This is a genomic window from Pseudomonas sp. FSL W7-0098, assembly GCF_005930585.1.
GTDB classification, from domain to species: domain Bacteria; phylum Pseudomonadota; class Gammaproteobacteria; order Pseudomonadales; family Pseudomonadaceae; genus Aquipseudomonas; species Aquipseudomonas bubulae.
This window is the reverse complement of record NZ_RXHW01000003.1, coordinates 225,897-338,257: the sequence shown is the minus strand read 5'-3', so window position 1 is coordinate 338,257 and position 112,361 is coordinate 225,897. Positions and strand designations below refer to the sequence as shown.

The window sequence follows — 112,361 nt, the reverse complement described above, 5'->3', positions numbered from 1 at the left end:
GATACTCAGTCTGGTCGTCTTCACGCTGATCGCATGGTCAGTTCCGGCGGTACGCATCTCGAAGGCTGCCAAGCGAGGGGCGATGTCAGCCGTGCTCAAAAGTGGCCCCTTGCTTGTGGTTTTCGGGATCACCGCCCTTGTCGTCACCGGCAACTTTCTGGCTTACACCTACGTGTCTCCGTACCTTGAGCAGATTGCCGGCCAGAGCCCTGCACAGGTCAGCATGCTTCTGTTGGTCTATGGCGCGGCAGGTGTAATTACCAACTTCGCCGTGGGCCCGTTCGCGTCCAGGGCACCAAGAACCAGCCTGGGTCTGGTAACAGCACTCCTTGCCGCAAGCTTGTCATGCATGAACGCGGCAGCGGTCAGTCATGCCGCCATTTTCGCTGTGCTTGCTGCGTGGGGCGCTGCATATGGCGCACTTCCGGTGCTGCTGCAGACCCTGGTGTTCAAGGAGGCCTCCAGGATTCCAGGCGGAGCCGACGCAGCCACGTCCATCAATGTATCTGTATTCAATGCAGCCATCGGCCTGGGCTCGCTGCTGGGCGGACTGCTGATCAATCTTGCCGGACCGCAACCCATTGCGTACCTGTCCGCCTGCTTCGCCATTGCAGGCTTGGCGGTGATCCTGGTGAGTCGCCAATCTTCATAGTCGCGCAACCTCTGACAACCACCGAGTTCTGTCAGCCCCTCCCCCCTTACACGTTGAAATGGAACAAAGCATATGAGCAGAATCACAGTCCTGGGCCTCGGCGCCATGGGGTCGCGCATGGCCTCACAATTGCTTGCTGCAGGTCACACAGTCACTGTCTGGAATCGAACCCCCGATGCAGCAGAAGCGCTTGTCAAGCAAGGGGCCTTCCACGCGCGCACGCCAAGAGAAGCCAGCGCAGGTGCGGAGTTCGTCATTGCAATGTTGCGTGACAATGATGCGTCTCGCCATGTCTGGCTGGATCGCGAGATCGGCGCCCTCTCTGGTATGGCAGCGGGAGCAATCGCCATCGAGAGTTCGACACTCACTTCGGGCTGGATCCAGGAGCTCGGCACCCACATGCAGCATGCCCGGGTGGCGCTGCTGGAAGCGCCGGTATCGGGATCCCGTGCTCAGGCCGATGCGAGGCAGCTGGCCTATCTGGCAGGCGGAGAGGAAGAAGTCCTGGAGCGCTGCCTGCCTCTGCTACGCGTCATGGGCTCTTCAGTCCATCACGTCGGCGGCCTGGGTCATGGCGCTTTGGCGAAACTTGCCACCAACGCCATGCTGGGAATACAGGTGACGGGCCTGGCAGAGGTCATCGGGTTATTGGAGCGAAACGGAGCCGATGCATCGCGAGTGCTGGCAGCCATGGCAGGCACCTCCGTCTGGCCACCGGTTGCTGCCTATCTTTCAGGGAGCATGATGACGGAGAACTTCGCCCCGCAGTTCCCCGTGGCGTTGATTGAAAAGGACTTCGGCTACACGCTCGAGGAAGCAGGATCAGCAGAGAACGCCCCCACAATTGCCGCAGCACATAACGTTTTCCAGCGCGCAGCAGCGCGCGGAATGGGCGACCGGAACATGACAAGCGTAGTGCGATTGTTCACCGAAAAGCGTGATTGATCCCGCGAACCCACTGGGTCCTTGTGGCATGCAAACCGAGATGCCCCTCCCCCGCACTTTGCGTGCAATGAAGCATGACTGACAGTGGCTGCGGGTTTGTATCCCGCAACCAGCCTGGTGCCTGGCGCGCTCGGTTCCTGTGCATATTCTGATACTGCAACTGGAGACAACAATGAAGCTCTTTCGCTATGTTAAGCATGATGGCGTGTATCCGGGCATGGTCGATTCATCGGGACAGCTGCGGGACATATCAGCCCATGTGGATGACGTCTCGCGCGCGTGCTTGTCCGATACGGAACTTGCCCGGCTTTGTGAGCTTGACGAACACCGGCTTCCGCTTATTTCGACCCCGGTTCGCTACCTGCCACCGATAAGCGATATCGGCAAGTTCATCGCAATTGGTTTGAACTACCTGGACCACGCCGAAGAGGCCGGTCTTGCTATCCCGTCCGAACCGTTGGTGTTCTTCAAACCGGTCAGTTGCATCAGCGGGGCCGATGACCCCATCGTACAACCTCCCCACTCAAGGCAATTGGACTGGGAGGTTGAGCTGGGGGTCGTCATCGGAAAGCGCGCCCGTTACGTTCCGGTTGCCCAGGCACTTGAACATGTGGCGGGCTACTGCGTGGCCAATGATGTTTCCGATCGTGGATTCCAGTTTCAGAGCTCGCAATGGGACAAAGGCAAGAGCTCCGACTCCTTTGGGCCGCTGGGTCCCTGGCTCGTGACCCGTGATGAGGTCCCGGATCCGCAGAGCCTGCCAATGTGGCTGGAAGTCAACGGCCAACGGCGACAGGAAGGAAACACCCAGACCATGATCTTCAGCGTTGCAGAGATCATTTCCTACTGCAGTCACTACATGACCCTCGATGTTGGGGATGTGATCATCACCGGCACCCCGCCTGGCGTGTCGATGGGAATGAAGCCACATCCGGAATGGCTGGAACCGGGGGATGAAGTGGTGCTGTCGATCTGCGGCCTTGGTGTGCAACGACACGTTGTGATGCGATACGAGGCAGAGCAGGCGTAAATCTTGCCTGCTCCGAACCTGAGGCTGCATAACGCAGCCTGACACGCAGCTAAGCCAAGTGCCAAACCCTGTCTACACTGATGCTCATACCACGTGAGCTCGCAGGGAGCGCAAAGCATGGGAGCAATCGCCAGCTGGACTTTTTTGTTGGTTGTGGTTGTAGTTGTGGGTGTGCTTAGCTTTTTTATGTTGCGAGCGGGTGTTCAAAACGACCGGCGTATCAGAGAAGAACTCTACCTAACCTTCGAAAGCACAATGCAACAACACGGGGTCCGGACTTACGAAATCCTGAAAGAGAGCATTTGGATTAGAAACGGCATGCGCCTATCAGAGCTGCACCGAATTGTATTGGCCGACACCGGGCACTACTTTCTTTATTTCCAGGCAACCGGTACGCCGCCCTATTTTGCCCCCTTAACAGAGAAGCGCGCGATGCAAGCTTCAGCAGGCAAGATCGGGATTCAGGCATGACCGCATAAAAGCCATGCCTTTGCCATTGGCGGGCAATGGATGCATCCACGACTTCTCGCCCAGCTGAAACAGAGCAAGCGACGACATATTGCCGACCTTCCCGCTTGAAATAGTGGCACGAGGCCTGAATCTCTAGGCGATAAATCCGCAGCCGTTACACCCGTCCACACGGGATTGTCGTCGATCATCAAAAGACGACAGATTGACTGAGTGTCACATGGGTATCCGTTACTGATCCGGCAGGCGGGGACGATCAGAAGGCTATCGAACGGTTGTAATTTGATGTCGCCACTATTTTCCCGCGCTTCAACACCATAAGACGAGCCGGCAAGTCGAGGATAACCCCGGCGACCGACTGGGTATCCACCAGCACCAGGTCTGCATTTTTGCCGGCTTCCAGCCCATAGTTATCCAGCCCCAGGGCTTTTGCAGGATTAGTTGTGAGCATTCCCAATACTGTGGCCTGATCATCGGCCCCACCCAGGTGGCATGCAGGCATTGCCAATTGCGCAATATTCAGCAGATCGCCTGTCCCATACGGGGTAAAAGCGTTGCGTATATTGTTCGTGGCCAAACAGACATTTACACCACCGTCTCGCAACGCACGAACGGGCGTGAGTGAGCGGCGGACGTTATGGCTGTCGCCTCGAGCACCGAGATGCAAGTCGGTGGCTGGCAGGCACATTACGCTGATTCCAGCATCACGGATCAGGCTGATAATACCCACTCGCTGTTCCGCTGCTACGGCTCCAAGGCTCGTAAGATGACCTACGCAGACGCGGCCTTCATACCCTTCCTTGATGGTCTTGCGCGCGAGGTATTCAATGGTCATGTTCTCTGCCGTATCGGCAAAATCCTGATGGAAATCGATATCTTTTCCAAACTGTTTAGCCAGGCTGAAAACATAATCAATATGTTCGAAGGGTGAACGATCGTTATAGGGAATACCGCCGACGACATCGGCACCTTTTTCCATCGCCGCAACCATCATGTGCTTCATTCCCGGTAGTTTGAAAATGCCTTCCTGTGGGAAGGCAACTACCTGAATGTCGATCATGTCGCGAAACTTCTTGCGTAGCTCCAGGACAACATCAAATCCTGTGAAACCTTGTGAGGGGTCAAATTCGGCATGTGCGCGTACATGGGTAGTACCGGCCTGCACAAGTGAGCGTAATACCTGCGTTGAACGCTCGAGAATATCCTCCCGGGTCAACATCGGTTTAAGCTCAGCTGTAACGGCAATCGCCTCCTTGAGGGTTCCGGTGCGATTGACCTTACGGTGCATGACATAGGCTTTTTCCAGATGCAGATGCCCCTCGACAAAAGCCGGCATCAATACATTTCCATTTCCCTGGACTTCCTGCCGTGCCCGCACTGTAATTCCCGGGGAAATAATGGCAACTTTCCCATTGTGTACGGCGACGTCGGTTAAAGGCTTTCCATCGGCAATGCGTACATTGCGAAATATCAGATCCATAAACCTCACTCCTCAATTCAGACAACTTCCGTTTCTCGAGCATCGACCTCTGGAGGTCATGCTGCGCCTGCTTCATGACTGCCAGCACATTGCCCATGAGCACGCGCGACAGAGCTGCAAAGGAACGCAACAGTGTCCAGAATCAGCAGGAAAAAATTAAAAGACGTATTAAATATTTGCGATATGGATGGGAAGCACACACTAACCGTTAGAACAACCATTCCCCATTACGCGGTATTCGAGAATATGCCTATGCCCCTTGGAGTCTTCATACATCATACGCGCAGGCACCACTTCACAGACATTTGGCACTTCACCCATCGAAATGACTTTTGCGATATCAAGGTCTTGTGAATAACTGTACTGCTCTACCTGAATGTCGTTATCTGCTAGAGGCTGCCCAGCCAAAGCCACAGTGCACAAGCTACTGAGCCCTGCCAACAATAAAATTTTCATGTTCAAACACCTGGGGGTATCGCGTGACGCAAATACCCTTCAATACTTACAGGGTCAATGTAGCGCTTCATGACTCGGCATCGTATTACGACGCCGAGACACTCAACTATCAGAAAGGCTTGGTGGGCAGGTATTTACCATCCAGGGTAATGACTGCGCGCGACCCACCCTCTGGATCTTCGACTTTTTTAATATCCAGTTTGAAGTTGATAGCACTGATAATGCCGTCACCGAACTTCTCATGGACCAACGCCTTAAGCGTGGTGCCGTAGACCTGCAGCATCTCGTAAAAGCGGTAGATAGTGGGGTCGGTCGGTATACCGTTGTCGATGCTGCCGCGCATCGGGATGGTTTGCAGCAGCGCCACGCCATCAACATCGAGGCCGAGCTTTTCACCCACTACTGTGGCCGCTGCTTTAGGCAAGGGATGTTGACCGAGCAGTGCGGCAGTGACGAACGCCTCGCTGAGCCCTGTGCCATCGGTGATCTGGGCAAATGACAGGTCATTCCGGGCTTTAGCCAGCAAAATGACTTCGGTCAGGGCCAGACGCGAACCTGGATTGATTTGGGACTGGATCATGGTGTTATCTCCTGGGGTAATAAACGAGTTCAAGCAGATTGCTTCTGTTGATAGGGAGCGGCACGTGCGCCGGGGTTGTCCACAAGGGGCGCAAACTTGCCGGTGTTACTATCGAAAGCATCCATACGGCCGCTCTCGATGTCATAGACCCAGCCATGCAGTGCTACGCGTCCCTCTTCGAGGGCCAGGCGTACCGATGGATGCGTCCGGATATTTGCCAACTGGGCGATCACGTTTTCTCGAACCATCGCCTCAACACTGCTGTGTGGGTCCTTATGTTTACGCGCTTCATTCACCACTCGAGCAGAGTCGGCGTAGCGTAACCAGCCTGCCACTGCGGGCATGTGATCCAGGCACTTGCAGGTGGCAATGGCAGTCATTGCGCCGCAATCAGAGTGCCCGCAGATAACGATGTCGGAGACTTGCAAGGCAGCAACGGCATACTCGACCGAGGCCGACACACCGCCAGGCTCAGGGCCGTAGGGCGGCACGATGTTGCCGGCGTTGCGAATGACAAACAGGTCGCCGGGCTCTCGCTGCGTAACCAGTTCCGGAACCAATCGGCTGTCAGAGCAGGAGATAAACAGCGCCCGTGGGCTTTGCTGATTAGCCAGATTCTTGAACAGGCCGGCGCGTTCCGGAAATGCGTTAAGTTGAAACTTTAGAAAACCATCGATGATGTCTTTCATGGTGACTCCTCTTGGTCGCGATGCGTTGGAGCAGAGATTACGGAGTCCGTGACATAAGGTAAAAGTCTCATTTATGATGGAGTACATCAGATAATCTTATGGCTCTGAGCATGCTGGCACGTCACATCAAATACTTTCTCGCTGTGGCGCAACACCACAGCTTCACGAAAGCAGCTGCTGCGCTGCATGTTTCGCAGCCCGCGCTGTCACAGCAAGTCAGGCAACTTGAGGAAAGTCTTTCTGCCCAGTTATTTGACCGATCGGGACGTACGACGCGGCTGACTGACGCCGGCGAAGTGTATTTACGCTATGCACGCCGGGCTTCGCAGGAACTGGAGGAAGGAAAACGTGCAATCCATGACGTGGGCGATTTGAGTCGCGGGGCACTCAGGGTTGCATTGACACCGACGTTCACCACATATCTGGTCGGACCACTGGTCGAAGCTTTCCACAGCCGATATCCGAATATCACCTTGAACCTGCGTGAGATCGCTCAAGAACAGATGGAGGAGCTTCTGCTGGCCGATGAGCTGGACGTGGGTATCGCTTTCGAGGACGGGCACTCTCAGGACATAGAGACCCAGCCGCTTCTGATAGAAGCCCTCGCGCTGGTGGTTGGGGAAAGACACCCGTTGGCTGGACAGAGTGCTATTGACCTGGACGCTCTGAGTGCCGAATCACTGATCCTGCTCAGCGAAGAGTTTGCCACTCGCGAGCAGATCGACCGCTACTGTCGCCAGCACAACATTACCCCGCGGGTGAAAATGGAGGCCAATGTTATCGGTGCAGTCATCGAAGTGGTGCGCAGGACCACACTGTCGACCCTGTTACCGGCCACCGTCGCACTTGCACATCAGGGGCTGTTTGCCATTGAGCTAAGCCCTCAGCGACTGCACCGTACCGCCGTATTGATGCAGCGCAAAGGGGCCTACCAGACTTCAGCTGCACGTGCCTTTATCGAACTGGCCACAGACATTGCGGCCCAACTCGAGAAGAGATAAGGGCATCTGATAGGTGCCCGGAGTTGATACGCCAGCGCAGCACGTTCACGACTTTAAGTCGGGTCAGCTCCGAGGCGTGGTCAAAAAATCTTCAATGGACTGCAGCAGATGACCGCGACGGTCTTGCTGATCATCATTTCCTCAAGACAAAAAAACCGCGAAATGCGGGTTCAGGGATTACGAGCAAAAGGCTAGGGCCAGAGCCGATTGCTTTCGTGCTGCTTGCTCTCTCAACCGCGCAAGTCAGCCAGGCGGTTGAGCTGCATATTGTCTTCTACACTCTTTTTCGCCAGCTTTTGGACAAGTCTATGAAGGCCAAATATAAAAGGGAGTAAGGATGATGGTTCGAAAAATTTTGGCCGTTGCGGCATTGGTACTGTTAGCCGGTTGCGCCACCAACAGGGCAGAAGTGGATGTTTTACGGCCGGGTGATACTCAGACACCGGCCCCCAGCAATGGCAAAAAGGTTTATATCAGCGCCGTTGATGATCGAGTTTTTCAAATCAAACCTTCCAGCTCCGACATACCTTCACTGAAGTACGACGAGATCGACGATAAGTCGATTACCGAGCGGGCCATCGCGCGTAAGCGCAATAACTTCAATATGGCGATCGGCGACGTGCTGCTGCCTGAAGGGCGCACAGTTTCAGAGCTGGTGGGTAATGCCGTAGCCACTGCCTACCGGCAGGCCGGATACGAGGTGGTCAGTAGCCCCGATGCCCGTGATGTCAGTGAAGTAAAAGTGAACATCATCGAATTCTGGTCATGGTATTCGGCTGAGGGGGTACTCGATAAGGTGCTACGCAACAAGTCGCTGTTGCAGATAAAAGCCCCTGGTACACCTGTACAGACCGTAAAAACGCTGGTCAGTGAGAACGTGAAAGTGGCCACAGATACTGACTGGAAAACCATCACCGAATCCGGACTCGAAGCCATCACCCAGGAAACCCTGAAGCAGCTCTAAGGGGCTCCTGCAGAACACAGTGCAGTGGCCGTCTACTTCAAGTACCAGCCCCCTGGTTGGTCATCGATTGATTCGGTCACTCAATATTTGTGGTTAGCCGTGTTGCCACGAGTGGCGATACATGACCAAGAACCACCAGACAGACCACGCCGATGTGATCTGGTCGGATATGGTTCCGGCCCTGAATATCAGTGAAATCAATAGGGTCGGGACGGAGTGATTCGAACACTCGAACCCTAGCACCCCATTCAAGCTGGACTCACTCAGCGCCAGTTAATACGGGACTCCAGCAACAGGCGCTCGCTGCATAGGTATTCGTGCGCCTGGGCCGCACGAATACCCTTACCCGAGCACTTCAGCAACACACATTTATACCTGGGAGGCACTTGCAAGGCTGGGCTGCAAGGCATTACCCATCACTGGACCAGAGGGATGAGCAGCCTCTTCGTGTACGAACTCTGGTTCAGGCTCCCCTCTTTCACCATTCAACGCCTTGTGCATTTTAACGGTATCCAGCGCCCCGACCCACTTGGCAATTGCCATGGTTCCGACACCATTGCCGATAGTGTTGGTGATCGCACGTGCTTCTGACATAAAGCGGTCAACTCCCAGCAGCAGCACCATTCCCGCAACCGGGATGGTCCCCAAAGAAGACAAGGTGGCGGCCAGGATAATAAACCCTGAGCCGGTAACACCTGCCGACCCCTTGGAGGTGAACATCAAAACTGCCAGAACGATCAGTTGGTCAGTGAGGGTAAGCGGCGTGTTGGTTGCCTGGGCGATAAAAATCGCAGCGATGGTGTAATAAATCGCCTGACCGTCCGGATTGAAGGTCAAGCCGGAGGGAATGATCATCCCGGCGACAGGCTTGGAAACTCCGGCCTTTTCCATTTTTGAAATCATTTGCGGCAACACCGACTCCGAAGAACTGGTGCCCAGTACGGTGAACAACTCCTCCTTGATAAATTTAAGGAATTTCCACAGGCTGAAACCGCTGTACCGGCATATGGGCCCCAGAACAAAGATCACGAACACCGCGCAGGTCAAGTACACGCAGGCCATCAACTTGCCGAGGGAGAACAGTGAGCCGAAACCGTATTTACCGATTGTGAATGCAATGGCCCCAAACGCACCGACAGGCGCCAGGCGCATGACCATATTGACGATGCGGAACATGCCCTGCATCAAGCTATCCAGTGCATCGACAAAGATTTTCCCGCGCGGTCCGACTTGGGCCAGGGCGACACCCAGAAGGACGGAAAACAGCAAGATCTGCAGCACATTACCCTTGGCAAAGGCATCCACAATGGTATCGGGGATGATATTCATGGCGAAGTCCATGAATGAATCATGCTTTACCGCCGAGGTATAGGTGGCGAGACTCGACGTATCGAGGCTTGCGACATCAATATTCATGCCCGCACCGGGCTTGAATACATCGACCACCACCAGGCCGACCACGAGCGCCAGCGTCGACACAACCTCGAAATAAATCAAGGCACGAAAGCCTACCCGCCCAAGCTCCTTCATGTTTTCCATGCGTGCGATACCCGTGACGACAGTCAGGAAGATCACCGGCGCGAGGAGCATTTTGATCAGTTTGATAAACGCATCGCCCAAGGGTTTGAGTGAAGCCCCGGTTTCAGGAACCAGCACACCGACGATAGCGCCAAGAACGACCGCAATAAGTACTTGTATATAAAGTTTGCCGAATATTCTTTTCATGACAGGGCCCTGATTTTTATTGTTGTCAGGAAATGCCAAGGAGTCAGACCCAATAATCTGCCCCTTGACGTAGTGCCGCAGTACTACTTTGAATCGCTGGGACGCTTCAACGGTTGATCAACGCAATGACTGCATCCGTGATCTGCCGTGTAGTGGCCGTACCGCCCAAATCAGGAGTATGCAAACCGCTTTCAGTCACAGCCTCGATGGCGGACATCAGTTGTTTTGCCGCGGCGGCCTCACCCAGGTGTTCCAGCATCATCACTGCCGTCCAGAAAGTCGCAATCGGGTTCGCCACACCTTTACCGGTGATATCGAATGCAGAGCCGTGGATAGGTTCGAACATCGAAGGGAATTTGCGCGACGGGTTCAGGTTGGCAGTCGGCGCAATGCCCAGACTGCCGGATAGCGCCGCCGCCAGATCGGACAGAATGTCGGCGTGCAGGTTAGTAGCGACAATCACGTCCAGTGTGGAGGGTTTGAGCACCATGCGCGTAGTGACGGCATCGACCAGTTCTTTATCAATTTTAACGTCTGGAAAATCCTTCGCGACTTCATAGAAAATCTCATCCCACAGCACCATGCCGTGTCGCTGGGCATTGGACTTGGTGACCATGGTCAGGTGCTTGCGTGGGCGGCTTTGCGCCAGTTCGAAAGCAAAACGGTGGATGCGCTCGACTCCAACACGGGTAAAGACCGACACTTCCGTGGCGACCTCTTCCGGCAGGCCACGGTGAACGCGACCACCATTGCCGGAGTACTCACCTTCGGAGTTTTCCCGCACCACTACCCAGTCAATCTGGTCACCATTGACCAGTGGGCTCTTTACCCCAGGCAACACACGAGCCGGACGCACGTTGGCGTACTGATCGAAGCCCTGGCAGATCGGCAAACGCAGGCCCCACAGGGAAATATGATCCGCGACGTCAAGCGCACCCACGGCGCCAAAGAAAATCGCATCGAAGGTTTTTAGCTCTTCCAGCCCGCCTTCAGGAATGTAGTAACCATGCTTCAGGTAGTTATCCGAGTTCCAGTCGAAGTGTTTGAAATCCAGTTCGAAACTGGATTTTTTCGACAGGGCCTGCAGCACCTCGACACCTGCGGCAATGACTTCGATACCAATGCCATCACCTGGAACCGCTGCAATTTTGTATGTGCTCATGATCAACTCCGCGCTCAAAACGTTCTTGTTTTGCCTGTCGAACGGTCTGTTCAATCAGGGTGTGAACGGAGTATATGTAGTGAATAAATAAGTGTGAGTTACTCAGAATCACTACATAAATAACTTTGAGTTACCATTGAGCCCAACCCTGGATCTGTCATTTTTTTATCTTCTGGCCAACAAAGGCAGCCTGGCTGCCACGGCCAGAGAGCTCGGCATCACACCGCCAGCAGTGAGCAAGCGCCTTACTGCCCTTGAGGCTCGATTGGGGGCACGCCTGGTGAATCGCACCACACGTTCAATGAGCCTGACCTCAGAAGGTGAACTGCTTTTTTCCCACGCGGCCCGGATCCTGACGCAGATCGATGAGGTCGAGCAGCTGATCAACAGCAGTCAGGCTGAGCCAAAAGGCTTGATTCGCGTCAACGCATCGCTGGGCTTCGGACGCCGTTACATCGGTCCTGCCCTTGGCGCATTTTTCAAGAAACACCCGCAGGTGGAAGTACAACTGGAGATCAGCGACCACCCGCTCGACCTGACGACCCATGGGTTTGACCTTGGCATTCGTTTCGGCACACTGGCGGATGCAGCTTTTCATGCGCGAAAGATCGCTTCCAACCGCCGATTGCTATGCGCCTCACCGTTGTACCTGGAAAAATACGGTGCTCCGCAACGTCTGAGCGATTTGCAGCAGCACAACTGCATCTTCCTGCGGCAGAACGAAACGCCCTACGGGGTGTGGAGCTTTACCGACGGTGGCCGTACGCAAAACATCAAGGTACGCGGCGCCTTGGGCTGCAACGACGGTGAGGTAGCCCTGAACTGGGCGCTGGAGGGGCATGGGATTCTGCTGCGAGCTGAATGGGACATCGCCAGATATGTCCGTAGCGGCCGATTACGACTAGTACTCGAAGACCAGACACCGACCCGTGCCGATGTTTACGCGGTATACCCGCAGCAGTTACACCTGTCCACACGAGTGCGCAGCCTGATCGACTTTCTGGTTGAGCGCTTCAAGGACATTGATCATCTGGAGGGCGAGTTGTAGAGCCATTGCCCCCCTGTCTCCTCCCCCACCTGCTGCCTGCGCAACCAAGCCGCCAGGCTACCGCAGCAGGCACTGGCGACGAGTAAGTCGCACGCCCACCGGACTGATGAATAAACCTCATAAACCCTTGCCAATTTACCCATCTAGTGCTCATGCGCCATCTCGCATGCTGTCACCCAAACGCGAATATCGGGGGATCGAAATGCACATGCGCACACTCGGCAACAGTTAACTCGAAGTATCAGCGCCGGGACTGGACTGCATGGGTTTAAGCCATGGCGGCGGCACGACGACGGACACACCACAAGCCATTACGTTGGTCCGCTCGGCGATCAGGCGATGAGCAACGATAAAGCGTCAGGATCTGCTGCTCGCCTGTTGATTGTGCTGAGTGGTATTGCGGTGGTGTTTGGCCCAGTGACCGCCTGGGTGGCCGTAGCGTATTGCGCAACAAGACGTTGAGAATCGAACGGGCAAAGATCATCTGGCAAACCCTAAGACGCTTTGCACAGGCTAACGCAGGCTTTGCAGATTACCTGTCAGCCGAGCAGCACGCAGCCTTATCTCCTAGGTCCTAGGTCCTAGCCATCTCGATACCTACCACGTCTCTGTTGTGCCTGTCTCCCGTCCTGCTGTTACACCGCTGGGCATACCCTCCAACTGACCGCCTTCTCGCGATCACCCGGCACAGGCTCTGCTTTGCAAAAGATGGCAGATAAACGACGAGAACTGCTGGTATGTGCTGGGCAGCAATGCTCGCCTGGGCACAAACTCAAACTTCAAGCCCTGATTGCCACGAGCAATAACAGGCACAAGTTTCCGGTTGGTAAGGGTCCAAGTAGGGGTCTTTTTTTAGGCATGAAAAAGCCCAACGGATTAGGCTGGGCCAAGTCATTGAATAATATGGTCGGGACGGAGTGATTCGAACACTCGACCCCTAGCACCCCATGTTCCCTCGTAAAATATCGCAACCCATTGTAATTAAAAGAAAAATACAATTTTGCATGATGGCAAAATGTACTGCGATTCGTGCGCAGGCAAACGGTAAACCGGGGGCTGTGGGGTGGGTTTTGCGCAGATTTTGGTGTATCCCCGGCCATTTTTGGGATGCAGCACACGCTTTACCAGTTGCTGATTCTGTAGCCACAAGCTCTAAGCTCTTTAACCACTTCTACTTTCCAAGCACCTGATTGGTCTAAAGGCGCATATACCACACCGTTTATATCGTTAGGAGTCTCGATTACGCCTTTGACCAGGGCGCATACATTTTCTCTACCAAGCTTCGCCATCAAGTAACCATGTTCGAATACGACATTTTGTCGAGCCCGATCCTTTGGACTTTCTTGCTTCTCGTGATATCCCCTACCCTGGTCGCACGGCGTGTACAATACGAGAGCAAAATCTGCATCGTTAGTATAGCGCTCAATCTTTTCAATAATGGTCATACCCGCATTGGCCTGTTCATGCAGGATAATTGCTTCTAGGCCAAGCCCCTCGATGAACCGACTTACCTCGTACTTAGCGAGATCATCCCTTCCATGAACGATGAACACCTTTCGCTTGTTCCTTGCAACTACCGGCGAAAGTAACTCATCTATATTTCCGACACTTGGGTGTTCCGCCTTGAAGGTTTGTACTGGCAGAGAAGCTTCGTCATTCGGCAGGTCGAGAAAATCTAATAACGGGGTAAACTGCTCAGACAGATAGGCTCTACGTTCGGCATAAGAACTGAACTTCCCTTTGATCCATGCCCAAAAAGAATCGAGGCTTCCATGCTGCTTAACAAATGGTGGAAGTCGTTGCCCGATCTCAGGATCACTTAGTAGTTGACGCCTAAGTTGTGCATACTCAGCTGGGTCGGCCGCATTACCAGTTGCTCGCGCAGCAAGAAGGTTTTGCAAGTAGCTGACCTTATCGAAGTGACTCTGCAAAAAAACTATACTCATCAGGGGGTTCCGTTTTTATTGTTCGTACGCTCAAGGGATAGAGCGTGAAACTTGATAATCATAGCGCTTAGCGAGACAACGCTAGCTCAGCACAGCTTTGGGCCGCAGTCATTTGGTAGCCAGATGGATTGGAAACAATACAAAAAACCATATACGCTACAACTCCCAGGCTAGCTCATTACTTTGTTCCAATCGACCTCATAACCTGCGACTTTGAGCTCGCGCGCGAGAACAGTTTTCCATTCGCCAGACATCGACGTCCAAACTACACCAGCAAAGTCCGTAGGAATATCCACATCGCCCGACTTTAGCGCGCATACTTTGTCACGACCAAGCGCTCCCATGAAATATCCAAGTTCCAACAGTACATTTTGCCTGACACGGGGCTCAAGCTCCCCTCCGACTTTACTACCAACATCATCAGGTGTTAGCAAAACCACAGCCATTCCAACATCGGAGTGATGCTCTATTTTCTCGATGATGGTACGGCCGCCATTGGCCTGCTCATGAAGGATTATTACTTCAATACCCAGTCTTTCAATGAACCGTGCGACCGTTTCGCGAACCGCTTCATCATGTCCGTGAACCAGGAACACTCGGGGCGAGCCTCCTAATGAGCCTGATCGTACAGGATGACTGAGCTCCACGATGAGGTCGAGATCTTCAAGATCCGTGTTCAAAGCGTTGATCGCCTGCCCAAGTGATGCCTTCGAATTGCTTATCTTTTCTCCCGTAATTCTTTTGTAGTCGGGATCGGGCATACCGGAAACCCACATCATTGTACGATGATGGAGCTTGTACGCCTCGCTGTATCGATTGGCGGCGGTTGTATTAGTACCAAAGCATCGCTCCAATGTATCCTCAATACTACGCTCCAAAGCTTGGAGCTCAGGCGAAGTCGAACGCCGCATTGTGCTTAGGTCAAAAGTATCTAAATCTGTGATTCGTTGCTGAAGTCGCTCTATCCCACGTTTTAACTGGCTGGCATCCAGATAAAGCTTAGGCTGGATCGCCGTTGGTGGTGGTGCCTTCCTCGCCATGATTATTCCTTACTGTGCAATGATAAACCCATCATGCCATCTCACGCGGCATGTGTAACACAACAAAACCGCCCCTTCCAAGCGCTCCTCCTCCCCCAGTACCAAATACTTCTCCTACCCCTTTGCGCGAATGGCGGATACCCTGCTCGCATCGAGATGGCTAAACGCCACTGCCTACTTAAGAATCTAATGAATCGCTCGAGTGAGATCACATGGAACTGTTCCTCATCATTTTCGGCTTATGCGCCCTTGCGCTGCTGGTCGTCGCAGTAAAAAACACAAAGCTCATAGCCAAGCTGACTGCTGAACTCCGCCAACGAGAGCAGATCATTGATCGCCAGCAGCAAGAAAATTTAGCGCTACTGAGCCGTGTCGACCGCCAGGGGCAGGAAAATACAGCCTTACAGAATCGCGTCGATGCCCTTTCCAAGTATCAAACCATCATCGATGCTGAGGCCCACGCCAGAGAACTCAACACACAAGCTGAGAGTGTTTTCGCCCAGTCGAAAATAGCTGCTGCAGTCGAGCTGCATGAAGCGAAACGCATGGCAAAAGAAGAGCTGATAACCAGCGAGATGGAAATAGCTTCAGCCCGCGCAACTGCGAGCAGGATTGTTGAAGCCGCAAATAAACGCGCAGAAGAAATTGCAGGTGACGCTTACAGCGCCATGAACCGGGCAAAGGAATTTGCTGATACAGCAAAAGCGATGAAGAACATCATCGAAGGCTACGGTGATGCTTACATCGTGCCCACCTACAATTTGCTTGATGACCTTGCTGAAGAGTTTTCTTTCACTGAAGCTGGTCAGAAACTCAAAGCAGCCCGTGAGATGAGCCGCTGGATGGTCAAGGCCGGACGGGCTGCTACCTGCGACTACGCAGAATCCAATCGACGTGACACCGCTATCCGCTTTGTCATTGATGCATTCAACGGCAAAGTCGACTCAATCCTTTCCAGAAACAAAGCTGATAACCACGGCAAGCTGGAGCAAGAGATCCGCGATGCATTTGCCTTGGTAAACCATAACGGCACCGCATTCAGAAACGCACGCATCACAGACGAATATCTCACCTCTCGGCTGGAAGAGCTGAAGTGGGCCGCAACGACTCGCGTATTGAAAGAACAGGACCGCGAGGAGCAGCGTCAACTGCGCGAACAAATACGCGAAGAAGAAAAAGCCCGCCGTGAATTTGAACGCGCCATGAAGGACGCAGCCAAGGAAGAGGACACCATCAAAAAAGCGATGGATAAGGTTCTTCAGCAAGCAGCGAATGCCAATGATGCCCAGCGCGTGGAATTTGAAGCCAAGCTGCGCGAGCTTGAACTCAAGCTCCAGGCTGCAGAAGAGAAAAACCAGCGCGCTCTTTCAATGGCGCAGCAAACCAGAACCGGCCATGTTTACGTTATTTCTAACGTCGGCTCGTTTGGCGAGGAGGTCTTCAAAATTGGCATGACTCGTCGCCTGGAACCTAAAGACCGCATTCGTGAACTCGGGGATGCAAGTGTTCCATTCGAATTCGACGTGCATGCGATGATTTTCAGCGATGACGCACCTAGCCTGGAAAAAACCCTGCACCGCCACTTCCTGCGCCGTCAGATGAACAAGGTCAATCCGCGTAAGGAGTTTTTCCGCCTTGGGCTCAGTGAGATTCGAACTGAGCTCGAAAGCCTTGGCGTTGAGACCCTTTGGACGATGGCAGCTGAAGCTCACGAATATCGCGAGACCATTCGCATTGAGCAGCAGATCCAGGAAAACCCGGTGATTGAGCAGCAATGGACGCGTTATCAGCTTGAACATGAAGTGGAGAGCGAAGTAGAGGAGATGTAAACCAGGGCGACTCACGACCGGCGCAAAGCGACACTTGTGCCGGAACTGGCGAAAGAATAGTTGGCCCAAGCCACGCCAAAAGAACGCCTCGTACAGATGATATTGCTCAAAGGTGAGCCGACCGAGTGCTTCAAGACTGACTAAACTTTCAGCAATGCACGAAAGTCTAGGCCGGAATAGATCAAGCGTATAGATAAACTCACATATATTTGGTCTACACTGTTATTCAATGTCAATAAATCAGGCATTCTCAATGAAACTCACTGACCAGCAGATCCTTGAGCAAAAATACTTTGAGCAATTTGCTCAACATTACCCCATACCCTGCGGCGCAATCGAATACTCCGACAAGCCTGACATACTGATACATGGTGATATAAAATTAGGTATCGAAATCGCTCATCTTTACAAAGTTGATGGAAAAAACACTAAATGCGAGCAAAAGCAAATCATTATGCGTCGCGAAGTAATTGCACAAGCGGAGCAACTTTACCTATCAAGCGGCGGGCGAAAAATTGAGATTTCGATTGACTTTGATCCCCAGCATCCAATCATGCGCAACAACATAACAAAAATTGCCAAGGGTCTAGCTGTTATTGCTCAGGAAATCTCATCAGAACATGAAGGGTACTCGAGCTACAAAGCGTTCGAACTTATCCCTGAACTCCGTTTTATTTATCATGATGGAAAAGAGTATCGAAATAGTAACTGGCGACATCAGCAGAGCTTTGATGTTCCGACGCTATCAATTGCCCGAGTAAAGGAACTAGTTGCGCAGAAAATTAATAAACTCAAGCAATATAATCCGTGCGACATCTACTGGTTGCTTTTCATTGTTGAGTTCTGGGACCCATCACAGGACCAGGATATTAACTGGCCCGCAGGTGAGTGCATTGGCCCTACCCCCTTCGAACGAATATTAATCTATAAACCTGCATTCAAACAAGTAGTTGAAGCAGTTCAACAATATTAAAAAACATGGGAAGCAGTCAATGCACTTAATAATCGATAGTAACCAATTGCAACACCCCAACCTCCGAGATTTCCTGACCAACCCAAAAAATCGTGCAATCCTAACCGACTTCTCCGCAATGGAGGCGTATAAGGGCGACACACTTAATAGTATTTTTAAATCCATGAGTGTAGTGTCTGATTTCCCCTCTCAAGTAGTAATCCTAAAAGGCTCCGCAAAAATATGCGGCATGAGTGGAAGACAGAAAGACTTGCAACGAAGACTCATAGATAAAGCACAAACCTCCGAATTTCCGAAGTTCGCCCACGATCTTCGCAAAGCTGAGTTAGGAGACATTCTCCTCCGCCAGCAACTTATTGATTTGGGAAAATCAGCAAACGAGCATCTTGATAAAATGTTAATAGACACAGAGCAAATGCGCGAAGCATTCGTGATATTAGGCAATGAGTATACAAAAGAAGAACGGGCAACTCTTCGTGAGCAACGGGTGTACACGCCCTCCATGGTAGAACGGTTAGCCAGAACACTATTACAAATCACAGGTCAGATATTTGAAAATGCGCCTATCGTCAGAAAAACCCCATCATCCCAAGAACTACCAAACACCCTGATTTTTAGATTTTCATTGGCCTGCTATGTCATGGCCATTACGCGCTCAGCACGAGGAGGCATGCGCAACATGAGGCCTGATAGACTTCGTAACGACCTAGTTGACATGATTCTCGTCGCCTATGGCACATATTTTGATGGGATCATGTCTGATGATGAGAACGTAAATATTATGTTTACAGAAACATGCCTTATCTTGGCTGGTCTCTTCAAAGCGGAAATTCCTGCGCTTAATCGATTAACGAGCAGTAACAGCTACCAGATCAATAGAGCTCATCAATGAATTTCAGCACATTACCCCTTGCACTCATTGACGAGCTATCATCTTCAATACTAAACAGTACAAACTCGGAGTTCATACGTGAAAAACTCAACCTGATACTCGACCACTACCAAGTCATAAACTATGAATTCCAATACGACAGCGCGTTTTGGCGCGCGAGAAAATGCAATGACCAAAATGGCTTTGATAACACATCAGAACTTGGCCCCCCACCCACGCACCTCACACGAGAAGGAAGACTTAACGAAATAAACGACCCAATATTATATACATCAACCAACAAGTTTTCAGTTCTAAATGAAATAAACGCAAACGAAGGCGATTATATACACACAGTCGCCTACAAGCAGAAAGCCGACCACACTATCTGCTGTGCTACAATTGGAGAAATAACCCATATAAATAGATGGGGAAGTGGCCTAACATCTGAAACAGTGGGAGACCTATTAATCGAATTCATGAAAAATATGCCTCATGATTTCGGTAAAAGCTTTGTATTTACAGATGCATTCCTATCATCTTTATTGAAAGATGAAAATGCAAAACACACAAACTATATCCACTCTAGAATTTTAGCCAACTTGATTTTTAGCCGAAACCCAAAACTAGATGCAATTGCCTATAGTGGTGTAGCGTTAGAATCTTCTCGCAACTATGCAATTAAGCCTAGCTCCGCTGAACGCTCATTACAAATGGAAGCTAGTTTTGTGTTAAAAATCACAAAAAAATACAAATACGGAATGTACGATTTCCAGATTATTAAAAATGCCGAGGGTATAGAGTTTGATGGCAAATTCATATGGTGATTGCGTATGTGTCATCTGTATTAAGCGCGAGGCACCAATCTCGCGCTGCACATGGATTAGAACAATTTTCCCAATGCCGCAGGTTCCCAGTTTATGATTACCAGCTCGCCACTCACATCAGCCTTCCCCTGCCTCTGATTCGTGGTCGTATACCGAATCTCGGTCGTCTCAAAATGAAACCCTTTAAACACCCGCCGAATATCCGGATGGTCGTTGATGCTGACCATCACCTTGCCTTTGCAGCGCCGCATAAAGTCAGCCATGCGCTCGTAGTTTTCAAACGGGAAGTCCACGCCGTATCCAGCGGCCTGCCAGTAAGGCGGGTCCATGTAGTGGAAGGTGTGTGGCCGGTCGTAGCGCTCTGCGCACTCAAGCCAGGGCAGGTTTTCGACGTAGGTGCCGGCCAGGCGCTGCCAGGCTGCAGACAAGTTTTCTTCAATGCGCAGCAGGTTGATTGCAGGAGCAGTCGTTGCGGTACCGAAGTTCTGCCCTGTGACCTTGCCACCAAAGGCATGGTGCTGCAGGTAGAAGAACCGAGCGGCGCGCTGGATGTCGGTCAGGGTTTCCGGGCGGGTCATCTTTTGCCACTCGAATATCTGCCGTGAGCTGAGAGCCCACTTGAATTGACGCACGAATTCCTCCAGATGGTTCTGCACCACCCGGTACAGGGTCACTAGGTCACCGTTGATGTCGTTTAGCACTTCGACGGGAGCAGGCTGTGGGCGCAGGAAGTACAGCGCCCCGCCGCCGGCGAAGACTTCGACGTAGCATTCGTGGGGTGGGAACAGGGGGATAAGGCGGTCGGCCAGGCGGCGTTTGCCGCCCATCCAAGGGATGATGGGTGAAGACATAATGTGCAAGACCTTTGCTGTATAAATAAACAGGTGCTAGGCACGCTCCGCTTTGTGCTCGAAGCAGGAGTCTTGACTGGACTTGCAGGAATGATCTGCGGGTGTGCCTGATACTTCTTTGGCGTAGGCCTGACAGGCCTGCAGCGCGATCAGTCCTTGATCGTCGTCGCTGGTGATTCCGATAATTCGTTGAGCATGCGCTGGGTCAAATTGGGCTCTATGGGCGCCATAAACCACGCCGCCGGCAGTGGCAAGGCGATCACGCAGGCGTGCCTGTTTGGTTTTCTCATCGGTCAGGGCTCGGTAATGGGATTGGTCACTGGCTGCCAGCCATTGCTCCAGGGCGAGGCGCTTGCCCTGCTCTGCCAGGATTTGCGCAGAGTTGGCATTGGCCAGATCGGTGCGTTCGGTTTCGGGAGGATCAGCAGCAGTTGCCGCGCTGTGATGGGCATGAGTTTCTTTAGATAATAAAAAACCCGCACTCGGCGGGTTTCTTTGAATCGGTGCAGGTATTTACTGTGGCTGGATACCTTTGATTTTCTCCAGGCGCATTGGATAGCCATTGGCTGGCTGAACCACAGTTTCGCTTTCAACCGTTTGAATGATCTTGCCGTTGGCATCTTTCGTCACTGAAATAGTCTTGCTATAGGTGCTCTGCACCACGCAGCCATTCATCAACAATGCCGCGCCGACTACAGCCAAAAACTGGATGCCCTTCACTTGGTACTTCCTTACCTGGATAATTTCGGCGCCGACTGTAGCAGGCTTTATGCCATCATTTCCAACGACATGGGCTGAAGTATTGCTTCGCTGGAAGGCATGCCTATCTCGAGACAAAAAAATCCCGCACTTGGCGGGGTTCGGTACTGCAGTTTCATTTCAGCAAGACATCACTTGTTCAGCCGTTCGGCCAGTCGCGTCATCAGGTCCATGCGCTCATGCAATATCGCCACGATCAAAGCAGGTCCACCTTCACGCGGCAGGGCAAATGCGTAATGGTGTTCGCAGTGAGCCATCAGCAACGTCGGGTAGAGGTCGCTCATGTCCCTGTAAGCGCCTTGAATGGCGGCAAGGCGCGCAATGCCGCGCTCCAGTCTGCCGATATACACACGCACCTGCTGGTCACTCCACTGTTGGCGCGTGTAGCGGATGATCCCGCGCAAGTCGGCTTCAGCCTCAAGCGTAAGGACGTAGGCACCGCTCAAACCCGATTTTCCCCGGATAGTTCTTCGTCGAGGATGTCACCAATGCTCCTGTCTGAAACCTTGCCCGCCAGGCCATCATTGATGCGGGCGGTCAGTACGCCTTTGAGCTCTTGCCATGCCGGATCATTGTCGACATTGCCCGGAAACAGGCGCTCGATGGCGTATTGCTTGATCGTCTTGCCCTGCAAGGCGGCCAACGCTTTCAGGCTCTGATGCTGCTGCTCGGATATGTCGATGGTCAGGCGGCTCATGTGGCAACTCCATACGTGATCTACGCCCTGATCTTCGCACAAATGTGGGAATGTGGGCCATCGACTGGACGACCGGGACTTCTCCCAGGCTAGCTTGGGCGTAATGGCCGCATGTTTGAATCGGGATAGCCCTTTGCATCCAGTTTCCAGGCTCGAACCTGATTACGGTAGTCACACCACAGGCGCTCTGTGCCCGCTACCTGCTCGCCATCCTCGATGGCCTCCAACTGCTCAGCCACGAAATTACGCTCCTGCTCGATCCACTGAACTTCGACAGCAATCAAAGGCGCCAACCGCGTCCTGCGCGAAGATCACCCCCTGCGCCATAACTGATGATGCGTATACCCCATGTGATCAACATGCCATCTGCAAACTTTATAAAGCTGCCGCTGGCATTCGTCCCTTGATCAATAATCGCTCTGCTCGCCACGGAACCCACAACATCTGCAAACGCTGCGCTTTTAAGCGCTGCTGCCTTGTCGTATAGCTCCCGCGTCATAAAGTTAATCTTCTGACTGGCCACACGCGGTGGGTCACCGGGAGGAGATTTACCTGCGCATTCAGGCAGAGCGCGAGACGCATAGCGCAGCCTGAACGGAAAGCATCACTGCAGACCGCTCGCTGAGCAGGTTGGGGGGAATGAAAGCTGTGGAAAGTCTCGGTGAAATGTCAGCCATCATAGAAAAGGTTTACCAGGCTCACGGACTAGAATTAGTGAGCTGAACATAAATACAAAAACCTGCAAGCAGCGCCCAAAAAATTACAAATAGCCATGGTGTCCTCATAGAGAACATTAGCGATTTGCGATACCCCTGCTGACTCGATTCTTTTTCGTTAAATAAGGGTGAGTCATCATAGGCCTCCCCCATAACCGGGTCACTTCGCAATAAGTGACTTTGTTTGAAATGCCAATGATCAATGATGACATACGAGGCCCTAAACCCAGGCCAGGCATGCAATGAGCTAAATATTCCTAGGATGGCCATCAAGGTTGGTACAACCAAGGTAAAAAGCTCGCCCCATCTGGGATTGAGGTTCGCCATTGAAGAGGCAAACGCAATAACCAAGAACGATTGGGCCGTTAAATATGCGTTCGTTCTATTCGAGAGCAAACTTGTTTCATAGTGAATTTCTCTCCGATAGAAATCTAGACGATCTTTAGGAGTGCCAAATAGAAAAACGTCCGAGGGCGACTCCTGATGAAGCCGGATTTCCTCAGTGAGGATCTTAGTCACAGCACGCCTCCGATGAACTGAATGACTTTAGAAGCGCTCCCCTTCAAAGGGTTCATTAAATTTCAGCGCATAAATACTCAATCCTAGCCAACTTCAAAAACTCATTTCACCCCCATGAATGTCAGCGAAAGAAGTGAAGATGAATATTCCCCAGCTCTGGAGGCGACCATGGCCCAAGTCAACGCGCTTGCTGTGATGTAGCGCTCGCAATAAACCAGCGCCGCAATATGTCCGTCGCGCTTCGCCTCGGGCTTGCCGGCTCCACCCCACCGAAGAGCGCCCCGCGCTACCGGGTAGTGCCAGTGAGTGGCGAGTTCTTCCACATCGTCGATACCGGTACCGGCAAGTTGAAGGGCTTTCGCCGCGAGCATAACGATGCCTGTGCTTTCGCACGTAAACTCGAACAGGAGTCGCTGCCATGACTGACTTTCTGGATACCGTCGAAGGCCCGGACTGGCTTTACGATGCCATCAACAGCCTGATCTGCGGCGACACCGTCACGGCGCCGCGATCTTTCGGCAAACCGGTTGCCTTGGTTACACCACAGTCGCTGTACGAAGCGCTGGCCGAACACCTGGGGGCACAAGAACACATCGCCCCCGCTGCTGACCGACAATCGCGAATACCCGATCGAGCAGATGATTTGCGAAATCATTGCCGGCGGGAGCCGCGTTCATGGCAAGGCTTACGACTTGGCCTGCTCGGCTCTGGGCCCGGCCAAGTCCAGGCAACACCCTACGGCCCTGCATGATCTTGCCGAGTCACTGATTCGTCCCCGAGCCAATGAGTACGGCCAGACCCGCGCCAAGGAACTGGCGACAGACTTTGCTGCCGACCGGGCGGATCAACGCAAAGCCGACGTTGCGTAAGGTCAGCCCTTGCCTTTGTTCTTGTTCTTCGCTCCGCCCTGGCGAGCCTTGAATTTCGGATTGGTTTTGCAGATCACATAAATACGGCCACGGCGCTTAACGATCTGGCAGTCACGGTGACGATTTTTCGCTTCTTTGAGTGAGGACAGCACTTTCATCGGTGAGGCTCCTTGCGGCGAGTTGAAACGTAATAACATATCTTAAATGCGAATAAGAATATTTATCAACCCATATTTCCCCACCCATCTTGACGCTGCGTGCATCGCGGTAAGGATTCTGTCGTGTCCATGAATATGCGGATCTGGGATCAAGTCGATAAGACCGATACCCGGTGCACAAAAGCTGCTTTGGCTGGACAGCGTGCCCATGCTGAAAAACTGGAAGAGAAGAAATCTAGCCGCAAGCCCTAACCCATGTCCTGGGAAGAGCAGTCGATTCTTTTTGGGGAGTTGCCCGCCCACTTGCAGACGATGGCCTTGTTCAAGGTGAACACGGGCTGTCGCGAGCAGGAGGTGTGCAAATTGAAATGGGATTGGGAGATTGCGGTAGCGGAACTGGGCACCAGTGTGTTTCTGATACCGGCCGATTTTGGCGGCCAGCATGAGCGGTCGGGAGTGAAGAACGGTGATGAGCGCCTGGTGGTGCTCAACAACGTGGCCAAGTCGATCATTGAGAAGCAGCGTGGTATCAGCAAGGAATGGGTGTTTCCTTACAACGGTACTGCGCTGCACCGGATGAATGACTCAGCCTGGAAGAAGGCCAGGGTCAGGGCGGCGAAGAAATGGCAGGAGAAGTATTTGCGGCCGGCACATGATGGTTTCGCCCGGATCCGCATTCACGACCTGAAGCACACTTTTGGGAGAAGGCTGCGTGCAGCAGGCGTGACTGAGGAGGATCGCAAAGCATTGCTCGGCCATAAGAACGGCAGCATCACCAGTCACTACTCAGCGGCAGAGCTGGACCAACTGATTGAGGCTGCAAACAAGGTATCAGTAACCGACTCACGCGCACCAGCGCTGACGATCCTGAAGAGGAGGCAGGGATAGCAGAAACCCAAGGTCACTCGAAAAGTCACTAGGGTAGAAATGAAAAAGCCACCCATAAGGTGGCTAAGTCATTGAATAATATGGTCGGGACGGAGTGATTCGAACACTCGACCCCTAGCACCCCATCTGTTTAACAACATATTTCAGTAGACGTCTATAGATTTAAAATTGCCTATAGCCCTTTAAATACAAGGCTTTAGCAACTTGTTAAATCTGAGGACATCCACTCAAATCCATCACTATCTGGGGCTTTTGTGGGAGTAAATGTGGGAGTAAATTTGTCCCGTCTACGGGAGAAAAACCATGACCAAACTCACCGTCAAATACCTCCAGGCACTAACAATTGCGGATGCAGGAAAAACGATAAGGGACGAAGGTGGCCTGTCTGCCAAAGTGGCGCTCACACAGAAAGGCATCTCGTTGTCTTTTTACTATCAATTTCGTTGGGAGGGTAAGTACTCACGCCATGCGTGCGGCACTTGGCCAGGCGCAGATTTGAAAGCCATACGCGAAATCAGGGATAACGCACGCCAGTGCATCGCACTTGGACTTAACCCCAACGAACAAAAACGCTTTGATCGCCATCAACGAAAAACCGAAGCTGCCGAACAATTAGCCCTGGCCGAAACCCTAAAAAAACAAGAGCTGACCGTATACGACCTGGCGCAAGAATGGCTGCTTAATGGCGTCGCCAGAAAGGATAATAGCGCCGAGCTCGGCCGTCGCTTCGCCAAAGATCTTTACCCGGTACTGGGCAAAATCCCTCTGCGTGAAATTACCGAACATGATTTACGCAATGCCCTGCGCAACATTTTTGCGCGCGAGGCCAACCGACAAGCGATCGGCTTTTTTGCGGACGTTACCCAAATGTTCAAGTGGGCCAGCAAACGTCAGCCTTGGCGCGCTCTGATGATCGATGGCAATCCGACTGAATTAGTCGATATCGCCAATCTCATACCCGCTGATTATGGAACAGAACGCAGCCGCATCCTGTCACCGGCTGAACTGCTTGAACTGAGCGATAGATTCAGAGAGATGACAGCCGATTACGCAGCCCTACCCGCCGGCCAAAAATATGACGGTATACGGCCCTTGAAAAAAGAGACGCAACTAGCACTATGGATCTGCTTAGCCACCCTGTGCCGCATTGGCGAACTGCTCAAGGCTGAGTGGAGGAATGTTGACCTAGAAAACCATACCTGGCTAATCCCCAGCGAAAATGTAAAAGGCCCTCGGGGCAAAAAACAGGATCTCCATGTATTCCTTTCAGCCTTTGCGCTTGAGTCCTTCAAAGAGCTGCATGAATTAACAGGCCATACGCCCTGGTGCTTCCCGGCGAAAAATAATGAAGGGCCTGTCGACAGTAAGGTCGTCAGCAAACAAATTGGTGATCGGCAAGCGCAGTTCAAGCTGCGTAAGCCCCTCTCCCGTCGTTGTCATGACAACACCTTGGTGCTCGCCAATGGTCAAAACGGATGCTGGACACCTCATGATATGAGACGCACCGGGGCTACCATGATGCAAGCATTGGAGGTTAGTCTGGATGTTATTGATCGCTGCCAAAACCATGTTCTGGCCGGGTCCCGGGTGAGACGCCATTACCTGCATTATGATTATGCGCAGGAGAAAAAACGGGCTTGGGACTTGCTAGGGGAGCGGCTTCAAGAAATTTTGAACACATCACCGCAAGATGATACTCAACTGTCTTTTAAGTATTAATCAGTCTTGCGGAAGCACAAGCTTTATGCTCCAGCGATTGCAACAGTATTAATGAATCTTTGGTGCCTGGTTTTCTCAAAATGTTCAAGGTCTCGGTGGAGTCGCTGACTCGAGCGATGACTCTGAACAGGTCAGAACATAGCAAGATACAAATTTTTACGGAATAAGCAGTTGAGAAACACTTACTAAACATTGCTCACATTTAAATTTTAACACCACTAAAAAACACAGACATCATTTCAACATCAAATCCAACAACCAATTTCAAAGCGTATGACATCAGAATGAGAAACATCAAAAACCCTAAAAATGACGACCAAACAAAAACATAGCCACACAAACAATTGAATACATTTTTATATCAAGCCAGATTAGAAAAAGCACTTACATTCCGGCCTAAAATGATACTGTCGCTCTAAACCGAGCACAGCGCACGGCACAATTAGCCATTACAGCACAAGGTCGAACCAAATGATAAAACACCACTTCCTATTCACTTATTCGATTTCCCCGATTGAGGGCACTGATAATGCAGCCAAAGCAGCTGACAAAGTAAGAAAAGGCATCGCCAACATACAGAGCCCTGACTGGAGTAAGCTCTCCACTGTCGAAACCACTTTTTCCGGTCGGTTGGCACTGACAGCGGAAACAGTCTGTGAAAAAAGAGAGGAAGCAAGGGACATTATCGATCGTGAGCTGAGAGGTGTCATTGATGCCTATAAAGCGCGTTGCGAGATACGGGCCGATATTACATTACTCGTCGACGGACTCGGTCCTCGTATGGATATTATTATATAGTCACGCCCCTACCCTTTTGCCTGAACCTTACCTGACAGTCACCACCCAACATCCAGTGACTGTCAGATCAAGCCTGAGTTGCTACACATACAGGTTCATACCTAAAAACACTGCTCGTGAAACCAATCAAAGAGACAGACCAGTAGATTGATGACCCAATCTACTCAGTTTGAATCGCCACATAAACAATAATCATGCTCACTTCTGAGTTTCAAGTAGCTGATCAAAATCTGACATCTGAATATCAGAAGCTGCACTCAACATATCCTGAGCCAACTCTCGACGTTTACTGAGCAATTGATCCAACGTGGCCTCAAAGGTGGTCATTCCACTGTCCAGCACGGTCGGGTAATACACATGCACGTCCTTGGTTTGTCCGATTCGATACGCACGATCTGTCGCTTGATCCTCCTTTGCCGGGTTCCAGCACCGCGTAAAGTGGATAACATGGTTCGCCGCCTGAACGTTGACACCAAAGCCAACCGCAATGGTCGACAAAATGATCACACCAAAGCCAGGTTGCGCCTGAAACTGATCAATCAACTTCTGGCGACTTATGGCACTCTCGCTGCTCGTACTGGTATCGCCATTAATCACCGTGGCACGCAAGCCGAAACGCTCTTGAATGGCATGTTGCAGTTCCCGCTGTATGTCACGAAGTTCGGTAAAGACGATGACCTTGTCCCCCTGACCCGCGGCCTTGATACTTTCCAGCGTGCGCATCAGCCACTGCATTTTTGGTGAGTGCTCACGTAAACGGGCATCCGGCTGCACGCTATAGGGGTGGGCGCAAATCAATTTCAGCTTATGCAGCAAACCCAACATGCCTGAACTTTTCTGATCCAGTTGCTCTTCGATTTGCTGCTTACGACTATAGGCCGACACTTCGGATAGATACAGGTCACGCTGAAGACCATGCATGGTCAGCGAGCGACACCCGCGATCTTCAATTTTTGCCGGCAAGTCCTTGGCGACGTCTTGCTTGGTCCGGCGTAGCGTCTGCGGTTCTATGAGTTTTCGCAGTCGCTCAAGAGCAACCGTATCGCGCTCGAGAGCAGCTTCAATCGGACGCTGATACTCACGACCGAACTGGTTCAATCCACCCAAAAAGCCGGGCTGAATAAAGTCGAACAAACACCAGAGATCGATCAGCGAGTTTTCAACCGGCGTGCCGGTGCACGCAACACGAAAACGTGCAGGGATCGCCTTGATCGCTTGGGTCACCAGGGCGGCAGGGTTCTTGAGTTTTTGCGCCTCATCACACACCACAATGGACCATTGCTGACGCGCCAGTGAGAACTCTTGGTCACGCAGGGTTTCGTAAGTGGTCAGCACAATTCGGGCACCACCAAGCCAACCCGGGCGTAGAAGGTTTTTAATGCCCTTGGCTTTGATATCAGCGGGTATTTCGTCCTTTTTAAACTTCACCGCGCTCAACGCAGCGCCATACAGTTTGAGCACTGGCAATGCGTCAGCATAAAAGAACTGGCCAAGCTCGCGCTCCCAGTTATCCAGCAATGACACTGGCGCAACGATCAATACTGGTTTGTCCTGTGGATAGGCCTCGAGATACCAAACCAGAAAAGTCAGCAATTGAATGGTCTTGCCCAGGCCCATGTCATCTGCCAACAAACAGCCCGATACATCGGTGGGTGACAACTTGAACAAGTGCTGAAGCCAGGCCACCCCTTGCAACTGATGATCCCTTAGCACCACGTGGGGCTGAAGCAATGTGGGCAATTGCGGCACAGCATCAAGCCCTGCAAGCAATGCTTCTTGGCGTAACTGAACGTAGTTGGGCTCATCGATATTCTGACCGATTTGCAGAACCGCACGCCCGATCTTTTCCACGTCTGGTTTAGGCGTTGGAACCGGGGCGATTTTTTGCGACCAGGCGTCAAGCAGTTGCTGTGCCGCCGGTAATGCAAGTTCAATTGTTGACTCGGGCAATAACACGGTCTGCTCGCCGTTGGCACGAGCGTCCTCCAAGCGTTGCGCGAAGTCGTCAAACTGGGCCCTGTCAGAGGGGTCCCAACGACCGAATGCTTCAGCCCCCTGTGCCAAGTCGGCAATGTCTTTAGGCAACCAGTTCTCTGTGGCCTCTTTGACCAGAAAAGGGGAGCTAATGCGCTCGGCTTCACCAATACCCGTCACTCGATCGCCGTACTGCGATAAATCCAGCACCGAATCGAACTCAGCGCCCATGGCTTCACTTTGCCAGCGTTTGAGCAGCTCTTTGATGCCTGCTAACTGGCGCAAATCGAAGTCACTCAGTTCCAGCTCATAGCCCTGCCAGAATCCGGCTGGCATCCCCGCCGCGAGCTTCAATTCGAGCTCACTGACGAAAGGAGCAAACTCAAACGCCGCATGAAACGCCAATTCGATCGAAGCCTGTGGTGTAGGGGCGATCGGCTCAAGGGTCAACGTGATCTGTTTGATGCGTTGGCTTGGTTCATCGACTTGAGTGTGCAGGCTGAAGCGGTGGAAAAAGATGCCTGCTGCTACTAAGCCCTCTTCGTAGACGGTGGCGTCGAGAACCTGGCTCGCGCTTTCCCCCAAGGCACTGTAAGGATTGCGCACAAAGGACAGGGCATCATCCCCGGCTACGCGGCGGCCCGGCAACGTATGCACATAATCCAGTACGGATTTAACCTCAGGCTCAATCAGCACATGGGTCAGCGAACCATCATCGTCGGTAACCCGATAGCGATCCTGTACCTGCTGCTGGCCATCGAAACTGGAAAGCCAATTGGCAGGTTGCCCCTCAAAAGAAGGCACGAGCTCGATGACCGGGGTATCGCCCACCATGGATTTACGCGGGGTTAGTCGCAAACTCTCAGGCTTGACCACCACCGTTTTATCCAGAAAACCGTCCATCCCTGCACCGGCTTTTAAAGCCAGGCTACGAATACTCGACCAGCCAATCTGGTTGGTCAGTTCGCCGGGAGCTTCCTGCTGCGCCAGGTAAAGATGGCGCACCGCACCCAGTAGCCGCCATGAGGCCTGAGACAGCATTTCAATCTGAGTGCCATATTCAATCATTGCACCAGTGCGCCGCACAGCGACCATGGCACCCGAGGCTTGATCACGCCAACCACTGATTGAAACCTTAAAATCAGGTGAGGCCAGGCTACCTTGACTCACCAGTTGAGGAGTCAACGTTGTGAGCGGAGGCAGTCCCAATAACCCCAGACTGCTGCGGTGCTCGGGATCTTCAATCAAGCGATAAAGCTCATCCCAGGACAGCAACCAGCGATCACTCAGTTGGCAAGCAAACTCTTCTTCCTGCAACTGATCAAGGTACAGCGCCAATGGCCATGAATCGGCCTGATCAGCCAGACTCAATGAGTAACACAGGCCCTGCTCTTCGACCGAGTAAAGCACTAAAGGCAACTCAGCCGCATTGCCAGTCTGACGTTTTTTACCTGGTAGAAAACGCTTGAACATCAATGTCTCCAGAACCGCAAAGGCTGATCGTTAACCTGCTTGAAACCTAACCGGTGCAAAGCTGCCATCGCGGTTGGATCTGGGCGCTCCAGTTGCACGTACAACGCGCCGCCTTTGGCGCGCGTGTCATGCAGAGTATGGGGAATGCCTACCAAAGCGGTTCCAACCTTACCCTCAATAGACACTGACTGCGGTGTGGCATGCATCGGTAGAGGGACAGGCTGCGTAGAAATATGACCATTGAGGGTGATACCCAAAGCGCGTAACTCGTCGTCAAACTTACTGAGCCAGCCTTCTACTTTGTTGGGGTAATAAGGCACTGGCGTATGTAATAAACGCTTGGGTTTACGCCCTCGCTGCTTAAGGTCGTCATTCAAATCCAACATAAATTTATCCGGATTGAATGGGCACGTATCCACCGGGTACACAAAGCAGGCATTACCCGTCCCGGAAAACTCGACAAACAGGTAATTCCCAATCTGCATAACCACTGCGTTGTTATGCATCGGCGCACCCTCAAGACGACTCAAACGCCCTTTGTTCTTCTCACGAAAATGAACAAAGTCTTGGCTGCGATCAATCCAGGCAGCACTTCCCATAACAATGCGCGTGTAACTCATTTGATTGGTAAAACGTAACCAGTAGAACAAGCGCGCTTGGTCGACTTCAGCATCGCCTTTCAACAAGTTGAAAAAGTGCTCCAAATCTTCCTTGGCAAACCAAGCCACCACCATGGCGCACACATCGGGCTTCACATGCTGAAGCCAACGATTCTCTCTGGAACGCATTTGCGGGCTGCCCCAGTTATCCAGAGCGGCTTGCTTCAATATGGATGATGGTTTTTCACGGAACGACGCAAGGTAATAGCGCGATAAACAAGCACTTAAAATATCGTGTACGTATTTAGGGTGCTGGGTCCCAAGGGCAATAAAACCGGCTATGCGGTACTCAAACTCCACATCATCCAGATTAAAAATCCGCGACAGCAGCACATTGAAAATTCGCCGCCACAGCCAACTGCTGTCAGGGATTTGCGCGATGGTCTGCAACACCGACAAATCGTCAATTTCGCCGTTGAACATCTGCTCGCCCAGGCCTTCACCTGCCGTGTCAGTGAATAGCTCTTCGTACTGCTGAACAATACGAATCCATTCCTTTTCACGTACCTGCCGGCCTTTTACGCTTTCCAAACCATCTTTAATATCTTGCCTGAGCGTGCACCAACTGAAATTGGCATCCGGCATCTCGGACTCATAGCCAAAGTAGCTGAAACACAGCGCCAGCCAGTCGCGCCGGCTCAGTGAACGCTGGCGAATACGCTCCTGAACCTGATGGTGAACACGTTCATACAACTGACTTTCTTCAAGAATGGGCGCCACACGCTCACTTTTATCGGCCAGACCTGAAAACACCATCCGCCACTCAGAAGGATTGAGCTTTTGTTCGTTTCTGAACTTGTTGATGGCTTCTCGTCGTTTCAGGTGTGGCGGCGGCAATGCTTGCTCGGCGCGTTCATAGCGCTGATACAACTCATGACTCGCCGCTTGTAAGTGGCTGAAACGCAGCAGAGGCTCTGGGGCCATACCCATGCGTTTGCCGGTGAGTTGGAACTCGATGGCCGCTGCCAGCTTTGCCAGTGATCCGCTCATCGCGACATCGCCAACTGACACCTTTCAGCTTCAATGTTAGTGAATACCGGTATTTCTGGTACCAACGCCCCCTCCTTCTCCTTCAAGCCATAGAACTGCATTCTCAATTCGACCCGGCGGCTTTCTTCATTGGTGCCCTTGGCATTGTTGAACGACACCCCCCCGGCCAGAAACATCGAGCGAATCTGCTGTTGGCGTTCGGCGGACAGACCAATTTGCAGCGGGCTACGGCTATCGAGCAGGCTGCACATCACCCACTCGGAGCGCTGCAAGGACAAATGCAAGTTGTACAGGTAAGAACCGACCGTGTCGGTAAAACCTTCAATCACCACTTGTTTGAACCACTTACGCCCTTCTTCACTGTCTGCCGCATCGAGGATCAAAGGCACCACTTCTTGCAGGGCGTTTTGACCCTGTGCATTCAGCGAATAGAGGTTATGCCCAAAACGCCCCGCTTCACCGAAGCTGATACGATTGTCTTTGCAGTCCACCAAGATAGTCGTGTTTGAATTTTTGGCAGTGAGCTGAAGACGCTCGCACAACCGCCCAATATCCTGGGTGCGTTGCTTCTCACCTTGCTCAGCCTGCTTGATGCGTTGGGTCACCGAGCTCAAGGACGCGACCATCACCACCAAAAACAAGATCATCATCGCCGTCATCAGGTCAGCAAAGGATATCCAGAACGGCTTTTCGCCTTCATCTTTCTGACGCGTCGCCGAAGGCATCTGTTTACCAAACATGGGTAGCCTCCGTTACGACCTGATTTTTTCCATGACATCACTGAAATCTTCGATGCTTTCCTTCACCCCATCGACCCCTGCAGCAATACTTTTGACGGCTTTATCCAGTTCAAGGTCCAGGTTGCCCAGTGTCCGGCGCAGGACATCGTCCATGCCATCGCCAAACTCTTTAAACCCATTGCCCAGTACACCGCTGATGTTGTCGAGGTACTCGTATACTTCACGGTTCATCGCTTGCAAACGCTCGCTCTGCGCTTTGAGGTCTTGCAAATACTGGGTACGGCCGCTGGCTTCACCGTGAGCACTGGCTACTACCCCTTCAATCACGGCCAAGGTTGTGGCCAGTGCTTCGCGGTTATTGCGATAGTCCGACACCACGGCCGTAAGCTCGCGGGTTGCCTGGCCCAACTCAGCCCCTGCCACCTGAACAGCCCCCATCAAGCTGGCTGACGAGTCGCTGGCCTTGGTTACACTGTGGCCTGCAGTTTCAAATCGCTCAGCTGCGGCACGCATTTTATCGGCGCCCACCTGCATGCTCTGTAAATGCTGCTCGGTTTGCGCACTCAGTGCCTTGATCGTGTCTTGCGCCGCCTGCTGCTGCACCCCCACCGTTTGTAGCAGGGCTTTGACTTGCTCATCCAGGCCACCGACCAAATCCCGCGTGCCTTGATGCAAGTCGGCTTGCGCCGCGCGCGTAGATTGGTCCATCTGCTGCTGACCACGCTCAAGTTGCGAGAACACCGCCGAAAGTTGTTCGCCGAGGACATCCACCGAGCCTGCGATTTTTGACATGGTCGCTTCTTGGCCATGACCAATATTCTGCTGGATAGACTCGACAAACGCCTGAAGGTGTTCAGCCATGGCTTGTTGGCGGGCTTCACTGTCAGCAAACAGTTTTTCCATCTGCTGCGCCATACGCTGACCCGCGCCTTCACCTTCATTGCCGATACGCGCCACGGACTCCTGCAAATGCGCCAACATCTCGCTCATGCCCGCCTGCATGGCGTTCTGGGCCAAATGCATGTCCGTCAGCAACTGCGCAATCATCGTCGAGCTGGTCTGATTGGACGAATCACTGGCCGAACGCATATCTTGGATAAGCGTCGAGAAGCCCTGTTGCATGGACTGCATGGCGGCCACCGATTGCCCCATCAAGTCGTGCAGGCCATTAAACTGCTGGCCAAAGGTGCTTTCCAGCTTGTTCATAAAAGCGACCAACACATCTTTTAGAATGCCTTCTACTTGCCCGGTTTGGGCACCGCTGGCTGCTTGAACGGCCCCGGCGATGGTTTCGAGGGGCTGCTTGAGGCTGTTCTCAATGGCACCGCTGACTTGGTCAGCCAATAACTGACCTGAATCGCGATAAGTCGTGGACAAGGTGTCAGCCAGTTTCAGGCTTTCACGCACTTGAGTATCAACGAGGTTTTGCAGCATTTCTCGCAAGTCCGTGACCAGGCTGTCTTTGAGTTGACGCGTCTGAATCGAACTCTCGGCGCTGGAGCGTACGAGTTCAGCCAAATATTCTTCACCCACGCCGCTATCGAACAGGCTGTCTAGAGTCTCGGTCAGGCCTTCAAGCAATGTGTAGCAACGGCCTAAGCGCCACTTCTCGACCAAAGTGACCAGAATTGAAACTCCAATAGAAAATACAGAACCGACAAACGCAAAAAATACATCTTTTAGCAGCTTATCCAGACTGGCATTAACCAACTCAGGGGTACTGGGATCAAAACTTTGCAGCCCTAACATAAGCCCGAAAAAAGTCCCGACAATACCGATCCCCGTCAGGATGCCGGGAAGGTGTTTATAAAATTCCGTACGCAACGGCGTATCGACAACACTCTGAGCTGAGAAAAAATGAGCCGCGGCGGCCGTCGCACGCGAGCGAACCAAGACCTGCTCACCCTCGCGAAACTCATACTGGTCGTGCAGCGTTTCCGAGTATTCATCCCAGGAATGCTCAAGCGAACTGCCCGCAAAAATTCGTTGAAGTTCAGAGCGGCGCTGCGCAGGTGCGAATGCTTTGGCCTTTTTAAGGGCAACCTTTAGCTCTGCGAGACTTTTAGCCAGCCTCAGGGAGGGCCGTAAGTAGCGGAAGACGAATACCACAAGTAAAAACAGCACAACACTGACCACCAACACCGGGGCTGTCAGCTGTTCCGCACTCGCGTCCTTCAACAGACTTAAAAATGATGAGCCTTCCATTCCAACACCTTTGAACATTTGATTTAAAAGCCTTTTCTCAAGGCAGCAATTTACCGAGAAAAGGTTTTATTTTTCTCTGGCCAAGACACAGCATTTGTTAGTTAGGAACGTCTTAAAGGAGCTCCAGATAGAGCGAAAACAGGCAGGATCATGTCTTTATGCCAGCACGATAGCCTTACCTGCGATCAGGGTAAAGCCATAAGTTACTTGAACCGAGCCTGACCTAACCGAATACGACTAAAGTCATACCTTGATCACTACGGGCCCGAAAAATGAACCTCATAGAATGATGGCTAAGCGCCTTTACCTTGTGCCGACTGCTGGATATGCTCAATACAAACCGCTACGTTACAAAGACGGCAGCTCTCGGGCAACGAAACCCAATCGCGCATGCATCCGTCGTCTCTTGTATACAGCCAGGTTTCCAGGTTCACGTTCGAAATAGGGCCTCTGCTGCGCAGTCTGACCAGCAGCGATAAAGATGGCTTGGTAATGATGTGCCTTTGTGGAGCGCCCTTAGGGATAGCCTCACCTCTGAATCTCTTCGATCTAGGAGCTAGTTATGCTTGGTACAACAGATGATGGGCAAAAAGTAGTACTTAATCAGGACGGAACCTGGCATTACCAGCACGCAAGCCTGGCAAAGGCTGATAACCGACCCAGCTTCCGAAAAACCTTCTGGGGGATGCACGCAGCAGAGGTTAAGCAGTCTGAGGCAAACGTTGAATGGCTCGAGGGAGACGGGTTCCTGGCTTTTGAGTCAACACTTGCCGGCAATAGCTGTTTGGTAAGCACGACTTTGTGCCGGTAGATACGCTGGTGAGCGTCACCAACAATAAACAGGTCGTTTTCGGCTTCCTTTACTGCAGTACGAATAAGCTCAAAGCCTGCGTTGCTAATGTCTTGAGCTTCGTCCACCACCATGGAGCGAATACCCAGTGCGGGCTGCTCCTTTACCAACAATTGAGAGGCCTCACGAAAGGCCTCTTCAGGCTCGCGCAAGTTGGCAGCTTGCAGTTGGGCCCGGTATTCGGCAAACACCGGCCAGATAGACTTACGCATCGCACGACCAAGCTGACCGCCGCGGCCTACTCGACTGGCACGCATATAGTCCTCAGCAGTTTCGCAGGCTTGAGGAAGCACAACCCGCTCATATTCAGCACGCATAAACGGTAAGCTGAGATCAACCGACGCAGGCATCGCCGACATGGCTGCTTGCCAGAAGCGGCGACGGTCACCTTCGTTGTACAACAGGTTATTTGCGTAACCAAAACGACGCAGAAGACTGGAAGCCCACTGATCTAGGTTTACCACCTGAATTTTCTCCAACTCCTGCGGTGTGCACAGCAAGGCCAAATGTTGGCGGATGTCCTCAGCAAGTGTTTTGGTGAACGTGGTAAACAACACCGGACGACCAGGTAAGTCCGAATATTGTCTGGCAAGCCTTGCAGCACGATGCATAGTGCACTTTGCAGGGCACGGCTGTCGGGCGCCCGACCATCGTTGGCCTGGGCTTTTGCGGTGCTGGTGAGCCCGGTGCGCTGCAGTGTTTCCGCCAAGCTGAGCACGCCCAGTACCTGCCCAGCAGCATCGAGCTGTACACCGAGCCACTCGGCTAGCACGGCTTGACCGCGGCGGTTGGGCACCTGGGCGAGCACCAGCACGATGGCTTCGCCTGCGGTCAGCCCCTGTGCAATGCGCAGCAGCGGAGCACGCTGGCGACGAAACAGAGCCATAAGTTTGTAGTCAAGCCACTGGGCAATGGGGTTGAGCGCCCAGAGGTAGTGCAGCTGCGGCCAGGCATTGGTGTCGCGCGCCTGTTTTATGGCCTCTTCAACCACAGCCTTATCGGCGCTCAAGGCAAAGGTGTTATCGGTTGGCCACATTTCGCTGGCTAGATCACGCTTGAGCATCTGGGCAAGGTCGCGACTGGGCTGGAAGCTTAGCGTGCGACTGGCATCATCCGATTTAATTTCAGCATGTTCGCGCGGAGACTGTTTCGCTAGCCAGCGCAAGGCATCGCGAAGATAAATGTAGCTGTCGCTAAACAGACTGGTGAGTTCAGCAGTGGGCGCCATGAGCGCTGCTGTGCTGGCGGGCACAACGCTATCGTTGCTGGGTACGTTCGCGCCCCATAAGGCCTCGAAAGGGTCGATATCATCCCCAGCCAGTAGCGCGGAGAACTCATCGGCAGTACGGTTGCCTTCAATGGCCTTGGCAACTTCGATGGTTTCCAACTCCTCGTCATACAGCCCCATAAAGGCTGATGGATCGCCGATATTCTTTGCCGCCTGCTCGTCCTTATCGATCAGAATTTCCAGGTAACGCAAGTCACCGCGAATTCTCTCGTGGCGAGGTTCGGTCAGCAGGTAGCCGATTTTCGGGGCATGCAGTTGACCATAGCGATCCACACGACCATTGCGCTGCTGGAATACCATCAGCGACCAGGAAATATCGAAGTGGATCAGCCGATGAGCTTGGTAGTGCAGATTAAGACCTTCGGAGGCCACATCCGAGGCAATCAGCAGGCGCAGGGGCGAATGGGTTTTGCCGAAATCTTCGACCGTCTGCTGGATGTCCTGGTCAGGCAATTGGCCGTGCAGGATGGCTACGGCGTTATCTTTTAAACCCAGGGCCTTGGGCAGCTCTAGCTGGAGGAATTTCAGGGTTTCCACCCGCTCGGTGAAGATCACCAGGCGGTCACTTGGATCTTTGCCATCCCAAAGCCAGTGCTGACCTTGTTTGAGCTGGCTGATGAGGTGCTGCAATTTGCTGAACTTGTCTACCGTAATGGCTTGTACCAATCCTTGCAGGCCACACAAACCATCAAGATCAGGATGATGTGCGTCTTTTGCTTCCAGCTTGCGGATGCGCTCTTTCAGTGTTTCCAAACAGGCTGCTGGAGAAGAAAAGAGCGCCTTTTCCAACACGGTGCGGAACAACATGGCACCGTTGCGGGCACCGCTGCCGTCGCTATTAAGTTTGAGTTCGGCTAGAGCATCGAAGGCGAGGTTTTCAGCCGGGCTTGCTACACAGGCCAGACGGAACACTTCGCGCTCGGGAAACTCCTGCTTCATCTGCTCGCGCACGTCTTTCTTGAAACGGCGAACAAAGAGGTGATCGACATCCTCGCGGGTGTAGTCGGCCCCTGCTGGCAGCACTGTAGGGTCCAGCATCCGCACGAGGCTTGCGAAGCTGTCTTTTTTGCCGTTGTGCGGCGTGGCGGTGAGCAAGATCAGTGCATCGGAGCGTTGCGAGAGTAACTCAGCCAAGCGATTACTTTGGGTGCGATTGCCCTTGTAGGAAACGTTGTGAGCTTCGTCGATGATGATCAGATCCCACCAGGCGCTTTCCAGGTAGTGGCGGTACTCGCTGTCGCGCTTTAAGGTATCGACCGAGATGATGGTGCGGTCGTAGTAGTTAAAGGGATTGTGATTGGCTGGAATATCGCGACGAATGCGCTGAATACCGGCTGAGTCCAGGCGGGTGAGCGGGATGGTAAAGCGGTTCCAGAACTCCTGCTGAAACTGGCGCATCATACTTTTGGTAGTAACTACCAAAATGCGACGAGCTTTACCTCTGCGCATCAACTCGGCGGTAAGGATGCCGGCCTCAAGGGTTTTACCAAGGCCTACTGTATCCGCAATGAGCAAACGCGGGCGCAGCTGCTGTAAGACTTGATGTGCAGGCTGCAACTGAAACGGCAACGCATCCATAACCCCATGCTGACCAATCACTACCGACTCGCTTTGCAGCGCAGACTGACGCAGGCGCGCCTCGATAAACAGCCGCGAAGCAATAAATGTGGGCGATTCGTCTTACACCAGCTCGGTCTTTGCTGGATCAATCAGGGTGACGTCTTCGAGCTGAGTGAGGAAAAGAGCATGACGATTGCGCACGGTTTCCGACACACCAATACACGAAAGCTGCCAGCCGCCATGATTGCATTGGTCGGCATTCTGGATAATCCACTCTTCATCGCGGATCAGTGCGCGGGCACCTGGGGCTGGGGCTTGGGTAAGTTGCATGGTGCAGTCCTTGTCAAGGAGTAAAGTGCGCGGCAAGCGTGGCGGCTGGCACTTTACCAGCTTTTGGCTAACCATGGTCCAACAGCGCCGACTAAGCCCGGTGGTTTTCAAACTGGGCTAAGCCATTGAAAAGAATACCAAGGCCGGAATGACTCAGCACTCGACAATCAACTTCGGCTTATCTGTCTTTACTTAGTCCAACTTAGCGGTCCACCATGATGGTGGTTTAATTTTTTGCCCTTCATGGAAACGGGATTAGACACCTCAAAATGGCGCGCTGAAGGCAGAGAAAACCGCCAAAGCAGTAACAACCCGAAGTGATAGTTCCGCTCCGTCATATGCAACTGGGGCGAGCAGTACTCAGGTCATTTTTTCAATATGATTGCTTCCCCAAAAGACATCACATTGCACATCTTCGACACCGTCTCGCCCCCTATTCGCTCGTCTTTAGACCCCTTCCCTAGCTTCCAGGATTGAAGATGCCTTGGGTGCCGGGAGCAGTCCACATTATGGGGAATTAGTTAATGCTTCCTATTCTTCAATGAGACGCAGGCAGCACCAAAAGTTGATATTTATATCAATATTGCCCAGCAATCTGTACCAATTGTTAGCATGTTTTAAACAAGTCTCATGCAAACTATTAACTCGACCTAGCAGTTTCAAAAACCGGTTTACAGAGTGATAGCCCAATGACATCATCCGCCAATTCTTCAGCCTCATGCAAGGACCTTGAGTGAGCACTCAGTTCAAATTTATGACCCTTCCCCATCGCTCGGGAACCGTGGCCAATGTATTTATCCATGGCTACTCAGCCGGCCACGATATGGAAGATCGCTGTGCGTTGCGCAAGGCCATCCCCTCCTCCTTGCACAACTGCATCAACATCTTCGCCTTCTGGCCATCGGGGCATTGGAGCCAGTTCGACACTTTCATCAGCAAAGGCATTTGGGCTACCGCGCGAGTCAGCCCCTTTGTTGGCGCTGGAGCTGTCGCCGTCGACCGTGCTATCCATTTCAACAGAAGCCGCAACCGCGCCAGCGACATGGGCAAAACGCTATTCAAGCAGCTCGACAGCTATCTGCTTGAACATCATCCCTACGTTGAAACTGTCAATCTGGTAGGGCACTCGCTGGGGGGACGTGTAGTCATCAGTGCATTGCGCGAACGGCACAACAATCCGCCTGATGACGGACTGGTAGTCGGTGATGTTCTGTTGATGGCCGCTGCGTCTAAGCTGTCGGGGGATGAAGCATCTGCATTCGGCAAGCTTATCAAAGGCAAGCTGTGCAATGCTTTTTCGAGCTCCGACAAAATCCTGCTTTTTAACCTGGGCGAAACCAGTGCAGGCCGTAACCCGGTAGATAACTGCAAGAATGTCGAGATGACCGATTTTGGGCACACGGACTATTGGGCGAGCCTGGAAAAAGTGTTGCGTAATTGCGGTTTTCAAGGCTATCAAAGCGGCCTTCCCGCATCATCACTGGCGCAAACAATGGTCAAAAAACCCGACCCCGTTGTACATGACCACCTGCTCTATGACCTGCTGGAGCTTACCAGCGAACGCATCCGCGGCCAGGTCGTCAAACATCTGCGGACCAGCAGCTGGGCGAACCTTGAAACCGATCAGTCGTTGTACCTGATGGCCAAAGAGCTTCAACTGCTCGGAGGGCATTGCATGGTCAACCTGGCACGCGGTCGCGGGCTTAAATACGTGCAAATTCTCCTGATGCTCGCCGAGCACTATGAGCTGGTAAACGAGATGCACGACTGTGCACAGGTTATCGAACTGGAGGCAATACTGATCAGCCAGTTCTTCCAGTCTTCATTCGGGGATAACCACACGCTTGCCTCGAGAAAAGATATCCTTCAGCAAGTACGCGCCATGTCTGAGAAAGACTATTTTGAGCAAGTTGACGCTCTGGCAGCCAGCCTGACCGTGACGTCCTACTTTTCGACGCCTGAAGCACCAGCACCTCTGTATAGGAAAACCCAATCATCGCAGCCCAATCTCAGTAAAGCAGTGGCTTTGGCATCCTTATCAAGATGGTCATCGCTCAGCACGCTGATACCGACTGAACAACTTCAAACAGCGTTTACCAATCTTAAAAGTGCGGTCAAGCCGGGTTACTCGGCGCTGATACCGGCTGTTGCCATTGTGTTCTATGCGCGCCTGAAACTGAATAACGAAGGGTTGCTCTGACACTCACGCAACCAGGTCTGGCCAGCATCACTGGCCAGACACATACGATCAGATCACCCGAAACTCGCCTTCGATCACCACTGGCGCACCAAACGCCTGATTCAAGTGGGTTTCAAGCTGCCCCAGTTGCGCCTGCCGGTTGCTCAAGGCATCCAGACTTTTCTCCTGTTCGATCAGGATTTTCTCAAACATCTTGATCTGCGGTGCAAAAATTTCCATCACCTTGTCGTGATCCATCAGCAGCCTCATTGGCTCGGCAAAATGGCTTTTAACGACTTCGGCAAGGTCACTCTGCAGCTTCTTAAGCTCCGCCTCAGCACGTTGCTGCTGCACAACGGTGATGATGTCAGTCAATACCTGAATAGCCGCACCAATCGGTCCAGACCAGCGGCTGATGTTAGAGGCCAGCTTAGTGGCTTCCCAAGGCTTGAATTTATAGACGTAACCCGTAAGGTTTTTCAGGGTCTCTCGAGCCAGGAACACACCATTTTTGATGTTCTCGACGGGAATTTTCGATACCGCGCTCAACGCTCTGCTCGAAGCCGACAAGGCCGATGCCGTAATACTGTCAGCAAACGCTAACGAGGCATCTAGCTGATGTTCAATACTGGCGCTAATACCACTCATAATCGATGAAGACTGGTTGAACGCCATGCTAAACAGATGATCAATGCGAAAACGCAATTTTTCGCCTATGTCGCTCTTCGTGAAGCCGATTTCTGCCTCCAGAAAGGCGTGAACTTGATCACGGAGTAACGTACGTATGCTGTTAAGCAGATCTTTCTCAAGATTGCTGAGTGCCTGGTAAAGGTCGCCTACGGTAGCAAGGACTTTGCGCTTGCCCTCATTAATATCTTCCTGGATGCGGGTTGCTTCGAGGCGCTGGTTATCGGCCAGTAGTTTGAGCCTGATCAACTCATCCTTGGCCATGCCAATCTTCTTGCCCAACACGTCACGCACCACATCAACACCTGTCTTCTTGATCAGGGTTTCACGACCACTGCTATCCAGTACCTGCTGGGTAACCTGCTTGAGCTCGCTGATGCGAGAACGCTGGTCATACAAATCTTTTTGCTCAAACCAAAATTCCAGCCCACGGCTGTTGGGGTTGGAAGCTACGCAGACCACATTGACTGCATCACGCTCGGCCGGCGTCAGGCCAACAAAGCGCTGCAACTTATCCAGCAGGTTGTTCTTCTTGATAGCGCTCTGCTGCTGAAATTCTTCGGCATCGCGCAGGTCAGCCACTTCATCCATTTTGTTAATGACGAAGATGGTCGAACTCAACTTGTTCAGGTCGCGCAACACCCAGCGCGCGATGTCCTGATGGCTTTCCTTGAGCGGGTTGGTCGCGTCGACCACGTAGAAAATCAAATGCGCTTCGGAGATGTAATTTTTGGTGATATCGCCGTACTGAACCAAACTGCCATTTTCTGCAGCTTTCTCCTTGTCACCGAAAAGGCCGGGGGTATCGACAATTTCGCAGCGGTCTTGCAGGTTATCGGGCCGGTAGATTTCTAAAGCGTCCGAGGACTCGTTGGCGTCGATCTTCATGTTCTTCATGACCTGCCCCAACCAACCAGCAACCACGCTGGTTTTTCCGTCGGAGAAAGCGCCCACTAAAGCAATGCGCAGGGTATCGGCCTGGACATCACCTATTGCCTGTTTGATCTTATCGAGGTCCTGGGACACATCGAGTCCCAGTTCTGCGAGCGCACCAACAAGGTTCTGGAGGTCACCAAGCGACTTGACGACTTCGGACTTGCTGGCATTGAACTGCTTAAATTGTTCCATAGGGTGCGGCTTCCACTTGATTTTTCAACGCCTGGATAGAGGCAATTTTCTTATCGAACACAACACCAACATCGGCCATCTTTTGGCGCTCATCACTCAACTGACGCAGTGTTGAGCCCTCGATCTGCGCCCTGATTGTTGCCAACAGAACCTGAGTCTCTTGCTCAAACGGCGTCTCACTGGCAGCACGCTCTTTTTTGATTGCCTCAGTCACATTGGCTTGCGCCTCGGCGATTTTTTTATTGCGCCCACCCAGGAGATAGCTAATGCCTGCCGCAAATAGCCCAACAATGCCGCCGACCACTGCCCCAATAATATTGCCTGCGCCAGGAATAAACGAACCGAGCGCGAAACCACTCATGGCATAACCACCGACGCTCATGAGCAAGCCGCCGAAATCCGAAAAGTTGAAACTGATGGCATCCATGGCACTGGAAAGCGAAAGCGAATGGTTGGCAGCGACACTCAAGCGTTGTTGGAATTGGACCCGCTCGGCATTTTCCTGCAGGCGCTTGATTGCCCGCTCTATACTGCTCGACAGTTGTTCAAACAGTTGCTCCTGGCTCTTTGCAAGGCTATTAGCAAGTCGTTCTTGTCCGACCCTGACGTGTTCTTGAATGACCCGTTCCACTTCGTCTTTGTCCTTGAAGTGCGCTTCGACAGCCTCCCGAGCAGCACTAGTCAGGTCATTGAAAAAGATACCCAAAGCATTACTGCGTTGTTTACTAAAGCTGTTTTTCAGCTCTTCAAAGCTGAGCCTAATGGCTTTTTCACACTCAACGATTTCTGCACCAACCTGATTACTAATAGTCTGGTGCTCGTCCCGCTGCTGCTTCAAGTCACTCACGGTGTCCTGCAGGAGGCGCAAGACTTTGCGCTTGTTACTTTCAACAATATCGACTTCGAAGTTGGCACAACCATCACCAATCACCTGCTGCAGCTCATTTAACTGGCTGAAGCTGCGCATGGCTTGCTGGCTGACGAAGTCCTGCTTGTAAGCGCGTTGTGACTTCAACAAGTCTGTTCTATCGGGATGGATACTGGTCAGGCCCCGCTCGTCGAACGCCACCCCCGTCAACCCCAGCAACCCTTGCAGGCTCTGGCAACCACTGACCAAGGCCGAACCGAGAATATCTTCGAGCACTTCACGAGTCTGCGCACGAATGGCGCCTGCATCTTTGTGGGTTTGCTCGAGCGACTCACGGTCCATATCAAACTCATAGGAGTCCGCTTTACCACGCAGGTTGCAAATGGCGTAGACCTTGGCATCACGGTTGAGGTAATGCTTGATTCTCCGGGCAGTCTCGGCCTCCGGCTTCTTGTTGGTACCATTTACGTAAAATACCAAGTGAGCCTTGGCGATGGCCTCCTGGACCATGGCCTCATACTTGGATTCGTTACCCTCAATTCCGGGTACGTCGATCAAGTGAAAGTTTTTGCCCTGATGGCTGAACTCGTAGATCACATTATCCTGGGTGAAATCCGCCTGACCGGTACCGACGATTTCGCCATCAACCTGGCCTGCACAGCGCTGCAAGCGCTCCAGTTCTTTTTGCTGCTTAAGCAGAGTTGGCAGTCTGTCACTGACCAACTCACTCAGGGAGTGTTGTTCGCGCATGGGGATGTCCGAGGTCGACCAAAGAGAAATAAGTACTCAGCGTTAAAGCCACGGTATTACACCAACTGTGTGTAGCCCAGAACGCCCGCGACAATACCGATCGTCGCCCCCACTAACAGCCCTAGCAGCATTTTTACTTTTGCACGCTGCTCCAGCGAAATACGCGCGGCCTCACCCTGGCGTTTACTTTCGACTAATTGAGTTCTGTAGGCTTGCAACTGAGCGCCCTGCTCGGTGAACTGTTGCTGACTCTGTTGCAAGTCGCCTCGTACACTAAATAGCTGCTGCCCTACTTCCTGAAGCTCACCTTGCAACTGCCCGATAAGCTTTTGGCTTTCACTCAGCAACGCCTCATTATTCTGTAGCGACTGCCGAGCGTAATGCAGTTCGCTAACGGTATGATTCAACCGCTGCTTGCAGTGGCTAAATTCCTGCTCAGTGCTTTCCAACTGCAGTCGAGTGCTTTGCAGGTCACGCTGAGTCTGGTTGACCAAAGCTCCAATATCATCGCCTAACGCAGCGATGTCTTCGCAAAAGCTGACATAACGTGTACTCAGTTCATCAATCAGGGCGTCGCTTTTCTCCGAAAACACAGCCTGAATATCGCTGACAGTCGCCTGGTTTCTCTGGATCAGTGCCTGACGCTTTTTTTCTTCAAACAGAATGCGCAAGCTCTCGATGATCGTGCTTTTCCCGGCATTGGTTTCGCCGAAAAATGCGATGGTGAAATTGTCCCATTCAGCATGCTTTTCGAGATAGGCAATCTCACCGTCAAAGCGAGCTTTCATTTGACCCAATTTATCTTTGACGTTAGCCAGGTGGGCATATCCCTTGTCATTGCTCACATCCAGCCTGGAAACATCATCCAGTGCCATGGCTATATCACTCGCCACCCGGGTGTACAGCTTGGAGAAATCCTGAGCCTTACTCATATCGTTCCTTAATGGTTCCCAACTGCACTGAATATCAAGGAGGGCTAAGTTGCATTTTGCCACTACGGCTGTCAAGTTTATGGACGGTGGGTATCTGGATCTCCGTCATGCCTTGACTCAGAATCGCCGTCGCGCCAAAAGCTCAGCGAATGCACCTTTCAACCACCCAGCAGCTCGCATCCCCAACTCCTTGCTCCCGCATCTGGGACACCGGTCAAACCACTCACCCGGCTTCAATGAATCACTTCCCGGTGCCACTGTTTTCGCCCAACCGCATGCAGCACATTTATAGGTCAGGGGTCTGGGTTTCATTGGCATACCTGCTCTCCTAGGTTATTGCCCAGTCGGAAACAAACGTTGAGGGCATCGGGACCGCTCGACCAGCCCTCCCCTGTTCTCCGGTCAGGCAGCTTTGGGGCCGTACAATTTGTTCATACGCCCACTGCCGGGATCAATTGCTGCAAGATCGCCAGTTTTTTCTCCAACTCCTCCGTGCGCTCTTTCTCAACTCGCAACGCAGCACGCAGTTCTCGCTTTTCCATTTCCAGAATCTTTACCCAGCGCGCATCCTTTTTGAACATCAGCGCCATGCGCCAAAGCTCACGTAACTTCAAACTCTGCTGCACAAGCATCAGTAGGATCGCCACCAACATCACCAGTGCCACATTAAAAAAATCTTCCGACATGTCCATATCCACTTCCATCGCGACTTTGATTTATTTCGAAAACACAATCACGATATGTAATGATTAACGACAGGTCTAGATTGTAGACTTATACAGGTAAAGTATCCGCGCACATGGAGGAGTCATGAAACGCAAACAGTCTATCGCGCAGGTCCGCTGGGATCTGGCACTTCGCTATCGTTTGATTGAGACCGTTGCCTGGTGGGAAGGCCGGCTGACCACGGGACACCTGATCCAGAGCTTTGGCATCAGTCGCCAGCAGGCGTCGAAAGACATCAACACCTACATCACCGAGCATGCGCCCCGAAACTTGACATATGACAAGCAGATCAAGGGCTACGTACCTAGCAAACACTTCAAGCCAAAGTTCATCGACGACAGTGCCAACGCTTATTTACACCTGCTTTACCAGAACAACGAACGCGCGCCGCACATTGATGGACTTGCCCTAGCGTACACACACACCAAGGTGTTGGAGGTGCCGGATCGACCAATTCGCCCCGAAATCCTGCGCCCACTGCTGAAAGCCTGTCGCGACGGTCTACGCCTTGAAACCGAGTACGTATCGCTCAATACACCTAATGTTGAAATTCGCCTCATTGCCCCGCACACACTGATCTATACCGGCATGCGCTGGCATGTGCGAGCGTATTGCGAGAAGAACGGCCAGTACCGTGACTTTGTACTTAGCCGATTGCGAGGAGAGCCTGGGTTACTCGATGCGTCAGAAAACACCCAAGACCGGGATGAAGACTGGAATATTGAAATACCCGTTATCATCGCGCCCGATGGGCGTTTGAGCACAGCGCAAAAAGCGATCATTGAAAGCGACTTCGGTATGGCGGATGGCCAACTCGTAGTGCCCTGTCGCAGGGCACTGGTGAAGTATGTTTTACAACGCTATCAGATCGATCATAGAAACCTGGACCCCAACCCGGAGGCTCAGCAAATCATAGTCGCCAACCTCAAGGAATTGAGGCAATGGCTCTATGAGTGATTAGTCCGCAAGTCAGCTGGATTACCTGGACGCGGTACAGGTAATCAGCCTCATCTTTCTGGCCCTGGCCAAAGACTCAGGCGGCCTTACTTGCGCAACAGTTCATGCCGAAAACGTGCTTCCAAGGATGGAATTTCCAACAGCACATCGTCGTCTTCCAAAACATCATAAGATCTGACTTCCAGGATCTCGTCCTCATACGCCAGATCCTCATGGTCCTCATCCGCAATTTCTTCATACAGTGCCGAGGTATAACCCTTGATCCACAGTTTGCGCTTGTCCGCGCTGAAGACATAACCGGAGGTAGATTCTGAACCTGGCAGACGGTCAGGCATTGCGCTGCCTTTACGACCCAATGCGGTGATCGCAATTACCAAGTGTGCCAGCGCATCTATATCCGGGCAGACCGTCTCATGGAAGGCAGGCCAGAAGGATTTGTCCTCATCGGAGGCTCGCCAGCCCTTACAATCATTGACTTCGGATAAGTCTTCATAGGGGTGAGAATGGAAGGTGCCGATTAACTCCAACTGCGGCCAGTACTCGGCAAAGAAATCTCTCTTCATCTTGATGGATTCAAGGTCGGGTCTGACCCATGCAGTATGACGCAACGCCGAGGTCTCCAGCGGTCATGGTCAGATTGCGGATAGTGCTGGCCACCACTAGCGGGTTTCGAATTGATGATCCAAGCGACCTCACTACGTCGACGGCGTAACTCCTGCCTTCCAGCTCCATGACGCGGTTGATAGGGCCGGTGATAACGAGTTCGGGTACCTGCGGGGAGCTCGCTGCAGGGAAGATCAGAGTCGCTGCGGGTATTTCTCGGGCACGATCAAGCGCCCGCTGTGCGATTGAGTTCATTGGGTTGCCTCGGGATTAATCGTTGCGGGTGAGGGTGCTTGTCCCGGGTAGAGTTTGCTCGAGCAATCAACATCAGCACGTCAATGCATTCGTCGATCACACGCTTGCTGAGCGGCAGCTTTAAATCCCGAGGGATGTTCCGGGTGAGGTTTGTTGCGAGGCTTAGCAGGTCCATCGACACTTTGTAGATCTGCAAGTCCGTGTGCATTGCCATTAGCGGGAACTCCAAACAGCAACCGGCCGCACGCGGCCGGATTAAATAAGCGAATTAATCAATGATCAACTCTCTGCGGACGGGGCGGACACGGAGCTCGCTGAGCTTGTCGATGCCGTTCTGATGGCCATCACCGAAGTACATGAAGAATGCGCTGTAGGCTGAGCGCTGCGTGCTCGACCAGTACCAGGAGCCGCTGAAGGCTTCTGCGCCATCGTCTTGGAAGGCTGGAAGCGTTGTCTGCGCCGGTAGCTCAGCGGTGTACAGCAGGCCGATGGGCAAGCTGTTCGGGTTATCGCCATCCCGCCCCCAGCAGTAGTTCTCTTCGCTGGTTGGCTTGAGGTGGCGGTACTGCAGCTCCTGCACGTCACGGGCTGGAATGGCCCAGTCGGTGTGCCCGTCGATTTCCAGCGCCAAGACTTTCTGTGCCAGCTCGCTACCAGCAGCGGCCATTGATTCGGTATTGCTGCGGCTGTCTGTGAAGCTGCCGGCGCCCTCGATGATCACGCCGCGAGCGCCCCAGGCACCTTTCAGCTCGTGAGCTGCGCCCGCGGTGATGTTGAGATAACGCTGGCCGTTCTCAACGGTGACGCCCGTGACGAAACCGCCGCCGTAGGCTTTGCCAATGGCTGAAATTGGCGTTACAGGCAATGCTTTAACTATTGCGGACATGGTGCTTCCTCTTTTTTAGGCAACAAAAAAGGCGCTGATGCGCCCGGTGGCCGGTTAAGAACGAATGATTGAAGGATTAAATAAACAATCTGCGGACGGGGCGGACACGGAGCTCGTAGTCCTTGACGCCGCTGTCCTGACCGCCATCAACGAAGTACATGGAGAATGCGCCGTAGGCTGAGCGCTGCGAGCTCGACCAGTACCAGGCGTCTTTGGCGAACAGCTCCGGCACGTTCAGCCAGCAGTGGTACAACTCAGCAGCAGCTGGCAGGTAGAAGTCGTGGTGGCCAAGGGCGTCGCCGATAGCACGGCCAGTGCCAAAGTGTTCAAGTGCTTGGTCGTAGGTCATGGTTTTTCTCCGGTGTCCTCACTGAGTTTAGAGTTCTTAACAATACAAGGCAAGTTATCTAAACAGTGAATTGTTTAGAATCCTAAATATGGAATTCAAAGATCGTGTATCCGCGCGCATGAAGGCTCTGAACCTCAGCGCGACAGACATCAGCAGGCTCACTGGCGTATCAAAGGCGACGGTAAGCTTTTGGGTGAACGGAACCAATGGAGCCAAGGGCAGAAACTTGCTCTCCCTGGCCAAGGCATTGGAGTGTTCCCCTAACTGGCTATCGGATGGCAGTGGAGCACCGGAGATCTCTTCTTCTGATAATTCGGAACAAGGGGGCTCAACTGCCGACTTGGTTGCGCAGCTACTAGCATCAAAGGCCGGGAAAAATCTTTCCGATAAGGCAAGAGAAACCATGCTTGCAGCGGCTGCAGAGGCTGACCACCCGGCGGGGTCTAACCAGTCCTACATCCCCACGAGTCACGCAAGCCTTCAGCCAAAACAGGACGAGATACTGATCCCTCAGTACGACATTCGCGCAGCTATGGGTGATGGACAACTGCCACCGGAGTACAACGAGGCCGTTCGCAACTTGGTTGTGCGAGAGGAGCTGCTACGCGAAAAAGGCGTGACCTACACTTCGGCCGCATCTCTGGCAATGATCACAGGCTGGGGTCAGAGCATGGAAGGAACAATCAACGACAAAGACTTGGTCATTGTAGATAAGGGCATCAAGGACTTCGTCGGCGAGGGTATTTATGTGATGACCTGGCACCAGGATTTGTACATCAAGCGAGTGATGCGCCTCGATGAAGAGCACTACCGGCTGATCTCGGACAATCAATATTACGAGAACCAGACGGCGCGGATTGACGACGTTACAATTCACGCGAAGGTACTGCTCATCTGGAATGCGCGAAAAGCATGAGCCTGCTCAAAAAGAGCTAGCTACGAAATTTACTGCTTCAGGTATACAAGAAATGGACATCTTGCTTGAACAAAGAATCTCGGATTTCAAATCCGCAAAGCTCCCGAAAAATCTAATAGGCTATATAAATAAGGCCGGGCACAGTCGCAGAGACTTCACTGACTACAGGGAGTGGCGGCTCTACGCTATCCTGTATGAGGTTTTGGTTTCAGCTAGAAAAACTGAGGATTTTTCTGGACTTGCAGTCCAGTTATTTAAGTATCTGGACCGCCATCCCACCTACGCGGGATCTCCCCTTCCCTCCCTGGACCCGCCTCTAAATCGGAAAAACAAGAAGAAGCGTAGAAAAGACAGATCGAGAAGCAAGGGGGCTCCTGATGTGGCGTACCTGCTTAAGAGGGCAAAACCCTCTACCGCTACTCTGGTTGCTGACTGGAAGGCATCGCCGGTAATAGGCCTAGGCTTGGAAAGTATCACCCCTCCCACCCAAAGGCTGCGACGTGAAGACACGAAAATAGATGAGCACACAGCACCTACTCAAAACGTGTTAAGGCCCCACGCGCTCTACACCGCAGGCTGGTCACTAAAGCCAGAAGACCGTTAGTCATAAAGAGCCGACTCATCCACCGCCACGAACTCGTCATGCGACTCTACCCTAGGGTCTTCCTCAGATTGCGCCTCCCACTTCAGCGTGATCGACTCATCCTCATCATTTATCGTCATTTTGATACCGTCGATATCTGAAAGCGTGCCTAACACCTCTTCCCACTCCCTGTCGCCATCAGTGCCCAAGCGATGGATCGTAACCCACCGCCGGTCCTGGGCTATTGGGTGATTGATCATCCCTGAAACTCTAAGGTTTAACCGCTCTATTCCGGACATCGGCTTGCGTTCCTGCGCCTTCAGTTTTTGCTGGCGGGCCATTTAAAACTCCAAAATACTGTATGCATATACAGCTTACCCGAACAATCCTGAAAGCGTAAGCCCTTAATATCTAAGCACCTGGATGATATAGCTGCGCCCTAATTGTTTAGATTTCTAAAATAAACCTTGACGTCATCTGTTTAGTTTTCTAAATTAACTCCATCGCAACGACTTACCAGGAACTGCGAAGGCCTATGGGCCAGACCCGCTCTTTAACAACGAACAGCTACATAGCGCCGGACGGGAAAGGTCGTTAGCGCACTCAAAGGCTGGAGCCTCCCTGAGTGTTGCCGTATCGACCTCGGTAAGACGGCGTGCAACAACACACCTCAAGCAAATGGAGGATTTGCAGTCATGCACAAGTGAGCGATTCACCTGCGTGGAGCGGAAAGCCTGAAGGCCGCTCCCAACACCTGTTCAGGCAGCGGAAAGTTGAGCCGTCGATGTCACCGCGCATCAGCCGAAATACCGGTAGGCCGCCCCAAGCAAGCCATCAGTCGCAGACGCAACAACCCCAGGCCGTCGCCAGTAGCGAGACTGGGTGTTTCACGGACACTTTCACTGCTGCACCTGGGCAACCGGGTGCATCGGGAAAACAACCGAGTAAACATCATGGAATCGACAATCGTAGACGGTGCATGGAAGGGCCACCTCGGCCGAGGCCTTGCGCCACGGGAACTGCAATTCGTGCTGTCAGTTGCCCAGGGACTGACCGCCAAAGAGATAGCCAGAGAGTTCGACATTGCGCCGGGCACCGTGGTTAAGCGACTGGCCTGCGCCATGTACAAGCTTGGCGTGCACCGCCAGGGCGCGATGGTCGCCGAAGCGATGCGCCGCCAGATAATCACCCCTCTTTGCTTGCTGCTGGTCGCAGTGATGACGATGCAAGGTCTTGATGACAGCGGGATGGCTCGACGTGATCGCCGCCCCAGTGAGCGCCGAGGCGGCGAATTGAGAATGACACGCCGCGCTGACTCTTTTGATCTGGTCGGTTAATCCGAATCAACCAGCGCCACGACAGCCTGTCGCTAACTGCCCGAGCACCTGGTACTCCCCAGCACCAGGACGCATCGGTCTGATCTTCGGCATTTACCGGCCTGAGTACAGACCGATGCGGACGCCAAACCAAGAAGCAATTCAACTAATCACCGACACCGCCCTTGTAGCAGCAGGCAAGTCGCTGTCGACCTACTCGCCAACTGCCGTCCTGCCTGAAGGCGTGAAAGTGGTTGATCTGGAAAAGTACCAGGTGGGCCGTAGCCGCTTCCGCGGCGTGCTCTCCACCAACTCCCTGGTCGATTTCAGTTCCTACGTTAAAGAACGCGCCATTGAAGGCGCTCGCGGCTTTATCGATCAGGACGAAATGACCTGCACACTGATCTTCAATCTGGGCACCAACGTTGCGCCCGGGCACGCAGATGATCGCGCAGTGCTGCGTCTAAAGCCGTCAGCAGGTTACAAGGCTGTCCAGAGCATCCCGGGGCGCGCGCTGTCGCAGAAAGACCTGAGTGATTGGATCGAAGACTGGAATGCATCATTGAGCGCCACTGACGAAGCCGGCCAGACGATGAGCATCGTCAAAGCTATCGCTGCGGTACGCACGATCACCATCAAAGCCTCATCGGAAAGCGACCACGCAGTCAGCGAAACCCGCACCAGTCGCAGCGCGATGGACCAGATTGAAGCCACCAGCAAAGAGACTCTTCCAGCATCACTGGTGTTCTCGGTAGTGCCTTACGAGGGTCTGAGCGTCCGCAACATCACTTTGCGCGTATCCGTCATCACCAGCGGTGCCCAGCCAACGCTGAAACTGCGCTGGATCGGCGAAGAAGTTCAGCGGGAAGAAATCGCTCAAGAGTTCAAGTCAGTGCTCGATGCGCAGATTGGGGAAGCAACTCCGCTTACGCTCGGCACTTTCGCCGTCTAAAAACCGGACTCAGACAGGTAATCCTTAATGAAACCCGAAATGATCACTCTCAAGCACGGCGACACCACGATCAAGATGCCTGCCGCATCGCTGGCAAAACTGGCCGTGGCCAGCGTGTTTGCCCAGGTACTGCCACCTGCTGCGAATGTTCAGCCGATCTACCCGCATTCTGTCCCTGAGCTCGGCGCGGCATGGCCTGGACAGGGCGGATTCAATGGTGGCCTGGTAGCTGCACGCGATGACGTTCCAGCGCACTACTTGATTGTCGCGTCTAAAGACGCTGGCAGCCACGAATGGGGTGGCCGTGGAATCGAGGTCAAAGGCCTAAGCAAGACTGACGGCTACACCAACGCCCAGGTGCTCATAGGCAACGAAGACGAGACAAAGTACCCGGCGTCCAATGCTTGCGCCGAGTATCAAGCGGATGGCGTGACCGGCAACACACTTACTGATCAGGAGCTAAAGGGAGAGGCGCGGCAGTATCGTTGGTGCAGGGCGTTTTTCTGGGGCATGGTCTTGGGCGTCGTGCATACGGGGCGCCAATGGCCTTCGCTCGTGGAGTAACCCCCGTTGCCCCGGCCGCTGCGATCTCAGCTAACGGCGGTGAGCTGACCCTTGCACACCGGCGCCAAACTCAGCTTGTGGGTGCGCGACTAGTCGCTGCGGTTGCTACCGTGCGGGCCAGCCATCAAGTCATGCCAGCGGGATTAAGCAGGTCATTGATCTGCTGAAGGAGTCTACGTGACCGCCCTCCGCCGAACAGTTCAGATACGCAGCGCACCCATGGGGCAGCTCGACCTACAAACGATCTGCGACAAATGCAACAGGTCGCGCGCCCACGGAAACCACACTAAATGCAGCAAGTTGCGCCAGGCCGAAGCGGTTGAGCGGCGCGCACGGGAGAAGCAGTAATGAGTAAATTCCAGCGAGAAGATCGCTACATAGTGGTCAAGCTCAAAAAGCTTACGCATATGCAGGAAAAACACCTGCGCGCATACCTTCACGGCGAAGGAATTCAGACGATTGAAAGCGTAGTTGTTGAGCGTGACTGGCCTGAATACCACCTAGTCTGGGCGATGCTTGAGCACCGCATGGCCGGTAAGCCGGTGCCTGACTTCGATCTTTGGCGCCGAGCAAATGAGCTGCAGGAACGGCTGACCGCGGCGGATGAGCGTATCGATACCCTCTCGTCACCACCTGAGCTAACCGCCGAGTTGCGCTGGATCTTTGGTCTGATGTGCTTCCAGTGCATTCACTACGCACAAGGCCTGCGCCGCCTAGGCCACAAAATCCCCGAGAAGGCCGAGCACGAACAAGCGGCAGTCATTCACTGGATGTTCGGGCATTACCTGAAAGACCCGACCAACTGGCGCAATAACGCGACAGCCGAAATGAAAGCGGTAACCCCAGCTGCATAGAAGTACGCCCGTACTCTTCACCTCTGCATCCCACCAAACTCCAAGTGAGCCGTTTTAGCGGCAAGGACGAAGTCATGCCTGAAAATAAATCGAAAACCATGTGCATCTACCACGGCAACTGCGCCGATGGCTTCGGTGCAGCATGGGTAGTTCGTAAAGCCCTTGGGGCTAATGTCGAGTTTGTACCTGGTGTATACGGCCAAGAGCCACCGGATGTAGCTGGAAAAAACGTTGTTCTCGTCGACTTCAGCTACAAGTACGACGTACTGGCGGAGCTCGCGTGGAGAGCAAAAAGCATAATCGTGCTCGACCATCACAAGAGCGCGGCCGAAGATTTGGGGCGCTTTGAGCCATTCCACGCAGGCATTGAAGAAGATACCCGGCGCGATGACGGGACCCCACTACTCGGATGGAAAACAGCGCACGACATGGCCAACTCACAAAACGGCCCATCGATCGCCTGCTGTTTCGATATGAACAGAAGCGGGGCAATGCTCGCGTGGGATCACTACTTCCCAGGCCAAGAGCCCCCTCAGTTACTGCGGCACATCGAAGATCGCGACCTTTGGCTGTTCAAGCTTGAAGGAACGCGGGAGATCCAAGCCAACCTGTTCAGCTACCCCTACGACTTTGAAGTATGGGACCAACTTATGGCCGCTGATGTACTCACCCTGGTATCCGATGGGGCCGCAATTGAGCGCAAGCATCACAAGGATGTAGCAGAGTTAGTTGGCGTGACAAAGCGAAGGTTGCTGATCGGAGGTTTCGACGTACCTGTCGCATCCCTACCTTACACACTGACCAGCGATGCCGGCCACTTAATGGCCCAGGGCGAACCATTTGCAGCCTGCTATTGGGATACGCCGACTGGAAGAGTGTTCAGCCTGCGCAGCACTGATGAAGGAATGGATGTTTCGGAAATCGCCAACCAGTACGGAGGCGGTGGCCACCGTAACGCTTCAGGGTTCCGCGTGCCATTCGGCCATGCGCTAACTCTTTGACCCCTTCCACCCTCTGCCGCCCAGCGCGGCGGCATGGAGACAGCTATGTCAAATCGAAGCGCGGCACAGGTCGCGCCTACCCCTCCAAGGTTCCTCCGCGTCATGGATGCTCCAAGCTATCTCGGCATGTGCCGGGATGAGTTCAACAAAACAGTTCGCCCGCATGTGCGCGAATTCCCGATTGGAAAACAAGGCGTTGGTTTTGATCGAATTGAGCTCGATGCATGGGCTGATGCTTACGTTGAGCGCAAGTCGATTGAAAAAGCAGCCAATCAGGACAACAATCGGCCTCGCAGCGAGCGCCTACAAGGATTAGATCCATGGCGCGAAAAACAATCACCGGCATCTACAAAAAAGGCGGCATCTGGCAAATCGATAAGGTCTTCCGGGGCCAGCGATTTCGCGAAAGCACTGAAACTAGTGACAGGGAAGAAGCCGAGCAGTACCTGATTCATAGGCTAGAGCAGCTGCGGCAGGAAAAGGTGTATGGCGTCAGGCAAGTCAGAACCTTTTCCCATGCAGCGGCACGCTTTCTCACAGAGTTTCAAGATCAGCCCTCTATCAAGTTGTCAGCGCATCACCTGTCGCAACTGATCGAGTTCATTGGAGAAGTACCGCTCACCCACATTGATGATCAGGCGCTTGCACCCTTCATCAAGGATCGGCTTGCAACGAAAAAGCTGGACGATGGAACAGTGAAAAAGGGGGTTGCAAACAGAACGGTCAACATCTCAATAGAGCGCGTGGTAAGGGTTTTAACCCTTTGTGCGCGCAAGTGGCGAGATGACGAGATGAGACCGTGGCTTGATAGCGTGCCAATGCTCACAAAGCTGGAAGAGAAGAAGTCGAGCCGTAAGCCCTACCCCATGTCATGGGAAGAGCAGTCGATTCTTTTTGGAGAGTTGCCTGCCCACTTGCAGGCGATGGCCTTGTTCAAGGTGAACACAGGTTGTCGCGAGCAAGAGGTCTGCAAGCTGAAGTGGGATTGGGAGATCGCGGTACCAGAACTGGGCGCCAGTGTGTTTCTGATACCCGCCGATTTTGGCGGGCGAAATGAACGCTCGGGCGTGAAGAACGGCGATGAGCGCTTAGTAGTGCTCAACAACGTGGCCAAGTCGATCATTGATAAGCAGCGCGGTATCAGCAAGGAATGGGTATTTCCTTACAACGGTACCGCAATGCATCGCATGAATGACTCAGCTTGGAAGAAAGCGCGAGTGAGAGCGGCGAAACTCTGGCAGGAGAAAAACCTTCGCCCCGCTCACCCTGGCTACTTGTCTATCCGGATTCACGATTTGAAGCACACGTTTGGTCGACGACTGCGAGCAGCAGGTGTAACCGAGGAAGACCGAAAGGCATTGCTTGGACACAAGAACGGCAGCATCACCAGTCACTACTCCGGCGCCGAGCTGGGGCAACTGATTGAGGCTGCAAATATGGTATCAGCAACCGACTCACGAGGTCCGGTTCTGACAATCTTGAAGAGGAGGCAGGGATGAAAAGCGGAAAAGCCCCGAAAATCTCCCGAAAATGAAAAAGGCCAATGTGGGGGACATTGGCCTAAGTCATTGAATAATATGGTCGGGACGGAGTGATTCGAACACTCGACCCCTAGCACCCCATGCTAGTGCGCTACCGGACTGCGCTACGCCCCGACTAGGCGTTACACTTGCTAGAACGTTGAGAAATATACCTTAAGCTTTTGAAATACGAAAGTATTTTAAATGCCTCGGTTATTTCTTCAGTACCAGCAAGACATCCTCCAATTCGGAGATCGTTTGGCGGATCAGCTGCTTGTATTGCGTGGTGTCATCTTTGGCTTCATCACCGGAAAGCCGCAAGCGCGCACCTCCAATGGTGAAACCCTGGTCATAAAGCAGCGCACGAATCTGCCGGATCATCAGCACATCCTGGCGCTGATAATACCGGCGGTTTCCGCGACGTTTTACGGGGTTGAGCTGAGGGAATTCTTGCTCCCAGTAGCGCAGCACATGCGGCTTTACACCGCACAGCTCGCTGACTTCGCCTATGGCGAAGTAGCGTTTGCCAGGGATCGGCGGGAGCTCGTCGTTATGACTTGGTTCCAGCATAAGCCTCTACTCGGGCCTTCAACTTCTGCCCTGGACGAAAAGTGACTACACGGCGAGCCGTGATCGGGATTTCTTCTCCCGTTTTCGGATTGCGGCCAGGCCGCTGTCGCTTGTCACGCAGATCAAAATTGCCAAAACCTGACAGTTTGACCTGCTCGTTGTCTTCAAGAGCGTGCCTGATTTCTTCAAAAAACAGCTCGACCAATTCTTTGGCCTCGCGTTTATTCAGGCCCAACTCTTCGTAAAGACGTTCCGCCATCTCAGCTTTTGTCAGAGCCCCCATACGTCACTTCCTTAGCGTGGCGTTCAACCTTTGTTCAAGCGAGGTGAGGATATTTTGCGTTGCGGCGTTCACCTCATCGTCATTAAGAGTGCGCGATGGATGCTGCCAGGTCAAGCCAACTGCAAGGCTTTTTCTATGCGGATCAATGCCTTTACCCTGGTAAACATCAAATAACCTTAGGTCTGTCAGCCATTCGCCTGCATTTTCACGAATTACATCCAGCACAGCACTGGCTGCAACGTCACGATCGGCCAACAACGCCAGGTCACGACGCACTTCAGGAAAGCGCGATAACTCATGGAATTTCGGCATTTTACCTGCCGCCACTTCTGCCAGAACCAGTTCAAAAACAAACACTGGACGGTCAAGACCAAGGTTTTTTGAAAGCTCAGGGTGGATGGCACCGACATAGCCAACTTCGCGACCGTCACGCTCGATACGTGCAGTCTGGCCCGGATGCAGAGCAGGATGTTTGCCCGGCACGAAGGTAAACGCGTCCAGGGCACCGGCAAAACCCAGCACCGCTTCTACATCAGCCTTGACGTCGAAGAAGTCGACAACATCACGACCTTGAGCCCAGCCTTCAGGCAGACGACTGCCGCAAACAACACCCGCCAGCATCGGCTCTTGTTTCAGACCCTCAAGCTGGCCAACAAAACGCAGGCCGCTTTCAAACAGGCGAACGCGATCTTGCTGACGGTTCAGGTTGTGCTGCAACGACTTGACCAGGCCGGGCCACAACGAGGCACGCATGGCAGCCATGTCGTTGGAAATCGGGTTGGCCAGCAACAGCGGTTCAACACCCGGGCTAAACAGTTCGAACTGTTTCGGGTCGATAAAGCTGTAGGTGATTGCTTCCTGATAACCACGAGCGACCAGCAAACGACGCAACTCCGGCAGGTCGCTACGCGCCTCTGCTTTGGCTTGCGGTGCCAGACGGGCCTGCGGGTAACGGACCGGCAGGCGGTTGTAGCCGTACAGGCGCGCCAGTTCTTCGATCAGGTCAACTTCCAGGCTGATATCGAAGCGATGGCTTGGCACTTCTACGCGCCATTGCCCTGCCCCTTCAGCGGTGATGGTCAGGCCCAGGGCGCTGAGCAGACGCTCAACTTCCGCCGCGTCCATTTCCATGCCGAGCATCTGGCTGATACGCGCTGCACGCAAGGTGATCGGTGCAATCGACGGCAGATACTGCTCGCTGACGGTTTCAACGATCGGGCCAGCTTCGCCGCCAGTGATTTCCAGCAGCAGACCAGTGGCGCGCTCCATGGCTTCACGGGCCAGTTTCCAGTCCACGCCACGCTCGTAGCGGTGCGAAGCGTCGGTGTGCAGGCCGTAGGAGCGGGCCTTGCCAGCAACGGCGATCTGATCAAAGAAAGCGCTTTCAAGGAATATGTCGCGGGTCTTGTCGGTCACACCGCTGTGCTCGCCACCCATTACGCCGGCAATGGCCAAAGCGCGGGTATGGTCTGCAATCACCAGCGTGTCGCTGCGCAAGGTGACTTCCTGGCCGTCGAGCAGTACCAGCTTCTCGCCTTCTTCAGCCATGCGTACACGAATGCCGCCATTGATCTCGGCAAGGTCGAACGCGTGCAACGGCTGACCCAGTTCCAGCATGACATAGTTGGTAATGTCGACAGCGGCATCGATGCTGCGCACGTCAGCGCGACGCAGGCGCTCAACCATCCACAGCGGCGTTGGCCGGGACAGGTCGACATTGCGGATCACACGGCCCAGGTAGCGCGGGCAAGCAGCAGGTGCCAGCACTTCAACCGGACGCACTTCCTCGTGTACCGCAGCAACTGGCGCAACCACCGGGCGAGTCACCTGGGCGTTATACAGAGCGCCCACTTCACGCGCCAGACCTGCCAGCGACAGGCAGTCGCCACGGTTCGGCGTAAGGTCGACTTCAATGCTGGCGTCTTCAAGACCCAGATAGACGCGAATGTCCTCGCCCACCGGTGCATCGGCCGGCAACTCCATCAGGCCGTCATTGCCTTCGCCCACTTGCAGTTCTGCTTGCGAGCACAGCATGCCGTTGGACTCAACGCCACGCAGCTTGGCCTTTTTGATTTTGAAGTCACCCGGCAGTTCGGCACCGATCATGGCGAACGGGATTTTCAAGCCAGGGCGCACGTTGGGCGCACCACACACTACCTGAAAAGTCTCGGCACCATTGCTGACCTGGCAAACACGAAGCTTGTCAGCATCAGGGTGTTGCTCGGTGCTCAGCACCTCGCCCACAACCACGCCACTGAATACACCGGCGGCCGGCGTAACGCTGTCGACCTCAAGACCGGCCATCGACAGACGAGCAACCAGCTCGTCGCGACCTACCTGCGGGTTTACCCAACCACGCAGCCATTGTTCACTGAATTTCATCCTGCTCTCCTAAGAATTCGTTACGACTAGCGAAATTGCGCGAGGAACCGCAAGTCGTTGTCGAAGAACAGACGCAAGTCGTTCACGCCGTAACGCAGCATGGCCAGACGCTCAACGCCCATGCCGAAGGCAAAGCCCGAGAACTCTTCCGGGTCGATCCCGGACATGCGCAGCACGTTCGGATGAACCATGCCGCAGCCCATGACTTCCAGCCAGCCAGTCTGCTTGCAGACACGACAGCCTTTACCGCTGCACATCACGCATTCCATATCCACTTCAGCGGAAGGCTCGGTGAACGGGAAGTAGGACGGACGGAAACGCACGGCCAGTTCTTTTTCGAAGAACACCCGCAGGAACTCTTCGATGGTCCCTTTCAGGTCAGCGAAGTTGATATCGCGATCGATCAGCAGGCCTTCGACCTGGTGAAACATCGGCGAATGGGTGATATCCGAGTCGCTACGGTACACACGGCCCGGGCAGACAATGCGGATCGGCGGCTGCTTGGATTCCATGGTGCGGACCTGTACCGGCGAGGTATGGGTGCGCAACAACATGTTGGCATTGAAATAGAAGGTGTCATGCATCGACCGGGCCGGGTGATGGCCTGGGATGTTGAGCGCTTCGAAGTTGTGATAGTCGTCTTCAACCTCAGGGCCTTCGGCGATGCCGTAGCCAATATGGGTAAAGAACTGTTCGATACGTTCCAGAGTCCGGGTCACCGGATGCAGACCGCCAGAGGTCTGGCCACGGCCAGGCAGGGTCACGTCAATGGACTCGGCAGACAGTTTGGCGGCCAGTTCGGCCTCTTCAAACAACGCCTTGCGCGCATTGAGAACCTCTGTGACACGCTCCTTGGCAACGTTGATGAGGGCACCGACTTGCGGACGCTCTTCTGCTGGCAAATTGCCCAGGGTCTTCATCACCTGAGTCAATTCACCCTTTTTGCCAAGGTATTGAACCCGGATTTGCTCCAGGGCATTGATATCTTCAGCGCTTTGCACAGCCTCTAGTGCTTGAGAGACCAGCGCATCCAGGTTTTCCATGTACAGACTCCAGATACAAAATAGGGGAAGAGCTTGAAGGCTCTTCCCCTATTTATGACGTTTAGCACCCGGGCTTACACAGGCAAGCCCAAGTGACTGTCGGGGGTACTTAAGCCAGAGTGGCTTTAGCTTTCTCGACAATCGCAGCAAACGCCGCTTTTTCGTTCACTGCCAGATCAGACAGAACCTTACGGTCGATCTCGATGGAAGCTTTTTTCAGGCCGGCGATGAAACGGCTGTAAGACAGACCGTTGATACGAGCACCAGCGTTGATACGAGCGATCCACAGAGCGCGGAACTGACGTTTTTTCTGACGACGGTCACGGTAGGCGTATTGGCCTGCCTTGATTACCGCTTGCTTGGCAACACGGAATACGCGTGAGCGTGCGCCGTAGTAGCCTTTAGCCAGTTTCAGAATTTTTTTGTGACGTTTACGGGCGACAACGCCACGCTTTACACGAGCCATGAGTTACTTCCTCTAGTCTTAACCAAAAATTAACGAAGGCGCAGCATGCGCTCGACTTTTGCCACGTCAGACGGATGCAGCAAGCTGCTACCGCGCAGTTGACGCTTACGCTTGGTCGACATTTTGGTCAGGATGTGGCTCTTGAAAGCGTGCTTGTGCTTGATACCGTTAGCAGTTTTCAGAAACCGCTTAGCAGCACCACTTTTAGTCTTCATCTTTGGCATGTTCGGATACTCCGCATTCAGTTGATAAACATAATCAGAAGGCCTGCCGTGCCCAATTGATTACTTCTTCTTTTTCGGGGCGATGACCATGATCAGCTGGCGTCCTTCCATCTTAGGATGCTGTTCGACGGTACCATATTCCGCAAGGTCAGCTTCAACCCGCTTCAACAGTTCCATACCCAGCTCCTGGTGGGCCATCTCACGGCCGCGGAATCGTAACGATACCTTGGCCCTGTCCCCATCACTCAGGAAACGTACCAGGTTGCGCAGTTTTACCTGGTAATCCCCTTCCTCCGTCCCTGGACGAAACTTGATTTCTTTAACCTGAATCTGTTTCTGGTTTTTCTTTGCAGCAGCAACCTGTTTCTTCTTTTCGAAGATAGATTTGCCGTAGTCCATCAGCTTGCAAACTGGGGGTACTGCATCAGCGGAAATTTCCACCAAGTCCAGTTTGGCCTCTTCAGCTTTAAGAAGCGCGTCTTCAATTGACACAATCCCAAGCTGCTCGCCTTCAGCCCCAATTAACCGAACCTCGCGTGCCGAGATATTCTCGTTGATCGGGGCTTTCGGTGCAGCTCGTTTATCTTGTCTCATTTCACGCTTAATAATAATTACTCCGAATCATGGCGACCACGCCGGGAAACCGCTTGTGCGAGGAATTCAGCGAATTGCGCGACGGGCATCGAGCCCAGGTCAGCACCTTCACGTGTACGCACAGCGACAGTCTGCATCTCGACTTCCCGATCTCCGATAACCAAGAGATAAGGAACCTTGAGCAAAGTATGCTCGCGGATTTTAAAGCCGATCTTTTCATTTCTCAAGTCAGACTTGGCACGAAATCCGCTCTGATTGAGAGTTTTTTCAACTTCAGCAGCAAAATCTGCCTGTTTGTCAGTGATATTCATGATCACTGCCTGGGTTGGAGCCAGCCAAGCAGGGAATGCGCCTTCGTAATGTTCGATCAGGATACCGACAAAACGTTCGAACGATCCAAGGATCGCGCGGTGCAGCATAACCGGGTGCTTACGGCTGTTGTCTTCGGACACATATTCTGCGCCAAGACGGATCGGCAGGTTGAAATCGAGCTGCAGGGTACCACATTGCCAGACACGACCCAGACAATCTTTCAGAGAAAATTCAATCTTGGGACCGTAGAAGGCACCTTCGCCCGGTTGCAAATCGTACGCCAGGCCAGCGCTATCAAGGGCTGAAGCCAATGCGCTTTCGGCGCGATCCCACAGCTCATCCGAACCCACACGCTTTTCAGGACGCGTCGACAGCTTGAGCTCAATGTCCTTGAAACCGAAGTCAGCGTAGACATCCAGCGTCAGCTTGATAAAAGCTGCCGACTCGGCCTGCATCTGCTCTTCAGTACAGAAGATGTGGGCATCGTCCTGGGTAAAGCCACGCACACGCATGATGCCGTGCAGGGCGCCCGACGGCTCGTTACGGTGACAGGCACCGAATTCGGCCAGACGCAGCGGCAGCTCGCGGTAGCTTTTCAGGCCCTGGTTGAACACTTGCACATGGCAAGGGCAGTTCATCGGCTTGATCGCGTAGTCGCGGCTTTCAGACTGGGTAGTGAACATGTTCTCGGCGTAGTTGGCCCAGTGCCCGGACTTTTCCCAGAGGCTGCGATCAACGACCTGAGGAGTCTTGATCTCCAGGTAGCCATTGTCGCGCTGTACTTTGCGCATGTACTGCTCAAGTACCTGGTACAGGGTCCAGCCATTCGGGTGCCAGAACACCATGCCCGGGGCTTCTTCCTGGGTGTGGAACAAGCCAAGGCGCTTGCCGATTTTACGGTGATCGCGCTTTTCGGCTTCTTCGATACGCAGGACGTAGGCCGCCAGCTGCTTTTTGTCAGCCCAGGCCGTGCCATAGATACGCTGCAACTGCTCGTTCTTGGCATCGCCACGCCAGTAGGCGCCCGACAGCTTGGTCAGCTTGAACGATTTGAGGAAACGCGTGTTCGGCACGTGAGGACCGCGGCACATGTCGACGTATTCTTCATGGAAGTACAAGCCCATGGCCTGCTCGTCCGGCATGTCTTCGATCAGGCGCAGCTTGTAGTCTTCACCACGGGCAGCAAACAGTTCGATCACTTCGGCACGCGGCGTCACTTTCTTGATGACGTCGTAGTCTTTTTCGATCAGTTGCTGCATGCGCTGTTCGATAGCAGCCATGTCATCCGGGGTGAACGGACGCTCATAGGCGATATCGTAGTAAAAGCCTTCGTCGATGACCGGCCCGATGACCATTTTGGCCGTCGGGAACAGCTGCTTCACCGCATGACCGACCAAGTGGGCGCAAGAGTGACGAATGATCTCCAGCCCCTCTTCATCCTTGGGCGTGATGATTTGCAAGGTGGCATCGTTTTCAATCAGATCACAGGCATCCACCAGCTTGCCGTTGACCTTGCCGGCCACGGTGGCTTTAGCCAGGCCGGCGCCAATTGAAGCGGCAACCTCGGCTACTGAAACTGGATGATCGAAAGAGCGTTGACTGCCGTCGGGAAGAGTAATAGTTGGCATGGCGCCTCCTCTCCTAGTGGTGACCCCTACCAAAGGTCACGTGGGTTGGGATGAGCCAGTACGCGATTCGGTGGTATGCCTGCCTCACAGTGGCAGGAGCCTTGCGGCGAACCTAAAACCGAACCAGAGTGACTGGAGTTCAAATCAAAAAGGTTAATGGCACTGCATGACGGTTCAAGGAACACGCGAATGCAGGAAATAGCCAGGGCGGCATGCTAGCACAGATGGATACGCCTGTTGCGCACCCCTCCCCGCATCCGCGAGAAAACGGGGTTTTTTACAAAAGGGTGAACTTGAGCTCCACTTACCTTTCACATACTCAGTGATACACACTCGGTTTTAATGCCTACAAGGAGCATCTTATGCGCACGATCCGCTTACTCGCCTTCGCAGCCCCCCTGGCGCTGCTGCTACCCCTGAGCGCCCAGGCCGATAACTGGCCTGCAGGCGCCAAAAAAGACTACATGAAGGACTGCGTAGCGGCAGCCAGCCAAAGTGTTGACGCAAAAACGGCCCAACAGCATTGCGCATGCGGTGCGGACAAGCTGTCCGAGAAGTTTACAAGCGCCGAAATCACACAGCTGATGAGCAAGACAACCCAGCCTAGCGCAGAGCTTCGCACCCGGGCTCTGGACGCCATCCAGGCTTGCCGGGCCAAGAAATAACCACCCTCCTCACGGCTCGAATTGAGCCGTGAGGAGAGCAAAAACAGTCAAAAACGCTCTTGCACGTAAAAAATATTGATTCTCGACTGCTTTTTTTCTAACAGCCTTTAGCCCTCAACCCCCCGTAAACCGGGGGTCTTGAGCATTTCAAAGAGCAGACGAGGGTTAACATTGCAGCAATCTGTAGCTCAGGGGGGCTCCCAAAGCGCACATTTCGACTATGATACCTCGGTGTGCCCAGTTGGCCTGAGCAGCACAGTACTACTGAAAATATAAGTTTCTTGGAGATACACCATGTCTAATCGCCAAACCGGCACCGTAAAATGGTTCAACGATGAAAAAGGCTTCGGCTTCATCACTCCTCAAGGTGGCGGTGACGACCTGTTCGTACACTTCAAAGCTATCGAAAGCGACGGTTTCAAAAGCCTGAAAGAAGGCCAGACCGTTTCCTTCGTGGCTGAGAAAGGCCAAAAGGGTATGCAAGCTGCACAGGTTCGTCCGGAGTAAATCTCCCGCGAACAAAAAAACCCCGTCCATGTGACGGGGTTTTTTATGCCTGACGCAATGTCAGGCCAGGTTAGCCGCAGTTAACCCGGGTAATGATGCTAGCGTCGTCCGCATTGAGATTGAGACGGTCCGAGCGGTACTCAAGCGTCATCACGTCATGCGGCATCAAAATACGCGCGTTCTGCGCACCAGCCTTGATACGGGCCTGCTCCAGAAGCTGCGCCGAAGCCTTTTGACCGACTGCAAATGCTGCTGATTTAGCATCGCAACGGCTATGCCCCGCCTCGGCGACAGGCTCCTTGACCGAACTTGCGGTGCTGCATCCGGACAGTGCCAAGACCGCCAACAACGAACCCAATGACACTAGCTTCCAAGACATGAAGCCTCCTTAAGATAAATAGTCTGAACCCTTGCGACAGCTTTTTCGCACATAGGTTGCATGACGCCTCTCAGCGCCTTCTGATTTGCCAGCACCGGCAAGTGTGCCCGAGCCGACTTTTACCGTGCACCCCTAATCATTGCCAAATATGTTCAGGTGTCAGTACACATCAATGTAATCGAACGGCGGATTAGGCCAGTTGTCCTTGAGGGCATTGAATATCTGCATGACCCAGACCTCATCGCTTGCTGCAACTTTTCCGACATAGCCAGAACCTGCCGCCCAGGTCTCCAGCCTGAAAAGCAGACCGTCGATATCGACACCGCCCACCACACCCGAAGAAATATAAGCGATACCCGTCTTGGTCACGCGCAACTGTGTATGGGCATCATCACTGGCCGAGGCCAGCAACTGACGCACAGCGCCAAGAGTAAAGCCCTCAGGGTTGTTTAGATCAATTTGCATGGCCTGCACCGCTCCCAAAAAGTGCAAGTGTGGCACGCAGTGCGGGGGTCATGGGCTGTTGAGGGTGCAAAAACCAATATTTACTTTGGTCTATTCATAGCGAAATGACGACTTTTTGCTAAAATCGCCTTTTCACGCCCCCTTCCCATGAGCACCCCATGACAACAGTCAGCATCGATGCAGATATCAAGGCCAAGTGGCATCAAGGACAGTGCTCATACAGCCCTGGCAGCCCTGAAGAGCTGGCCATTATCGGCATCGACCTTTTGGTTAAAGAGCTCGGCACGGAAGCTGCCCGAGCGTTCGTCAGTCAGGTGTTCGAAAAGTACAAACCGGCCGAGCCCGTCAGGCTGACCTGACGGCGCGCAACCTCACTTCACTTGAGCCGGCCCAGACGCGCGGTAAGCAAGTCAAAAAAGCCCTGCGCGTCACCGCTCTCGACCCAAAAGGCGTTTTTGGGCTGGTTCAAGGTGTTGTACCAGTCCGGGATAGTCTGGCCAAAGGTCGGCCCCTCGCGAGTATCCACGACCAGGTTGACTTCACGCCCGGAGAACAGCGCAGGATTGAGCAGGTAGGCAATGACACTGGCATCGTGAACAGGCCCGCCAGGCAGTCCGTAGTGCACCATGTCGCCTTTCACATATTCATTGAGAATATCGCCCACCAGTTTGCCGGCCGTATTGCCCAGTGCAGCGATCTGCTTCAGTCGCGCCTCGCTGGTAAGGATCTTGTGTGTCACATCCAGCGGTACATAGGTCAGTTTCACCCCGCTCTTCAACACCACGTCTGCCGCATGCGGATCGGCATAAAGGTTGAACTCGGCAACCGGGGTGATATTACCGCCATTGAAATGGGCGCCGCCCATGACCACGACTTCCTTGATTCCCTGCGTGATTTCCGGGGCCTGGATCAAGGCCAGGGCCAGGTTTGTCTGCGGGCCGAGCATGGCAATGGTCACGCTGCCTGGCTTGGCTGCACGCAAGGTATCAACCAGGTAATTGACCGCATTGGCCTTTTCGAGACCTTTGGCCGGCTCATGCACAGGCACACCGGTGACGCCTTCCTGGCCGTGAATGTTCTCGGCGTAAATCGGCGTACGCACCAGGGGTTTAGGCGCCCCGGCATACACCGGCACGTCTTCGCGCCCTGCCCACTCCCGGGCCAGCCGGGCATTGCGCGAGGTCTTGTCGAGCCGTACGTTGCCCGCCACGGTGGTAATGGCCCGCACCTGTAACTGCTCCGGTGAAGCCAGTGCCAGCAGCAGAGCGACCACATCATCGGCGCCGGGGTCCGTGTCGATGATCAAATCGATCTTGTCTGCGGCTTGAACACTCGACATCGTGATGGCGGACACGAACAAGACACTCCTGATCAATGGCTGAAAAATCCGGGTAAAACGTGGCATCACAACTCCCTGGTTATTTGTCTAAAAAGTCACGCCAGAGACCAAGGCAATATTGCAGTACGGGCGACACTCTCCAGTACGAACAATCACCTTTGCCTGCAGGCATAGTTCCTTGAAAGCATTATGGGTGAGCAGGCTCCTTGAGCCCAACTCCCCCTTGCCTGCATATTCGTCGATACATGACAGCGCCGGGCATGGCGCCTGCAACAACTCAGTGGCGAGCACATGGCTTTGCACCTGCATCTCACTGAGCAGGGCGCGCAACGTGCTGGCAACATCAGGCACGCCTTGAGTCAGGGCCAGATCAATCAGTTCGATGCCCTTGGGCACCGGCAAACCGGCATCGGCAATCACCACGATGTCGCCATGCCCCAGCGAGGCAACCAGCCGCGACAAGGCGATATTCAGCAGCGGTGTTTTTTTCATGGTGCTTTAAAGCCCTGAACATCACGCAACAATGGAATCGAAGGCTGAGCCCCCGCCCGAGTGACCGATAACGCGGCGGCGACCTGCGCAAAGCGTATCGCGTCGTCCTCTTCCATACCCGCCGCCAGCGCGGCAGAGAAGCCGCCGACAAAGGTATCGCCCGCCGCCGTGGCATCCACCGCCTCGACCTTGGGCGCAGTAAAGTGCATCACTCGGTGGGCACTGACAAACAAGGCCCCCAGCGCGCCCAGGGTGACAATCACCTTGCCCGCGCCCAGCTCGACCAACCGCCGGGCAGCCCGCCCGGCCGACTCAAGGGAATCAACCGGCACACCGCTAAGCGCCCAGGCCTCGCTCTCATTCGGGATCAGGTAGTCGATGGCGCCATACCAGTGCCCCGGCAACGGAGCACTGACCGGGGCGGGATTGAGGATCACCACTTTGCCCAGTTCACGTCCACGCGCCAGCACGCATCCGACTGTTTCCATCGGCACTTCAAGCTGGCAAACAAGCACTTGCGCACCTTGCAAGACGTGATCAAAGGCGCGGATATCTTCCGCGGCCAGGCAGCCATTGGCACCCGGCACCACCACAATGGTGTTCTGGCTGCAGGCATCCACCGTGATAAGGGCCACGCCGCTGGCACAGTCAGGCACGGTGCGCACTGCCACACAATCAACCCGGTCAGCCAGCAAGCCGTCGCGCAACTGCACGCCATAGGCGTCACCGCCGACACAGCCGAGCATTGCCACCCGGGCCCCCAGGCGCGACGCTGCTACCGCCTGGTTCGCGCCCTTGCCACCGTGCACGGTGGTAAAGGATTGCCCGAACACCGTTTCCCCCGGGCGCGGCAATCTCTCGGTACGCGTGACCAGATCCATATTCAGACTGCCTGCAACCACAACATTCGCTTGCATGTATCGACACTCATCCAGTGATTGTAGGGGGGGATTTCAACGGTGCTTGCGCATAAGCCCGGGTGGACTCGCGCAGCACAATGTCGGGTTTGACGATCCGCTGCTCCACCGCCCGCCCGGGTACGGCAATGCGGCGCAACAATAACTGGGCAGCGATCTCGCCCAATTGCAGGATCGACTGCCCGACAGTTGTCAGCGACGGATAGACATAACGGCTCATCTGTACATCATCAAAACCAATCACCGACAACTGCTGGGGTACCCGAATATTGCGCTCGGCCGCCGCTCGCAATACGCCGATGCCCATCATGTCGTTGCAGGCAAAAATGGCCGAGGGCGGGTTGTGCTGCAGCAAGCCGACCGCCGCGTTGTAGCCCCCGACACTGCTGAAGTCACTCTCGACCATCCACTGCCCCTGAGGCGTTATACCCGCCTCCAGCAGCGCACGCCGATACCCGGCCATACGCAACTGCGCGACACGGGTGGCGGCGGGCCCGCCAATGCAGGCAATGGCACGATGCCCCAGATCGAGCAAATGCCGCGTAGCCAGATAAGCCCCCAGTTCGTGGTCGATGCACACCAGGTCAGCCTCAACCCCCTCAAAGCTGCGATCGACAATCACCATCGGCGTGCGTACGCCGACCAACCCGCTGGCCATCCCCAGGTCGCCTGTGGACGAAGCGACCACCAGCCCGTCCACACGCTTTTCCAGCAGCACCCGCAGGTAATTGCGCTGCTTGACCGGGTCATCATCACAGTTGCACAGGATCACGCAGTAATTGTTGCGCTCACAGTAATCCTCGATACCTCGCGCCAACTCGGCAAAGTACGGGTTCAGGCTATTGGCCACCAGCAGGCCGATGGTCGCTGTGGTCTTGGCCTTGAGCGAGCGTGCTACCGCGCTGGGTACATACTCCAGGTGTGCAATGGCTTGCTCAACCTTCAAGCGCACAGGTTCACTGACAGGGCGGGTTTTATTCAAAACATGAGAAACCGTCGTGTACGAAATGCCTGCCATTGCCGCGACATCTTTAATCGTTGCCATTGCTCAATTCCGTCGCTGTGCGCGTTGACTGCGGTAAGTGTCCAATACCACTGCTATCACAATGACAGCACCGGTAATAATACGCTTGGTGGGTTCCGTCGCGCCGATTTGAGCCAGCCCTGCGGCCAATACTGAAATAATCAGCACACCAAAAAACGTACTGATCACCGAACCGCGCCCGCCCATCAAGCTCGTGCCACCGATCACCACGGCCGCAATCACCTGCAGTTCAAGGCCCGAACCGGCATTGGGGTCTGCCGCCTCGAGGCGGGATATCTGAAACAGCGCTGCCACTCCTGCCAACAACCCCATCAGGCTAAAGACCAAAATCTTGTAGGGCTTTGGATTGATACCGGCCAGGCGAACGGCTTCTTCGTTGGTGCCAATGCCAATCAGATAGCGCCCAAACACCGTGCGCGTCAGCACCGCCTGGGCGATGACAATAATCAGCAACGCAATAATGAACGCGGGCGAGATGCCAAAGGCAACCGGATTGGCAAGCCAGGCGAACGCGTCGCCGATATACGCCGTGCGCGATCCTGTAAGCTGGTAGGCCCCGCCCCGGGCCATTTCCAGCACCCCCAGCGAGACAATAAAAGACGGGATTTTCCAGGCCACCGTGATCGACCCCGTAAGGGTCCCCGCCAGGGCCGCACAGCCCATGCCCAGCAAAGCGGCAGGCAATACACTCCAGCCCCAGCCCAGAATCGCAACGCTGATCGCCGACGCTGCCAGGGCCAACACCGAGCCGACCGACAGGTCGATGCCGCCGATGATCAGCACAAAGGTCATGCCGACCGACAACACCATCAAGTCGGGGATCTGGTTGGCCAGCGTACTGAGCGTGTCATAGGAGAAAAAATGTTCACTCAGGCTGGAAAACAGAATGATCATGGCCAGCAAGGCGCCCGCCAACCCGAGGTAGGTGCCCATTCCGTAGTAGTTATGTGCACTTTTATGCGGCACGCGGGTAGGGTTCATGAGGCTTCCTTTGGCGTGGCTTCAGCAAGCAACGCATCTCGTTTTTGATAACCGGCAAAAGCTGCCGCCAGTAACTGTTCCTGACTCCAGCTGTCACGTTCAAAGGTATCGATCAGCCGGCCCGCAGACAGCACGCCAATGCGGTCACAAATCAGCATCAACTCGCGAAGATCGCTCGACACCACCACCAGCGCCTTGCCCTTGCGCGTCAGCTCGCCCAGCAGCCGGTAAATATCGAACTTGGCGCCAATATCGATACCGCGCGTAGGCTCATCGAACAGCAGAACCGAACAGTCGCGCTCCAGCCAGCGGCCAATGACGACCTTCTGCTGGTTGCCACCGGACAGTTGCGACACCACTTGTTCCGGGCCGCTGCTGCGGATGCCCATGGCGTCTATCTGACGCCGGGCCAATGCGGCCTCCTGCTCCCGGTTGACCAAGCCACTGCTTGAAATCCGATCCATATTGCCCAGGCCGATGTTGGCACTGATCGACTGGGTCAGCAGCAAGCCTTCACCCTTGCGGTCCTCGGTAATCAGTGCGATGCCCTGCCGGACAGCATCTGCCGGCGAATGGATGGTCACTACCTGCACAGGAGTACCCACTGCAACCGTGCCGCTGTCGGCCACATCGGCACCATAGATCAGTCGCAGCAGTTCGGTGCGCCCTGCCCCGATCAGTCCGGAAATCCCGAAAATCTCGCCTTTTCTGACTTTAAACGATACATCTCGTACCTTGTCCGAGCGGCTGATACCACAGACTTCAAGTGCCGTTTCACCCAAGCTACGTTCGCCCAAATCCAGCTGGTCACCCAACTCGCGGCCCACCATCAAGTTGACCAGTTGTTCGCTGTTGTAATCGGCAATGGGCTCGACGCACACCAGGCAACCGTCGCGCAGTACGGCAATCCGCTGCGCCACCTGTGCCAGCTCTTCAAGTCGATGGGAGATATACACAATCGCCACGCCACGGGCCTGCAGCCGTTCGATTTGCACAAAAAGCATTTCAACTTCACGGGCGGTGAGCATGGCCGTGGGCTCATCGAGGATGAGCACATGGCAATCGCCGATCAGGTTGCGCGCAATCTCGACCATCTGCTGATGGCCAATGCCCAGCTCCCCGACCAGGGTGTCCGGGTCAATCGCCTCCAGACCCACCTGGCTCATGGCCTCAATGGCCGCTTTGCGCAACTGCTTGCGGCTGATCCAGCCCAGGTGGCCGGGCAATTTGTCCAGAAACAGGTTTTCCGCCACCGTCAGCGTGGGCAGCAGGTTCAGTTCCTGCATGACCATGCGCACACCCAATTGCTCGGCCTGCGCACGACTGCCCGGGGCATAGGCCTGGCCATTGAATTGCATGTGCCCGAGAGTCGGCACCTCCAGGCCACCCATGATCTTCGATAGTGTGCTTTTGCCAGCGCCATTCTCACCCGTCAGGGCCAGAACTTCGCCGCGATGCAACGACAGCTCGATAGCAGCCAGTACCGGCTGCTGAGTGTAGGTTTTACCAATCCCGCTGACCGTGAGGACCACGCTGGCATCAGGAGCAGACATGACATTTCTCCGGGCACCTGCCCGACCGGGCAAGTGCCTGCGACAGCGAGTGGGATTACTTGTTGATGACCAGTTCGACAGGGGTATCGATGACACCGTCCTTGAGGTTTTCAACCGGTTCTTTTTTGACCAGCTTGAGCGCCGTTTCGATGCCATAAACCGCCTGTTTCGCGGCAGCCTGATCGGCCGTTGCCAGCACACGGCCATCCTTGAGCATGGGTTTTATCGCATCGATGTTGTCATAGCCGACCACTTGCACCTTGCCGACCTTGCCTGCAGCCCGGATAGCCGACACCGCGCCCAGCGCCATGCTGTCATTGCCCGCCAGGATGGCCTTGAGGTTTGGATACTCGCTGAGCATGCCCGCCGCAACCTTGTTGCCACCGTCGATTTCCCAATTGCCCGACTGCACCGGCACAATCTTCATCCCGGCAGCGTTCATCGCATCCGTGAAACCCGCTGTGCGCATTTGCGCATTGGTCGTGGTCGATACACCCTCGATGATCCCGACCTCATCACCGGCCTTGAGCCTGGTGGCCAGGTACTCGCCGACCTCACGAGCCCCCTGCCTGTTGTTGGGCCCCACAAAGGGTACTTCGAGCCCTTTGCTTTTCAGCACCTGGGGGTCGAGCTGGTTGTCGATATTGACCACCACAATGCCACGGTCACTGGCCTTTTTGATGGCCGACACCAGCGCCTTGGAGTCTGCGGGCGCAATCACCAGCGCATCGACCTTGGCGATGATCATCTGATTGATGATGTCGATCTGGCCCGCAGTGTCCGTTTCATTTTTGATCCCGTTGGAAATCAGGTCGAAACTGGCGGCATTGGCCTTTTGATAATCCTCGCCACCCTTTTGCATGGTGACAAAGAACTCGTTTGCCAAGGACTTCATGACCAGGCCGACTTTGGGTTTTTGTGGCGTATCGGCATTGGCGACAGGGAGGGTAAGGGATGCCGCAGCCAGCATGGCGACAGCAAGAAGGCGTCCAGCAAATGGCAGCTTCATGGGGGCAACTCCGATCTTATGATTATTGTGAGCAACGTCCTGCTCGCACACGCCTGAGCGCCAAAAGCTGGGTGACTGGCATCAGGTCATGCCTGACTGCCAGAAATACAGACTCAAGAAAACGGCGCAAACGTTTGCTAGGCCCTCACTATGGAAAGCCACCTGTTATTTGTCAATGTGAAAAAAAACGCGATCAGACACATCGATATTCGACTCTCCGAACAAAAAAAACGCTTCTGTTCGGAAAACCGTCCGATTTCTTTTCCAGAAAGCGGATCGTGGAAATAAAGACCCATAAATCAATACGTTGTGTGCGCCCCGAGAAACTTCGCTTAGTGGCACAAATAGTGCTTTCCAGTCTCTATGCATGGTCAATAAATGGCACATGCCGAGCAAAGTGTGCAGTCATCGGCATACTCACTAATAAGAGAAAAAACAATGAAAAATGCTGTTTTGAAAACTTTTGTTCCGGGCGCACTGGCCCTGCTGCTGGCACTGCCGACCGCTCAAGCGCAAGAGGCTGTCACCAAGCCCAACGTCATCATCCTCGCCACTGGCGGCACTATCGCCGGTGCAGGTGCCAGCGCTGCCAACAGCGCCACTTACACGGCCGCTAAAGTCGGTATCGACAAATTGATCGCCGGCGTCCCCGAGCTAAGCCAACTGGCCAATGTGCGTGGCGAGCAAGTGATGCAAATTGCATCCGAGAGCATCACCAACGAAAACCTGCTGCAATTGGGCCGCCGGGTCGCCGAACTGGCTGACAGTAACGACGTTGATGGCATCGTTATCACCCACGGTACCGACACCCTCGAAGAAACCGCCTATTTCCTGAACCTGGTCGAAAAAACCGACAAGCCCATCGTGGTGGTCGGCTCCATGCGTCCGGGCACCGCCATGTCGGCTGACGGCATGCTGAACCTGTACAACGCCGTTGCCGTTGCCGGCAGCAAAGATGCGCGCGGCAAAGGCGTGCTGGTCACCATGAACGACGAAATCCAGTCGGGCCGTGATGTCAGCAAAATGATCAACATCAAGACCGAAGCCTTCAAAAGCCCGTGGGGTCCGCTGGGCATGGTCGTTGAAGGCAAGTCCTACTGGTTCCGCTTGCCAGCCAAGCGCCACACCATGGACTCCGAGTTCGACATCAAGAACATCAAGAGCCTGCCAAACGTTGGCATCGCCTACTCCTACGGCAATGTGGACGACACCGCCTATAAAGCGCTGGCCCAATCCGGTGCCAAAGCCATCATCCACGCGGGTACCGGCAACGGTTCAGTGTCCTCCAGCGTGGTGCCGACCTTGCAAGCCCTGCGTAAGGATGGCGTACAAATCATTCGTTCTTCCCACGTAAACAGCGGCGGTTTCGTACTGCGTAACGCAGAACAGCCTGACGACAAAAACGACTGGGTTGTTGCCCATGACCTGAACCCGCAGAAAGCCCGCATCCTGGCCATGGTCGCCCTGACCAAGACCCAGGACAGCAAAGAGCTGCAGCGCATCTTCTGGGAATACTGAGTGCTTGCTTGACGCCTTGGCGCGCTGAATAAGCAAGGCCGCCTCCCCTGTGGGAGGCGGCCTTTTTATTGGTCGGACAAAAGCTGCGGCACCACCGGCAGTTGCACCAAACAGTTGCCAAATGTGGCGCAGTTAAATACTGTATGCGCATACAGCACACCAAGGATTGCATCATGGCTAAAAAAGCAGCAAAAGAGCCGACTCCGCCAAGCCCCTATGAAATTTTCGGCACACGTATACAAAAAATCATCAGCTCGCCAAAAGCTCAAAAAGACAAAATGGCGGTGCTTGAGCGACTCGAAGGCGATAACCCTGAGTTCTGGGAACGCCTGCTGGAAGAAATTTCTGAAAACGATAACGTCACTGTCGCCCACCGCGATGATGGCGGCGTGAATGTTTTCTGGACCGTGCTTGAGGAAGACTGAGTCAATGAGGGTTTGTTTACTGGTACTGCTCGGTCTTTTCACCGTTGCAAGCGCACAGGCCGCGGCCCCGAATACCTTCAGCGAAGCCAAGAAGGTTGCCTGGAAGCTCTACGCGCCGCAGTCCACCGAGTTCTACTGCGGTTGCAAATACACCGGCAACCGCGTCGATCTGAAAGCCTGCGGTTATATCCCGCGCAAAAATGCCAACCGTGCCGCACGCATCGAGTGGGAACATATCGTTCCCGCCTGGCAGATCGGCCATCAGCGCCAATGCTGGCAAAGTGGCGGGCGAAAAAACTGCACCCGCAATGACCCGGTGTTCAAAGTTGCTGAAGCCGACTTGCACAACCTGGTACCCAGCATCGGCGAGGTCAACGGGGACCGCAGCAATTTCAGTTTTGGCTGGTTGCCCGAGCAAAAAGGCCAATATGGTTCGTGCCTGACACAAGTCGATTTCAAATCCAAAAAGGTCATGCCCCGCCCCTCCATTCGCGGGATGATCGCGCGCACCTACTTTTACATGAGCAAGCAATACAACTTGCGTCTGTCCAGGCAGGACCGCCAGCTTTACGAAGCCTGGAACAAAACCTACCCGGTTCAAGCCTGGGAGCGCCAGCGCAATCAGGCGGTGGCCTGCGTGATGGGCCGTGGCAACGAATTCGTCGGCCCGGTCAACCTCAAAGCCTGCAGTTGAAAACACCCCTGCCTGCACCCACCTTGAGCCCTGGTTAAAACTGCGGTTCAAGGTGCTGTCCCTGCCCTTCGACGTTCGCTTTCGGCCAATCATTGTCCGACTGGATTCAGAGGGCGAATATTGCCGAACCGACAATGCTGAGCTATTACTTTCGGCATGATCAAACAGGTTCGATTCAATAAAAAACAACGGGTGGTAGACGAACTCGTCCACCGTATCGAAAGCGGGCTTCTGGCAGACGGTCACCTGCTGCCGGAAGCAGACCAATTGGCTCAAGAACTGCGTGTCAGCCACAGTACGTTGCGAGCAGCACTGGCCGAACTGGAAAAGCGAAAATACATTGCCAAACGCACCGAGGGCGGCGCCATCGTCACCTACGACGGTATTACGCTCGACCAAAACAACGGCTGGACACAGGCCCTGGCCAACACCGGCGCCCGTATCCACACCGAGCTGCTGCGACTCGAGGCCATAGAGCGTGCGGACCTCCTGCATCGCTTCGGCTTGAGCCAGTTCGTGATCCTTGAGCGCCGCCGTCGCCGCGATGATGGCACTGCGATTTCTCTGGAACGCTCGTTCGTGCCCGCAACAGGTGGCCTGGAAGGCCTGCCACGTATAGGGCTGATTGACGACTCGCTCACCATTACGCTGGCGGCCTACGGCTTTGTCGGTGATCGTGGCGACCAATGGATTGGCGCCGAGCCGCTCGATGAAGAAGACGCACTATTGCTCGGCCGCCCCGCCGGCACGGTTTTTCTCAAAGCCCTGCGCACCACCTACGACCGCCAAGGACGCTTTATGGAAATGGTCGAGAGCTGGCTGGATCCTGTGCACTTTCGCATGTACCACTCATTTGGCACGCCAACATGACGCAGGCGGATCTCGCCCTTGGCGCACTGTACGGCCTGGCCCTGGGTGATGCGCTGGGCATGCCGACCCAATCGTTCAGTCGCGGACAGATCCAGGCCCGCTTCGGGTGCATTACAACCCTTGAGAATGCCCCGGCCGATCAACCCATTGCGCCAAATATGCCCGCGGGCTCAATCACCGACGATACCGAGCAGGCAATACTGGTCGGCCAACTGCTCGTTGAAGGCAAAGGCAATATTGACCCCCACCAGCTTGCCCGGCGCCTGATCAGTTGGGAGTCCGGCATGCGGGCCAAGGGTTCCCAGGACCTTCTGGGGCCATCAACCAAGCGCGCAATCGAGATGATCCTCGCTGGCCACAGCCCCACCGAATCGGGCCGCTACGGCACCACCAACGGCGCGGCCATGCGCATTGCTCCGGTAGGTATCGCCAGCGATATCAACCAGCCGGAACGCTTCATCCATTGTGTGGTTCAGGCGTGCCAGGTGACGCATAACACCAGCCTGGGGATTGCCAGCGCAGCCGCAGTGGCCGCCGTCATCTCCAGCGGCATAAACGGTAAAAAACTTGAGCACGCCCTCAATGCTGGCACTGAAATGGCCTTTATCGCCGAACACCAGGGTCACTGGGTTGCCGGGGGCCGCATCGGCCCGCGTATTCGCTGGGCCAGACAGGCCAGCTGCGAGTGCAACCCCGACAATTTTGGCGACCTGCTCTATGACGTGATTGGCACTTCGGTCGCTTCCCAGGAGTCCGTAGTAGTCGCCTTTGCCCTTGCCCAACGCGTGGCCAGCGCAGGGCTGAACCGTTTCGATGCCCTGTGCATGGCCGCCAGCATCGGTGGCGACACCGACACCATTGCCGCCATCCTCGGTGCCATGCTTGGTGCCTGTGGAGGAATGCAACAGTGGCCCGCGACACTGATCGAACAGATCACAAGGGTCAACGACCTGCATCTGCAGCCTCTGGCACGCGATCTGTTAGCCCTGCGCCTTGCGTAAAAACCTGCCATGGACAGCAACACGACGGGCCTGGCACAAAGTCAGCGCCACACACAGCCTGCGACAACGATAACAAGCGCATCAGGAGCCATACGCCATGACTTCCCCTGACCCCGGGCACAGTGCCGGGCAACTGGAAACACGCGGCATCGAGCCGGTTCCCGTAAACGAGTGCAACGGCAACCCCGGGCAGCTGTTCTGGGTATGGTTTGCTGCCAATATCAGCATCCTCGGCCTGCCACTGGGCGCCACGCTGGTGGCCTTCCATCAACTGGCCATCTGGCAGGTGGTCATCGTCGCCTTGATCGGGGCTGGCGGCTCGTTCGCCCTGGTCGGCGTCATCTCCATCGCCGGTCGACGGGGCCGAGCACCAAGCCTGACCCTATCGCGAGCTATATTCGGCGTACGGGGCAATATAGGTCCTACGCTGGTTTCACTGATTTCCCGTGTCGGCTGGGAAACCGTAAACACCACCACCGCGGCATTTGTGCTGCTGGCCTTGTCTTCAATCCTGTTCAATACCCCCACCGAAGCCAAAAGCGCACCGGTGCTCACCCTGGTGTTTATCGCCCTCTTCACCCTGCTGACCCTTGCGGTTTCAGGCCTGGGCCACGCCACGCTGCTGCTGATCCAGAAGTGGGCAACTTATGTGTTCGGCGCGCTCAACCTGCTGGTCGGCGGTTTTCTCTGCGCCACCATCGACTGGCCAGGCGTCTTCAGCGCCAGCCCGGCACCCGTCAGCGCCGTGATTATCGGGATTGGCATCATGGCCGCGGGCACCGGTATCGGTTGGGCCAACGCCGGGGCTGACATGTCGCGCTACCAAAAATCCAGCGTCAGCGCCGCGCAACTGGTGGCCAGCGCAGCCTGGGGCGCAGGGATTCCACTGGTTCTGCTGATTACTCTGGGGGGGTTGCTGACGGTCGGCAACCACGCGCTGGCATCCGCAACCGACCCCATTGCAGCAATCCGCAGCCTGCTGCCCTCCTGGATGGCGGTTCCCTACCTGGTCAGCGCCTTTGGCGGCCTGTTGCTGTCCAATCATCTGTCCGTCTATTCGGCCGGTCTCACTACCCTGACCCTGGGTGTAAGGATCAAGCGGGTGCAGGCCGTCGTCGTGGATATCGTGGCGATTTTCTGTGGTTCGATTTACTTCATGCTATTTGCCGACAGCTTTTACGGCCCTTTCATCACTTTTATTTCACTCACTGCCATCCCGATTACCGCCTGGGTAGCGATTTTTGTCGTCGACCTGCTGCACCGTCACTGCTACAGCGCCAACGACTTGCTCAACGTCAGCCCCAGCAGCGCCTACTGGTACAGCGGCGGCATCGAATGGCGGGCCTTGAGTGCCTGGGCCGTGGCCCTGCTGCTGGGGTTATGCTTTACCCGGGTTGGCAGCAACGATGCCGACTGGTTTACCGGCCCGCTCGCCGATTCCTGGCTGGGCCACAACGGCCTCGGCTGGGTCGTGACTTTCATCGTGGCTGGCGGCCTGTATGCGCTGCTGGGCGGCGCCAGAGACCGCCGCCTGCCAGCACAGGACAGCGCCCATGCCTAGATTGCTGCACACAGGCCAGGTGATCATCGATCTGGCCATGAGCCTGGACACACTGCCCGCCTCCGGCGGCGACGCGCTGGCCCACAGCGCCAGCTTTCACGCCGGTGGCGGGTTCAACGTAATGGCCGCTGCCCAGCGCAACGGCCTGCAGAGTGTGTACCTGGGGCGTCATGGTCAGGGACAGTTCGGTGACATGGCTCGCCAGGCCATGCACGCCGAGGGCATACACATGACCCTGCCAGTAGACCCGCATAAAGACACCGGGCTGTGCGTCGCACTCACCGAAGCCAGCGCCGAGCGTACTTTTATTTCCTGCATTGGTGCCGAAGGCGGGTTGTCTGCCCACGACCTCGCGCACGTCAGCGTGCAGCCCGACGACCATCTCTATGTCAGCGGTTACAGCCTGCTCCATGTCGGCAAGGCGAGGCCGCTTTTGCAGTGGATACAGGGCCTGGCGCAGAGTGTCCAGGTGACCTTCGATCCCGGCCCGTTACTGGCCGATATTGACCCGCAACTGCTCGACGCCCTGCTCCCGCGCCTGAACCTGTGGACCGGCAACACTGCCGAAGCGCTGAGTTTTACCCATGCCCCCACACTGACCGACGCCCTGCCTGCCCTGAGCGCACGCCTGCCCACGCACTGCCTTGCGGTTGTGCGCGACGGCCCGCAAGGCTGCTGGATCAGTGACCGCCACGGTCAGCAACACATCGCCGGGTTCAAGGTGCAGTGCATCGACAGCAATGGTGCCGGGGATGCTCATACAGGCGTGCTGATTGCCGCATTGGCGGCCGGGCATCCCGCACCGCAAGCGGCGCAACGGGCCAATGCAGCAGCGGCAATCGCCGTGACCCGTCGGGGGCCTGCCACAGCGCCGGGCGCTGGCGAAATTGATCGTTTATTGGGCGAAAATGGTTTTCATTGATCGAAAAAGAATTCCCCTACATGCAAATACGACTATAGGCCTGCCCACAACAGGACTAAAGACTGTAAAAAACATCTGCAAAAACATGATGAAACGTTAGAAAATATTCAAAATACTGTTTTAACCCTAACCAGGCTCACGGAATGCAACTCCAGCGCCCGATAACTCTTCTAGAGGTCGGGCCATTTGTGCGTGTTTGCAGGGCTGCGTTTCTCCTGAATTGTGAAGATACTCTTGAAACTCATCATTATTGCTGTCTACGTCTTGTCCATCGCCTATGTCCACCTGCGGGGCAAGGTTCGCCATAAGCTCGGGCGTCAACTGACCGATCACTCCTCCTTCCTGGCTCCGATCAACTGCTTTTTGTATCTGTTTTCCAAAGTGCCCGGCCAGCCCTACCTCAAACCTGCCGATTTCCTGGAACTGCAACCCTTGCAGGATCACTGGCAGGAAATCCGTGAAGAAGCGCGAAACCTGATGCAGGCGGGCGAGATCAAGCGTTCCGAGCAACCCAACGATGTCGGCTTCAACTCGTTTTTCAAAAGTGGCTGGAAGCGCTTTTACCTGAAGTGGTATGGCGACAACCACCCTTCGGCGGTCGAACTGTGCCCGCGCACCATTGAGCTGCTCAACAGCATCGGTACGGTCAAGGCCGCCATGTTTGCCGAATTGCCCCCTGGCTCCAAACTGGTGCGTCACCGCGACCCCTACGCCGGATCGCTGCGTTTTCACCTGGGCCTGGACACCCCGAATGATCCAGGCTGCTATATCAACGTTGACGGCCAGAACTACGCCTGGCGTGACGGCGAGGCGGTGATGTTTGACGAAACCTTTATCCATTACGCCGAAAACACTACCGATAAAAATCGCATCATCCTGTTCTGCGATGTCGAGCGTCCGATGCAGTATCGCTGGGCCAGTGCCTTCAATCAGTGGTTCAGCCGCACAGTGATGGCATCCGCCAGTTCGCCTAACGATGCCAGTGACAAAACCGGCGCCCTGAACCGCGCATTTACCCGGTTATACAAGATTCGCCTGCGCGGCAAAGAGCTGAAAAAGCGCAATCGCACGCGTTACTACGTAGAAAAATGGTTGGTGTTCGGCGGGTTGCTGGGTGTGTTTTTGTTGGTCTAGCCTTGTAGCCGCTACGAGGCACGAAGCTGCGAAGGGCTGCGTAGCGGGCCCGCACTTTTAAACTCCTGTGGCCCTTAATGCAGCCTCGCACCTCGTCAGCCGCTACACCACCAGCGGCGGCAAGGTGCCCAGCAATGACACGGCGGCGACTGCCGCCAAGCCAAACAGCCATTCCAATGCAACGCTTCTGCGCAACAGGGTGAAGCGGCCCGCACGACTCATCAGCAGATTGAACAGCGCCAGCAGCAACATCACCCCCACCAGGGTCACCTTGATCAACAGAATCAGGGCGAAGCCTTCAAACAAAGGTGAAGGCCAGAGCGCACCGGTCAGCACGCGGGTATTGATCAGCCCGGTAAGAATAATCCCGGCGACCAACATAAACCCCAGATTGCTGAAGCGCTGCAACACAGCGCCCACGTCCTGACCGACAGGCCGCACAAGGATAAGCTGCAACCCCAACAGACCACCGATCCAGGCCCCCACACACGCCAGATGCACCCACTGGTTAAGCATCAGCAATTGCCCACGCCAGCCATCCAGCATCGCGCCGTGACCCACCGGAGCCAACGTGCCCAACAACAGAAAACCCAGCAACCAGATAAGGTTAAATCCGCTACGGGCATACAAGGCGAGCAACAACAGCACGCAAAACAGCAGATGAAAAGCCCACACCTGGCCGAAAAAGGTACTGCCCAACACCAGCCACAACGTCGCCGGGGCCAGGGTTTCAGGCCAGCTTCCTGCCATCGAGTGGGTGGTCAACAGTAACCAGGCAAGGCCGCTGGCCAGCGCCACCCAGGCCAGCACCCGATTGACCTTAAGCAATTGGCCATCAATGTCGAAGGATGGCCATGCCCCGCGCAACAGAGGCCTGAATGCACAGGCTCCGAAGATCAGCAACACCACACTGAAATGCACAAACCGGCAGATCACCATTGCACTGAGCATCAACTCAGTTGCTCACCGTAAAGCTGTAATCGCCGGCACTTTTGTGGGTATCGACAGACACGGCGTTCCATTTGACGTTATAGGTACCCGCCGGCAACGGCTGTGCCGGTGTCACAATCAGGGTTTTCTTGTTGCCGGGTTCGGTCTTGATGCTGCTCACCGGCACCGGCGCCTGGTCATGGCTGATCACAACCTGGGTAAACGCCTGCTCCACGCCTTCACTGAACACCAGGCGCAGTTCGTTGACGCTGTTCACCGTGCTGTCGGCGGCGGGGGTCGCCTGCTCCAGATGGGCATGGGCAAACGCTGCGCCGGCCCCGGTCATCAGTGTCAGTAACGCAGCCGTATTAAGAACTTTCTTCAAAAAAGCAGCAGCCATTGCACAGTACCTTGAGAGTGAAATACACGGTCATAATACTCGCCTAAACTGATTTGAAGGGCGAGCGCAGACAACACAAACACAACGTCTCCCCCGCAAGGATTCCGGTATGCCCACCCGCCTCAGCTTTATTTGTCATGCCCGCACAGAAGCCCAGCGTCTGGGCCGTTTTGCACTGGATGAGGCGGCTGACCCGAAAGGCCTGCTGTTGGCCGCCGAATTGAGTGCCAGGCTGAAAAAGCCGGTACGCATACTCTGCGCGCCCGAAACCCGCACCCTGCAAACCGCGCAGGCACTGGGTGGCGAAATCGAGATTGTCCCGGCCCTGGGCGACTACGATATCGGCGACTGGCAGGGCCAGCGCCTGTCAGACCTGCAACAAAGCATGCCCCAGGCGCTAGCCAACTGGATCAGCAACCCCGATGCCGCGCCCCATGGCGGTGAGTCGATACAGGCCCTGTGCCTGCGGGTCAGCGCCTGGCTCGACGAGTTTCGCGAAGAGGGTCATTTTGCCGTGGTGACTCATCCTTTTGTGATCCGTGCTGCCATATTGCACGCCCTGGCAGCGAGCACTGCCTCCTTCAACCTGATTGACGTAGAGCCACTGGCGGTGGTCGACCTGCGCTTCAACGAGCGCTGGCGCTTGCGGGTGTAATTCACTCCTCCAGCGTCAGCCCGCCAGGAGGCAATGGCAGCGCAGTTTTGTAGCGCACCTGTTTGAGGGCGAAGCTGGAGCGGATATTGGCCACGCCGGGCACCTTGGTCAAAAAGTCCATCATGAAACGCTCCAGCGCCTGAATGCTGGGCACCAGCACCCGGATCAGGTAATCCGGGTCGCCGGCCATCAAGTAGCACTCCATGACTTCATGGCGATCGGATATCGCCGCTTCAAAATGCTGCAGGGCTTCCTCGACCTGTTTTTCCAGGCTCACATGGATAAACACATTGACATGCAGCCCCAGCATATCGGCGTCGAGCAGGGTCACCTGCTCGCGGATCAGGCCGCGCTCTTCCATGGCCTTGACCCGGTTGAAACAGGGCGTCGGCGACAGGTTGACCGATCGCGCAAGGTCCGCATTGGTGATGCGCGCATTCTGCTGAAGGCTATTGAGAATCCCGATATCAGTTCGATCTAGCTTGCGCATGAGACAAAAGCACCTGTTTTTTATGTTTATGCAGAATTCTTATCCTTAAACGCTGCAAAGCACAATGAACTACAGAGAAATATTCTTCGGCGTCAGGAATATGATTGTTGTAGGACAAGATCTTGGTTTTTATCAGACAGATCTTCGACAGTACTACCTAGCTCCCGCGCCTATAAACACGACAAGATCGAGCGTAGAGAAAGCCATGAATGAATATGCACCGCTGCGCCTGCACGTTCCCGAACCGTCCGGCCGCCCAGGCTGCAAGACCGACTTCAGCTACCTGCGCCTGACCGATGCCGGTCTGGTGCGCAAACCCCCGATCGATGTGGAACCTGCCGACACCGCAGACTTGGCCAAAGGCCTGATCCGTGTACTCGACGACAAGGGCCAGGCCCTTGGCCCGTGGGCCGAAGGCGTATCGAGCGAAGTGTTGCGCGAAGGCATGCGCGCCATGCTCAAGACGCGCATTTTCGACACCCGCATGGTGGTCGCCCAGCGCCAGAAAAAAATGTCGTTCTATATGCAAAGCCTGGGCGAAGAAGCCATCGGCAGCGCCCAGGCCCTGGCCTTGAACATCGACGACATGTGCTTCCCCACCTACCGCCAGCAAAGCATCCTGATGGCTCGTGATGTGCCGCTGGTCGACCTGATCTGCCAATTGCTGTCCAACGAACGCGACCCGCTTAAGGGTCGGCAGTTGCCGATCATGTACTCGGTGCGCGACTACGGCTTTTTCAGTATTTCCGGCAACCTCGCCACCCAATTCGTACAGGCGGTTGGTTGGGGCATGGCCTCGGCCATCAAGGGCGACACCAAAATCGCCTCGGCCTGGATCGGTGACGGCGCCACCGCCGAATCGGACTTCCACACTGCCCTCACCTTTGCCCACGTTTACCGCGCCCCGGTGATCCTCAACGTGGTCAACAACCAATGGGCCATTTCGACCTTCCAGGCCATTGCCGGTGGCGAGTCCACCACCTTCGCCGGGCGCGGCGTGGGCTGCGGTATTGCTTCGCTGCGGGTCGACGGCAACGACTTTATCGCCGTTTACGCCGCCTCGGCCTGGGCCGCAGAGCGCGCGCGCCGCAACCTGGGCCCGACCCTGATCGAATGGGTCACTTATCGTGCTGGCCCGCACTCCACATCCGACGACCCGTCCAAGTATCGTCCGGCCGATGACTGGAGCCACTTCCCGCTGGGCGATCCGATCCTTCGTCTCAAGCAGCACCTGATTGCCACCGGCAACTGGTCGGAAGAAGAGCACGCAGCTGTCAGTGCCGAGCTGGAAGCGGAAATCATTGGCGCGCAAAAGGAAGCCGAGCGTTTCGGCACCCTGGCAGGCGGGCAGATACCCAGTGCCGCGAGCATGTTCGAAGACGTGTACAAGGAAATGCCCGAGCATTTGCGCCGGCAACGCCAGGAATTGGGGTTATAACCAGATGAACGACAACAATAAAATTCAGATGGAGAACGCCGTGAGTACCAGCACCATGACGATGATCCAGGCCCTGCGCTCGGCCATGGATGTGATGCTCGAGCGCGACGATAACGTGGTGGTGTTTGGCCAGGACGTGGGCTACTTCGGCGGTGTGTTTCGCTGCACCGAAGGCCTGCAGGCCAAGTACGGCAGTTCGCGAGTGTTCGACGCACCGATCTCGGAAAGTGGCATCGTCGGTACCGCCGTGGGCATGGGTGCCTACGGCCTGCGCCCGGTTGCCGAAATCCAGTTTGCCGACTATTTCTACCCGGCGTCCGACCAGATTGTTTCTGAAGCGGCGCGCCTGCGTTACCGCTCTGCCGGCGAGTTTATCGCGCCAATGACCATCCGCATGCCCTGCGGCGGCGGGATTTACGGTGGCCAGACCCACAGCCAGAGCCCCGAGGCCATGTTTACCCAGGTCTGCGGCCTGCGTACCGTGATGCCATCCAACCCCTACGACGCCAAGGGCCTGCTGATTGCCGCCATCGAGAACGATGACCCGGTGATCTTCCTCGAGCCAAAACGCCTGTACAACGGCCCGTTCGACGGCCACCACGACCGTCCGGTAACCCCCTGGATGAAGCACCCGGCCAGCGCCGTGCCCGACGGTTACTACACGGTCCCGCTGGACTGCGCCGCCATCGTGCGGCCCGGTACTGAAGTCACCATCCTGACCTACGGCACCACCGTTTATGTGGCCCAGGCCGCCGCCGAAGAAACCGGCATCGACGCTGAAGTCATCGACTTGCGCAGCCTCTGGCCGCTGGACCTGGACGCCATTGTCACCTCTGTAAAAAAGACCCGCCGTTGCGTTGTTGTTCACGAAGCCACCCGTACCTGCGGGTTTGGCGCCGAGCTGATCGCACTGGTTCAAGAGCACTGCTTCCACTACCTGGAAGCGCCGATCGAGCGCGTAACCGGCTGGGATACCCCCTATCCCCATGCCCAGGAGTGGGCCTATTTCCCCGGCCCGGCGCGAGTGGGTGCTGCACTACAACGGGTTATGGAGGTCTGAATGGGTACGCACGTTATCAAGATGCCGGACATTGGCGAAGGCATTGCGCAAGTAGAACTGGTGGAATGGTTTGTCAAAGTCGGTGACATGGTCAGCGAAGACCAGGTGGTCGCCGATGTGATGACCGACAAGGCCACGGTAGACATCCCCTCCCCCGTGGCCGGCAGGGTCCTGGCCCTGGGTGGCCAGCCTGGCGAAGTCATGGCCGTGGGCAGCGAACTGATCCGCATCGAAGTCGAAGGCGCCGGCAACCTGCGTGAAAGTGCGCAAGCTGGCCCTGCAGCGGAACCTGTGGTCGCCGTAGTAAAAGCCGCCCCTCAAGCTCGGGTAGAAGTGGCCGTGGTGGCCGCCCCACCGATCAAGGCGGCGCCGGCACAACGATCGGCGCCTGTGGCCCGTGAAGCCAACGAGCGCCCGCTGGCCTCCCCGGCCGTGCGCAAGCGCGCCTGGGATAGCGGTATCGAGTTGCGCTTTGTGGTTGGCAGCGGCCCGGCGGGCCGTGTCCTGCATGACGACCTGGATGCGTACCTGGCCCGCGACACCGCAACCAGCGTGGCACCGGCCAGCGGTTACGCCAGGCGCAACGACGAGCAACAGATCCCGGTGATCGGCCTGCGCCGCAAGATCGCCCAACGCATGCAGGACGCCAAGCGCCGTGCCGCACACTTCAGCTATGTCGAGGAAGTGGACGTCACCGCCCTGGAAGAACTGCGTGCCCAGCTCAACCAAAAATGGGGGGACAGCCGCGGCAAACTGACCCTGTTGCCGTTTCTACTGCGGGCCATGGTCGTGGCCTTGCGCGACTTCCCGCAGATCAACGTGCGCTACGACGACGAAGCGCAAATCATCACCCGCTTTGGCGCCGCCCATATCGGCGTCGCCGCGCAAAGCGACGGTGGTTTGATGGTGCCTGTGGTGCGCCATGCCGAGACCCTCAACCTGTGGGGCGCCGCCGATGAAATCGCCCGCCTGGCCAACGCCGTACGCACCGGCAAGGCTACCCGCGAGGAACTCACCGGCTCGACCATCACCCTGACCAGCCTGGGAGCCTTGGGCGGAATTGTCAGCACACCGGTGGTCAACCTGCCCGAAGTGGCGATCATTGGCGTCAACCGCATCGTCGAGCGCCCGGTGGTGGTCAAAGGCCAGATCGTGGTGCGCAAAATGATGAACCTCTCCAGCTCCTTCGACCATCGTGTGGTCGACGGCATGGACGCGGCGCAATTTATCCAGGCCATGCGTGGCTTGCTCGAACAACCTGCCACCCTGTTTGTGGAGTGAACATGCAGCCAACCCAACACACCACGCTGCTGATTATCGGCGGCGGCCCCGGCGGCTATGTGGCGGCGATCCGCGCCGGCCAGCTGGGCATTCCGACGGTCCTGATCGAAGGCCAGTCGCTGGGCGGTACCTGCCTGAACGTCGGCTGCATCCCGTCCAAGGCCCTGATCCACGTTGCCGAACAGTTCCATGCCACCCAGCGCTACAGCACCGGTACTTCACCGCTGGGGATCAAGACCCAGGCCCCGACCCTGGACATCGGCCAGAGCGTGCAATGGAAAAACACCATTGTTGATCGTCTGACCAGCGGCGTCGGCGCTCTGCTGAAAAAGAACAACGTCAAGGTCATTCACGGCTGGGCCAAAATCCTCGACGGCAAGGCGGTTGAAGTCGGCGGCCAGCGCATCGAATGCGAACATCTGTTGCTGGCCACCGGCTCGCAAACGGTCGACCTGCCGATCCTGCCCATAGGCGGGGCGATCATTTCGTCCACCGAAGCCCTGCAGCCCACCGCCATTCCCCGGCGCCTGACCGTGGTTGGCGCTGGCTATATCGGCCTGGAACTGGGGATCGCCTACCGCAAGCTGGGGGCCGAAGTCACGGTGGTTGAAGCCCGTGACCGTATCCTGCCAACTTACGACAAAGACCTGACCTTGCCCGTGGCAGAATCCCTCAAGGCACTGGGGATTACCCTGTATCTGGAGCACAGCGTCGAAGGTTTCCAGGCCAGCAGCAAAACCCTGTCGATGCGTGACCGCATGGGCCAGAGCCAGACCCTGGAAACCGATCAGGTACTGGTGGCGGTGGGTCGTCGGCCGCGTACACAAGGCTTCAACCTTGAAGCGCTGGCGCTGACCATGAACGGCCCGGCGATTCGCGTCGACAACCGTTGCCACACCAGCATGCGCAATGTCTGGGCGATTGGTGACCTGACCGGCGAGCCGATGCTGGCCCACCGGGCCATGGCCCAGGGTGAGATGGTTGCCGAAATCATTGCCGGCAAACAGCGTGAGTTCAGCCCTGCGGCGATTGCCGCGGTGTGTTTTACCGATCCCGAAATCGTCGTGGTGGGCAAAACCCCGGTTGAGGCGCAAGAGGCCGGTCTGGACTGCATCAGCGCCAGCTTTCCGTTCTCTGCCAATGGCCGGGCCATGACCCTGGAAGCCAAAACCGGCTTTGTGCGGGTTGTGGCGCGACGTGACAACCACCTGATTGTCGGTTGGCAAGCCGTAGGCGCGGGTGTTTCGGAGTTGTCGACGGCCTTTGGCCAGTCATTGGAAATGGGCGCCTGCCTGGAAGACATCGCCGGCACCATCCACGCGCACCCGACCCTGGGCGAAGCCGTCCAGGAAGCCGCGTTGCGTGCGCTGGGGCATGCGTTGCACCTGTAATCCCCCCCTTACTGTGGGAGCGGGCTTGCTCGCGATGCAGGCGACGCGGTTTATCTGATAGACCGAGTGGCTGCTATCGCGAGCAAGCCCGCTCCCACAGCAAGTCAGGCCCTGCGCAATCCAACACTGGGCGTAATGGCTCAACACCAGTAGAATCGCGCTCTTTTTTCCAGGGCGCTCGCCATGACCTCTCTTAAAACCCCGCTCGAAGCCGAGTCCCAAACCAGCGAGCTGGTCTTAGGTCTTGAAGACCGTCCCAAGCCGTGGATCGCCTTTCTGGCCGCCCTGCAGCACCTGCTGGCCATTATTGTGCCGATCGTCACCCCCGGCCTGCTGATCTGCCAGGCCCTGGGTGTGTCCAGCCGTGATACCAACCTGATTGTCTCCATGTCGCTGGTGATCTCCGGTATCGCTACCTTTGTTCAGTGCAAACGCTTTGGCCCCTTTGGCGCCGGACTGCTGATCGTCCAGGGCACCAGTTTCAACTTTGTCGGCCCGCTGATTGCCGGCGGCGCACTGATGGTCAAGCAAGGCACGCCGGTTGAAGGCGTGATGGCGGCGATCTTTGGCGTGGTGATTGCCGGCTCGTTTGTCGAAATGGGTATCTCGCGCATCCTGCCTTTTGTAAAACGCATGATCACCCCGCTGGTCACCGGCATCGTGGTGCTGATGATCGGCCTGACCCTGATCAAGGTCGGCCTGATCAGCATGGGCGGCGGCTTCACGGCCATGGGCAACGGTACCTTCGCCAACGGCGAAAACCTGATGCTCTCGGGTGTGGTGCTGGCCATTATCGTGATCCTTAACCGTATTCCGCTGGTGTGGATGCGCAGTTGCGCCATTGTTATCGCCCTGGCCGTGGGCTACGCCCTGGCAGGCTACCTGGGCCGCCTGGACTTCACCGGCATGCACCAGGCCGAGCTGTTCCAGGTGCCAATGCCCTTGCATTTCGGCCTGGGGTTTTCCTGGGCGCTGTTTATTCCCATGCTGGTGATCTACCTGGTCACGTCGCTGGAAGCCATCGGTGACGTCACGGCCACCAGCAAGGTGTCGCGCCAGCCGGTTGAAGGCCCGGTGTGGATGCAGCGCATCAAGGGCGGTGTGCTGGTCAACGGCGCCAACTCGTTTCTGGCGGGTATCTTCAACACCTTCCCGAGTTCGGTGTTTGCCCAGAACAACGGTGTCATCCAGCTCACCGGTATCGCCAGCCGCCATATCGGTGTGTGGATTGCCGGCATGCTGATCCTGCTGGGCCTGTTCCCCAGCGTTGCCGGTGCGATTCAGGCAGTGCCTGAGCCGGTACTGGGCGGTGCGGCCATGGTGATGTTCGGCGCCGTTGCCGCATCGGGCATCAATATTCTGGCCAGCATTACCCTGGACCGCCGCGCCCTGCTGATCATTGCCGTGTCCCTGGCGCTGGGCCTGGGCGTATCGCAAGTGCCTGAGTTCCTGGCGCATATGCCTGCAGCTCTGCGTAACGTACTGGAGTCAGGTGTGGCTACAGGCGGTATCTGTGCCCTGCTGTTGAACTGGTTCCTGCCGGAAACAGAGAAAAAACCGACGTTGTAAGCGACACGGCCAGGCAGGAGTGCCTTTTGCCCTCCTGCTTGTGCTTACAAAAACGGGTCGTTATTCACCGCCCATCTTTCCCAATTTCTTCATTTGGCCTACTATTTTTTCAAACCCTTAATGCCTGACATAGGCGATGTTTATGAACACATACGGTGAGCGACTCAAACATGAGCGTTTGCGCCTGAAACTGACACAGGCACAACTGGCGGATGCGGGGGGTGTAGGGCGCCATGCACAAAGCTACTATGAGCGCGATATCACCTTGCCCCGCGCCGACTATCTGGCGGCCATTACTCTGCTCGGTATTGATGTGGTGTTCATCATCACTGGCAAGCACACCCTGCCTGTTTACGAGGAAATCAGTTGTGACCGAACCCGGCACCCGGCATCAAAAAGCACTTGATCGCTTTCTCAGTGACCACCCTGAACTGGTCGTGGCGCTTGAGACATTGAACCCATTGGCCGCCCGCGCTATCGGCCAATCGATAAAGGAATATCGCCAGGAACGCTTGAACGAAGCCTTTGAGGCCGAGGCTGAGCGTCTGGGTTTTTTCGCCTGGGAGCTGACCCTGCAATTGACCAGCGCCAGCCCGCAAGAATTCGAGGCCCAGCGCCTTGAAGTGCATCGCGAAGTGGCGCAAATGGCCGGCATGGAATGGGTTGAATACTGCGAACTGCATGGCCCGCTCCGTAGCAGTTGACGAGCCGTGCGAGGCTACGGCAGCCAGATACTCGAACATACCTTCTGCAACAACGCCTTGTTGTGACTGAACACAATCATCCCCAGCTCCCGACGCCTGGTCTCTTCGAGCAAGACTTGCCACACCTGCGCCTGTACATGCGCATCCAGTTGCGCCGTCACTTCATCGGCAATCAGGTAGCGGGTGCGCGGATCCAGCGCCCTGAGCAAAGCGATACGCGCCAGTTCTCCGCCAGACAACTCGTCCGGGCGACGGGCCAACCACCCGGGATTCACCGCCAGGCGTGCCAGCCAGGCGGCATCTGGCGACCAGGCATCACGCAGGCTCTCGCCCGTTGTGCGATAAGGGTTGAAGGTCTGTTCAGGATGCTGCGGCACCAGCTGCACCGGGCAATAGCCCTTTTTCGCAAGCGCTTTGCCATCCACGGTGATGCTGCCCGAGGTTGCTGACTGCCATTGCGCCAGCACCCGGCCCAGGGTGGTTTTGCCATAACCGCTGGGCGCCGAGATGCCCTGACGCTCTCCCGGCCGCACCTGAAACGACACACAGTCCCAGAGCTGCCGGCCATCCTGGACAATGCTTAATTGCTGGACCTCAAGCATATTCCGGCACCCGCCGGGCAAAAAACTGTTGTTCCGGCAAGGCTGCCCACAACGACTGCAACCAGGGGCTGCCGCCGTTTTCACGCAGTTCCAGGGCACTCAGGGTTTCGTGCAGCTCGCCCTGATGCAACACAGCGATCCTGTCGGCAAAGCGCGCCGCCAGGGCCAGATCATGGGTCACCCACAAAATCCCCCGACCTTGCAGGCAAAAGCCCTTGAGATGGGTCAACAGTTGGCAGGCATGTTCGTCATCCAGCCATGAGGTGATCTCGTCCGCGAGGATATAACGCGCAGGAGTCAAGGCCGCGCAACTGGCCAGAACGCGCTTGGCCATGCCCCCTGACAACATGCGCGGGAATTCGTCCACCAGTTCTGGCTTGAGGTTGTAGTGCGTGAGCTGCTCGGCCACATCGCCAAGCCCCAGCCTGACCCCGCTCAAGTGCGCAGCACGCTGCAATTGCGGCCCGACCTTGATCAGCGGGTTCAGGGCGTTGACACCCTGGGGTACATAGCACAGGGCTTTGCCCCGCTGATTGACCTTGCCGGCCTCCCCCAACACCTGCCCGTCGAGCACTATTTCGCCGCGACAACGCATGTTTTCAGGGAGCAAGCCCAAGGCACTTTGCAGCAGCAGGCTTTTGCCTTCGCCGCTGGAGCCCACCAGCGCCGTCAATTCTCCAGGGCGTACTTCAAGGGAGATATTGCTCAGCAGCGGATGCCAGGTTTTATGGCCCAACCAATGATAGTGCGCAACGTCGATCGCAAACCGGTCGAATTTCAGCATCAGGTAATCCTTATCCAGAGCTGCTGCAATGCCCGTGCAAACTGGTCAAAAACCAGTACCAGGCCCACCAGAATCAAACCCGGAAAAAACGCCAGCCACCAGGCACCACTGCTCAAATACCTTAGCGCATCGGCCAGCAACAGGCCCAATGACGGATCATGGGGCGCCAGGCCGAAGCCCAGGAAACTCAACGCCGCCGAATGCAGAACTGCGTGGGGGAACATCAACAGGGTACCGACGATCCACTGCGGCATCAGCAACGGCAACAAGTGATGACGCCAGCGATAGAAGCTGCTGTTGCCCAGGCGATGGGAGAGCATCACAAAATCGGTCTCGCGGATACGCAGGATCTCGCCGCGCAGGATCAGGGCCAGGCGTGGCCAGTGGGTCAGCGCCACGGCCAGGATGACCCCCTGCTTGCCACCGCCCAAGGTGAAGCAAATCAATACCAGCAGCAACAAATGCGGCAGCGCCAGCATGCTGTCGATCAGCCCGCGAATCAGGTAATCCAGGGTTTTGTTCAGCGCACACAGACTGGCGGCCAGCATCGCCAGAAAACCGCTGCTGAACGCTGCGGTCAGGCCGATCTGCAGGCTGGTGGTCATCCCCTGAAAACACCGCAGCCACAGATCACGGCCCAGGCTGTCAGTGCCAAACCAGTACTCGGCAGACGGTGGCAGGCGCCGTGCCAGCAGATCCATGGAGACATCAATATTGATGATTGAGATACCGTAGGCGATCAACCCCAGCAGCATCAGCAACGAGAGGCAGAGCCTTAGCAAGGCGCGATTGGGGTTGTAGGTCATACCTGGCGCGCCGCCCCGCGGTTAAGGCGCAGTAACAGCGCGTTGGCAATGCTGTTGCCGGTGAATACCAGCACCGCACAGAACATCACGATCCCCATCAACAATGGAATATCGCCGCGTAATCCGGCATCGATCGTGGCCTGCCCCAGGCCTGGATAAGCGAACACTTTTTCAGCCAGCAACGAACCGCCGATCAACTCCCCCACCGAAGCAAATTGCAGGCACAAGGCCGGGGTGATGGCATGGCGCAGGATATGAAAGTTGATCAGCGGCCAGCCTTTGTCGCCCTGGGCATGGGCGAAACGAATAAATTCGCTGTTCATCACTTCAGCCACCCGCGAGCGGGTATGCAGGGCGATATTGCCCACGCCCAGTACACCCAGGGCCAGCATGGGCAGGATCAAGTGTCGCAACTTGTCGCCCCAGGTTGCGGTTTCGGCATTGCTGCCGGGGGTCCAGGCGCAGCAGATCGGCGCCCAGTTGAGCGTCACGGCAAACAGTGACAGCAACAGCAGGCCAATCCAGAACGTCGGCATGGATGCCAGCACATAGGACAGCGTCGAAATAAGGCGATCAGGCCAACGGTTCAAATAACGCCCGGCCGTCAGCCCCATGGCCAGGCCGACGATGCCGGAAAACAGCCAGGCCGAAAACAGCAGTGCAAAGGAGGTGGCAAACCGCTCTCCAATCACCTGCGAGACCGGCGCGTTATAGAGCATTGAATAACCGAAATCGCCTTGCAGCATTTGCCCGAACCAGCGCAAAAAGCGCTCCCATAACGGCAGATCGAGCCCCCAGCGCGCCGCAATCAATGGATATTGCTCGGGCGGTACGTGCAACAGATCGTTACCTATATAGGCCCGGATCGGGTCTACCGGAGAAAAACTGAGCAAGGCAAAGGTGCCCGCTGCCGTTACCAGCAGCAGGCCCAGCAAACGCAGCACAAACAGCGATAGGCCGCGGATCACCGGCAGGTCCACTTCCAGTGATCAACGCTGTTGAGCAGCGACCAGGAACCGTGGATTTCCGGGGCGCCCTTACCCAGATCGATGCACTCATCGGTGAGGTAAGTGTGCTGAACATTGAGCAACCAGGCCCAGGCGGCATCTCCTTTAACGCCGACGCCGGTTTTGCCGTCCCACTCCACTTGCTGCCAGAACGGCACCGCCTGCTGCCAGGTCGGCGCATCGAGGGCTTGCTGCAGATGCTGATCGACAACCGGGTTCTGGTAATAACCGGGGTTGTAGTATTCCACGCCTGCCGCCTTGCTGCTGTAGTGATGGTAAAGCTCCATCGGGTCGAGGCTGCCCCAGCCAAACAGGGTCGGGTTGGCGTGCATGTTGCGCTCAACGGTTTCCCAACTGCCGGACTTCAGGTCTACGTCGATGCCCACGGGCTTGAGCATTGAGCGCACGGCCTGGGCCAGATCCCGGCGAGTGGCATCGCCACTGGCGTACCACAGGGTGATTTTGGCCGGCAGGCCGTTTTTTTCACGGATGCCATGGGCGTTTTCAATCCAGCCTGCGTCTTCCAGTATCTGCCGGGCTTTGTCGGTATCGCCATCCTTGAACAGCGCATCCGGGTTATCCCACGGTAAACCCTGCACGCCGGTGTAGGCCGGGATCGCGTGGCCTTCGAGAATCTGATCGGCAAGCAGTTGGCGATTGATGGCGTAGTTGATGGCTTTGCGGATGGCCACATCAGCCGTCACATCATTGCCAATCGGGTAGCCCTGGGCATCTTTTTTACCGGACGCGAGGGTTGGCATCACGATGCCACGGTTTTCCACACTGGGGCGAACCCACAGTTTCATGCCCGCGGCAGGCGTCACGGCCAGCGCAGGGGCGATGCGCACAATACCCAGCTGCTTGCTTTGGGCGGCAGCGAAAGCGCTGTCTTCATCCAGGAACACAAACACCAGTTTGTTGAAATCGTTCTTCTGCCCTGCGTAGTACGGGTTGGCCTCAACGATCAACTGCTGACCCGGCTGGTAGCTGACCAACCGATAAGGCCCGGCGCCAATCGGTTTTTGCGCGTAGGTTTTGGCGTCGTATTGGTCTGCCGAGACAATCCCCAGCGAACCGAGCACATTGACGAACGTGCTTTGCGGCGCCTTGAGCTCAATACGCACCGTGAGCGGATCAACCGCCTCGGCCTTGAGGAAGTTGCCCATGTCAACCTTGCCACCACTGGCCGCCGCATTGTTGTAGGTGTAAGCCACGTCCTTGGCGGTCAGTGGCGAGCCGTCGGAGAACTTGAGGTCGGGCTTGAGCTTGAGGGTCCAGGTCTTGCCATCCGCGCTAGCCTGATAATCGCTGAGGAGAAAACCGCTCCAGGACAAATCTTCGTTTTGCTTGAGCAAAGGGCTGTGCAACAGCAGATAACTGCCGTGGCTCCAGCCCAGCATTGGATCAAAGCCTTCGGTCGGCTCATCACCAATGGCCAGTTGCAGGGTGCGATCCTGCGCTGAGACAACAGGCGCTGCCAACACACTCAACAAGGCCGCAGCCACCAGGGTGTTACGCATCCATGCGGGTTTTGACATCTATCCTCCTGATATGAAATGGCCTCGCCCAAACGGGCCGTACGCAGGTTATCGCGCCCCACAGTAATAGCAGGCTGATTTTAAATAGCCAGTTATGCATCTGATTTTTTAGGGGTTTTCCAGGCGATACGTCTTACCTTGTAACAATTGCCACAGGTCAGGTTCCCCGGGCATGACTGTGCTATACCAATGGGTACGCTTATTCAGTCACGCCATACAGACACAGCTGACAGAGGTTCGCATGTTCAAAGGATTAGCCGGTCACCTCACAGAAAAAAACGTTCACTCGATCAACACCTTGCCGTCCAACAATATCGAATTGTTCGACTGCTATGCCGGTTTGATCCTGGGCCACCTGTACGGTAACTTCCCCTTGCCCATCACCCTGACTGCCGAGCGCTTTATCGACTACAAAGGCCTGGCGGACAGCAACCGCGAGGCGCTGGAAAAAGAAGAGAACCTGTTCCTGGCCACGGTCAAATGGCTGGCGGATATTGGCTACATCCACTTCGACGGCATGTCGGGCGTAGCCTTTTACGAAGTGGTTCTGACCAACAGCGGGCTGCTGATCCTGCGCGCTTACCCGGAAGGCACCGACACTGCGCCGACCCTGGGCGAAAAACTGGCGCAGTGCGTCAACAACGAAAACACCGCCGATATGAGAGCGCTGGTAACCCAGGCACTGAGTCTGGGCGTGCGCATGATCAGCCCGATGAGTCGGTCGGGGATTTAAGCCAGGCCCATCAATGCACTTGGCCATGAACGCTCACCGTGACCAAGTGCATTTAAACAGCCATTATCCTCCACTCACTACCCGCCGCCCTCCCACCCGCCACCCCAGCTGAATCCCGGCTGCCGCGATTAAAATTGCCGCCACGCCCACCCATTGCAGCGGTTCCAGGCGATGACCAAAGGCAAACCAGTCCACAAATATCGCGGCAATGGGGTAGATAAAGCTCAGTGCTCCGATCAATGCCGTGGGCAGTTTCTGGATTGCTCCGTAGAGCAGTACATACATCAAGCCGGTATGGACTACGCCAAGCGTCAGTAAGGCGCCCCACGCCTGTGCGCCAGCAGGCAGCTCAGTGACGTTGGCCAGGGGTGCCAGCAGCAGTGCGCCGGTGCTGACCTGGATCAGCGCGATCAGGTGCGGGGGGATCCCGCGCAGGCGTTTGATGATCAGCACGGCCACGGCGTACATCAAGGCCGCACTCAGCGCCAGGGCAATCCCCAGCAAGTACTCACTGCCGCTCTCCCCTTGCCCGTGGTGGGCGCTGACGATCGCCAACATGCCCACAAACGACACCGCCAGCCAGGCCAGTTTGTGCAGGGTTATTCTTTCACCAAGGAACAACGCTGCCAGACCGAGCAGGATAAACGGCTGAACGTTGTAGACCGCCGTACCAATGGCGATTGAGGCCCTGGAGTAGGACGCGAACAACAACACCCAGTTGGCAACGATGGCCACGCCGCTCAAAACAATCAGCGCAAAGGTAGTGCGGTTCAGCAGACCGCGGCGTAAAAAACCCATCCGCGCACAGATCAGCAGCAACGTCACCGCGCCAAACACACAGCGCCAGAACACCACATCCAGCACTGCTTGCCCGCTTAGCAGGACAAGCCAGCCAATGGTGCCGGAGATAAGCATGGCAGCGACCATTTCCAGCGAACCGCGTTGCGTGGTTTTGTCCATATTTGCCTCCCTCAAAGTAGGAAACAGTATGGCAATCGCGATTCATGCAGCGCCATAATCCAGAAAAGGCAATTCGTCATTTTTGCCTTTAGTGTTAAGGCATTCTGCCAATTTGGCCTAAGGAGCAAAGATGAGCGACGAGATAGATCAGCTGTTGATCAGCGCACTGATGCAAGACTCACGCAGCTCCCTGAAAACACTGGCCAGCCTCAGCGGCCTGTCGTCACCCAGCGTCGCCGAGCGCATTCGCAAGCTCGAAGAGCGCGAAGTGATCAAGGGTTACACCGTGGAAGTCGATCCCAAAGCCTTTGGCTATCAACTCCAGGCCATCATCCGCATTCGACCGCTACCGGGGCAGTTGCAGGAAGTGGAGCGTCAGATCCAGAACATCCCCCAGTTCACCGAGTGCGACAAGGTGACGGGCGATGACTGTTTTATTGCCCGTCTGCATGTGCGTTCAATCGAGCAATTGGACAGCCTGCTTGATGGCCTCAATGCTTACGCCGAAACCAATACGTCGATCATCAAAAAAAGCCCGGTCAAACGCCGGTTGCCGCCCATGGCCTGAGTGCGCCCCTCCCTAAGCATGGGCCTGAACCACCCACTTCACTTTCGCCAGGCCCTCACGCAGGGCCGTCATGCCCACCGAGCCCAGCGCCAGCCTTATCGCATGGGGCACATGGGCCGAAGTTGCAAAGGGCTGCGCGGTCGACACCGAGACCTGCTCACGCGCCAACGCCGCAACAACCTGGTCCGCCCGGGCGTCCTCTGACAGAGGCAACCAGACAAAGTAGGACGAAGGATGGCGGATCCTGTGCAACCCCGCCAACTGCTCATCAGCAATGAGCTGCCTTGCCTGTGCGTCTTTGCGCTTTTGCGACTCCAGCCGGGTCACGGTGCCATCGTCGAGCCAGGCACTGGTGATAGCGGTCATCACACCGGGAGCATTCCAGGCAGTCACTCGGATTATCCGCTCAAGGACACTGACCTTTTCTGCGGGCGCGACGATAAAGCCCACGCGTAAACCCGCTGCGACACTTTTGGAAAACCCAGACACGTAAACGGTTCTTTCCGGCGCCAAGTCAGCCAAAGACGTCGGCGGGTTATCGACCAGAAAAGCGTAGGCCGCATCTTCGATGATATGCAGATCATGTGCCCGGGCGATCGCGACCAAGTGTTGGCGCTGCTCCAGGCTCATCACCCACCCCAACGGATTGTGCAACGTCGGCATGCTGTAGACAGCACGCACAGAGCGACGGCGACACAGCCTGGCGAGGGCATCCAGATCCGGCCCGCTTTCCGTGCTCGGGATGGGCAGCAATTCAAGGTGCAGGGCCAGCGCCAGTGCCTTGAAACCCGGGTAGGTCAAGGCGTCCACCGCGATCACGTCACCAGGCTGGAGCAGTGCCATCAGCACCACGCTCAACCCGTGTTGTGCGCCGTTGACGATCAACACCTGTTCGGCGGGCACATTCAACCCGCTCCTGCCCAGGTGCCTCGCGACCGAGGCGCGCTCATGCAGGCGCCCGCCATGGGGCTGGTAGCGCAACAACGATTCCAGATCACCAGACAACGCCAACTGCCGCAGCGCAGTACGCAACAGTTCGGCCTGGCCCGGCAAGGAGGGATAGTTGTAATTGAGATCCAGCATCCCCGCGATCACGTCGGGCTGGTCTATACCGTGCCCTGGTGGTAGCGAGGTTTCCCGGACAAAAGTGCCACGCCCGGTTTCGCCACTGACCAGCCCCATGGCCTCAAGCTCGGCATACACGCGACTGGCCGTGACCAGCGCCAGCCCTTCGCTGGCCGCGAGCTGGCGATGGGTCGGCAAACGCGTACCCGGCGACAGACGGCCTGAGCGGATATCGGCAGCAAAGCCGTCAACCAGCGACTTGTAGCGGGAACGGGGCATCGGGCTTTGTATCCATGACAATTTTTTGATTGTCATTAATCATCAGCCCTAGGATGCATTGAATGCAATCCCGCGATTAGCCTGGAGCCTGAGACTCGATGGAACGTACTTCCCACCTGCAACACCCCACCACCGAAAAAAACCTCAGCGGCTGGATCAACGGCTTTATCGGCGTGGTCATTTTCAGCGCCTCATTGCCCGCAACCAAGGTGGCCGTGCTGGAACTTGACCCGGTTTTTCTGACCCTGGCCCGTGCCACCATCGCCGGTGTGCTTGCCCTGGCCATGCTCGGGCTACTCAAGGCACGACGGCCGCAGTTCAGCCAACTGGTGCCCCTGCTGCTGGTGGCAACCGGGGTGGTGGTGGGGTTTCCGCTGCTGACCGCGCTGGCTTTGCAGCATGTGACTTCGGCCCATACCATTGTCTTTCTGGGCCTGCTGCCGCTGTCTACCGCAGCCTTCGCCGTGGTGCGCGGGGGTGAAAGGCCACGGCCAGCGTTCTGGCTGTTCTCGATCCTGGGCAGCGCGTGCGTCGTGGCCTATGCCCTGGCGCAGGGCCTGAGCGCAGCGCCCGAGGGTGACATCCTGATGCTTCTGGCTGTATTGATCTGCGGTCTTGGCTATGCCGAAGGGGCCAGGTTGTCGCGTACGCTGGGCGGCTGGCAGGTCATTTCATGGGCACTGGTGCTGTCACTGCCATTGATGGCTCCGCTGGCATGGTTGTGGGCCCCCGCTTCGTTCAAAGGCATTAGCGTACCTGCCTGGCTCGGCCTGGCTTACATCTCGATCTTCAGCATGCTGATAGGCTTTGTATTCTGGTACCGGGGGCTGGCCCAGGGCGGGATTGCCGCCGTTGGGCAGTTGCAGCTGCTGCAACCATTTTTTGGCCTGGCACTGGCTGCCACCTTGCTGCACGAGACTGTCAGCATGGGCATGTTTGGTGTTACAGCGGCGGTGATCCTGTGCGTTGCCGGGGCCAAAAAGTTCGCCCGGTAGCCTGTAGCCCCCGTGCTTGACCTCTGAGAAGTCGGTACTGACTATGCCGATGACACTTTTGGAGCGAATCGTTTCAGCCGCTGCCTCGATAATCACTCCTTACTGAGGACAGGTCGAGGTGCAGCATGACAAGCGTATCCATAGAGCAGGTCAGCCCTGAAACGCTGAGAAAAGTGATTGTCGCCGCCGCCATCGGTAATTTCGTCGAATGGTTCGACTTCGCCGTCTACGGCTTTCTGGCCACCACCATCGCTCAGCAGTTTTTCCCCAGTGGCGATGCCAGTGCCGCATTGCTCAAGACCTTTGCTGTGTTTGCGGTGGCCTTTGCCTTTCGCCCCCTTGGCGGGATTTTTTTCGGCATGCTGGGGGACAGGATAGGCCGCAAGCGTACACTTGCCATGACCATTTTGCTGATGGCCGGGGCCACTACCTTGATCGGTATATTGCCCACTTATGCTGCAATCGGGGTTATGGCGCCGATCCTGCTCACCCTGATTCGTTGCGCCCAGGGCTTTTCTGCAGGCGGTGAATACGCCGGGGCCTGTGCCTATTTGATGGAGCACGCCCCCAGCGATAAAAGAGCCTGGTACGGCAGCTTTGTGCCGGTTTCGACATTTTCCGCTTTTGCCGCTGCGGCCGTAGTGGCCTACGCCCTTGAGGCTTCGTTATCCGCTGAAAGCATGGGCAGTTGGGGCTGGCGCCTGCCGTTCCTGATTGCTGCGCCACTGGGCCTGGTAGGGCTTTATTTGCGCTGGAAGCTGGATGAAACCCCGGCCTTCCAGGCCGTGAAGGAGGAGCATGCGGTCGCCCACTCCCCACTCAAGGACACCTTGCGCAACCATGGCGCAGCGATCTGCTGCCTGGGCGCCTTTGTGTCGCTGACGGCACTGTCCTTCTACATGTTCACCACTTACTTCGCGACCTACTTGCAGGTCGCGGGCGGCTTGAGCCGGGCAACCGCTTTGCTGGTGTCGCTGATCGCCCTGCTCTTCGCCGCCGCCATCTGCCCTCTGGCCGGGCTGTATTCGGACCGGGTCGGGCGGCGGGCGACCGTGGTGACCGCGTGCGTTCTACTGATGGTCGCGGTGTATCCGTCGTTCCTGATGGCCAGCTCGGGCGGGTTCGCAGCGTCCATCGTCGGTGTCATGCTGCTGGCAATTGGCGCGGTGTTGTGTGGCGTGGTGACCGCAGCTTTGCTCTCGGAGACGTTTCCGACCCGCACTCGCTATACCGCTTCGGCCATCACCTACAACATGGCTTACACCCTTTTTGGCGGCACCGCACCGCTGGTGGCGACATGGCTGATCAGCACCACCGGCAGCAATATGTCGCCCGCGTTTTATCTGATTGCAGTTGCACTGCTCGCCCTGGCTGGCGGCCTGGCATTGCCTGAGACCTCACGGATTTCCTTGCATGATGTGGCGACACCCGAAAATGCGGCGCAAGCCGTCGCTGCGGTCTGAGGGGCCAAGAGGCTGAGAGTGCCGGGGTGCCCGGCACTCTCTGCAGAAGATCATTCACCCTGCCCCCTTGAGCACCGGCAACACAACCCTCACCGCCAACCCGCCACCCGTGCGGTTGCTCAGGGTTAGCGAGCCGCCGTGTTCCAGCACAATCGCTCTGGCTGCCGACAGTCCGAGCCCCACTCCGCCGGTGCTTTTGTTGCGCGATTCTTCAAGCCGATAAAAAGGCACAAACACCTGCTCATGACTTTGGACAGGAATGCCCGGCCCCCGGTCAAGAACGAAAACAGTGACCTGCTCATCGTCCCGACTCAGCTCGATGGCCGGCTCGCCTGCGTACTTGATAGCGTTATCCAGCAGGTTGGTCATCACCCGTTTCAGGCCAAGCGGCCGGCCCAAATACACCAGGTGCTCAGGACCGTTGAAGGCAATGTCAATGGACTGGTCGCGGTAGTCATCAATCAGGGTTTGCAACAACCCTGCCAGGTCAAATTGCGTGGCCTGCTCCAGCCGGGCATCGTCGCGAAAGAACTCCAGGCTGGAGTTGATCATGGCCTGCATCTCGTCTACATCGCGAAACAGACGCTGTTGTTGGTCCGGGTCGTCAATAAACTCACCGCGCAGTCGCATGCGTGTCAGCGGGGTGCGCAAGTCATGGGAAATGGCCGCGAGCATCTGGGTACGGTCTTTTATGAAATGTTGCAACTGCGCCTGCATGGCGTTGAACGCAAGAATGGCCTGTCGGATCTCCCGAGGGCCAACCGGCTCAATGGGCGGCGCACGAAAATCGACACCAAAACGCCGGGCGCCCTCGGCAAATTGCTGTAAAGGCCTGGCCAGATGGCGAGTAGCGATCAGCGCCACAAGCACCGTGGACAACAACACCAGCAGGATCAAAATCAGGTTTCGCTGCCATTGGCCCAGGCCCCAGCTGCGCGATGCGATGCTGAACATAAGCCATGAGCCATCCTCCAGTTGCACCAGCAGGGCGTAATGCCCGTTGTGCTGTGGCCAGTCATCGGGCTGATAGGCTTCAAGGCGTCGCTCTGGGCTATTAAACAGCCGCTGCGCCAGCGGCGTGGCCGTGCGACTGGCCGCTTCTGCCACCTGCGGCAAATCCAGGCCGGCACGGCTGGAATGCCAACTGATGCTCAGGGCGCTGTCAGTGGCTGCCGCAGCCAGCCGTTGGCGCTGTGGCGCCGGCGAAGCTTCGATCAGCTTGGTCGTCAGGGAAATCTTTTCCAGCAGCCCGATTTCACTCAGCGGCGGGTAAGCCCAAACACCCGCCAACTGAGTAAACAGCGCATTGAATGCCAGCGCCGTAAGCATCGCGACAATGGTGGTCAAGGCAATCCAGCGTGCGATGGTGTTGCGTGAGCGCAGGCGCCAGCCTGAAATCCAGCCCGTCACTGACAGGTCACCCCGGGCGTGAACAGGTAACCGACATTGCGCACGGTGCGAATCATCTCGACCCCTTTGCTGTCGAACTCCAGCTTGCGCCGCAAACGGCTGACCTGTACGTCGATGCTGCGATCGAACGCGTCATGGCCAGCGCCACGAGCCAGATCCAGCAACAGTTCGCGAGTCAGAATGCGCTGGGGATGCTCAACAAACACCAGCAACAAATCGAACTCTCCGGCAGACAAGGGGATCATCACCTGATCCGGTGAGCGCAGTTCGCGACGGGTAAGGTCCAGTTGCCAGCCCGCAAACTTCATCAGTGGCCGCGGCACCTGCCCGACCGAGGGCTGGCCCTGCCCTGCCCGGCGCAACACGGCACGCACCCTGGCCAACAGTTCCCGGGCATCAAAAGGTTTGCTCAGATAATCATCGGCGCCCATTTCAAGACCGACGACCCGATCACTCAGCTCACCCATGGCCGTCAGCATGATGACCGGCGTGGGGTATTGCTGACGCAAACGCTGACACAGCATCAGGCCGTTTTCGCCAGGCAGCATCAAGTCGAGAATGATCAGGTCCGGTGGTTGCAGCGCCATCGCCGCCCACAGTGACGTGCCATCGGTGGCCACCTCCACCGAATATCCGTGTTGTACAAAAAACTTCTTCAGAAGCGCGAGGACCTCCAGGTCATCGTCCACGATCAAAAGGCTGCTCACCGGCGCATTCCACTTAAGGTATGTAAAGGCTTCCATCTAAAACTATTCGTCCCGCTGCGTCATATATTTCAACTTGGTAACAAAGTTGCGGCCAGGCAAAAAAGCAGACATATCCAGGCAAACCGCGAATGCGAGGATCAGACCTCTTTCCTGCCAAGAACGCGTGTACCCATGCCTTGCGAAAACCCGGCCATGATCCTGGAGCAGCGACTGGTAAAGCGTGCCAACGCCGCCCTGCACTGTCGCGAAACAAGCCTGCGCCTGTCGAACGATCGCGACACGCTGGTACTCAGCCGCTATATCGAGCATTACAGCCATGAAGGTGTTCAGTGGATCGAGAGCACTCATACAGTGCCGGTGAGGGCTTTGCTGAAATGGATGATCAGCCACGGCGAACCGCAAACCCTGAGCCAGGATAAAGACCTGTAGCCATCTGGTGACCCCGGCGCAATAGACTTAGCATGGTGCTCCCTATCCCCAGCCAGAAGAACGGCCATGCCCCTGATCAAATCCGATGCGGCACTGATCATCATCGATATGCAAAAAGGGATAAGCCTTCCCGGGCTTGGTCGCAGAAACAACCCGCACACCGAGCTCAACGTACAGCGCCTGCTGGAAACCTGGCGGCATGTACAGCGTCCGGTAGTCCATGTCCGGCATATATCCCGATCGCCTGCCTCGGTATTCTGGCCCGGCCAGCCTGGCTGCGAGTTTCAGGAGGGGCTGGCCCCGCTCGATAGTGAGCACGTGGTTGAAAAGAACGTACCCGATGCATTTACCAACACAGGCCTGGAACGCTGGTTGCGCACGCGCGGGATTGAGCAGTTGGTCATCGTCGGCGTGATCACCAATAATTCCGTAGAGAGCACGGTTCGCTCAGCAGGTTGCCTGGGGTTCGATGTGATTGTGGGATCGGATGCCTGCTATACATTCGATCAGATAGACCTGAATGGACGCCTGTGGCCTGCCGAGGATGTACATGCACTGTCGCTTGCCAGCATGGCAATGGATTACGCCAGGGTCCGGGACGTCAACCAGATACTTGAACAGCAGGGCTAGGAAGGAAGCCGCCGAACTTGCGTTCGGCGGCTGCCGGGGTCAGGAGACCGCGTCCAGCGCGGTTTTTTCCGCCTTGGCCAGCGAGCGGCTGCGCAGCCAGCTGAAGCAAATGGCGAGGATCAGCGCAAAGCCTACGTAGCCCAGCAGCGGATACACGGTGCCCACCAACTTGCTGAAACCACCCAGGCTCAAAGCCAGGCCGACACAAACGGTCACTGCACTAAACAACTTGAAACGGCCCGATTCCGGCTTGGCAAAGCGTGCACTGAAGGCAAAGAACATCCCAACCGCAGTGCTGTAGACCATGCACACCAGTGCGATGGACATCACCACCGAGAGCAGTGGCGAGATGCGTCCGGCCAGTGCCAGGGACGGCATTTCAATACCCTGCAGCTGGTTGATGTTGGCAAACAGGCCGATGTTCAACAACAGGATCAGGGCGCCCAAACCAAGCCCGCCGAGCACACCGCCGAGAGCGGCCGCCTTGGGTTGTTTGGTCATGCCACCGATCACTGCCAGCATCGGGAAACCTACCGCGATATTGAACGAAGCGTAGAGCAAGGCGCCGACAAACCAGTTGCCAGTGACCGTCTCGTTGTTTTCACGCGCCACAGCATCCAGGGTCTCGATTGGAGCGTTGTAGCTGAAAATCGAGTAGGTCGTGATGATTAGCACCATCGCCAGCAGAAAAGGCATGACTGCGCTGATCAGATCAATGATGCGCTTGACGTTCATGCACAGCGTGGCGATCACCAGCACGGTCATCAATACACCGCCAAACAATGGGGGCAGATCGTACTGCTGGGCAAAAATCGAACCGCTACCGGCCAGCATCACCACACCAACCCCATAGAGGAAGAATGACAGCACCACATCGACGACCCAGCCCAGACGTGCGCCGAACAGGGCGTAGAGTACTTCCTTGTGCGAGTTGGCCTGCATCTTCGAACTCATGCGGGCGATCTGCATACCGAGGAAGGCAAACATCAAACCGCTTACCAGGGTGCCCAGGATACCGATAAGCCCATAGCCGGTGAAAAACTGCAGCACCTCCTGCCCGGAGGCAAAGCCACCACCGATAACTACGGACATGTACGCAAGCGCAATCTGGATCGACTGTTTATTCATTACACTTTTTCTCATTCTTAGACTTATTAGGTGCAGGAAACAAGACGACGCGGACACCACCTCATTTACGCAGGGTGGCTATCGCCATAGCAGTTCGATCACTCATCGTGATTGGCTGAACTGTACAGGTACGTAGACACCGCGGGCAGTATAGGAAGTGTTGCGCAGGTAATTTCACCATATACACAACAAAATTCAGCTAAAACGTCATGCCGGAGAGGTTTTACCCTATCAATTATCTCGCAAGCGGCATTATTGACCGCAAAACCATCAGAAACATTTAGATACATGCTTGTTTTTATAAATCAGTCACTTAGCTTATTTCTGTGCTGGCCTCTGCGCATTTTCGCACGCCCCCGCGTACAGCCCCGGGAACAGCCAATGACCACAAGAAAATGATGGAATGAACGAACAACATAATAACGACACACTAAACAAACCTGACACACATTAAATTTCGCACAAATATGAAAAGAAATGAACCACGCAAGTAACAGAAAAAAACTACATACTTTAGCGAGCCCAAAAATCTATTGTTTTTACGCAGAAAACTTAAAACATGAACACCTAAAAACGTCTGACTCGCACAGCCAATCAAGCGTCATAAACCGGAAATCAAATAATGAAAGGCACGCCCCCAGCCATATTTATGTTGAGTGCCGTCCTCTGGGCGGGAGCTGCCATCGCAGACATGCCAACACCCGCAAAGTCTGACGTGTTACAACGAATCGACATGCCTGATACCCACTATCAAATGGGCTTGCAAAAAGCAGTACTCGCCCCGAACGAAGTCAAGGCTCGCCACATGCATACAGGACCAGAAGTCGCCTATGTGCTTGAAGGCGAGGTCATCATTACAATGGATGGGCAGCCTGAAAAGCGAATAAAGGCCGGTGACAGTTTTCAACACCTGGCGCACGAACCCCACATCAGCAAAGCGGGCCCACAGGGCGCTACCGTTCTTGCCACCTGGGTAGTGGAAAAAGGCAAGAGCTTTTCTGTCCCTGCACCCTGATCCAGCGACTGCGCATCACACCGGGCAGCATCTTGCATGGCTAACATGAGGTAAATCAGGGGGAGGATATACTGCTTCTTTTGGCATGGTCACTGAAGACATTACAATGGATCCGTACTCTCATTGATGACCCCCCTGATGTTTAATCCGTTTCAATCAGCAGGTACAAAGTCCGCGACCTTTAACTTGGAACGCACATCCAAAAACCAACGACTCAGTTGCGAATCGAAACCCTGAGCAATCCGGTCTGCAGCATGGAGTGCCTCATCAACGCTTCCCCTATTGCCCAGCCCTTGGCAAGCTTTAGACACTTGAAGCAGCAAGAATGCCCTGTCCACCTCCTCCACCCCGTTCGATTCGATAATGACCAGTGCCTTGCCAGCACTATCCAGAGCACTCTGCCACTGCCCGAACCGGTTAAAAGTCAACGCACATAAATAAAGGCTTCGCTCATGGTTCAACCAGGTTCCAAACTGCATCCAGAGCCGCTCACACACAACAGCCGCATCCATAATGACGTTTCGATGGGACAGCTCGTCACCCTGAAGGCGGGGGTTATCCACAGAACCTTGCAAACTTTGTACGCATAGCAAACCAACATGCGCCTTGGCCTCTATTAAAGAAGCGCCTGTAAGTTCGGCATATTCAAATTCGGCAGCAAACGCATTATTTCAGTGCATACCTTGCATAAGACTTTGGCCTATTCACGTCTATAGCGAGGTTATTTCGGTGCCGCGAGCGCACCAAAAACCATCCCGGGCTTCTGGTGCACTCAGTTGGGGCTTGCTGTTACTTATCCAGGCTCACCCCGTAGAACGGTGTCAGCCCAAAGGGGCTGATTTTGAAATCAGTCACTTCCTTGCGCAGGGGCTGGAAAACCGTCGAGTTCGCAATGGGTGTAATCGGAACTTGCTCCTTGAGGATCTTCTGCGCCTCTTGATACAACTTGATGCGTTGTTCGCGGTCGCTGCTGAGTTTGGCTTGCTGCACCAGCTTGTCATAGTCTGGGTTGCACCATTTGGCGTAGTTGCTGCCCTTGACCGCCGCGCAGCTGTAGAGCACGCCGAGCCAGTTATCCGGGTCGCCGTTGTCGCCCGTCCAGCCGTAAATCATCACGTCGTGCTCGCCGTTCTTGGCGCGCTTGATGTACTCGCCCCACTCGTAGCTAACGATATTGGCCTTGATGCCGACCTTTGCCCAATCCTGCTGGATGATTTGTGCCGACATACGCGCGTTCGGGTTGGAGGCGCGTTGAACGGTCATCGCCCACAGGTTGATAGTGGTCCCTGGTGCAACCCCAGCTTCTTTTAAAAGCTGCCGGGCCTTGACCGGGTCGTAGGTGGCATCCTTGATTGTCGGGTCATAAGACCACTGCGCAGGTGGCAAGGCGTTCTGCGCCAATTGCCCTGCGCTCTGGTACACGGCCTTGATGATTGCCGGCTTGTCGATGGCCATGTCCAGGGCCTGACGCACCTTGAGTTGGTCCAGCGGCGGATGTGTCACGTTGTAAGCCAGAAACCCCAGGTTGAACCCGGCTTGCTGCAGCACTCGCAAGTTGGGATCCTGCTTCATCACTTCGATATCCGCCGGTCGCGGGTAACCGCTGACCTGGCACTCCCCGGCTTTGAGTTTCTGCAGGCGCGACGCCGCGTCAGGGGTGATGGCAAAAACCAGGTTGTCGAGTTTCACATCCTCGGGCTTCCAGTACTGTTTGTTGCCGACGTAACGAATCTGCGAGTCCTTCTGATAGCGCTTGAACACAAACGGCCCGGTGCCCACCGGTTTCTGATTGATCTCTTCAGCCTTGCCCTGCTTGAGCAGTTGGGCTCCGTATTCGGCGGACTGCACCGAGGCGAAGCTCATGGCCAGGTTTTGCACAAAGGCGGCATCAACGTTATTGAGGTTGAAACGCACGGTTCGGTCGTCGAGCTTGTCGACGCTCTTGATCGTGGTGTTCAAGCCCATATCGGTGAAATAGGGCGATTCGGACGGGTAAGCCTTGCGGAACGGACTCTGGGCATCCAGCAGGCGATCGAAAGTAAACAACACGTCATCCGCGTTGAAATTCCGGGTCGGGGTGAAGAAATCGGTGGTATGGAACTTGACGCCATCGCGCAGGTGGAAGGTGTAGGTCAGGCCGTCATTGGAGACATCCCAGCGGGTGGCCAGGCCAGGTTCGACTTCAGTACTACCCCGTTTGAACTGGATCAGGCGGTTGAATACGGTTTCGGCGGAGGCATCAAAATCGGTACCGCTGGTGTACTGGCTGGGGTCAAAGCCGGCGGGGCTGGCTTCGGAGCAGTAAACCAGCGTGCTGGCGGCGTGGGCCATTGGCATGAACGCCAGGAGGCCGGCGACGAGAAGGAGCGGTTTGAAGGCGATTCTATCCATGGAGACCCTTGAAGTTGCAGACATAAATAAGCGCCTAAACGAAACCGGCACCCACCGAGATTAACGTCGTTGCCGAACATCAGATAGCGGAAACCTGAATTATTGGAAAACGGACGGCATACACGCCTGCAGAACTTCGAAATCAAGGGCGATAGAGTCGCCTCAGCGCCCTGGACACCTCCAGCCCCGAAAAGACAGCGGCCAGGCTCATTTCGCTGTATGTACAGCGCAGGAGCCTTGAGTGGGCGGGAAGTTGGCGCACCCGGCTTTCGGCCCCTTATTTTATTTCGTGCCTGATGCTTCCTTGCCACAGGCTTTCAGCGCGATCAGGCTGATCATTGGTTGAGCATGCGCTTGGTCAAGTCGGGCTCTATGGACACCCTAAATCACACCGCCGGCGAGGCGGGTGACTTGTAATAAATAAACCCCTCGAACTGTTTCAGTCGTGCACTTTCAAGCGTAGGAATTCCTCTGAATAATCCACCATCGGGCTGCACACCCTCATGACCGCTTAGACCTGAACATGCCAATACCAGCCCTTGTATCCCCCTGCATACTTTAAACAGACGCCGCACAGGCCACTGCTTAGCGATGGCGCTGAGTGTTCTGTATCGCAAATCGTACAGGACACAATTAACAGCGGGCGCGGCAAAGTGCAGACAACAAACACCTTTATTCTGCAAGTGTGCCGCACCCACTTGAATAGTGACCCATCGAAACTTAATACATATTTGTCAAGACCACACCCGTAAAGTAATTACATCCGCCGCCGGATTCATCCAGAAGAGACACTTGCTGGCCTGTCAGCTTCGACAGGGACAGCATATTAAGCAGTGCATAACCTGTGGGATCATTCAGATTGCGCTCCCCATGAACTGCCCACCAGCGCGTTCCGGTCGAAGTTAACATTACACTGATCCCATTGCCGCTGTCGTAGTTACCTGCCCCTATATGTATTTGCTTCACCGTGCCCTGCGCGCACTTTATATCCCGACTCACACCCATCAAGCCAGGCTCTTCGGCAAAAGCATTGACACTCAACACCAACAACAAGGCTGCAAGACGCATGCTCATACTCCTCAACGTTTATAGCTCATCATGGTTAATAATGGAGGTACTGCTGTTATAAACAGACTCCAGGGTAAACATTATTGCTGGAATATCTTGCTTCAGATCCGAACGCGACGCAGCCAGGCACG

General features: G+C 55.3%; 114 protein-coding genes, 1 tRNA gene and 6 pseudogenes (2 of these 121 cut by a window edge). 55 read left to right on the top strand and 66 right to left on the bottom strand.

Annotation, left to right across the window (positions count from 1 at the left end; translation table 11 throughout):
* From FHL07_RS07305 to FHL07_RS07290, 4 genes are all read left to right on the top strand, one after another.
* Positions 1-652, top strand: the 3' portion of a protein-coding gene (locus FHL07_RS07305; RefSeq protein WP_138738282.1) for an MFS transporter. Its footprint begins 593 nt before the window's first position; only the last 652 of its 1,245 coding nucleotides appear in the window; its start codon lies beyond the left edge, outside the window; its stop codon occupies positions 650-652.
* A gap of 72 nt (positions 653-724) precedes the next feature.
* Positions 725-1,597 (top strand): NAD(P)-dependent oxidoreductase, encoded by an 873-nt coding sequence (locus FHL07_RS07300; RefSeq protein ID WP_095018612.1) that lies wholly within the window; start codon positions 725-727, stop codon positions 1,595-1,597.
* Positions 1,598-1,769: 172 nt separating this feature from the next.
* The gene (locus tag FHL07_RS07295; RefSeq protein ID WP_095020740.1) at positions 1,770-2,627 is read left to right on the top strand and encodes a fumarylacetoacetate hydrolase family protein; all 858 of its coding nucleotides are present in this window, start codon (positions 1,770-1,772) and stop codon (positions 2,625-2,627) included.
* A gap of 117 nt (positions 2,628-2,744) precedes the next feature.
* The gene (locus FHL07_RS07290) at positions 2,745-3,098 is read left to right on the top strand and encodes a hypothetical protein (RefSeq protein WP_095002886.1); all 354 of its coding nucleotides are present in this window, start codon (positions 2,745-2,747) and stop codon (positions 3,096-3,098) included.
* 253 nt (positions 3,099-3,351) lie between these two features.
* Here FHL07_RS07290 and FHL07_RS07285 read toward each other — a convergent pair whose 3' ends face one another.
* The 4 genes from FHL07_RS07285 to FHL07_RS07270 all read right to left on the bottom strand — a co-directional run bounded on the left by FHL07_RS07285 (position 3,352) and on the right by FHL07_RS07270 (position 6,300).
* Positions 3,352-4,575, bottom strand: coding sequence for an amidohydrolase family protein (locus tag FHL07_RS07285; RefSeq protein ID WP_138738281.1), 1,224 nt, complete (start codon positions 4,573-4,575; stop codon positions 3,352-3,354).
* Positions 4,576-4,776: 201 nt separating this feature from the next.
* Positions 4,777-5,031 carry a DUF2790 domain-containing protein gene (locus tag FHL07_RS07280; protein WP_095002888.1) on the bottom strand — a complete coding sequence of 85 codons (255 nt, stop codon included), beginning with the start codon at positions 5,029-5,031 and terminating at the stop codon, positions 4,777-4,779.
* 109 nt (positions 5,032-5,140) lie between these two features.
* Entirely contained in the window at positions 5,141-5,611 is a 471-nt protein-coding gene (cynS, locus tag FHL07_RS07275; RefSeq protein ID WP_138738280.1) for a cyanase, read from the bottom strand.
* 29 nt (positions 5,612-5,640) lie between these two features.
* Entirely contained in the window at positions 5,641-6,300 is a 660-nt protein-coding gene (locus FHL07_RS07270) for a carbonic anhydrase (protein WP_095020743.1), read from the bottom strand.
* Between the two features lie 110 nt (positions 6,301-6,410).
* Here FHL07_RS07270 and cynR point away from each other — a divergent pair, with 110 nt between their 5' ends.
* The 3 genes from cynR to FHL07_RS07255 are packed head-to-tail and all read left to right on the top strand — an operon-like array spanning position 6,411 to position 8,265.
* Entirely contained in the window at positions 6,411-7,301 is an 891-nt protein-coding gene (gene cynR, locus FHL07_RS07265; RefSeq protein ID WP_095020744.1) for a transcriptional regulator CynR, read from the top strand.
* Between the two features lie 23 nt (positions 7,302-7,324).
* Positions 7,325-7,636, top strand: coding sequence for a hypothetical protein (locus FHL07_RS07260; protein WP_138738279.1), 312 nt, complete (start codon positions 7,325-7,327; stop codon positions 7,634-7,636).
* A gap of 5 nt (positions 7,637-7,641) precedes the next feature.
* Positions 7,642-8,265: a flagellar biosynthesis protein gene (locus FHL07_RS07255; protein WP_138738350.1), complete on the top strand. Its 624-nt coding sequence runs from the start codon at positions 7,642-7,644 to the stop codon at positions 8,263-8,265.
* Positions 8,266-8,634: 369 nt separating this feature from the next.
* On the opposite strand, the gene FHL07_RS07250 is transcribed toward FHL07_RS07255, so the two are convergent.
* Both FHL07_RS07250 and FHL07_RS07245 read right to left on the bottom strand, forming a co-directional pair.
* Positions 8,635-9,990, bottom strand: coding sequence for a dicarboxylate/amino acid:cation symporter (locus tag FHL07_RS07250; RefSeq protein WP_138738278.1), 1,356 nt, complete (start codon positions 9,988-9,990; stop codon positions 8,635-8,637).
* 106 nt (positions 9,991-10,096) lie between these two features.
* Positions 10,097-11,152 carry a tartrate dehydrogenase gene (locus tag FHL07_RS07245; RefSeq protein ID WP_095018606.1) on the bottom strand — a complete coding sequence of 352 codons (1,056 nt, stop codon included), beginning with the start codon at positions 11,150-11,152 and terminating at the stop codon, positions 10,097-10,099.
* Between the two features lie 136 nt (positions 11,153-11,288).
* Between FHL07_RS07245 and FHL07_RS07240 the strand changes: the two genes are divergently transcribed.
* Together FHL07_RS07240 and FHL07_RS23955 are read left to right on the top strand one after the other, a co-directional pair.
* Positions 11,289-12,200 (top strand): LysR family transcriptional regulator, encoded by a 912-nt coding sequence (locus FHL07_RS07240; protein WP_095025354.1) that lies wholly within the window; start codon positions 11,289-11,291, stop codon positions 12,198-12,200.
* A gap of 202 nt (positions 12,201-12,402) precedes the next feature.
* Positions 12,403-12,540: pseudogene (locus FHL07_RS23955) on the top strand (aldo/keto reductase); the annotation flags it as partial.
* 781 nt (positions 12,541-13,321) lie between these two features.
* On the opposite strand, the gene FHL07_RS07230 reads toward FHL07_RS23955, so the two are convergent.
* Together FHL07_RS07230 and FHL07_RS23610 are read right to left on the bottom strand one after the other, a co-directional pair.
* Positions 13,322-14,146: a TIR domain-containing protein gene (locus FHL07_RS07230; RefSeq protein WP_138738277.1), complete on the bottom strand. Its 825-nt coding sequence runs from the start codon at positions 14,144-14,146 to the stop codon at positions 13,322-13,324.
* Between the two features lie 170 nt (positions 14,147-14,316).
* Positions 14,317-15,186 carry a TIR domain-containing protein gene (locus FHL07_RS23610; RefSeq protein WP_178084373.1) on the bottom strand — a complete coding sequence of 290 codons (870 nt, stop codon included), beginning with the start codon at positions 15,184-15,186 and terminating at the stop codon, positions 14,317-14,319.
* A gap of 212 nt (positions 15,187-15,398) precedes the next feature.
* Between FHL07_RS23610 and FHL07_RS07220 the strand changes: the two genes are divergently transcribed.
* The 4 genes from FHL07_RS07220 to FHL07_RS07200 all read left to right on the top strand — a co-directional run bounded on the left by FHL07_RS07220 (position 15,399) and on the right by FHL07_RS07200 (position 19,686).
* Positions 15,399-17,015: a DUF4041 domain-containing protein gene (locus tag FHL07_RS07220; RefSeq protein ID WP_138738276.1), complete on the top strand. Its 1,617-nt coding sequence runs from the start codon at positions 15,399-15,401 to the stop codon at positions 17,013-17,015.
* 253 nt (positions 17,016-17,268) lie between these two features.
* The gene (locus tag FHL07_RS07210) at positions 17,269-17,988 is read left to right on the top strand and encodes a hypothetical protein (protein WP_138738275.1); all 720 of its coding nucleotides are present in this window, start codon (positions 17,269-17,271) and stop codon (positions 17,986-17,988) included.
* Positions 17,966-18,880, top strand: coding sequence for a hypothetical protein (locus FHL07_RS07205; protein WP_178084372.1), 915 nt, complete (start codon positions 17,966-17,968; stop codon positions 18,878-18,880). Before FHL07_RS07210 ends, FHL07_RS07205 begins: the two co-directional genes overlap by 23 nt.
* On the top strand, positions 18,877-19,686 hold the full coding sequence (locus FHL07_RS07200) for a hypothetical protein (protein ID WP_138738273.1): 810 nt from the start codon (positions 18,877-18,879) through the stop codon (positions 19,684-19,686). Before FHL07_RS07205 ends, FHL07_RS07200 begins: the two co-directional genes overlap by 4 nt.
* 56 nt (positions 19,687-19,742) lie before the next feature.
* Here the strand turns inward: FHL07_RS07200 and FHL07_RS07195 are convergent, their stop codons facing one another.
* The 7 genes and pseudogenes from FHL07_RS07195 to FHL07_RS07165 all read right to left on the bottom strand — a co-directional run bounded on the left by FHL07_RS07195 (position 19,743) and on the right by FHL07_RS07165 (position 23,228).
* Positions 19,743-20,537 (bottom strand): DNA adenine methylase, encoded by a 795-nt coding sequence (locus FHL07_RS07195; protein WP_138738272.1) that lies wholly within the window; start codon positions 20,535-20,537, stop codon positions 19,743-19,745.
* Positions 20,538-20,645: 108 nt separating this feature from the next.
* A pseudogene (locus FHL07_RS23815) lies at positions 20,646-20,951 on the bottom strand (lysis protein); the annotation flags it as partial.
* 99 nt (positions 20,952-21,050) lie between these two features.
* Positions 21,051-21,257 (bottom strand): hypothetical protein, encoded by a 207-nt coding sequence (locus FHL07_RS07185; protein WP_138738271.1) that lies wholly within the window; start codon positions 21,255-21,257, stop codon positions 21,051-21,053.
* A gap of 170 nt (positions 21,258-21,427) precedes the next feature.
* Positions 21,428-21,742, bottom strand: a complete 315-nt coding sequence (locus FHL07_RS07180; protein WP_138738270.1) for a type II toxin-antitoxin system RelE/ParE family toxin — start codon at positions 21,740-21,742, stop codon at positions 21,428-21,430.
* Positions 21,739-21,993 carry an antitoxin gene (locus tag FHL07_RS07175; protein ID WP_138738269.1) on the bottom strand — a complete coding sequence of 85 codons (255 nt, stop codon included), beginning with the start codon at positions 21,991-21,993 and terminating at the stop codon, positions 21,739-21,741. Before FHL07_RS07175 ends, FHL07_RS07180 begins: the two co-directional genes overlap by 4 nt.
* A gap of 89 nt (positions 21,994-22,082) precedes the next feature.
* On the bottom strand, positions 22,083-22,286 hold the full coding sequence (locus FHL07_RS07170) for a hypothetical protein (protein ID WP_138738268.1): 204 nt from the start codon (positions 22,284-22,286) through the stop codon (positions 22,083-22,085).
* A 405-nt stretch (positions 22,287-22,691) separates the two neighbouring features.
* On the bottom strand, positions 22,692-23,228 hold the full coding sequence (locus FHL07_RS07165; protein ID WP_138738267.1) for a hypothetical protein: 537 nt from the start codon (positions 23,226-23,228) through the stop codon (positions 22,692-22,694).
* Between the two features lie 227 nt (positions 23,229-23,455).
* Between FHL07_RS07165 and FHL07_RS07160 the strand changes: the two genes are divergently transcribed.
* Positions 23,456-23,650, top strand: coding sequence for a hypothetical protein (locus FHL07_RS07160; protein ID WP_138738266.1), 195 nt, complete (start codon positions 23,456-23,458; stop codon positions 23,648-23,650).
* A 105-nt stretch (positions 23,651-23,755) separates the two neighbouring features.
* A complete protein-coding gene (locus FHL07_RS07155) occupies positions 23,756-24,097 on the top strand; it encodes a hypothetical protein (RefSeq protein WP_238705511.1) in 342 nt (113 codons plus the stop codon).
* Positions 24,098-24,099: 2 nt separating this feature from the next.
* On the opposite strand, the gene ykgO is transcribed toward FHL07_RS07155, so the two are convergent.
* Positions 24,100-24,255 carry a type B 50S ribosomal protein L36 gene (gene ykgO / locus FHL07_RS07150; RefSeq protein WP_095002911.1) on the bottom strand — a complete coding sequence of 52 codons (156 nt, stop codon included), beginning with the start codon at positions 24,253-24,255 and terminating at the stop codon, positions 24,100-24,102.
* 190 nt (positions 24,256-24,445) lie between these two features.
* On the opposite strand from ykgO, the pseudogene FHL07_RS07145 reads away from it, so the two are divergent.
* From FHL07_RS07145 to FHL07_RS07135, 3 genes and pseudogenes are all read left to right on the top strand, one after another.
* Positions 24,446-25,143: pseudogene (locus FHL07_RS07145) on the top strand (tyrosine-type recombinase/integrase); the annotation flags it as partial.
* A gap of 303 nt (positions 25,144-25,446) precedes the next feature.
* A complete protein-coding gene (locus FHL07_RS07140; protein WP_138738265.1) occupies positions 25,447-26,862 on the top strand; it encodes a tyrosine-type recombinase/integrase in 1,416 nt (471 codons plus the stop codon).
* A gap of 471 nt (positions 26,863-27,333) precedes the next feature.
* Positions 27,334-27,660, top strand: a complete 327-nt coding sequence (locus FHL07_RS07135; RefSeq protein ID WP_138738264.1) for a hypothetical protein — start codon at positions 27,334-27,336, stop codon at positions 27,658-27,660.
* Positions 27,661-27,858: 198 nt separating this feature from the next.
* On the opposite strand, the gene zorD is transcribed toward FHL07_RS07135, so the two are convergent.
* The 7 genes and pseudogenes from zorD to FHL07_RS23810 form a co-directional block, all read right to left on the bottom strand.
* Complete coding sequence (zorD, locus tag FHL07_RS07130; RefSeq protein ID WP_138738263.1) at positions 27,859-31,107, bottom strand: type I Zorya anti-phage system protein ZorD; 3,249 nt, start codon at positions 31,105-31,107, stop codon at positions 27,859-27,861.
* The gene (zorC, locus tag FHL07_RS07125; RefSeq protein ID WP_138738262.1) at positions 31,107-32,756 is read right to left on the bottom strand and encodes a type I Zorya anti-phage system protein ZorC; all 1,650 of its coding nucleotides are present in this window, start codon (positions 32,754-32,756) and stop codon (positions 31,107-31,109) included. The genes zorD and zorC overlap by 1 nt, the downstream gene beginning before the upstream one ends.
* Entirely contained in the window at positions 32,753-33,496 is a 744-nt protein-coding gene (gene zorB1, locus FHL07_RS07120) for a type I Zorya anti-phage system protein ZorB1 (RefSeq protein WP_138738261.1), read from the bottom strand. Before zorB1 ends, zorC begins: the two co-directional genes overlap by 4 nt.
* 12 nt (positions 33,497-33,508) lie before the next feature.
* Complete coding sequence (gene zorA1, locus FHL07_RS07115; protein ID WP_138738260.1) at positions 33,509-35,701, bottom strand: type I Zorya anti-phage system protein ZorA1; 2,193 nt, start codon at positions 35,699-35,701, stop codon at positions 33,509-33,511.
* 744 nt (positions 35,702-36,445) lie between these two features.
* A pseudogene (locus FHL07_RS07110) lies at positions 36,446-37,162 on the bottom strand (UvrD-helicase domain-containing protein); the annotation flags it as partial.
* A 947-nt stretch (positions 37,163-38,109) separates the two neighbouring features.
* Positions 38,110-39,417, bottom strand: a pseudogene (locus FHL07_RS23985) (SNF2-related protein); the annotation flags it as partial.
* A gap of 102 nt (positions 39,418-39,519) precedes the next feature.
* Positions 39,520-39,729 carry a hypothetical protein gene (locus FHL07_RS23810; RefSeq protein ID WP_238705508.1) on the bottom strand — a complete coding sequence of 70 codons (210 nt, stop codon included), beginning with the start codon at positions 39,727-39,729 and terminating at the stop codon, positions 39,520-39,522.
* A gap of 733 nt (positions 39,730-40,462) precedes the next feature.
* Between FHL07_RS23810 and FHL07_RS07100 the strand changes: the two genes are divergently transcribed.
* A complete protein-coding gene (locus tag FHL07_RS07100; protein ID WP_138738259.1) occupies positions 40,463-41,929 on the top strand; it encodes a DUF726 domain-containing protein in 1,467 nt (488 codons plus the stop codon).
* 48 nt (positions 41,930-41,977) lie between these two features.
* On the opposite strand, the gene FHL07_RS07095 is transcribed toward FHL07_RS07100, so the two are convergent.
* From FHL07_RS07095 to FHL07_RS07075, 4 genes are all read right to left on the bottom strand, one after another.
* Positions 41,978-43,723 (bottom strand): LeoA/HP0731 family dynamin-like GTPase, encoded by a 1,746-nt coding sequence (locus FHL07_RS07095; protein ID WP_138738258.1) that lies wholly within the window; start codon positions 43,721-43,723, stop codon positions 41,978-41,980.
* Positions 43,710-45,341: a GTPase gene (locus FHL07_RS07090; protein ID WP_138738257.1), complete on the bottom strand. Its 1,632-nt coding sequence runs from the start codon at positions 45,339-45,341 to the stop codon at positions 43,710-43,712. Before FHL07_RS07090 ends, FHL07_RS07095 begins: the two co-directional genes overlap by 14 nt.
* 56 nt (positions 45,342-45,397) lie before the next feature.
* A complete protein-coding gene (locus tag FHL07_RS07085; RefSeq protein ID WP_138738256.1) occupies positions 45,398-46,273 on the bottom strand; it encodes a hypothetical protein in 876 nt (291 codons plus the stop codon).
* A gap of 431 nt (positions 46,274-46,704) precedes the next feature.
* The gene (locus FHL07_RS07075; protein WP_138738254.1) at positions 46,705-46,965 is read right to left on the bottom strand and encodes a hypothetical protein; all 261 of its coding nucleotides are present in this window, start codon (positions 46,963-46,965) and stop codon (positions 46,705-46,707) included.
* A gap of 118 nt (positions 46,966-47,083) precedes the next feature.
* On the opposite strand from FHL07_RS07075, the gene FHL07_RS07070 reads away from it, so the two are divergent.
* Positions 47,084-47,956, top strand: coding sequence for a WYL domain-containing protein (locus tag FHL07_RS07070; RefSeq protein ID WP_138738253.1), 873 nt, complete (start codon positions 47,084-47,086; stop codon positions 47,954-47,956).
* A gap of 86 nt (positions 47,957-48,042) precedes the next feature.
* On the opposite strand, the gene FHL07_RS07065 is transcribed toward FHL07_RS07070, so the two are convergent.
* From FHL07_RS07065 to FHL07_RS07045, 3 genes and pseudogenes are all read right to left on the bottom strand, one after another.
* The gene (locus tag FHL07_RS07065) at positions 48,043-48,564 is read right to left on the bottom strand and encodes a hypothetical protein (RefSeq protein ID WP_238705507.1); all 522 of its coding nucleotides are present in this window, start codon (positions 48,562-48,564) and stop codon (positions 48,043-48,045) included.
* Positions 48,565-49,082: 518 nt separating this feature from the next.
* Positions 49,083-49,700, bottom strand: a complete 618-nt coding sequence (locus FHL07_RS07050) for a DUF1566 domain-containing protein (protein WP_138738251.1) — start codon at positions 49,698-49,700, stop codon at positions 49,083-49,085.
* A gap of 76 nt (positions 49,701-49,776) precedes the next feature.
* Positions 49,777-49,989: pseudogene (locus FHL07_RS07045) on the bottom strand (DUF1566 domain-containing protein); the annotation flags it as partial.
* A gap of 148 nt (positions 49,990-50,137) precedes the next feature.
* Between FHL07_RS07045 and FHL07_RS07040 the strand changes: the two are divergent.
* Both FHL07_RS07040 and FHL07_RS07035 read left to right on the top strand, forming a co-directional pair.
* Positions 50,138-50,965, top strand: a complete 828-nt coding sequence (locus FHL07_RS07040; RefSeq protein ID WP_138738250.1) for a S24 family peptidase — start codon at positions 50,138-50,140, stop codon at positions 50,963-50,965.
* 52 nt (positions 50,966-51,017) lie between these two features.
* Positions 51,018-51,569, top strand: coding sequence for a hypothetical protein (locus FHL07_RS07035; protein WP_138738249.1), 552 nt, complete (start codon positions 51,018-51,020; stop codon positions 51,567-51,569).
* Here FHL07_RS07035 and FHL07_RS07030 read toward each other — a convergent pair.
* Positions 51,566-51,889, bottom strand: a complete 324-nt coding sequence (locus tag FHL07_RS07030) for a DUF1654 domain-containing protein (protein WP_138738248.1) — start codon at positions 51,887-51,889, stop codon at positions 51,566-51,568. The genes FHL07_RS07035 and FHL07_RS07030 overlap by 4 nt on opposite strands.
* A gap of 612 nt (positions 51,890-52,501) precedes the next feature.
* Here FHL07_RS07030 and FHL07_RS07025 point away from each other — a divergent pair.
* From FHL07_RS07025 to FHL07_RS07000, 7 genes are all read left to right on the top strand, one after another.
* A complete protein-coding gene (locus tag FHL07_RS07025; RefSeq protein WP_138738247.1) occupies positions 52,502-52,885 on the top strand; it encodes a LuxR C-terminal-related transcriptional regulator in 384 nt (127 codons plus the stop codon).
* A gap of 115 nt (positions 52,886-53,000) precedes the next feature.
* Complete coding sequence (locus FHL07_RS07020; RefSeq protein ID WP_138738246.1) at positions 53,001-53,816, top strand: YfdQ family protein; 816 nt, start codon at positions 53,001-53,003, stop codon at positions 53,814-53,816.
* 39 nt (positions 53,817-53,855) lie between these two features.
* Positions 53,856-54,380: a hypothetical protein gene (locus tag FHL07_RS07015; RefSeq protein ID WP_138738245.1), complete on the top strand. Its 525-nt coding sequence runs from the start codon at positions 53,856-53,858 to the stop codon at positions 54,378-54,380.
* A 347-nt stretch (positions 54,381-54,727) separates the two neighbouring features.
* Positions 54,728-55,234, top strand: a complete 507-nt coding sequence (locus FHL07_RS07010; protein WP_138738244.1) for a hypothetical protein — start codon at positions 54,728-54,730, stop codon at positions 55,232-55,234.
* A gap of 74 nt (positions 55,235-55,308) precedes the next feature.
* On the top strand, positions 55,309-56,235 hold the full coding sequence (locus tag FHL07_RS07005) for a phosphohydrolase (RefSeq protein WP_238705506.1): 927 nt from the start codon (positions 55,309-55,311) through the stop codon (positions 56,233-56,235).
* A gap of 45 nt (positions 56,236-56,280) precedes the next feature.
* Entirely contained in the window at positions 56,281-56,685 is a 405-nt protein-coding gene (locus FHL07_RS23800) for a hypothetical protein (protein ID WP_238705505.1), read from the top strand.
* Positions 56,571-57,734, top strand: a complete 1,164-nt coding sequence (locus FHL07_RS07000; RefSeq protein WP_238705525.1) for a tyrosine-type recombinase/integrase — start codon at positions 56,571-56,573, stop codon at positions 57,732-57,734. The genes FHL07_RS23800 and FHL07_RS07000 overlap by 115 nt, the downstream gene beginning before the upstream one ends.
* 79 nt (positions 57,735-57,813) lie before the next feature.
* On the opposite strand, the gene FHL07_RS06995 is transcribed toward FHL07_RS07000, so the two are convergent.
* The 9 genes from FHL07_RS06995 to thrS all read right to left on the bottom strand — a co-directional run bounded on the left by FHL07_RS06995 (position 57,814) and on the right by thrS (position 65,257).
* Positions 57,814-57,890, bottom strand: a tRNA-Pro gene (locus FHL07_RS06995).
* A 78-nt stretch (positions 57,891-57,968) separates the two neighbouring features.
* Positions 57,969-58,325 carry a MerR family transcriptional regulator gene (locus FHL07_RS06990; RefSeq protein WP_095001969.1) on the bottom strand — a complete coding sequence of 119 codons (357 nt, stop codon included), beginning with the start codon at positions 58,323-58,325 and terminating at the stop codon, positions 57,969-57,971.
* Positions 58,306-58,608 (bottom strand): integration host factor subunit alpha, encoded by a 303-nt coding sequence (gene ihfA / locus FHL07_RS06985; protein ID WP_002553164.1) that lies wholly within the window; start codon positions 58,606-58,608, stop codon positions 58,306-58,308. The genes FHL07_RS06990 and ihfA overlap by 20 nt, the downstream gene beginning before the upstream one ends.
* A 3-nt stretch (positions 58,609-58,611) precedes the next feature.
* Positions 58,612-60,990: a phenylalanine--tRNA ligase subunit beta gene (pheT, locus tag FHL07_RS06980; protein WP_095001970.1), complete on the bottom strand. Its 2,379-nt coding sequence runs from the start codon at positions 60,988-60,990 to the stop codon at positions 58,612-58,614.
* A 26-nt stretch (positions 60,991-61,016) separates the two neighbouring features.
* On the bottom strand, positions 61,017-62,033 hold the full coding sequence (pheS, locus tag FHL07_RS06975; protein ID WP_095001971.1) for a phenylalanine--tRNA ligase subunit alpha: 1,017 nt from the start codon (positions 62,031-62,033) through the stop codon (positions 61,017-61,019).
* A 109-nt stretch (positions 62,034-62,142) separates the two neighbouring features.
* Positions 62,143-62,499, bottom strand: a complete 357-nt coding sequence (gene rplT / locus FHL07_RS06970; protein ID WP_003442184.1) for a 50S ribosomal protein L20 — start codon at positions 62,497-62,499, stop codon at positions 62,143-62,145.
* A gap of 29 nt (positions 62,500-62,528) precedes the next feature.
* A complete protein-coding gene (rpmI, locus tag FHL07_RS06965; protein ID WP_002553160.1) occupies positions 62,529-62,723 on the bottom strand; it encodes a 50S ribosomal protein L35 in 195 nt (64 codons plus the stop codon).
* Positions 62,724-62,783: 60 nt separating this feature from the next.
* A complete protein-coding gene (gene infC, locus FHL07_RS06960) occupies positions 62,784-63,335 on the bottom strand; it encodes a translation initiation factor IF-3 (RefSeq protein ID WP_169916631.1) in 552 nt (183 codons plus the stop codon).
* Positions 63,335-65,257 (bottom strand): threonine--tRNA ligase, encoded by a 1,923-nt coding sequence (gene thrS / locus FHL07_RS06955; protein ID WP_095001972.1) that lies wholly within the window; start codon positions 65,255-65,257, stop codon positions 63,335-63,337. The genes infC and thrS overlap by 1 nt, the downstream gene beginning before the upstream one ends.
* A 362-nt stretch (positions 65,258-65,619) precedes the next feature.
* On the opposite strand from thrS, the gene FHL07_RS06950 reads away from it, so the two are divergent.
* A complete protein-coding gene (locus FHL07_RS06950; protein WP_095001973.1) occupies positions 65,620-65,922 on the top strand; it encodes a hypothetical protein in 303 nt (100 codons plus the stop codon).
* A 294-nt stretch (positions 65,923-66,216) separates the two neighbouring features.
* Complete coding sequence (locus FHL07_RS06945; protein WP_003179963.1) at positions 66,217-66,429, top strand: cold-shock protein; 213 nt, start codon at positions 66,217-66,219, stop codon at positions 66,427-66,429.
* A 70-nt stretch (positions 66,430-66,499) separates the two neighbouring features.
* Here FHL07_RS06945 and FHL07_RS06940 read toward each other — a convergent pair whose 3' ends face one another.
* Both FHL07_RS06940 and FHL07_RS06935 read right to left on the bottom strand, forming a co-directional pair.
* Complete coding sequence (locus tag FHL07_RS06940; RefSeq protein ID WP_138738242.1) at positions 66,500-66,808, bottom strand: I78 family peptidase inhibitor; 309 nt, start codon at positions 66,806-66,808, stop codon at positions 66,500-66,502.
* Between the two features lie 159 nt (positions 66,809-66,967).
* Positions 66,968-67,273, bottom strand: a complete 306-nt coding sequence (locus FHL07_RS06935) for a hypothetical protein (protein WP_095001975.1) — start codon at positions 67,271-67,273, stop codon at positions 66,968-66,970.
* A 158-nt stretch (positions 67,274-67,431) separates the two neighbouring features.
* On the opposite strand from FHL07_RS06935, the gene FHL07_RS06930 reads away from it, so the two are divergent.
* The gene (locus tag FHL07_RS06930; protein ID WP_095001976.1) at positions 67,432-67,632 is read left to right on the top strand and encodes a hypothetical protein; all 201 of its coding nucleotides are present in this window, start codon (positions 67,432-67,434) and stop codon (positions 67,630-67,632) included.
* A gap of 17 nt (positions 67,633-67,649) precedes the next feature.
* Here FHL07_RS06930 and FHL07_RS06925 read toward each other — a convergent pair whose 3' ends face one another.
* The 7 genes from FHL07_RS06925 to FHL07_RS06895 are packed head-to-tail and all read right to left on the bottom strand — an operon-like array spanning position 67,650 to position 74,609.
* A complete protein-coding gene (locus tag FHL07_RS06925) occupies positions 67,650-68,678 on the bottom strand; it encodes a nucleoside hydrolase (RefSeq protein WP_095023610.1) in 1,029 nt (342 codons plus the stop codon).
* A 21-nt stretch (positions 68,679-68,699) separates the two neighbouring features.
* Positions 68,700-69,104: a D-ribose pyranase gene (gene rbsD / locus FHL07_RS06920; protein ID WP_095001978.1), complete on the bottom strand. Its 405-nt coding sequence runs from the start codon at positions 69,102-69,104 to the stop codon at positions 68,700-68,702.
* A complete protein-coding gene (gene rbsK / locus FHL07_RS06915; RefSeq protein ID WP_095018576.1) occupies positions 69,101-70,021 on the bottom strand; it encodes a ribokinase in 921 nt (306 codons plus the stop codon). Before rbsK ends, rbsD begins: the two co-directional genes overlap by 4 nt.
* Positions 70,022-70,031: 10 nt before the next feature.
* Positions 70,032-71,066: a LacI family DNA-binding transcriptional regulator gene (locus FHL07_RS06910; protein WP_095018575.1), complete on the bottom strand. Its 1,035-nt coding sequence runs from the start codon at positions 71,064-71,066 to the stop codon at positions 70,032-70,034.
* Positions 71,067-71,069: 3 nt separating this feature from the next.
* A complete protein-coding gene (locus FHL07_RS06905; RefSeq protein ID WP_138738241.1) occupies positions 71,070-72,047 on the bottom strand; it encodes an ABC transporter permease in 978 nt (325 codons plus the stop codon).
* On the bottom strand, positions 72,044-73,600 hold the full coding sequence (locus FHL07_RS06900; RefSeq protein ID WP_095018574.1) for a sugar ABC transporter ATP-binding protein: 1,557 nt from the start codon (positions 73,598-73,600) through the stop codon (positions 72,044-72,046). Before FHL07_RS06900 ends, FHL07_RS06905 begins: the two co-directional genes overlap by 4 nt.
* Positions 73,601-73,655: 55 nt before the next feature.
* Positions 73,656-74,609, bottom strand: a complete 954-nt coding sequence (locus FHL07_RS06895) for a sugar ABC transporter substrate-binding protein (RefSeq protein ID WP_095001983.1) — start codon at positions 74,607-74,609, stop codon at positions 73,656-73,658.
* 438 nt (positions 74,610-75,047) lie between these two features.
* Between FHL07_RS06895 and FHL07_RS06890 the strand changes: the two genes are divergently transcribed.
* From FHL07_RS06890 to lpxO, 8 genes are all read left to right on the top strand, one after another.
* Positions 75,048-76,127 (top strand): asparaginase, encoded by a 1,080-nt coding sequence (locus FHL07_RS06890; RefSeq protein ID WP_095001984.1) that lies wholly within the window; start codon positions 75,048-75,050, stop codon positions 76,125-76,127.
* Positions 76,128-76,300: 173 nt separating this feature from the next.
* Positions 76,301-76,552, top strand: a complete 252-nt coding sequence (locus FHL07_RS06885) for a DUF1654 domain-containing protein (RefSeq protein ID WP_095001985.1) — start codon at positions 76,301-76,303, stop codon at positions 76,550-76,552.
* A 4-nt stretch (positions 76,553-76,556) separates the two neighbouring features.
* Positions 76,557-77,246 carry an endonuclease gene (locus tag FHL07_RS06880; protein ID WP_095020767.1) on the top strand — a complete coding sequence of 230 codons (690 nt, stop codon included), beginning with the start codon at positions 76,557-76,559 and terminating at the stop codon, positions 77,244-77,246.
* 156 nt (positions 77,247-77,402) lie between these two features.
* Entirely contained in the window at positions 77,403-78,116 is a 714-nt protein-coding gene (locus tag FHL07_RS06875; protein ID WP_095018572.1) for a GntR family transcriptional regulator, read from the top strand.
* A complete protein-coding gene (locus tag FHL07_RS06870) occupies positions 78,113-79,117 on the top strand; it encodes an ADP-ribosylglycohydrolase family protein (RefSeq protein WP_095023607.1) in 1,005 nt (334 codons plus the stop codon). The genes FHL07_RS06875 and FHL07_RS06870 overlap by 4 nt, the downstream gene beginning before the upstream one ends.
* 97 nt (positions 79,118-79,214) lie before the next feature.
* Entirely contained in the window at positions 79,215-80,678 is a 1,464-nt protein-coding gene (locus tag FHL07_RS06865) for a purine-cytosine permease family protein (protein WP_138738240.1), read from the top strand.
* Positions 80,671-81,600, top strand: a complete 930-nt coding sequence (locus FHL07_RS06860; protein ID WP_138738239.1) for a PfkB family carbohydrate kinase — start codon at positions 80,671-80,673, stop codon at positions 81,598-81,600. Before FHL07_RS06865 ends, FHL07_RS06860 begins: the two co-directional genes overlap by 8 nt.
* Before the next feature lie 234 nt (positions 81,601-81,834).
* The gene (gene lpxO, locus FHL07_RS06855) at positions 81,835-82,734 is read left to right on the top strand and encodes a lipid A hydroxylase LpxO (protein ID WP_138738238.1); all 900 of its coding nucleotides are present in this window, start codon (positions 81,835-81,837) and stop codon (positions 82,732-82,734) included.
* A gap of 102 nt (positions 82,735-82,836) precedes the next feature.
* Here the strand turns inward: lpxO and copD are convergent, their stop codons facing one another.
* Positions 82,837-83,685: a copper homeostasis membrane protein CopD gene (gene copD / locus FHL07_RS06850; protein ID WP_095018569.1), complete on the bottom strand. Its 849-nt coding sequence runs from the start codon at positions 83,683-83,685 to the stop codon at positions 82,837-82,839.
* Between the two features lie 4 nt (positions 83,686-83,689).
* Positions 83,690-84,064 carry a copper homeostasis periplasmic binding protein CopC gene (gene copC / locus FHL07_RS06845; RefSeq protein WP_095001993.1) on the bottom strand — a complete coding sequence of 125 codons (375 nt, stop codon included), beginning with the start codon at positions 84,062-84,064 and terminating at the stop codon, positions 83,690-83,692.
* A 109-nt stretch (positions 84,065-84,173) separates the two neighbouring features.
* Here copC and FHL07_RS06840 point away from each other — a divergent pair, with 109 nt between their 5' ends.
* Positions 84,174-84,719, top strand: coding sequence for a histidine phosphatase family protein (locus FHL07_RS06840; protein WP_095018568.1), 546 nt, complete (start codon positions 84,174-84,176; stop codon positions 84,717-84,719).
* A gap of 1 nt (position 84,720) precedes the next feature.
* On the opposite strand, the gene bkdR is transcribed toward FHL07_RS06840, so the two are convergent.
* Positions 84,721-85,209 (bottom strand): Bkd operon transcriptional regulator BkdR, encoded by a 489-nt coding sequence (bkdR, locus tag FHL07_RS06835; protein ID WP_016781430.1) that lies wholly within the window; start codon positions 85,207-85,209, stop codon positions 84,721-84,723.
* 205 nt (positions 85,210-85,414) lie between these two features.
* Here bkdR and FHL07_RS06830 point away from each other — a divergent pair, with 205 nt between their 5' ends.
* From FHL07_RS06830 to FHL07_RS06800, 7 genes are all read left to right on the top strand, one after another.
* Positions 85,415-86,647: a 3-methyl-2-oxobutanoate dehydrogenase (2-methylpropanoyl-transferring) subunit alpha gene (locus FHL07_RS06830; RefSeq protein ID WP_095018567.1), complete on the top strand. Its 1,233-nt coding sequence runs from the start codon at positions 85,415-85,417 to the stop codon at positions 86,645-86,647.
* A 4-nt stretch (positions 86,648-86,651) separates the two neighbouring features.
* Positions 86,652-87,707, top strand: a complete 1,056-nt coding sequence (locus tag FHL07_RS06825; protein WP_016781432.1) for an alpha-ketoacid dehydrogenase subunit beta — start codon at positions 86,652-86,654, stop codon at positions 87,705-87,707.
* Positions 87,708-88,988 carry a dihydrolipoamide acetyltransferase family protein gene (locus FHL07_RS06820; RefSeq protein WP_138738237.1) on the top strand — a complete coding sequence of 427 codons (1,281 nt, stop codon included), beginning with the start codon at positions 87,708-87,710 and terminating at the stop codon, positions 88,986-88,988.
* A 2-nt stretch (positions 88,989-88,990) separates the two neighbouring features.
* Positions 88,991-90,379: a dihydrolipoyl dehydrogenase gene (lpdA, locus tag FHL07_RS06815; RefSeq protein WP_138738236.1), complete on the top strand. Its 1,389-nt coding sequence runs from the start codon at positions 88,991-88,993 to the stop codon at positions 90,377-90,379.
* A gap of 183 nt (positions 90,380-90,562) precedes the next feature.
* Entirely contained in the window at positions 90,563-91,948 is a 1,386-nt protein-coding gene (locus FHL07_RS06810) for a nucleobase:cation symporter-2 family protein (protein WP_095018566.1), read from the top strand.
* Positions 91,949-92,090: 142 nt separating this feature from the next.
* A complete protein-coding gene (locus FHL07_RS06805) occupies positions 92,091-92,354 on the top strand; it encodes a helix-turn-helix domain-containing protein (protein WP_095020774.1) in 264 nt (87 codons plus the stop codon).
* Positions 92,317-92,652, top strand: a complete 336-nt coding sequence (locus FHL07_RS06800; protein WP_095002000.1) for a DUF6388 family protein — start codon at positions 92,317-92,319, stop codon at positions 92,650-92,652. The genes FHL07_RS06805 and FHL07_RS06800 overlap by 38 nt, the downstream gene beginning before the upstream one ends.
* A gap of 14 nt (positions 92,653-92,666) precedes the next feature.
* On the opposite strand, the gene FHL07_RS06795 is transcribed toward FHL07_RS06800, so the two are convergent.
* From FHL07_RS06795 to FHL07_RS06775, 5 genes are read right to left on the bottom strand one after another with little or no spacing between them, the layout of a single operon-like run.
* A complete protein-coding gene (locus tag FHL07_RS06795) occupies positions 92,667-93,254 on the bottom strand; it encodes an ATP-binding cassette domain-containing protein (protein ID WP_095002001.1) in 588 nt (195 codons plus the stop codon).
* The gene (locus FHL07_RS06790) at positions 93,247-94,038 is read right to left on the bottom strand and encodes an ATP-binding cassette domain-containing protein (protein WP_095002002.1); all 792 of its coding nucleotides are present in this window, start codon (positions 94,036-94,038) and stop codon (positions 93,247-93,249) included. Before FHL07_RS06790 ends, FHL07_RS06795 begins: the two co-directional genes overlap by 8 nt.
* Positions 94,038-94,844 carry an ABC transporter permease gene (locus FHL07_RS06785; protein ID WP_095002003.1) on the bottom strand — a complete coding sequence of 269 codons (807 nt, stop codon included), beginning with the start codon at positions 94,842-94,844 and terminating at the stop codon, positions 94,038-94,040. The genes FHL07_RS06790 and FHL07_RS06785 overlap by 1 nt, the downstream gene beginning before the upstream one ends.
* Positions 94,841-95,812: an ABC transporter permease gene (locus FHL07_RS06780; protein ID WP_232527677.1), complete on the bottom strand. Its 972-nt coding sequence runs from the start codon at positions 95,810-95,812 to the stop codon at positions 94,841-94,843. Before FHL07_RS06780 ends, FHL07_RS06785 begins: the two co-directional genes overlap by 4 nt.
* On the bottom strand, positions 95,809-97,389 hold the full coding sequence (locus FHL07_RS06775) for an ABC transporter substrate-binding protein (protein WP_095018563.1): 1,581 nt from the start codon (positions 97,387-97,389) through the stop codon (positions 95,809-95,811). Before FHL07_RS06775 ends, FHL07_RS06780 begins: the two co-directional genes overlap by 4 nt.
* A gap of 241 nt (positions 97,390-97,630) precedes the next feature.
* On the opposite strand from FHL07_RS06775, the gene FHL07_RS06770 reads away from it, so the two are divergent.
* Entirely contained in the window at positions 97,631-98,122 is a 492-nt protein-coding gene (locus FHL07_RS06770; protein WP_138738235.1) for a hypothetical protein, read from the top strand.
* A gap of 63 nt (positions 98,123-98,185) precedes the next feature.
* Here FHL07_RS06770 and FHL07_RS06765 read toward each other — a convergent pair whose 3' ends face one another.
* Entirely contained in the window at positions 98,186-99,082 is an 897-nt protein-coding gene (locus FHL07_RS06765; RefSeq protein ID WP_138738234.1) for a DMT family transporter, read from the bottom strand.
* A gap of 130 nt (positions 99,083-99,212) precedes the next feature.
* Here FHL07_RS06765 and FHL07_RS06760 point away from each other — a divergent pair, with 130 nt between their 5' ends.
* Positions 99,213-99,650 carry an Lrp/AsnC family transcriptional regulator gene (locus FHL07_RS06760; RefSeq protein ID WP_095002007.1) on the top strand — a complete coding sequence of 146 codons (438 nt, stop codon included), beginning with the start codon at positions 99,213-99,215 and terminating at the stop codon, positions 99,648-99,650.
* Positions 99,651-99,662: 12 nt separating this feature from the next.
* Here FHL07_RS06760 and FHL07_RS06755 read toward each other — a convergent pair whose 3' ends face one another.
* A complete protein-coding gene (locus FHL07_RS06755) occupies positions 99,663-100,994 on the bottom strand; it encodes an aminotransferase-like domain-containing protein (protein ID WP_138738233.1) in 1,332 nt (443 codons plus the stop codon).
* 98 nt (positions 100,995-101,092) lie between these two features.
* Here FHL07_RS06755 and FHL07_RS06750 point away from each other — a divergent pair, with 98 nt between their 5' ends.
* Positions 101,093-101,989, top strand: coding sequence for a DMT family transporter (locus FHL07_RS06750; RefSeq protein WP_138738232.1), 897 nt, complete (start codon positions 101,093-101,095; stop codon positions 101,987-101,989).
* 125 nt (positions 101,990-102,114) lie between these two features.
* Entirely contained in the window at positions 102,115-103,452 is a 1,338-nt protein-coding gene (locus tag FHL07_RS06745) for an MFS transporter (RefSeq protein WP_095002010.1), read from the top strand.
* Positions 103,453-103,506: 54 nt separating this feature from the next.
* Here the strand turns inward: FHL07_RS06745 and FHL07_RS06740 are convergent, their stop codons facing one another.
* Together FHL07_RS06740 and FHL07_RS06735 are read right to left on the bottom strand one after the other, a co-directional pair.
* On the bottom strand, positions 103,507-104,862 hold the full coding sequence (locus FHL07_RS06740; RefSeq protein ID WP_138738231.1) for a sensor histidine kinase: 1,356 nt from the start codon (positions 104,860-104,862) through the stop codon (positions 103,507-103,509).
* Positions 104,859-105,569: a response regulator gene (locus FHL07_RS06735; protein ID WP_095002098.1), complete on the bottom strand. Its 711-nt coding sequence runs from the start codon at positions 105,567-105,569 to the stop codon at positions 104,859-104,861. Before FHL07_RS06735 ends, FHL07_RS06740 begins: the two co-directional genes overlap by 4 nt.
* 171 nt (positions 105,570-105,740) lie before the next feature.
* Here FHL07_RS06735 and FHL07_RS06730 point away from each other — a divergent pair, with 171 nt between their 5' ends.
* Together FHL07_RS06730 and FHL07_RS06725 are read left to right on the top strand one after the other, a co-directional pair.
* Positions 105,741-105,998, top strand: a complete 258-nt coding sequence (locus FHL07_RS06730; RefSeq protein ID WP_138738230.1) for a hypothetical protein — start codon at positions 105,741-105,743, stop codon at positions 105,996-105,998.
* A 66-nt stretch (positions 105,999-106,064) separates the two neighbouring features.
* Positions 106,065-106,628: a cysteine hydrolase family protein gene (locus FHL07_RS06725; RefSeq protein WP_095002013.1), complete on the top strand. Its 564-nt coding sequence runs from the start codon at positions 106,065-106,067 to the stop codon at positions 106,626-106,628.
* A gap of 39 nt (positions 106,629-106,667) precedes the next feature.
* Here FHL07_RS06725 and FHL07_RS06720 read toward each other — a convergent pair whose 3' ends face one another.
* Entirely contained in the window at positions 106,668-107,756 is a 1,089-nt protein-coding gene (locus FHL07_RS06720; protein WP_095002014.1) for a YkvI family membrane protein, read from the bottom strand.
* A 622-nt stretch (positions 107,757-108,378) separates the two neighbouring features.
* Between FHL07_RS06720 and FHL07_RS06715 the strand changes: the two genes are divergently transcribed.
* The gene (locus tag FHL07_RS06715; protein ID WP_095020781.1) at positions 108,379-108,771 is read left to right on the top strand and encodes a cupin domain-containing protein; all 393 of its coding nucleotides are present in this window, start codon (positions 108,379-108,381) and stop codon (positions 108,769-108,771) included.
* A 152-nt stretch (positions 108,772-108,923) separates the two neighbouring features.
* Here FHL07_RS06715 and FHL07_RS06710 read toward each other — a convergent pair whose 3' ends face one another.
* From FHL07_RS06710 to FHL07_RS06695, 4 genes are all read right to left on the bottom strand, one after another.
* Complete coding sequence (locus tag FHL07_RS06710; RefSeq protein ID WP_138738229.1) at positions 108,924-109,283, bottom strand: hypothetical protein; 360 nt, start codon at positions 109,281-109,283, stop codon at positions 108,924-108,926.
* A gap of 277 nt (positions 109,284-109,560) precedes the next feature.
* Entirely contained in the window at positions 109,561-111,162 is a 1,602-nt protein-coding gene (locus FHL07_RS06705; protein WP_138738228.1) for an ABC transporter substrate-binding protein, read from the bottom strand.
* Between the two features lie 720 nt (positions 111,163-111,882).
* On the bottom strand, positions 111,883-112,230 hold the full coding sequence (locus FHL07_RS06700; RefSeq protein ID WP_095002018.1) for a hypothetical protein: 348 nt from the start codon (positions 112,228-112,230) through the stop codon (positions 111,883-111,885).
* 18 nt (positions 112,231-112,248) lie between these two features.
* A protein-coding gene (locus FHL07_RS06695) for a hypothetical protein (RefSeq protein WP_095020783.1) crosses the window boundary here: on the bottom strand, positions 112,249-112,361 show its final stretch. The gene runs 640 nt beyond the window's last position; the window shows 113 of its 753 coding nt (coding positions 641-753); its start codon lies off the right edge, out of view; it ends in the stop codon at positions 112,249-112,251.

What these genes read in the sequence shown, in the direction of transcription:
- FHL07_RS06910 (WP_095018575.1), bottom strand. Translation starts at nt 71,066, where the DNA reads ATGGCAACGATTAAAGATGTCGCGGCAATGGCAGGCATTTCGTACACG.
- FHL07_RS07140 (WP_138738265.1), top strand. Translation starts at nt 25,447, where the DNA reads ATGACCAAACTCACCGTCAAATACCTCCAGGCACTAACAATTGCGGAT.
- FHL07_RS07090 (WP_138738257.1), bottom strand. Translation starts at nt 45,341, where the DNA reads ATGCGCGAACAACACTCCCTGAGTGAGTTGGTCAGTGACAGACTGCCA.
- cynS (WP_138738280.1), bottom strand. Translation starts at nt 5,611, where the DNA reads ATGATCCAGTCCCAAATCAATCCAGGTTCGCGTCTGGCCCTGACCGAA.
- FHL07_RS07245 (WP_095018606.1), bottom strand. Translation starts at nt 11,152, where the DNA reads ATGAGCACATACAAAATTGCAGCGGTTCCAGGTGATGGCATTGGTATC.
- zorC (WP_138738262.1), bottom strand. Translation starts at nt 32,756, where the DNA reads ATGAGCGGATCACTGGCAAAGCTGGCAGCGGCCATCGAGTTCCAACTC.
- FHL07_RS07210 (WP_138738275.1), top strand. Translation starts at nt 17,269, where the DNA reads ATGAAACTCACTGACCAGCAGATCCTTGAGCAAAAATACTTTGAGCAA.
- FHL07_RS06805 (WP_095020774.1), top strand. Translation starts at nt 92,091, where the DNA reads ATGAACACATACGGTGAGCGACTCAAACATGAGCGTTTGCGCCTGAAA.
- FHL07_RS07295 (WP_095020740.1), top strand. Translation starts at nt 1,770, where the DNA reads ATGAAGCTCTTTCGCTATGTTAAGCATGATGGCGTGTATCCGGGCATG.
- FHL07_RS06875 (WP_095018572.1), top strand. Translation starts at nt 77,403, where the DNA reads ATGATCAAACAGGTTCGATTCAATAAAAAACAACGGGTGGTAGACGAA.
- FHL07_RS06870 (WP_095023607.1), top strand. Translation starts at nt 78,113, where the DNA reads ATGACGCAGGCGGATCTCGCCCTTGGCGCACTGTACGGCCTGGCCCTG.
- FHL07_RS06700 (WP_095002018.1), bottom strand. Translation starts at nt 112,230, where the DNA reads ATGCGTCTTGCAGCCTTGTTGTTGGTGTTGAGTGTCAATGCTTTTGCC.
- FHL07_RS07075 (WP_138738254.1), bottom strand. Translation starts at nt 46,965, where the DNA reads ATGGACATGTCGGAAGATTTTTTTAATGTGGCACTGGTGATGTTGGTG.
- FHL07_RS07250 (WP_138738278.1), bottom strand. Translation starts at nt 9,990, where the DNA reads ATGAAAAGAATATTCGGCAAACTTTATATACAAGTACTTATTGCGGTC.
- FHL07_RS07220 (WP_138738276.1), top strand. Translation starts at nt 15,399, where the DNA reads ATGGAACTGTTCCTCATCATTTTCGGCTTATGCGCCCTTGCGCTGCTG.
- FHL07_RS07035 (WP_138738249.1), top strand. Translation starts at nt 51,018, where the DNA reads ATGGACATCTTGCTTGAACAAAGAATCTCGGATTTCAAATCCGCAAAG.
- FHL07_RS07070 (WP_138738253.1), top strand. Translation starts at nt 47,084, where the DNA reads ATGAAACGCAAACAGTCTATCGCGCAGGTCCGCTGGGATCTGGCACTT.
- FHL07_RS07015 (WP_138738245.1), top strand. Translation starts at nt 53,856, where the DNA reads ATGATCACTCTCAAGCACGGCGACACCACGATCAAGATGCCTGCCGCA.
- FHL07_RS07135 (WP_138738264.1), top strand. Translation starts at nt 27,334, where the DNA reads ATGATAAAACACCACTTCCTATTCACTTATTCGATTTCCCCGATTGAG.
- FHL07_RS06885 (WP_095001985.1), top strand. Translation starts at nt 76,301, where the DNA reads ATGGCTAAAAAAGCAGCAAAAGAGCCGACTCCGCCAAGCCCCTATGAA.
- FHL07_RS06860 (WP_138738239.1), top strand. Translation starts at nt 80,671, where the DNA reads ATGCCTAGATTGCTGCACACAGGCCAGGTGATCATCGATCTGGCCATG.
- FHL07_RS07285 (WP_138738281.1), bottom strand. Translation starts at nt 4,575, where the DNA reads ATGGATCTGATATTTCGCAATGTACGCATTGCCGATGGAAAGCCTTTA.
- cynR (WP_095020744.1), top strand. Translation starts at nt 6,411, where the DNA reads ATGCTGGCACGTCACATCAAATACTTTCTCGCTGTGGCGCAACACCAC.
- FHL07_RS23610 (WP_178084373.1), bottom strand. Translation starts at nt 15,186, where the DNA reads ATGGCGAGGAAGGCACCACCACCAACGGCGATCCAGCCTAAGCTTTAT.
- FHL07_RS06880 (WP_095020767.1), top strand. Translation starts at nt 76,557, where the DNA reads ATGAGGGTTTGTTTACTGGTACTGCTCGGTCTTTTCACCGTTGCAAGC.
- FHL07_RS06750 (WP_138738232.1), top strand. Translation starts at nt 101,093, where the DNA reads ATGGAACGTACTTCCCACCTGCAACACCCCACCACCGAAAAAAACCTC.
- FHL07_RS06905 (WP_138738241.1), bottom strand. Translation starts at nt 72,047, where the DNA reads ATGAACCCTACCCGCGTGCCGCATAAAAGTGCACATAACTACTACGGA.
- ykgO (WP_095002911.1), bottom strand. Translation starts at nt 24,255, where the DNA reads ATGAAAGTGCTGTCCTCACTCAAAGAAGCGAAAAATCGTCACCGTGAC.
- rpmI (WP_002553160.1), bottom strand. Translation starts at nt 62,723, where the DNA reads ATGCCAAAGATGAAGACTAAAAGTGGTGCTGCTAAGCGGTTTCTGAAA.
- FHL07_RS07020 (WP_138738246.1), top strand. Translation starts at nt 53,001, where the DNA reads ATGCGGACGCCAAACCAAGAAGCAATTCAACTAATCACCGACACCGCC.
- rbsK (WP_095018576.1), bottom strand. Translation starts at nt 70,021, where the DNA reads ATGCAAGCGAATGTTGTGGTTGCAGGCAGTCTGAATATGGATCTGGTC.
- FHL07_RS06900 (WP_095018574.1), bottom strand. Translation starts at nt 73,600, where the DNA reads ATGTCTGCTCCTGATGCCAGCGTGGTCCTCACGGTCAGCGGGATTGGT.
- FHL07_RS06810 (WP_095018566.1), top strand. Translation starts at nt 90,563, where the DNA reads ATGACCTCTCTTAAAACCCCGCTCGAAGCCGAGTCCCAAACCAGCGAG.
- FHL07_RS07030 (WP_138738248.1), bottom strand. Translation starts at nt 51,889, where the DNA reads ATGGCCCGCCAGCAAAAACTGAAGGCGCAGGAACGCAAGCCGATGTCC.
- FHL07_RS23810 (WP_238705508.1), bottom strand. Translation starts at nt 39,729, where the DNA reads ATGCAACTTACCCAAGCCCCAGCCCCAGGTGCCCGCGCACTGATCCGC.
- FHL07_RS07095 (WP_138738258.1), bottom strand. Translation starts at nt 43,723, where the DNA reads ATGGAACAATTTAAGCAGTTCAATGCCAGCAAGTCCGAAGTCGTCAAG.
- rbsD (WP_095001978.1), bottom strand. Translation starts at nt 69,104, where the DNA reads ATGAAAAAAACACCGCTGCTGAATATCGCCTTGTCGCGGCTGGTTGCC.
- FHL07_RS06795 (WP_095002001.1), bottom strand. Translation starts at nt 93,254, where the DNA reads ATGCTTGAGGTCCAGCAATTAAGCATTGTCCAGGATGGCCGGCAGCTC.
- FHL07_RS07270 (WP_095020743.1), bottom strand. Translation starts at nt 6,300, where the DNA reads ATGAAAGACATCATCGATGGTTTTCTAAAGTTTCAACTTAACGCATTT.
- FHL07_RS06990 (WP_095001969.1), bottom strand. Translation starts at nt 58,325, where the DNA reads ATGCTGGAACCAAGTCATAACGACGAGCTCCCGCCGATCCCTGGCAAA.
- FHL07_RS06935 (WP_095001975.1), bottom strand. Translation starts at nt 67,273, where the DNA reads ATGCAAATTGATCTAAACAACCCTGAGGGCTTTACTCTTGGCGCTGTG.
- FHL07_RS06925 (WP_095023610.1), bottom strand. Translation starts at nt 68,678, where the DNA reads ATGCCACGTTTTACCCGGATTTTTCAGCCATTGATCAGGAGTGTCTTG.
- FHL07_RS06730 (WP_138738230.1), top strand. Translation starts at nt 105,741, where the DNA reads ATGCCTTGCGAAAACCCGGCCATGATCCTGGAGCAGCGACTGGTAAAG.
- FHL07_RS06840 (WP_095018568.1), top strand. Translation starts at nt 84,174, where the DNA reads ATGCCCACCCGCCTCAGCTTTATTTGTCATGCCCGCACAGAAGCCCAG.
- FHL07_RS07290 (WP_095002886.1), top strand. Translation starts at nt 2,745, where the DNA reads ATGGGAGCAATCGCCAGCTGGACTTTTTTGTTGGTTGTGGTTGTAGTT.
- FHL07_RS06720 (WP_095002014.1), bottom strand. Translation starts at nt 107,756, where the DNA reads ATGAATAAACAGTCGATCCAGATTGCGCTTGCGTACATGTCCGTAGTT.
- FHL07_RS07255 (WP_138738350.1), top strand. Translation starts at nt 7,642, where the DNA reads ATGGTTCGAAAAATTTTGGCCGTTGCGGCATTGGTACTGTTAGCCGGT.
- FHL07_RS06760 (WP_095002007.1), top strand. Translation starts at nt 99,213, where the DNA reads ATGAGCGACGAGATAGATCAGCTGTTGATCAGCGCACTGATGCAAGAC.
- FHL07_RS07160 (WP_138738266.1), top strand. Translation starts at nt 23,456, where the DNA reads ATGTCCGTCGCGCTTCGCCTCGGGCTTGCCGGCTCCACCCCACCGAAG.
- thrS (WP_095001972.1), bottom strand. Translation starts at nt 65,257, where the DNA reads ATGCCAACTATTACTCTTCCCGACGGCAGTCAACGCTCTTTCGATCAT.
- zorD (WP_138738263.1), bottom strand. Translation starts at nt 31,107, where the DNA reads ATGTTCAAGCGTTTTCTACCAGGTAAAAAACGTCAGACTGGCAATGCG.
- zorA1 (WP_138738260.1), bottom strand. Translation starts at nt 35,701, where the DNA reads ATGGAAGGCTCATCATTTTTAAGTCTGTTGAAGGACGCGAGTGCGGAA.
- FHL07_RS07005 (WP_238705506.1), top strand. Translation starts at nt 55,309, where the DNA reads ATGCCTGAAAATAAATCGAAAACCATGTGCATCTACCACGGCAACTGC.
- FHL07_RS06725 (WP_095002013.1), top strand. Translation starts at nt 106,065, where the DNA reads ATGCCCCTGATCAAATCCGATGCGGCACTGATCATCATCGATATGCAA.
- FHL07_RS06745 (WP_095002010.1), top strand. Translation starts at nt 102,115, where the DNA reads ATGACAAGCGTATCCATAGAGCAGGTCAGCCCTGAAACGCTGAGAAAA.
- FHL07_RS06715 (WP_095020781.1), top strand. Translation starts at nt 108,379, where the DNA reads ATGAAAGGCACGCCCCCAGCCATATTTATGTTGAGTGCCGTCCTCTGG.
- FHL07_RS07050 (WP_138738251.1), bottom strand. Translation starts at nt 49,700, where the DNA reads ATGTCCGCAATAGTTAAAGCATTGCCTGTAACGCCAATTTCAGCCATT.
- rplT (WP_003442184.1), bottom strand. Translation starts at nt 62,499, where the DNA reads ATGGCTCGTGTAAAGCGTGGCGTTGTCGCCCGTAAACGTCACAAAAAA.
- FHL07_RS06755 (WP_138738233.1), bottom strand. Translation starts at nt 100,994, where the DNA reads ATGCCCCGTTCCCGCTACAAGTCGCTGGTTGACGGCTTTGCTGCCGAT.
- FHL07_RS07085 (WP_138738256.1), bottom strand. Translation starts at nt 46,273, where the DNA reads ATGAGTAAGGCTCAGGATTTCTCCAAGCTGTACACCCGGGTGGCGAGT.
- pheS (WP_095001971.1), bottom strand. Translation starts at nt 62,033, where the DNA reads ATGGAAAACCTGGATGCGCTGGTCTCTCAAGCACTAGAGGCTGTGCAA.
- FHL07_RS07280 (WP_095002888.1), bottom strand. Translation starts at nt 5,031, where the DNA reads ATGAAAATTTTATTGTTGGCAGGGCTCAGTAGCTTGTGCACTGTGGCT.
- FHL07_RS06820 (WP_138738237.1), top strand. Translation starts at nt 87,708, where the DNA reads ATGGGTACGCACGTTATCAAGATGCCGGACATTGGCGAAGGCATTGCG.
- FHL07_RS06945 (WP_003179963.1), top strand. Translation starts at nt 66,217, where the DNA reads ATGTCTAATCGCCAAACCGGCACCGTAAAATGGTTCAACGATGAAAAA.
- FHL07_RS07040 (WP_138738250.1), top strand. Translation starts at nt 50,138, where the DNA reads ATGGAATTCAAAGATCGTGTATCCGCGCGCATGAAGGCTCTGAACCTC.
- zorB1 (WP_138738261.1), bottom strand. Translation starts at nt 33,496, where the DNA reads ATGTTTGGTAAACAGATGCCTTCGGCGACGCGTCAGAAAGATGAAGGC.
- FHL07_RS07200 (WP_138738273.1), top strand. Translation starts at nt 18,877, where the DNA reads ATGAATTTCAGCACATTACCCCTTGCACTCATTGACGAGCTATCATCT.
- ihfA (WP_002553164.1), bottom strand. Translation starts at nt 58,608, where the DNA reads ATGGGGGCTCTGACAAAAGCTGAGATGGCGGAACGTCTTTACGAAGAG.
- FHL07_RS06770 (WP_138738235.1), top strand. Translation starts at nt 97,631, where the DNA reads ATGTTCAAAGGATTAGCCGGTCACCTCACAGAAAAAAACGTTCACTCG.
- FHL07_RS07175 (WP_138738269.1), bottom strand. Translation starts at nt 21,993, where the DNA reads ATGAGCCGCCTGACCATCGACATATCCGAGCAGCAGCATCAGAGCCTG.
- FHL07_RS07010 (WP_138738244.1), top strand. Translation starts at nt 54,728, where the DNA reads ATGAGTAAATTCCAGCGAGAAGATCGCTACATAGTGGTCAAGCTCAAA.
- FHL07_RS06790 (WP_095002002.1), bottom strand. Translation starts at nt 94,038, where the DNA reads ATGCTGAAATTCGACCGGTTTGCGATCGACGTTGCGCACTATCATTGG.
- FHL07_RS23800 (WP_238705505.1), top strand. Translation starts at nt 56,281, where the DNA reads ATGTCAAATCGAAGCGCGGCACAGGTCGCGCCTACCCCTCCAAGGTTC.
- FHL07_RS06765 (WP_138738234.1), bottom strand. Translation starts at nt 99,082, where the DNA reads ATGGACAAAACCACGCAACGCGGTTCGCTGGAAATGGTCGCTGCCATG.
- pheT (WP_095001970.1), bottom strand. Translation starts at nt 60,990, where the DNA reads ATGAAATTCAGTGAACAATGGCTGCGTGGTTGGGTAAACCCGCAGGTA.
- bkdR (WP_016781430.1), bottom strand. Translation starts at nt 85,209, where the DNA reads ATGCGCAAGCTAGATCGAACTGATATCGGGATTCTCAATAGCCTTCAG.
- FHL07_RS06895 (WP_095001983.1), bottom strand. Translation starts at nt 74,609, where the DNA reads ATGAAGCTGCCATTTGCTGGACGCCTTCTTGCTGTCGCCATGCTGGCT.
- FHL07_RS07195 (WP_138738272.1), bottom strand. Translation starts at nt 20,537, where the DNA reads ATGTCTTCACCCATCATCCCTTGGATGGGCGGCAAACGCCGCCTGGCC.
- copD (WP_095018569.1), bottom strand. Translation starts at nt 83,685, where the DNA reads ATGCTCAGTGCAATGGTGATCTGCCGGTTTGTGCATTTCAGTGTGGTG.
- FHL07_RS06950 (WP_095001973.1), top strand. Translation starts at nt 65,620, where the DNA reads ATGCGCACGATCCGCTTACTCGCCTTCGCAGCCCCCCTGGCGCTGCTG.
- FHL07_RS06940 (WP_138738242.1), bottom strand. Translation starts at nt 66,808, where the DNA reads ATGTCTTGGAAGCTAGTGTCATTGGGTTCGTTGTTGGCGGTCTTGGCA.
- copC (WP_095001993.1), bottom strand. Translation starts at nt 84,064, where the DNA reads ATGGCTGCTGCTTTTTTGAAGAAAGTTCTTAATACGGCTGCGTTACTG.
- FHL07_RS06785 (WP_095002003.1), bottom strand. Translation starts at nt 94,844, where the DNA reads ATGACCTACAACCCCAATCGCGCCTTGCTAAGGCTCTGCCTCTCGTTG.
- FHL07_RS06705 (WP_138738228.1), bottom strand. Translation starts at nt 111,162, where the DNA reads ATGGATAGAATCGCCTTCAAACCGCTCCTTCTCGTCGCCGGCCTCCTG.
- FHL07_RS06710 (WP_138738229.1), bottom strand. Translation starts at nt 109,283, where the DNA reads ATGGATGCGGCTGTTGTGTGTGAGCGGCTCTGGATGCAGTTTGGAACC.
- FHL07_RS07230 (WP_138738277.1), bottom strand. Translation starts at nt 14,146, where the DNA reads ATGAGTATAGTTTTTTTGCAGAGTCACTTCGATAAGGTCAGCTACTTG.
- FHL07_RS06890 (WP_095001984.1), top strand. Translation starts at nt 75,048, where the DNA reads ATGAAAAATGCTGTTTTGAAAACTTTTGTTCCGGGCGCACTGGCCCTG.
- FHL07_RS07025 (WP_138738247.1), top strand. Translation starts at nt 52,502, where the DNA reads ATGGAATCGACAATCGTAGACGGTGCATGGAAGGGCCACCTCGGCCGA.
- FHL07_RS06865 (WP_138738240.1), top strand. Translation starts at nt 79,215, where the DNA reads ATGACTTCCCCTGACCCCGGGCACAGTGCCGGGCAACTGGAAACACGC.
- FHL07_RS06830 (WP_095018567.1), top strand. Translation starts at nt 85,415, where the DNA reads ATGAATGAATATGCACCGCTGCGCCTGCACGTTCCCGAACCGTCCGGC.
- FHL07_RS07300 (WP_095018612.1), top strand. Translation starts at nt 725, where the DNA reads ATGAGCAGAATCACAGTCCTGGGCCTCGGCGCCATGGGGTCGCGCATG.
- FHL07_RS06775 (WP_095018563.1), bottom strand. Translation starts at nt 97,389, where the DNA reads ATGTCAAAACCCGCATGGATGCGTAACACCCTGGTGGCTGCGGCCTTG.
- lpdA (WP_138738236.1), top strand. Translation starts at nt 88,991, where the DNA reads ATGCAGCCAACCCAACACACCACGCTGCTGATTATCGGCGGCGGCCCC.
- FHL07_RS06825 (WP_016781432.1), top strand. Translation starts at nt 86,652, where the DNA reads ATGAACGACAACAATAAAATTCAGATGGAGAACGCCGTGAGTACCAGC.
- FHL07_RS06930 (WP_095001976.1), top strand. Translation starts at nt 67,432, where the DNA reads ATGACAACAGTCAGCATCGATGCAGATATCAAGGCCAAGTGGCATCAA.